This window comes from Mesorhizobium sp. M0808 (genome assembly GCF_040320025.1).
Lineage (GTDB): Bacteria > Pseudomonadota > Alphaproteobacteria > Rhizobiales > Rhizobiaceae > Mesorhizobium.
This window is the reverse complement of record NZ_JAMYOX010000011.1, coordinates 1-115,343: the sequence shown is the minus strand read 5'-3', so window position 1 is coordinate 115,343 and position 115,343 is coordinate 1. Positions and strand designations below refer to the sequence as shown.

Here is a 115,343-nt window from a genome sequence, read left to right as displayed (position 1 = left end):
CCTCGCGCAGCGCGGCGACCGTTCCGCGCAACTCGGCCAGACCGCCGGGCGCCAGTCGCGGATCGAGCGCCATGAAGGTCACGGGATTATAACCCCAGGCGTTGCGCAGACCGAGCGGCGGTAAATGCCGTTCGTCGATCGATGCAGTCACCGGCATCAACTCAATGGCTGCCACGCCGAGTTTTTGCAGATGCTCGACAACGAGGGGGTGAGCGAGCGCTCCAATGGTGCCGCGTTGCTTCTCGGGAATGTCCTTATGCAGCTTTGTGAACGCGCGTACCGGCACTTCGTAGATGAGGCCGCCGGACCGAAACAGAGGCGGCAAGGCAGGCAAGGGTTCCGGCAAGGCGCCAGCAATGGCTTTCGGCATCAGCGGCGCCGTGTCGGCCCCCTCACCCCGGCGCGCGGCTAGCCGGCCGTCATAGGCATAGGGCCTGTCGATCTCGACGGCATAGGGATCGGCCAGCAGCTTGTCGGGATCGAACCAGAAACCGTGTTCCGGCGCGTAGTCGCCATCGGCACGGAACCCGTATCGGGTGCCAGCGGCGAGACCGGCAACAAAAAGTGCGTGGACGCCCTCGCCTTCCGACTGGAGTTCCAGCCGGTCGATTTCGCGGTTGCCGTGTTCGTCGAAAATCGAAACCCAGATGCGCCGAGCCAACGAGGACCATGCGGCGAAGCGGATGCCGCCCTCCCCGGCAAGCCCGCCAAATCGCGGACGATAGCCGGCGGATAGTCCCGACGACATCAGGTGATGACGCTCGGTTTGGCGCGGCCGGTATGGCGGCGAATCCCGGCAATGTCGTCGGCCGCCACGATCAGATCGGCAAGTGCCTCCTGGGTGTCGAGATCGTGGCGGTTCTTGTCCGGCTCGTAGCGCTCGACATAAAGCCGCAGCGTCGCGCCCGAGGTGCCGGTGCCGGACAGGCGGAAGACGACGCGTGAGCCGCCTTCGAACAACACCCTGATGCCCTGGTTCTTGCTGACCGAGCCGTCGACCGGATCGTGATAGGCGAAATCATCGGCGCTGGCGATCGTCATGCCGCGCACGCTGGTGCCAGGCAGCGAGCCGAGCTTGGCGCGCAGCTCGTCGACAAGCGCGTTGGCACGATCAATCTCGACCTCCTCGTAGTCGTGGCGCGAATAATAGTTACGGCCATAGGCCGCCCAATGCTGGGTGACGATCTGCTTGGCGCTTTCGCCGCGCACGGCAAGGATGTTGAGCCATAAAAGCACAGCCCACAGGCCGTCCTTTTCGCGGACATGGTTGGAGCCGGTGCCCGCACTCTCCTCGCCGCAGATCGTTGCCATGCCGGCATCGAGCAGATTGCCGAAAAATTTCCAGCCGGTCGGCGTCTCGTAGATGCCGATGCCGAGCTTTTCGGCGACCCGGTCGGCAGCACCGCTGGTCGGCATCGAGCGGGCGATGCCTTTCAGCCCAGCCTTGTAGCCCGGCGCCAGATGGGCGTTGGCGGCGAGCATCGCCACCGAATCAGACGGGGTGATGAAAATTCCCTTGCCGATAATCAGGTTGCGGTCGCCGTCGCCATCCGAGGCGGCGCCAAAGTCTGGCGCATCCGGCCCCATCATCTCGTCGTAGAGGTGTTTTGCATGCACCAGATTGGGATCGGGATGATGGCCGCCGAAATCCGGCAGCGGAATGAAATTGCGGGCGGTGCCGTTGGGCGCGCCGAGCCGGTTTTCGAGGATCTCCTTGGCGTAGGGGCCGGTCACCGCATGCATGGCGTCGAAGCGCATGCGGAAGCCCGACTTGAACAGCGCCCGCAATGCGTCGAAATCGAACAGGCTTTCCATCAGTTCGGCATAGTCGGCGACAGGATCGATGATTTCGACGGTCATGTCCCCCGTCTTGACCGTGCCGATCGTGTCGATGTCGACCTGCCCGATATCGGCGATCTTGAAGCTTGAAATCGCCTTGGTTTTTTCGAAGATCGCGTCGGTCAGCTTTTCCGGCGCTGGGCCGCCATTGCCGGCATTGTATTTGATGCCGAAATCCTCATGCGGGCCGCCCGGATTGTGGCTGGCCGACAGGATGATGCCGCCAAAGGTCTTGTATTTGCGGATGACATGCGAAGCGGCCGGCGTCGACAAGATGCCGCCCTGCCCGACCATCACCTTGCCGAAGCCGTTTGCCGCGGCCATGGCGATGGCCTTCTGGATGACCTCGCGGTTATAGAAGCGGCCGTCGCCGCCGATCACCAGGGTTTTGCCCTCGAACCCGTCCAGCGCATCGAAGATCGACTGGATGAAGTTCTCGGCATAGTGCTCCTGCTGGAACACGGGGACCTTTTTACGCAGCCCGGAGGTGCCGGGCTTCTGGTCGGGATAGGGTTTGGTGGCGACGGTGCGGATCATCAGTCAGGCAGCCCTTTTCGAAAGCAGCAAGCGATAGTGTTGGACATATTTTTCGGCGCTTTTGTCCCACGAAACGTCGGCCTTCATGCCTTGCCGCTGCATCGACGTCCACACTGCGGGATTGGCATGCGCCTCGACAAGGCGGCGGACGGCGTGCAGCAAGGCGCCGGCATTGGCGGGCGCAAACTGGAAACCGGTCGCAACGCCGGCAGAGATGGCGGCTTCGTTGGCATCGATGATCGTGTCGGCAAGGCCCCCGGTGCGCGCGACCACCGGCACGCAGCCATAGCGCAGGCCGTAAAGCTGTGTCAGCCCGCAAGGTTCGAAGCGCGATGGGATAATGATGGCGTCGCTGCCGCCCTGCATGGTGTGGGAGAGTCCCTCGTCATAGCCGACGACGACGCCGATGCGGCCGCGATGGCGGGCTGCGGCGGCAAGCAATGCGCCTTCGAGCCCGGCATCGCCGGAGCCGAGGATCGCCAGCCGCGCACCTCTTGCAACGATGCCGTCGACGGCCGCCGCCAATATGTCCATGCCCTTTTGCCAGGTCAAACGGCTGATGACGCAGACGATCGGGCTGTCATCGCGATCGAGGCTGAAGCGGTCCTCGACCGCGGCCTTGTTGGGCATCCGTGCCTTGAGCGTCTTTGCGGTGTAGTTGCAAACCAGATGCTTGTCGGTTTCCGGGTTCCATATCTCGGTATCGATGCCGTTGACGATGCCATGGAGATCGACGGAGCGCATGTTGATCAGGCCGTCGAGGCCCATGCCGAATTCGGGCAAGCGGATTTCCTGCGCATAGGTCGGGCTGACCGTGGTGATCGCCCACGCCGCCTGCAGGCCGGCCTTGAGGAAGCCGACGCCGCCGTAATATTCGACGCCGTCGAGCGCCATCGCCGCCGCCGGCAGGCCAAGCTCGCCAAAGATGCCGGCGCCGAACTGACCCTGGAAGGCGAGGTTGTGCACGGTGATCATCGACGGCGTGCCGACCGCCTTGCCGTAGCGCATGTAGGCGAGCGTCATTGCCGACTGCCAGTCATGGGCATGGACGATATCGGGCAGGTAGCCCGAGATTGCGCCGCCGGCAATATCACCGCCTACCTGGCTCAAGGCCGCGAACCGCCGCCAATTGTCCGGCCAGTCGGCGCCGGTCGCGTTGCCGTATGGGCCGCCGGGACGGTCGAAAAGATGCGGCGCGTCAAGCACGAACAGGTCGAGCCCGGCGATCTGGACGGCATGCACCGAGGCCTTGCCGCCCTGCAGCAACGGATATTGCTGAACCGGCTTTTTTTTCCTGAAGGCGCCCATCACCTGAGGATAGCCGGGGACGAGCGTGCGCATGATGACGCCCTTGCCGGCCAATGCCACGGGCAAGGCGCCGGTCACGTCGGCGAGCCCGCCCGTCTTGACCAGCGGAAAGATCTCGGGCGCCACCGACAGAACCTGCATGCACTACGATCCCAGCCTGTTGATCATGTCCTGCGTGACGAGGCAGATGCCTTTTTCCGAAACGCGGAAACGCTTGGCGTCGAGGACGGGATCCTCGCCGACCACCAGACCCTCCGGGATCCTGACGCCGTGATCGATGACCACGCGCTTCAGCCTGGCGTTGCGGCCGACATGGACGTCCGGCAGCATGACGACCTCCTCCAGCGTCGAATAGGAATTGATGCGGGCGCCGGTGAAGATCAGGCTTCGCTTCAGCGAAGCGCCCGAAACGATGCAATCGCCCGACACGAGAGACGACACGGCCGACCCGCGGCGGCCATCCTCGTCATGCACGAATTTTGCCGGCGGCTTCAACTCGGCATAGGTCCAGATCGGCCAATCGCGGTCGTAAAGGTCGAGTTCCGGCGTGATGTCGGTCAGGTCGATATTGGCCTCCCAATAGGCGTCGACCGTGCCGACGTCGCGCCAATAGGCCTCGTTCTCGGCGGTCGAGCGCACGCAGGATTTGGCAAAACGATGGGCGATCGCCTTTCCGTGCTCGACGATGTAGGGGATGATGTCCTTGCCGAAGTCGCGGCTCGAGCCGGGCTCCGCCGCATCGCGACGCAATTGCTCCATCAGGAATTTGGTCTTGAACACATAGATGCCCATCGAGGCGAGCGCGAAATCCGGTTTGTCGGGAATGCCCGGCGGATCGGCGGGCTTTTCGATGAAGGAGATAATGGTGTCCTTGGGATCGACATGCATGACGCCGAAGCCGGTGGCTTCCATGCGTGGCACTTCGAGGCAGCCGACGGTGACGTCGGCGCCGGCCTCGACATGCTGGCGCAGCATCATTTCGTAGTCCATCTTGTAGATGTGGTCGCCGGCCAGGATGACCATGTATTCCGGCCCGTAGGCCTCGATGATGTCGATGTTCTGGTAAACGGCGTCGGCGGTGCCCTCATACCATTGCGTTTCCGATACACGCTGGCTGGCAGGCAGGATGTCGAAACTCTCGTTGCGCTCGGGCCGCAGGAAGTTCCAGCCGCGCTGCAGATGGCGGATCAGCGAATGCGCCTTGTACTGGGTGGCGACGCCGAGGCGGCGGATACCGGAATTGAGCGCATTGGAGAGCGCGAAATCGATGATGCGGGTCTTGCCGCCAAAATAGACCGCCGGCTTGGCGCGGCGGTCGGTCAGTTCCTTGAGCCGGCTGCCACGGCCGCCGGCCAGCACATAAGCCATGGCGTCGCGTGCCAGCGGCTGTGTTCGTTTTATTTCAGCCATTCCTATCCTCCCAGGTTAGATGCTCCAGACATAGCTCAGTCCGGGACGAATTCGAGCATGATCGTCGACAGCGGCGGCAAAAGCATCGTCGCCGAAATGCCTCCTCCTTCCGCCTGAGCCTCGACGCCGCCGCTATTGCCCTTGCCGGAACCGCCATAATCCGTGGCATCGGTGTTGATGATCTCGCGCCATTTTCCGGCGTGCGGCAACGGCACGCGGTAATTGTCGCGCGGCACCGGCGTGAAGTTGGAAATGACCGCGATCGGGTTGCCGCCCGGCGCGCTGCGCAGCCAGGCAAATACTGAGTTCGCGCTGTCGTCGACGATCAGCCAGGAAAAGCCCTCCGGCTCGCAGTCGCGGGCATGCAGCGCGGGGCGCGAGCGGTAGAGATAGTTGAGATCGCGCACCGTCTGCCAGACGCCGCGGTGGAGCCGGAAATCGAGCAGGTTCCAGTCGAGCGCCCGCCCCTCGCTCCACTCGCGGCGCTGTGCGAACTCCTGGCCCATGAACAACAGCTTCTTGCCGGGATAACCCCACATGAACGCGTAATAGGCGCGCAGCGTCGCGAATTTCTGCCAGTCGTCGCCGGCCATCTTGTTGAGCAGCGTGCCCTTGCCGTGCACCACTTCGTCATGGGACAGCGGCAGCACGAAATTCTCGCTGAAGGCGTAGACCAGACCGAAGGTGATGTCGTTGTGGTGATGCTTGCGGAAGATCGGCTCCTTGGAGAAATACTCCAAAGTGTCATGCATGAAGCCCATGTTCCATTTAAAACCGAAGCCCAGTCCGCCTTCATGCACCGGCTGCGAGACTTTCGGCCACGAGGTCGATTCCTCGGCGATGGTCATCACACCTGGATGGTGGCCGTAGACCTCCTTGTTCATACGCTGCAGGAAGCTGACCGCTTCGAGGTTCTCCCGCCCGCCCTTCTCGTTGGGAATCCATTCACCGGCCTTGCGAGAATAATCGAGATAAAGCATCGAGGCGACCGCATCGACGCGCAGTCCGTCGACGTGATATTTCTCGGCCCAGAACAGCGCATTGTTGACCAGGAACGAAATCACTTCGCGGCGCCCAAAATTATAGATCGCGGTGTTCCAGTCGGGATGGAAGCCCTTGCGCGGATCGGCATGTTCGTAGAGCGCGGTACCGTCGAACTTTGCCAGACCGTGTTCGTCAACCGGGAAATGCGCCGGGACCCAGTCGAGGATGACGCCGATGCCTGCACGGTGGGCGCCGTCGACGAAGCGGGCAAAACCGTCCGGATCGCCAAAGCGGGCAGTCGGCGCATAAAGACCCGTCGTCTGGTAGCCCCAGGACGGGTCATAAGGGTGTTCGGAGATCGGCATGAATTCGATGTGGGTAAAACCGCTCTCGACCACGTAAGGGATCAGCCTGTCGGCGAGCTCATCCCACGACAGGAAGCTGCCGTCGTCGTGAAGCCGCCATGACCCGGCATGGACCTCGTAGATCGATACGGCCTCGCGCCTGTGGTCGGCATTGCGCCAGTAGTTCCGGTGCGCCTCGTCACCCCATTCATGCGCCGGCGGCAGTGCCGTCACCGAGGCGGTGGCCGGGCGCAGTTCGGACTTGAAGGCGAACGGATCGGCTTTGAGCGGCAATCTCACGCCATCCGGCCCGATGATTTCATACTTATATGGGCGGCCTGCGCCGATGTCGGGAATGAACAGCTCCCAGATGCCGGTGTCGCGGCGGACGCGCATGGTATGCCTGCGGCCGTCCCACTCGTTGAAGTCGCCGACCACCGAGACGCGCCTTGCATTGGGCGCCCACACCGCAAAATGCACACCCGATGCACCTTCATGGTCGATGAGATGGGCGCCGAGCTTGTCGAACAGCCTGAGATGCGACCCTTCGGCGATGTAATAATCGTCCATCGGGCCGAGCACGGGACCGAAGGAATATGGATCGGTCAGCCACCAGTCACCGCCGGAATTCCTGGCGTGATAGCGCAGCGGCTGGCGTTTGCGCAGCGACAGTTTGCCTTCGAAGAAACCGCGGTCGTCGCGTCTCGACAGCTCGCCGGCCTTCTTGCCGGTCAGCGTATAGGCGGTGACGAACTCGGCATGAGGGACGAAGCAGCGGGCGACAAAGCCCTTTCCCGCCTCATGCACGCCAAGCACGGCAAACGGATCGCCGTGCGTGCCGGCGACAATCGCCGCGACATCGCCGGCTGGCGCCAGTCCGTCCGGCCCGCTTGTCGCAACGGTCGCGCGCGGCTTGCTCATCAGGCAGTGACCCTCCCCGGGCACCAAGTGTATGTTTCTAGTGGAGTTTTGAATTCGACATTCGCATGCCGCCTAACCCTCCAAGGGATGCGAGGGTCAAATCCACTCCACTAGGACCACATTGTTCGTGGCCTCATGCAATCATATCAGGCGGGCACGTGCCATATGTCTTTCGCATATTGGCGGATCGTTCGATCGGACGAGAACCAGCCGACGCGCGCGACATTGCGGATGGCTCTGGCGTACCAGTCCGGGCTGTTGCGCCAGACGGCATCGACGTCGCGCTGTGTGGCGGCGTAGGCATCGAAATCCGCGGCGACCATGAACCAGTCGCTCTGGTAAAGACCGTTGATCAGGTCGCGATAACGATCCGGATCGTCAGGTGAAAAGACTCCGGATGAAACCGCGGCCAGCGCCTGCGCCAATTCAGGCGATCCCTCGATCACAGCGCGCGGATCGTAACCATTGTTGCGTCGTTCGGCGACCTCATCGGTGGTCAGGCCGAAGATGAAGATATTGTCGTCGCCCACGCATTCCTTGATCTCGACATTGGCGCCGTCGAGCGTGCCGATGGTCAGCGCGCCGTTCAGCGCGAACTTCATGTTGCCGGTGCCGGACGCTTCCATGCCGGCGGTCGATATCTGCTCCGAAAGATCGGCGGCCGGCATCATGATCTCGGCAAGGCTGACATTGTAGTTCGGCACGAACACCACTTTCAGCAAGCCGCGCACCGCCGGGTCGCGGTTGATGACCCGGGCGACGTCATTGGCAAGTTTGATGATCAGCTTGGCGTTGTGATAGCTGGGCGCCGCCTTGCCGCCGAAGAATTTGACGCGAGGCATCCAGTCGCGCTCCGGATGCGAGCGGATCTGGTCGTAAAGCGCGACCGCTTCGAGAATGTTCAAGAGCTGGCGCTTGTATTCGTGGATGCGCTTGACCTGGATGTCGAACAGCGCCGATGGGTCGACCTTGATGCCGAGCCGGTCGGCAACGAGCTTGGCAAGCCTCGCCTTGTTCGCCCGTTTGACGGCGGCGAACTTGTCGCGGAAGGCGGCGTCCTCAGCGAAAGGATCAAGCCGCTTTATCTCGTCGATGTCGTCGAGGAAGCCGTCGCCAATCGCCTCTCGGGTGAGTGCAGTGAGGCCGGGATTGCACTGTATCAGCCAGCGCCGCGGTGTGATCCCGTTGGTCTTGTTGTTGATGCGATCCGGGTAGAGCCTGTGGAGGTCGGCAAACACCGTCTCCTTCATCAATTCCGTGTGCAGGGCAGAGACGCCGTTGATCGAGTGCGAGCCGACAAAGGCCAGATTGCCCATGCGCACGCGGCGATCGCCATTTTCCTGGATCAGCGAGATGCGGCTGATCTGCTCGTCCGAGAACTGGTCGGAGGCGCGCGCCTCGAGCAGCACTTCGGCGTTGATGGCGTAAACGATCTGCATGTGGCGCGGCAACAGCCGCTCGAACAGCGGCACCGGCCAGCTTTCCAGCGCTTCGGGAAGCAGCGTGTGGTTGGTGTAGCCGAAGGTGCGCTTGGTGATGCTCCAGGCCTGGTCGAAATCCATGCCGTGGACATCCATCAACAGGCGCATCAGCTCGGCTACGGCGATCGCCGGATGGGTGTCGTTGAGATGGATCGCCGCTTTGTCGGGCAGCGATTGCAGGTCGCCATACTGGCTGAGATGACGCTGGACGATGTCCTGCAGCGAGGCGGTGGAGAAGAAATACTCCTGCCTGAGCCGCAGCTCCTGGCCGGCCTTGTGGGAATCGGCCGGGTAAAGGACGCGCGACAACGCATCGGCCTTGTTGCTTTCGGCGAGCGCGCCGATGTGATCGCCGGCGTTGAATTTGTCGAGCAGGATCGGGTCGACCGGCATGCCGGACCACAGACGCAGCGTGTTGACGCGGTTGGCCCGCCAGCCGACAACCGGCGTATCATAGGCGACTGCCAGAACATGTTCGGTCGGCTTCCAGACGTGGCGCTCGAGCCGGCCGTCGTTCGACGTGACCGATTCCACCGAGCCGCCGAAGCCGACCTCGAAGGAGCGTTCGCGGCGCTCGAACTCCCAGGGATTGCCGTGATCGAGCCATGTCTCGGGCAGCTCCACCTGCCAGCCGTCATGGATCTCCTGCCGAAACATGCCGTTGGCGTAGCGGATGCCGTAGCCATGCGCGGGGATATTGACGGTCGCCATGCTTTCCATGAAGCAGGCGGCGAGCCGGCCCAGACCGCCATTGCCAAGGGCAGCGTCCGGTTCGAGCGTAGCAATGATGTCGAGGTCGACGCCAAGCGACGACAGCGCCTCGCGCATATTGTCCATCAGGCCGAGATTGGAGAAGGCATCGCGCATCAGGCGGCCGATGAGGAATTCCAGTGACAGGTAGTAGACGCGCTTTTCCTGCTGGGCGTAGGCCTCTTGGGTCGCCTGCATCCAGTGATCGACTATGCGGTCGCGTACAACCTTGATTGAGGCGGTGAGCCAATCGTACTGGGTTGCAACGTTGGTGCCCTTGCCGACCCTGTATTTGAGGGCTTGCAAGACTTCCTCGGCGAGCGTCTTGGGATCCGGGTTTTTGAGCGTGGGCAGAGGAGCTTCGGTTGTCATCGCGCGCGTCATGCTGCCTCTCGTGACGTTGCCAGGATCATGCGGCTTTCACCATCTCTGCCAATGCTAGTGCATCCCACCGGATGTTCAATTGATTCGGGTGATCGCAAGCCGGGTTGCCCTGCGGCAATTTGGCATTTGGAAACAGCGCGTTTGGGCCCTCGGCGATGGGCCTCAAGTTCTTGCTCAAGCCGCCAGCGCCGCTTCCGGCGGCACCTTGGCGCCGGTCATGAAGGCGACCGCGTCGGACATCGTATACTGCTTCGGATCGATGACGCACAGGCGACGGCCGAGCCGGTGAATGTGGATGCGGTCCGCCACCTCGAAAACATGCGGCATGTTGTGTGAAATCAGCACGATCGGCAGGCCTCGCTTCTTCACGTCGAGGATCAGTTCGAGGACGCGGCGGCTCTCCTTGACGCCGAGCGCGGCCGTCGGCTCATCCATGATCACCACCCGGCTGCCAAAGGCGGCGGCGCGCGCCACCGCCACGCCCTGACGCTGGCCGCCGGAAAGCGTTTCCACGGCCTGGCTGATGTTCTGGATGGTCATCAGGCCAAGCTCCGTGAGCTTGTCGCGGGCGCGCTTTTCCATCGCCGGGCGGTCGAGCATGCGCAGCCATTCGCCGAGGAACCCCGGCTTGCGGATCTCCCGGCCGAGGAACATGTTGTCGGCGATAGACAGCGCCGGCGACAGAGCCAGGTTCTGATAGACCGTCTCGATGCCGGCCTCCCGGGCCTCCATCGGCGACTTGAACGCAACGGGCTTGCCTTCAAGTCGTATCTCACCTTCGTCGGGCACGACCGCGCCGGAAATCGCCTTGATAAGCGACGACTTGCCGGCGCCGTTGTCGCCAATGACGGCAAGGATTTCGCCCGGATAGAGGTCGAAATCGGCGTTGTCGAGGGCGGTGACGCGGCCATAGCGCTTGACCAGACCGCGCGCGATGAGGATGGGTTCCTGGGTCATGGCTATGCCGAAACCTTTCTGATCCATTGATCGATCGCCACGGCGCCGATGATCAGCACGCCGGTGAGCAGCACCTTCCACTGCGGGTCGGCGCCCAGCATGTTGAGGCCCATCGAGACGACGCCGACGATCATGGCGCCGAACAGCGTGCCGAGGATCGAGCCGCGCCCGCCGAACAGAGAAATACCGCCGATCACCGTCGCGGTGATGGCCTGAAGATTGTAGTCGGTGACCGCGGCGGAAGGAGAGATCGAGCCATTGCGGCCGATGGAGACCCAGGCTGCGAAGGCGGCGATCAGCCCGGCAAGGGCATAGACGGTCATCAGCACCTTCTTCGTCTGGATGCCCGACAGTTTCGCAGCCTCCTGATCGTCGCCGACCGCGTAGACATGGCGGCCCCACGCGGTGTGGTTGAGCACGTACCAGAGGACCAACACGAGAACGACCATGGCAATGACGCCAAGCGTCAACACGGCCGTGCCGACCTTAAAGCTGAGGGCAAACAGGTGCAGCAGAGGCGCCTGGACGTCGACGTCGGTGTCGCGGATCGTCTCATTGGCCGAATAGATGAAATTGGTGGCCATGACGATGTTCCAGGTGCCGAGCGTCACGATGAAGGGCGGCAGCTTCATGTAGGCGACCAGCACACCGTTGAGCAGGCCGCATGCGCCACCGGCGAGAAGCCCGATCGCCACCGCGAGCACGGCCGGCATACCGTAGCTGACCGCGCAATTGCCCATGATCACAGCCGAAATCACCATGATCACGCCAATCGACAGGTCGATGCCGGCGGTCAGGATCACCAGCGTCTGCGCGGCGCCCAGAATGCCGACAATCGCGATCTGCTGAAGGATCAGCGTCAGCGTATAGGATGAAAAAAAACGCCCGCCGATGGTGATGCCAAAAATAATGATCGCCAGAACCAGCACGATGAGCGGCACCGCTGCCGGCGTGGAATGCAGGAAATGCTGGGCACGCTTGACGGCCGATTTATGCTCGTCGAACGCGGCGACGCTTGTGTCGCTGCTCGATAGAACTTTTTCGAATTCTTGTGCTTGAGCCATGTTTCCTCCCCTGGGCTTCGGCCAACCGCCGACGCCATCCACGCCTTCCGGTCTGCCGCCGGCACTATTTGCGTTTAGATCGGCACATCGTCCACCCGGAGCGGCCGGGGATCAAGCCCCGGCCGACCGCGATCTGTTGCCGGTCAGGCCAGGCTCAGCCCCAGCACTTGGCGAGGCCTTCCTTGGTGTCGATGGACTTCACACCGTTGGCGGGCTTGTCGGTGACTAGGTTGACGCCGGTATCGAAGAAGTTCTTGCCTTCGGTCGGCTTCGGCTTCGTCCCGTCCTTGGCGAAAGTGGCGATCGCCTCGATGCCGAGCGCCGCCATTTGGAGCGGATATTGCTGCGAGGTAGCGCCGATCACGCCTTCGGCCACCGATTTCACGCCGGGGCAGCCACCGTCGACCGAGACGATCAGCACCTGGCTTTCGAGACCGACGGCCTTGAGCGCCTGGTAGGCGCCGACAGCTGCGGGCTCGTTGATGGTGTGGATGACGTTGATGGTGTTATCCTTCTGCAGAAGGTTCTCCATCGCCTTGCGACCACCCTCTTCATTGCCGTTCGTCACGTCGTGGCCAACGATGCGCGGATCGTCCTCGTCGCCGATCTTGTTGGGGTCCTTCACGTCTATGCCGTAGCCCGTCATGAAACCCTGGTCGCGCAGCACATCCACCGTGGGCTGCGACGGCGTCAGGTCGAGGAAGCCGATCTTGGCATCCTTGGCCTTGTCGCCAAGCGTCGCGGCGGCCCATGCGCCGATCAGCTTGCCGGCTTCCAGATTGTCGGTCGCGAAGGTCGCGTCAGCCGCATCGATCGGATCAAGCGGGGTGTCGAGCGCGATCACCAACAGCCCGGCGTCCCGCGCTTTCTTCACGGTCGGCACGATGCCCTTGGTGTCGGACGCGGTGATGAGGATACCCTTGGCGCCGTCGGCGATACAGCTCTCGATTGCAGCCACCTGGCTCTCGCTGTCGCCGTCGATCTTGCCCGCGTAAGTCTTGAGATCGACGCCAAGCTCCTTGGCCTTGGCCGTCGCACCTTCCTTCATCTTGACGAAGAAGGGATTGGTGTCGGTCTTGGTGATCAAGCAGGCGCCGACCCCGGCGGCCGATGCCGTCGACGCAAAGGCCATCAGGCTCAGTCCGGCCGCGGCAAACACGGTGGATTTCAACAGTTTTGACGTGGTCACGATTTTCCTCCCATGGAACCATTTAGGATGCCGGCCAACCGGCATCTGCAGCGCGTCCGACGAAATCTCCCAGTGTCGACGCCGATCGCAAGAGACACCAGTCCGCCAGCACTGTCAATAATTAAATCACTCTTATTTATTATTGACAACGCAGGATTGTTCACTCACTCTAGACCAAAAGCATTGAGGGGAACCGACGGGAGGAACAGGGTGGAGACCGGCATTACGAGGCACGGCTCGCCCGATGCGGCCGAAAGCCGTCTGCACCGCGGCACCAATCAAAGCGGCATGCGGGACCACAATGAGCGGCTGGTGCTGTCGCTGGTGCGTCAGCACGGCAGCCTGGCCAAATCCGACATTGCGCGCATGACGGGCCTTTCGGCGCAGACGGTCTCGGTCATAATGCGCGAGCTGGAGGAGGACGACCTGCTCGTCCGCCAGGCGCCGTTGCGCGGCAAGATCGGCCAGCCTTCCATACCCATGGCGCTCAATCCCGACGGCGCCTATTTCATCGGCCTGAAGATCGGCCGCCGCAGCGCCGAACTGGTGCTGATCGATTTCCTCGGCAACGTACGCTCGATGCTGCAGCATTCCTACCGCTATCCGGCGCCGCGCGAGACGGTGGAATTCGTCACGAGCGGCATGAAGAAGATGCGCGGCGAACTCACCCCGGCGCAGGACAAACGCATCGCCGGGCTTGGCATCGCCATGCCGTTCGAACTGTGGAACTGGGCCGACACCGCCGGCGCGCCGCTCGAAATAATGGACGAATGGCGCCATCGCGATATTCGCGCCGACATCCAGGCGCAATGCGAATTTCCAGTCTATCTGCAGAACGATGCCACCTCGGCCTGCGGCGCGGAGCTCGTGTTTGGCCAGGCGGCGGGTGCGGCGCGCGATTTCGTCTATTTCTACATCGGCGCCTTTGCCGGCGGCGGCATCGTGCTGAACGGCCGGCTTTTTGGCGGCCCAACCGGCAATGCCGGCGCGCTGGGCTCGATGCCGGTGCCCGGGCCGGACGGCAAGCCGACGCAATTGATCGACGTGGCCTCGATCGCCACGCTGGAAAAGGCGCTCAACGCGCGTGGCGTCGAGGCGTCGCATCTGTGGACCTCGCCACAGGACTGGGGCGAGATCGGCGCCGAGCTCGACGACTGGATCGCAAGCGCCTCGCAGGCGCTCGCCTATGCCATTGTTGCGGCGTCCTCCGTCATCGATTTCGAAGCCGCGGTGATCGACGGATGGATGCCGCTTGCCGTGCGCAGGCGGCTTGTTGATGCGGTCATCCAGGCAATCGGCAGGATCGACGGCGAAGGCCTGCGGCTTCCGACCGTTCGCGAGGGAACGGTCGGCATCCATGCGCGGGCGCTGGGTGGTGCCAGCCTGCCGCTATCGGAGCGCTTCCTCATCGGCTCGACCACGATTTCCCGGAGCTTCTGAGCATGCTGATCGGCATCCCGGCGCTGCTCGGCCCGGAGCTTCTGGCGATATTGCGCGCAATGGGCCATGGCGACGAGATCGCGCTGGTCGACGGCAACTACCCGGCCGAGCAACAGGCACAACGGTTGATCCGCGCCGACGGTCATCATCTCGTCCCCGTGCTCGATGCGGTATTGAGCGTATTGCCGGTCGACGACGCCGTGCCGCACGCGCTGTTTCGCGCCTCGGCCAAAGGCGATCCCCTGCTAGCCGATCCGGTTCACCATGAGATGGAAGCGATCTGCGCCAGGCGTGCGCCGGGCCGCACGGTGGTTGCGCTTGCCGGCGCCGACTTCTATGCACGGGTCAAGGCCGCGCATGCGATCGTCGCGACAAGCGAGCCGCGGCTTTATGCCAACATCATCATTCGCAAGGGCGTGATCTATCCGCCGGAAAGCAAAACTTCATGATTCTCTGCTGCGGCGAAGCCCTGATCGACATGCTGCCGCGCACCACGACGGAGGGCGAGCCGGCCTTTGCGCCCTATGTCGGCGGTGCCGTCTTCAACTCGGCCATTGCGCTCGGCCGGCTCGGAGCGCCGGCCGGCTTCTTCTCCGGCCTGTCGTCCGATCTGTTCGGCGGGCAGTTCAGGGAGGCGCTGGGGGCCAGCAAGGTCAGTTCCACCTATGCGCACACCTCGCCGCGTCCGACTACTCTCGCCTTCGTGCGGCTCAACAACGGCCAGGCGACCTACACCTTCTACGACGAGAACACCGCCGGGCGCATGCTGACCATCGAGGACTTGCCGGAACTCGGCAGCGAGATCGAGGCCATGCTGTTCGGCGCCATCAGCCTGATCTCGGAGCCGGCCGGGTCGGCCTATGAAGAGTTCATGCGACGCGAGCATGAGCGCCGCGTGATGATGCTCGACCCCAACATCCGGCCAAACTTCATTCCCGACAAGGCCAAGCACCTCAGGCGCATCCGCAACATGATGGCGATGGCCGACATCGTGAAACTGTCGGACGAGGATCTGAACTGGTTCGGCGAAGCCGGCTCGCATGAGGACGTAGTCCGCAACTGGCTGGACCGCGGTCCGAAGCTGATCGTCGTCACCCACGGCAGCGAGGGCGCGGTCGGTTACAGCAGCCAGCACCGGGTCACCGTCGTGCCGGACAAGATCGAGGTGGTCGATACGGTCGGCGCCGGCGACACATTCAATGCCGGCATTCTTGCCTCCTTGCACGAACAGGGTCTGCTCTCGAAGACGGCAATCTCCAGTTTGCCGGAAGGCGCCATCCAAAAGGCGCTGACGCTCGGCGCCAAGGCCGCGGCGGTGACGGTATCGCGGGCCGGCGCCAATCCGCCATGGCGGCATGAACTCGCTTGACCGGCTGGTGCGCAGCCCATGGACTGCTCACCGGCGATCACTTTATGTTTCGTCCAGCCTGGCGGGCGGGATGCGAAGCCCGTATCAGGCCGGCCGAAGCCCGGATTTCCCCGCGTTTAAGAGGGCAGATCGGAAATCAGAGGTAACAGGCTGCGACACTTGAGCAATTCAGGGTTTTGCCCTGCGGCTTTCTCGGCCGTGCCAAGTCTGCTACCAGCGGCCGGTTATCTGGCTAAAACCGTTTGAGGCCGACATGCAGTTTATCGATCTTGGCGCGCAGCGCGAACGCATCCGCGACAGGCTGAAAGCCGCAATCGACCGGGTTGTCGACGAAGGCCGCTATATTCTCGGACCTCAGGTCACCGAACTCGAAAACAAGCTCGCCGCCTATATCGGCACCAAGCATGTGGTCGCTTGCGCCAACGGCACCGATGCGCTGCTGCTGCCGCTGTTTGCCGCCGGCATCGGCCCGGGCGACGCGGTGTTCGTGCCGAGCTTCACCTTCGCCGCCACGGCCGAAGTGGTGGCGCTGACCAAGGCCGAACCGGTGTTCGTCGATGTCGATGCCGACAGCTACAATATCGACATCGCCAGCCTCGAGGCGGCAATCGCCATGATCAAGGCGGAGGGCCGGCTGAGGCCGAAGGCAATCATTCCCGTCGACCTGTTCGGCCTCGCCGCCGATTACGAGGCGATCATGGCCATCGCCGATCGCGAAGGCCTGATGGTCATCGAGGATGCGGCGCAGGCGACCGGCGGCTCGGCTCACGGCAAGATGTGCGGCTCGTTCGGCACCGTCGGCTCGACCAGCTTCTATCCGGCAAAGCCGCTCGGCTGCTATGGCGACGGCGGTGCGATGTTCACCAATGACGATGCGCTGGCCGAACAGCTGCGCTCGTTCGCCTTTCACGGAAAGGGCGAAACGCAATACGACAATGTCCGCGTCGGCATCAATTCACGGCTCGACACGCTGCAGGCGGCGATCCTGATAGAGAAGCTGGCCATTCTCGAAGACGAGATGGTGGTGCGGCAAGCGGTCGCCAATCGCTATGCCGAAGGTCTCGGCGATATCGTCAAGGCAGCGCGCAATCTGGGCGGCGGCCGCTCGGCCTGGGCGCAATACGCCATCGAAACGCCGAAACGCGACGGGCTCAAGGCACATCTCGGTGAAAAGGGCATTCCGTCGGTCATCTACTATGTGAAACCGCTGCACAGCCAGATTGCCTATCGCGATTATCCGCGCACGCCGACCGGCCTTGCCGTTTCGGAAGAGCTGCCGAAGCGCATCCTGTGCCTGCCGATGCATCCCTATCTGAGCGAGGCTGACCAGGACCGGATCATCGAAACAATCCGTAACTATATCGGCTCGAATTCGGCGCATGTAGCGGCGGCATAAATTCGAAAGTTTCGAAGCGTGGTCGCGGAATACATCGACGAGTTCATCATGTTCTGCGCCGGGTTGTGGATGGCTGGCGTCGGCTTCGGATTTTTCTCGGACCCCTCTCAAGCTCGCCCGGGCCAACAGCAGGCATGGTGGACCAACTTTGGAACCCATTTTAAATGGATGGGGCCGCTGTTGATCCTCATCGCGATAGTGCTCGCGTTCGCGGCACCTTCCTAGATGCGGCGCCGGCAACAGGCTCGCCATTGACGGCATCGCTGATCAACAACGGACCGTTCACCTCAAACTGGGGCGGTCGGTTCCGATTTCGGGATGCTTTGCTCTGCGCCGAAGCATAGTCTGCACCTGTTTTCCCTCTAGGCTGGCTATTTTCATGAAGAAGATTGGTTTCCTCTCGTTCGGGCATTGGACGCCCTCGCCGCAATCGCAGACGCGGACGGCAGCCGACGCGCTTTTGCAGTCCGTCGAGCTGGCCGTCGCGGCCGAGGAATTGGGTGCGGACGGCGCGTATTTCCGCGTGCATCACTTCGCGCGCCAGCTCGCCTCGCCCTTCCCGCTGCTGGCAGCGGTTGGGGCGAAGACCAGCCGAATCGAGATCGGCACGGCGGTGATCGACATGCGCTATGAGAACCCGCTCTACATGGCCGAGGACGCCGGCGCCGCCGACCTAATCGCCGGAGGGCGTCTGCAGCTGGGCATCAGCCGCGGCTCGCCGGAGCAGGTGATCGAGGGATGGCGCTACTTCGGCTACGCCCCGCAAGAGGGCGAGAGCGATGCCGACATGGCCCGCAGACACACCGGAGTGCTGCTCGAAGTGTTGCTGGGCAAAGGCTTTGCGCAGCCCAACCCGCGGCCGATGTTTCCCAACCCGCCTGGCCTGCTTCGCGTCGAGCCGCACTCGGAGGGCCTGCGCGAGCGCATCTGGTGGGGCGCCGCCACAAACGCCACCGCCGAATGGGCGGCGAAGCTGGGGATGAACCTGCAGAGTTCCACGCTCAAATTCGACGAAGGCGGAAAGCCGTTTCACATCCAGCAGGCCGAACAGATCAGGGCTTTTCGTGAGGCCTGGAAGGCGGCCGGACACACGCGCGAGCCGCGGGTGTCGGTGAGCCGGAGCATTTTTGCGCTGGTCGACGATCGCGACCGGGCCTATTTCGGCGGCAACCAGAGCGGAGATCATTTCGGTTACATCGAGGCAGACAGACGCGCGGTGTTCGGCCGCTCCTATGCCGCCGAACCGGACGTCCTGATCGAGCAGCTAAAGGGCGACGAAGCCATCGCCGAGGCCGATACGCTGCTGCTTACCGTCCCCAACCAGCTCGGCGTCGACTACAATGCCCATGTCATCGAGGCGATCCTGACCCATGTCGCCCCTGGCTTGGGCTGGCGCTGACGCGCGACTTTGTTGGAAAAACCCACGGCGGTCGATACGATGCTCGCGTTCTAGCGGTCTCACGGCTGCTTCCCGTCGGCTCGTTTCAGCATCGCAAATGCGCGACTGATCCGTTGCAGCGCTGTGGCGTTGGCCAGCACTGCGTACAGCGCGAACCCACCCGCCAGAATCCAGGGCGAAGCCGCGCCCATGGCGGTCGCGACTCCGTCCGTGGCGAGCAGCACGCAAATGAAAACCAGTCGTTCCATCCGCTCGAAGAAATCCGGCCAACCGTGGTTTTCCACAGGGATTTCCAGCGCCGTCCGCGCCTTGGCGTAACTGGTCAGGATCCCGCCGGCGAACGCGAACATTGCGATCGCCCACAGATCGGCGACCCAGCCGATTGCCGCAAAGACGGCCAATTCCTGATAACGGTCGACGACGGCATCGAAATAGCCACCGGCCTTGGTGCTCATATTTGTCCGGCGGGCTACCGCACCGTCCAGCGCATCGAAGGTGAAGGCAAACGCCAGGCAAAGGCCAAAGGCAAGACTTGAATGGTGATAGACATAGGCGGCCGAGGACAAAGCGACGAGCACGAGCCCGCTAGCCGTAACCTGGTTCGGCGTCATGCCGATCCCGATCAGCGGAGAGGCGGCCTGCTCCCATAGCGGGTCGATGCGACTTTTCATGAGACCGGCGATCATGGCGGCTCCTCTGATGATGTCGTTTCACCGAGCTTTACCAGCAATTTGCGGGTTTGTTCCACCGTCGCTAACGTTCCAATTGGTCAAAGCGGGCCGAGACCGGGCTCAGCAACATTCTCAACTCGCCGCAACAGCGATTTCTTTCGACGAATGCGGCCGGCGGAATAAGGCGCTCGCCAAGCTGACGGAGCAAATCGGCCGGCGGTCTGGCGGCCGCACCCGAACGATGTGACTATGATTGCTTGCCATCCGTCGGAAGCCGGCCGAAACTCGATGCATAAATTTTCACCCAAGTTTGCCTACCTGCTCGCGACCTCTCTTGGCGCGGGATTATCTCCAATATGGCCGGGCACGGTCGGCGCAATGGTTGGAGTGGCGGTTGCTGCAGCTCTGATACCTGCATCGCCTTGGCTGACCGTGCTTGCCTATGCGGCACTGTTCGCCGTTGGCGTATGGGCGTCATCGCATGTTATCTCCCGTACCGGGACGGAGGATCCGCAGATCGTCGTCATCGATGAGACCTTCGGCGCCGCCGCCACACTTTCCATGCTTCCGATCGACCCACTCTGGTGGGCAGCAGGCTTCCTTGCTTTCCGGTTTTTCGACGTCCTCAAGCCTTGGCCCATCCGTATCATGCATGACAAGGTAAGGGGTGGGGCCGGCATTATGCTGGACGACGCGGCCGCGGCTGTCGCCGCTGGGGCGTTGCTGCTCCTGCTGAACGGTTTGATTAACCATTTGCGGTAACGGCGACATTCGGTCTGCCAAGGCCACGGTGGTCCATCGGAGTTTAGCGCCACAAGGGAAGACCGGACCGATGCGAAGCCACAGGATCGCGGCCATTCCAGGCGATGGGATCGGCAAGGGAGTCGTAGCGGCCGGGCTTCGTGCGCTGGCCGTCTGCGCCCTGGCATCGCCCGCATTCCCGGCGACGACATCGGCGTGCCAGAACGCAGGAGGCATCCGCACTCGCCGCCGCTCACCGATGGTGTTCGTGTGCCTGAGTACGGAAACCAAACCCATCAAGTGTTTCGATCAGCACCTGTACGCGATCAGGCACACCGTGCATTGACCGCCACGCGACAAAGCCGTCCGGCCTGACCAAGGCGGCACCGCCGCTTTCAACCCCGAGCGCGGAAGGCCACCGATGGTCCAAGTCAATCAGATCCCCATTGGCACCCAAGGCGTGGCAGGTCAGCGGCATACGGAGGCGTTGGCTTACGGCGTCAGCGGCCTGACACCATGCTTCGTCGGCGCAGAGGAGAAGAAGATCGCGATCGCACAAATCGAGACTCGAAATCCGCTGGCCGGCGCGCCCGACCGCGAAATGCGGTAAACGCGTGCCAGGGCGACCCGACAGCTCGACGGATTTTTGGAACGGGTGATCGTCCGGTGTGGATTCCCGAGCCACGATGCCTGCAGTGTAGCGTTGGCCAAATACCACGTCGTAATCCTCGACGATCGCAACAGGAGGAGGCAACCGCTTCGACGGATCGTCGAACCATTTCTGTAGGCGGGCGAGCGCTTGCGCCAACGTAGCCTCGATGACCGGCCGGCGCTCCATGTCATAGCTATCCAGCAACGAGGGATCGGCATGCCCGCGTGCTACCATCGCAAGCTTCCAGGCAAGGTTATGGGCGTCGTGGATACCTGAATTGCCACCGAAAGCGCCTGTTGGGGGCATCACATGTGCGGCATCCCCCACAAGAAACGCGCGGCCTCGGCGGAATTGGCGCGCTGTGAGGGCGGCCACTTCCCAGGAGCGCGCATCGACAAGCCTCGTCGTGATGTCCGACCGGCCCGCACCTCGTATGATCAGTTCCCTGCACTTGGCTTCATCAAAATCCTGTGGTTTCTCGCCCTTTTCGGGAAAGTACTGGAGCGCCAGAAGCCATCGTCCACCCTCCCTGGGCGTGAAGGTCCCGTTGAGGTCCGTCACGAAGCACGACGTGAAGCGCTTGCCGCCTATCGTCGGAGGCATGTCCATGTCAAAGACTACATTCATCCAGTTCTGAAGGCCGCCTGCCCCGCTGCGGCTGATCTCCAGCCTCTCTCGCAGGGAACCGTTCGCACCGTCCGCGACGATCAGATAGTCGGCCGAGATGACCTCCTTTGCGTAAGTCGCGATATCGCGAATTTCCGCGCGGACGACGGTCTCGTCCTCATCGAAAGTCACCAGCTCCGTGCTAAAACGCACGTCTGCACCGTTCCGCTCGGCGTAGCGGCGCAGAATCGGTTCCAGGACGTGCTGATCACACGTCGCCGGTTGCGTGGGGCTGAGGGCACTTGCATCCGGCCACGCCGGTCCGCCCCATTGAATCTCCGGATCGGCGAGATTCCTGGCGCGCGCAATAGCGCCTGCCTGCTGGTCCCCCGTCCGATTTGTACGAATCTCCTCCTCGAGGCCGAGGCTTCGGAAAATCTCCATGCTGCGCGGGGAGATGCCGGCAAACTTGTACTGGATTGACGTGTCGGGATGACGCTCGACGAGGACACACGCAATGTCGTTGTGAGCCAATAGGGCGGCCGCCGTCAGACCGTTCAGGCCGCCTCCGACGACGAGAACCGTGGTATTGGTCATCTCGGATCTCCTCTCATTGCTTTGACCACAAAAACATTTTGATTGATCAAATCATATGATTGGTCCAAGTATGTGTCAAGACTCGAAGGAGCGTGGAATGAGACCGAGCCAAGATCGCTTGCAGCACGCCACCGAGGCATGGCGCCTGATGTTTGATTTCCTGATCCGGTCCGCGCCGGACCGGTTGGAGATCCAGCGGAAATTGGGCCTGACGCCCAACGACTCCCGCGCCCTCTTCACCCTCGACAAAGACGCGGGCAAGCCGATCGGCGCATTGGCTGCTCAATGGCAGTGCGATCCATCGACGGCGACCTGGCTGGTCGACCGGCTTGAGCAGGCGGGGCTCGCCGCACGTGTTCCGTCGCCAAGCGATCGCCGTGTCAAACTTGTCAAGCTTACGGCCAAGGGTGCTGCAACCATTGAGGAATTGACAAGGGAATATCACAAGCCCCCGCCCGAGATACTTGCGCTTCCACGCGCTGATCTGGATCAGTTGATCGGCCTCGTAAGAAAGTTACAGGCTGGCAAATCCGTGAGTTGATCCTATCCCAGAAAGGCACTGGCTAGGATCGGGTAGCGCCGCGTCACACTTTCCATGCTGCCGCTCGAGCCGCTCTGGTAATCGGCAGGTTCCTTGCTTTCCGGTTTTTTTGACGTGGTCAACCTTGGCCCATCCTATCGCGCATGAGAAGGTAAGGGGTGGGTTCGGCATCATGCTGGACGACGCAGCGGCGGCCGTGGCCGCCGGGATGCTGCTGCTGCTGAAGAAGACCATTTGAACGTTGTCGCAATGGCGACATCAGTCTGGTTGCGTCTCGACTTTCAGCATCACGCCTCTTCCAGTCTGCGTACACGAGCCCTGACCCCATTGCCGATGGCATCAGCGACTTCCGCAGGAAAATCCTTTGGGAGCGATGCAGAAACCAGTTCGACCGCCGCTAGCGCCTGTTGGCGCAGCTCATCAAAGATCGCCTTGACGGGTTTCGGACCGATCCCTGCTTTGGCGGCGGTCTGGATAAAATGGCGTGGCATGACGCTGTCGACGAGGTAGTGGCGTGTGTCACCAATGGCCATCGCCAGTTTCATTTTGTTGTGCTTGATCTGTCCCGCATCAAGGCTGGGCTGCGCTGAAATCACATCATAGAGCGGCGTTATGCGGAACCGGCCGCCGGGAGAAAGAAAGACGCTAAAATTCTTGGCGTGCCCATCTGTGGCGCCGAGAAGCCAAAAGGCAACCACGGCTTTTAAAACCGCAGCTTGATCTACCTCCGGTTGGTCGCTTCCCTTCATCAAATTGAGGATAGCCGGAACGCCAGGCCCGCCGTCGGATTCGTATTTCAGTGACGGCGGCACAGAAAGGGCCTGGCAGCAGTCTTCCTGGGGCAAACGCAGGAGACGATTGTCACTGGTCCATCGGCGATCGAACCGCTCGACCGCGAGCACGCGATTGCCTTCGAACTCCTCGATTGCGACGACGGCGCTCGGGAGCCCTAGGGCGGTTGTCAGCTTGAGGCAGAAAAATTCGTTCTCGACACTGAAGGAAAGGTCGATGCCATTTGGCAACCGTCCAATCTGTGGTTTGAGGATGTGCGTCGTGGCAGTCGTCGCCAGCGGCTTGTACCAACGTCCTTTCCAGAACAAGAGCGCAGTCTTTTCCTGAGCGCCAGCGATCGAGATCCGGAAGTCCTCGTCCTCGCCAAGCCCAAGGGGAGCCGATGCCAGATCGCGGAGAAGATGGGCAATCTCGGTATCGTCAACGGGTTTGCCGTTGACAATACCAGCGGGGCCTGGCTCGACACCATCCGGCAGGAATTGCAATGCGCCGACACAATCGCGTCCGACAGCGGCAAGCAGGTCGTAGGCGTCTATTCCTTGAGCATGAACACGCTCCGCCATACGGCGGCGAATGGGGATGTTGTCGGGCAGGAGATTGTCGAAGACGGCGATGACGGGCGCACCGATATAACGATCTTCACGCAGAGGCAGTGATAGCGAGACGGGCAGCGCGTGCTCCCAAGCAAGCCAAGACGGATCGTACTGAAAATCGATCGCGCCGCTGGATTGTCTATTCAGCCGCCCGACGAGACGGCTGTTCAAGAAGATATTTAGCGGGATGTGCCGCCGCGGACGAGCCATCAGAAGATGTCCTCGATCTCGGCCGGCTTTGCCTTGGTCCGAGGGCGGACGACGAATTCGAGGTCGAGCGCTGCGAGAATGTCGCAAAGCGTTCCGAGCTGGGTCCCAGGCGCGCCACTCTCGACGGCCGAGATGGTCGCCTGACGCAGCATCGTTTGGTCCCCGACATTGGTCTGGTTCAGGCGGAGCTTGCGACGCTGCCGGCGGACGGCATCTCCAATCTGCTTGGGTGTTCGGGCGATTTGGTCCACAGCGTACCTCTCTGGCCATGGTATTATACGCTCGCGCAGATAAATTTCAATATACGCTCTTCCGTATCAAACTCTGTATACTCGGAAGCGTATATGCAGCAAATATGGTCGGGCGTATGATCTTCGATCCGCATGGACCGTCATGGCCATGCTTTCAGCTTGTCCGGCCGCCGCCGGCCAATGTGACCGAAGCGAATAGTCGGCATGCTCATAAAGCTCCAAGGCAAAGTGAGGTCAGTCCTAGCAGACTGCGGCAACGGATCGGTTTTTCAAACGGATGTTGCGGCACTCACCCAATCGAGTCGTGCGGCAGGGACAAGGCCATAATTGTAAAAATTGATGCCGTCGACATCCGGCGCCATCGCAGCTTTCACCTTGGCGGTGAGGATGTCGGGGCCTGCCATTTCCGGATAGAACAGCCGGTAGCCGGCGCCGAGGAACTTTTCCACGCCAAGGGCTGCGCGTCCGGCCGCCATCAGGCTGGCGACATCGCCGGGCTGCATGTCGTAGGCACACAGGATTGCCCCGTCACAGACCTTGCCGAGCGCCGCGAGATCGCAGCCGCCAAGCCAACCGTCTTTCAAATCGATGATGACAACGCGGGTCGCCGGATTGGCCACCTCGCGCAGTTCGGCGACCAGGCTGGTCACCGGTTCGAACCGCCACAGCAGGTAGCCATGGAGTTCCGGCCATGGCAAAAAAGTGTCGGGGCCGCTCCCCGGAAAGTCTGGAAAGCGCCGTTCGGGCACGGCGCGCTCGCAGGTCTCGACGATCCATTGCCCGACGAGCTTGCGCGCTACTTCGCCGTCGACGCCGGCCTCGGCCGCGCGCGCAAGGCAAGACGGACAGAAACAGATCGACAACAGAAAATCGTCTTCCGGCGTCAGCCCGACACCATCTTTCTCATGATGGTATTCGTGGGCGAAGCCCATGAAGGACGGGCTTTCAAGCTCGATCCGGTCCGGCCTGTAGCTGTGCGAGATATCGGCGATCAGCGCGCGGACATAAGCGCGTGCTTCCGGATGTGATGGGCAGAGATTGTAGTAGTTGGCATCGCCGAAGGCGTTGCGGGTTACGGCCTGCGGATGAAGCATGCCGAGCCGGGTGTTGTGCAAGCAGACCGTCCAGCACGAAACGCCGAGCCCGCCCACCTCGCGCCGGCGCACAAGGTCGCCAAGCACATCGCCGCCTTCCATGATCACGTCCGCCACCTTGGGCTGGATGGCAAGGTCGGCCCAGTGTGCCGCATCTGGCTTAAAATAGATGGTTCCGTCTTCCGGAAAATAGGCTTTCCGGCGCGGGCTGCGCGGCTGCAGGAACCGGCCAGCGTGATAGGAAGTCGCCAGACTGATCATGTTGAGCCCGGCACGCTCGACAAGATCGCGCTCGACCGTCTCCAAGCCCAGATCCTGGACATCCCAAGGATAGGTCCACATGGACAGTTGCATCCGGTTATCCTCAGTCTTGATCCCGATATTGGCGTATGGTCGGGAGGGCTTCTTATCAGTCGACCGGCTCGGCGACCTGCATGAGGCAGTCTCCCGCCTCGCACATCGTGTGCAGCCGCCGCGAAAGCACAATGCCGCTTTCGACAAAGTGCAGGGCTTGCTCGGCGAGGTCGAGCCGTTCGAGGTCGTGGTACCAGCCCGCCAGTTGGCCTGAAGTCACGCTGTCGCCCAGCCTGACTGCCGGCTCGAACCAACCACGGCTTGTGGCATAAAGGCCCTGACTGTGCCGAGACAACGAAAGAAGCCGCGTCGGCGCCGAAGGCCCGGTTGCGGGTGCAAGAACCGGCGCCTCAACCACTCCCAAGGCGGCCATCAGGGCGTCGAGTGCGCGGGCTGTAATCTCCATCGTATCGACCGTGACCGTGCCACCGCCGCCGAACTCTCCGCTGACGCCGATGGCGCCGGCCCGGCGCGCCGCACCCATGGAGGTCGGTGAGGCCTGGCCGTTGTCGGCCACGAACCCATATGGCATGCTGAGCGTCCGCATTAGCTCTACACCGCGCCGGTGCCGGTCGGGATCGGTATTGTGCTCGACAAGCGCGGTCGGCAGATGCTCCATCGAGGTGCCGCCAGAATGAATGTCGAAGATGACGTCGTGGCGGGGAAACAGTTCCATCTCCAGGAAATTGGCAAGCCGGCTTGTTGGCGTGCCTGACGGGTCGCCCGGAAAGGCGCGGTTGAGATTGCCGCCGTCGAGTGGCGAGCAGCGCTTTGCGGCGATCACCGCCGGCACGTTCGCCATCGGCAGGATGGTGACGCGACCCTTGATCCGCTTGGGATCGAGCCGGCGCACCAGCTTTGCGAGCGACAGCTCGCCTTCGTATTCGTCGCCGTGATTGCCGGCCATCAGAAGCACCGACGGGCCCTCGCCGTTGCGGACAAGGCAGATCGGGACCTTGACCTGGAAATAGGGCGAACGGTCGATCGAAAACGGAATGCTGAGATGGCCGAGTGTCTTGCCGTCCCGGTCGAAGTCGAGCGTATGGCTGAGGCCGGTGTGCATGGCGGCGGCTCAGACAGCTGCGATCGCAGTGACCTCTATGCGGAGGTCGGGATCGGCGAGACGCGCCTCGACACAGGCGCGCGCCGGCAGGCGCGCAGGATCCACCCAGGCATCGTAGATGCTGTTCATGGCATCGAAGTCGGCGATCTGCGGCAGGAAGATGTTGATCGCCACTAGCCTCGACTTGCTGCTGCCGGCCTCGACGAGGAGCGCCTCGACCTTGGAGAGTACGTCGCGCGTCTGACCCTCGATGCCGGCCTTGCGGTCGTCTGCCACCTGGCCTGCGATGTGCACGAGGCCGCCATAGACGACCGCCTGGGACATGCGGGAGCCGGACTGGAAGTACTTGATCATATCAGATCCTTTCGAGGTTCTCTTTTTTGGAAGTGGCCGCGATATCTGGTCAGCCGAAATAGGTGGGAAAGGCGTGGCGGACATACCCGTCCGCGTCGGCGCCGAAAATCACGCGATAGCGATCGAGACAGGTGCAGGGGTGCGAGATGCCGAATTCAACGACGTCACCAACGGCAATATCGTCGCCCGACGCAATTGTAAGGAAGGCGTGCTGGTCGTTGAGCTTGAAGACCTCGGCACGCGCTTTCGGCAGCTGCTTGCCGGCACGAAAGATGGTCACGACCTTCGGAAAGCCCTGGTCGAACGACACGTCGCGCATGCCCATACCGCAGATAGCAAGGCTGGGCTCCGGCCGCGACAGTACCTCGGCCCACAGGCGCAAAGCCGGTTGGAAGGAATTTCGTGCGGAAGCACTGACGCCGCCGATCGCAAAACCGTCGCGGGCATCGAGTGCGCCGAGCGACCTGTCGTAGACGCCATGGTCGTGAAAGAAGATGGCGCCGCTGCGCAGCACCAACGTGGCATTGCCGTCCCTGGAGACGAGGGGCGAAAGCGCTGCGACCACCTTGTCGAAGTACACCGAGCCGCCGGCGGTGACGATCAGCGGGGTGTCGCCGCCGACGCGGGCGCGGAGCCGCAGGAACATATCGGCTGTTATTGCCAACAGGGCGGATATCGCCTCATCGGTGCGGCCAGGATCGGCTTGCGCCGCGGCACCTTCGTAGGCTGCGACGCCGGCGATCAGCAGCCGCCCTCCGGCTGCTACAACCGCGTCGGCGATCGCCTCGGCTTCGCCGGTGGTCCGGGCGCCTGCCCTCCCCACACCAAGTTCGACGAGCACGCGCAATGGCGGCAGCGTCGCATTGGCGCGCCAAGCTTCAGCAAGCGCATTCACTGCGTCGAAAGAGTCGGCAAAAACGTAGAACTCGGCGCTTGGCCAGGCGCCGACAAGGACAGCAAGTCGGTTCGCACCACCTGGTCCGCCGACCTCATTGGCGATGATCAGCCGAGAGAGCCCGGCTCTGAGCATCACTGTGGCCTGCCTTATGTCGGCGACGGTCGTGCCCCATGCTCCGGCCTCGATCAGCGACCGGGCAAGGTCAGGCGCCATCGGGGTCTTGGCATGCGGGGCGATCACGGCGCCCTGTTCTCGCGCATACCCCAGGAACAGGTCACGATTGGCGATGAAGGCCTCCTCGTCGAGGGTCAACACCGGCAACGACATACGTCCATGCGCTGGATGCCAGCGCTCAGATGCGACAAAGCTGCTGTCCAGCCCGAGGGTGCCAGGCGGCACGCCGCGGATACGATCGTCGAGCAGGAAATTTTCACGGGTCGCGAGCGACAGTACGGGTGAGTTTTCGGTCATCCGATGCTAGTCCTTTCGCTTTCGCAGGATGAAGTCCGGATCGATTTCCGATGCCGGCCACACCATGAGAGAGATACGTGCCAAAGCGTTACTGCGGACCGATCATCGATGCCCACCATCACCTTTGGGATCTCGGCCTCGGCCGCCATCCCTGGCTCACGCCCACGGCTGGCGAACGCGGCGGTCTGGGCGAGCTTGGCCCCTTGCGGCGAAACTACCTTCCTGAAGATTATTTGCGCGACGCCGGCCAGCACAGTGTCGTCGCCACCGTCCATGTTGAAGCCGGTTGGGCCGGGGATGACTGCGTCGGTGAAACGCGGTGGCTTGAAACCCTCGACAAGTCGCGCGGCGTGGCCGCCCGTTACGTCGTTCACGTACCTCTGGCGAACCGCCAAGCGCCGGCGCTGGTCCAGGCGCAGGCGGCATTCGACCGTGTCGTCGGCGTACGCGACATATTGAGCTGGGATCCGAATCCCGCCCGTCGTTTTGCCGCCCGCGACGGCATCATGGACGATCCGGCCTGGCGTGCCGGCCTGTCCCTGCTTGGGCGCCGCCGGCTGGTTTTCGACCTGATGGTGTTTCCGCGCCAGCTCACCGGCGCGGCGCGCCTCGCAGCGGCCTTTCCGGACCAGCTCTTTGTTCTCAACCATTGCGGCAGCCCGGTCGATCGCGATGCGGACGGGATGCGGGTGTGGCGCGAAGGGCTGCGGCTTTTGTCGGAGCGCGAGAACGTCGCTATCAAGATATCGGATCTGGTCGCCTACGATCATGATTGGACGCTCGACAGCCTAAGGTCGGTTGTCATGCATTGCATCGACTGTTTCGGTACGCGGCGCGCGATGTTCGGCAGCGACTTTCCAGTCGCCGGCCTGCATGCATCGTTCGATGCGGTGTATGACAGCTTCAAGGCCATTGCAGGAGAGCTTTCCGCGGACGAGCAGACGGCACTGTTCTACGGCAATGCACGGCGCATTTATCGGCTGGAGGATATGTCATCGGCGGGCCTGCTCTCTGCCTGAGAGAAGCAGCAGCCCCAGGATCAGCGACCCGAACAGGATACTGCGCCAGCCGGGCGATGCGTTGACCACGGTGATCAGCGCCGTGATCGTAACCAGCAGGATGGCGCCGGGGATGGTGCCGGCATAGGTGCCGAGCCCGCCGAGGATCGAGGTGCCGCCAAGCACCACGGCGGCAATCGAGGCGAGCAGATAAGGATCGCCGATACCGACATAGCCTTGTCCGTTCATGCCGAGGACCAACACACCGGCAAGTCCCGCACAGAAGCCGCTGATGCCGTAGACCGCCAGCGTGGTCGAGGCGACGGGAACCCCGGACAGCGCCGCGGCGAGCGGATTGGCGCCCATCGCGAATATCCGGGCGCCAAGGGATGTCGCATGCATCGTGGTCAGAACGATCACTGAAATGACCACCCACAAAAGCACGCCTGCCGGAATACCGACCGGCCGCGCATTGCCGAGCCAGCGGACCAGCGGGTTCTCGGCGGTCACGGCACTGCCGCCGGCGATGATGATCAGCAGACCTTGCAGGAATGTCGCCATCGCCAGTGTCATGATCATTGGATGAACGCGCAACAGCGCCACGCCCAGCCCGTTCACCAGACCGATTGCGCTCGTCAACGTGAGAACTGCAAGAACGGCGGTGAGCCCTGTCGGATCCGCCTGCCACGAAAGCAGCGGCAGGCTGACAGCGCTAACCGTGACGATCGCCGCGACGGAAAGGTCGATGCCGCCGGCAATCACCACGAAAGTTTGGCCCGCCGCGACCAGGCCGATCACCGCGCCCAATTCAACCAAATAGCGCAAATGCCCATAAGCGCCGAAGCCAGGTGAAGCGAAGCTCGCCGCGATCCATACCGCCGCAACTATAGCGATCGTAAGGAAGGGCCGGCTGCGCAGAATCGTCACGGCGCGCCTGCCGCTCACGCTGTCTTTCCGTGCTGTCATTGCTGCACCTTGCGGAATTGCGGGATGGCGACCGCCCCGATGATGATGAGGCCCTGGGCGACATATTGGGCGACCGGCGTGAAGCCGAGGAAGAACATGACACTGATCATCAGGCTGAGCAGCAGGCTGCCCGCAAGAGCGCCGCGCATGGTACCCTGGCCGCCGAGGAAACCGATGCCGCCGAGCACTGCGGCGGCAATGGAATTCAGCGTGAACGCCGTGCCGATGACTGGATCGCCCGAACCCGTTTGCGCGGCGATGAACAGGCCGGCGCCTGTGCAAAGCAGTCCGCTAATCGCGTAGGCGGCGATCCGGGCACCGTCGACCGGCACGCTGGAGCGGTAGGCGCCGACGGGATTTTCGCCTGCAGCATAGATGCTCAAACCAAGCGGCGTGGCGAGATAGAGTTTCCACAAAAGCACGATGAGTACCAGCAGCACGAATGCCGCCGGCGTGTTGCCGGCAAGCAGGTCCGACAGCCACTCGGGTATGGCGCCGCCCGGCCTCGGCAGGATGAGCAGGGCAGCGCCGCCGATAATGAAGGAGCCAGCGAGCGTCACCACGATTGCCGGCAACCGAAGTTTCACGACGATGAACCCGATCGCGGCACCGATGCCGAGACCGGTCAGCGCCACCGCAGCGGCACCCCCGGCTACGCCCAGCGGCCCAGTCATCGTCGTCGCAGCGATCACCGCGCCCAGGCTGACCATGGCACCGATGGCCAGGCTTATGCCGCCGGTGAGCATGAGGATCGCCTGGGCCATGGCGACCAGCGCCAGCGGAAACCAGCTCTGGGTGAATTTGGCGAAACCGGACGCTGTCAAGAGGCCGGGAAACAGGGAACCGTAGGCAATGACGAACGCCAGGACCACAGCGAACAGGCTGCGCACGCCGACATTGCGGCGCAGCTGAACCGGCCAGTAGAGCGCGCCGGCTTGGCTTGAGGATGCAACCGCGCTCATGCCGCAACTTTCTGCTGTTCGGCACCCATTGCGGCGGAAACGATGGCTTCCTCGCTCAGTGCCTCGCGCTCGAGCATGGCCACGATGCGGCCTTCGCGGACCACGCCGACGCGGTCGCAAAGGTGCACCAGTTCGGGTGTGTCGGAACTGAGCAGCACGATCGCCTTGCCGGCGGCGGCGAGTTTGCGAAGCATCATGTAGATCTCACGCTTGGTCTCGACATCGACGCCGCGCGTCGGGTCGTTGAGGAGAAGTACAAGCGGCTCGTGTGGCATCCATTTCGCCAGCGCGACCTTCTGCTGGTTGCCACCTGAGAGTGCCTGCGCCGGGCGGTCGAGGTCGCCCTTGATGGCAAGCTGGGCGGCGAGACCCTTTGCCATATCGCGCTCGGCACGCCGGCTGCGCAGCTTCAGCGCCGGCAGCCTTGCGAAGGCGGGCAGCATCATATTGGTGATGATGGGATGGATCAGGTGCAAGCCTTCGCGCTTGCGGTCAGCCGGGACATAAGCGAGGCCGAGCGCATTGGCGTTCGGCACGCCGCGGGGCAAACCCGAAACACCGTTAACCGTCGCGGATACCGTCCTGGCGGGGATCGCGCCGTAGAGGCCAAGCAGCAGATCTTCCTGCCCCTGCCCGACCAGGCCGCCAATGCCAAGCACCTCGCCCGTCCTGATGTCGAGATCGACGTCGCGCATCAGGCCGGCCGAAAATTTACGAACCGAGATGGCGTCGGCCGGCGATGGCGAAGGCCGCCATCGTGGAAAGAGATCGCCGGGGTCGCGGCCGACCATCAGCCGTACCAGCCCGGCGGCATCGGTTCCTTCCAGCGAGCAGTCCGCCGTGCAGGTCCCGTCCTTGAGCACGGTGACATGCTGGCACAGCGTCATCACCTCGTTCAGTCGGTGTGAGATGTAGAGAATAGCGATGCCCTCGCCCCGAAGCCTCTCCAGCAGGTCGGTGAGGATTTTTGTCTCAGTTGCCGATAGCGATGAGGTGGGTTCGTCGAGAATGAGCACGCGCGGCCGGCGGTAAAGCGCCTTGGCGATCTCCACCATCTGCCGGCGGCCGAGGGACAGGTGCCCCACCGGCGTAGACAGCGGTTCGTAAAGCCCGACAAGATCGCATGCGGCTTTGGCCCGGACGGCAAGCTCGTTGTAGTCGATCAAGCCGAACCGTTTGGGATAGGCACCGAGCCCGATGTTTTCGGCAATGGACAAGCTGGCCGTCAGGCTCAGTTCCTGCTGGACAACAGCGATCCCGGCCTGTCGCGCATTAGCGGGGGTCATGCGCGAGACCGGGCGCCCATCGACCTCGATCGCCCCGCCGTCCGGGCGCAAGGCGCCGGACAAAAGGTTGATCAGTGTCGACTTACCTGCGCCGTTCTCGCCCAGCAGCGCATGCACGCGGCCCGGCTGGAGAGCGATGGAAACGTTGCGCAGAACGGGGTTGCCGAAGAAGGACTTCGACACCCCCCGCGCGGCGAGAAGCGGAGCCGTGGTTGTCAATGCTACAACCCTTCAGGCTTATTTCTGGGCCAGCAGCTTCTTAAATAGATCCTCATCATACGGCGAATAGATATACCCGTCAGCCGGGAAATCCTTCGCCCGGGCGAGGTATTCGTCGATGTTGGAATTGTCGATCACCGGCAACGGGATCTTGACGAAAGCCGGCACATCCTCGCCTTCCAGTGCCTGGACGGCGGTGTAGGTGGCGAAGGCGCCGAGCCAGTTCGGCTGCATCGTCGCCCAGCTCTTCAGGCCCTTTTCCTTCCACAGTTCGAGGAACTGGCGCGCATTCTCGCCGGTGATCGGCACCTGGTCGCGGCCCTGCTTGTCGAGCGCGAGCACGGCGCCCGCCGACAACGCGCCGCCCAGCGACAGGATGCCATCGATTTCGGGGTTGGCGAAAAGCAGGCTGGTGACGGCCTCCTGGGCGGGCGCGACATTGTAGGGCGTGTTCGTCTCGGCAAGCACCTTCACATCGGGATGGGCCTTAAGCTCGGCATCGGCGCCTTTGCGCCGGTCGTCGCTGACCGAAACGCCGGCTGGGCCATTGAGGATGAGGATCTTGCCCTTGCCGCCGATGGCGTCGATCAAGAACTTGGCCGCCTGATCGCCCCACTGTGAGGAATCGGTGTTGACCTTGGCGGTCACCTGGTCGGTATCGACGAGGCTGTCGAAGTTGATGATGGCGATGCCCTTGGCGCAGGCGTCCGCCAGCACGCGCGCCGGCGCGGTCGACGAACCAGCGATCAGGATGATGGCATCGACATCGGAATCGATCATCGACTGGATCTGCTGAATCTGGACGTTGGCGTCGCCCTGGGCATCGGTCACGACGAGCTTGTCGACCAAGCCTTGCTTCTTCAAAGTCTCGACTTCGGCTTCTATCGTGCCCTGTGTCTGCTTCATCCAGGTCGGCACTGAATAGATATTGGCCCAGCCGATCGTATATGGTGCTTTGCGATCGCCCTTGATGCATTTAGCGGCGGCGTTGGCTTGCGAACCGGCGCCGAGGCTGAGGAGAAGGCCGAGGCAAAGGGCACTGGCGGATGCGAAAAACGATGATTTCGTCATGATTGTTCCCTTCTGAAGTTATGCTTGGACGTGCGGGGTCGGGACGAGAAAACCCGCCGGTTGCCGCATCGGAAACCGCCCGTTTTTCTCGTCAGGACTTACTGCGCTTGGCTCGTTATTGTCCGATATTTCAGACAACAGGCCTATATATCGGACAAATGGGATGCTAGACTGAGCCTTGACATCTTTCAAGCGTCTTGAGACGAGGGCCGAATGATTTTTGCGCGGGTGCGGCCTACATGAGCGATGGCGTCACTGGTCTAATTGAAACGGAAGCCGGCGCCGAGCCGCGCAATGGCGAACGGCGTCGCGGGATCGACCGCGTCATCATGCTACTCGAGGCCCTTCTGCGGCACCGCGCGCCGATGCGCGTCGGCGACATCGCCAAGATGATCGGCGCGCCGCGTTCAACCACTTATGAAATCGTCAACAGCCTGCTGGAAGCCGAAATGCTCGAGAACGTCGGAACGGAAGGCTATGTCTATTTCGGAAAGGCGATGCATCTGTTCGGCTGGGCCTACTCACATCATAATGCCCATTACCGGCGCATCATCGAAACCCTGGACAGACTAGGCGCGGAGACGGGCGAGACCGTCCAACTGTGCGGCTTGCGCGGGACCAAATATGTCGTCCTTGATTGCCGGGACTCGCCTGGCCCGTTCCGGATTTCAAGCGATGTCGGAGTCGAGGTGCCGATACCGTGGACGGCGTCCGGAAGGCTGCTGCTCGGCCATATGAGCGAACAGGAAATACGGGACTTCATTCCGCCTGGCGACTACACGCTTCCCGACGGCCGCGTCATTGCGCCAGCCGAGTTCTTCGGCGATGTCGCTCTGGCGCGCCAGCAAGGTTTCAGCGAGACGGCTGCTCTGGCCGACCGCTTCACGTGGTGCATGGCCGCGCCCATCCGCGACGGCAACGGGGCCATCAACAAGACGCTTTGCTTCGTGTTGCCCGTCGACACACCGGAAGCGCGGCGCAGCGAATTGCTTGCCCTGCTATGCGAGCGCGCCCGTGGGTTGTCGTTGGCGGGAAGCTAGTAAAAAATCGGCACGCGAAGATCCGGGATTAGGCTCCGTTCGTTCAGCCGCAGCAGCGAAGCCGGAACTGGTACTCCGGTGAGTATGGCAAAGGCGGCAGCGCGCTCCTGCTACCAGATCTTCTAATTTAGTACGGGTCGCCCGACAACATTGACCTCCTAATGAGTATCTTCAGTCGGGCGAGGTCGCGACGGATGCGAGGTCCAGAATCCGGCGGCAAAGGGTAGCTATCCTCGCGTCCGCCCTGCAGTCGAAGTGATTCGGAGCCGTTGGATCAGGCAAGCTCCGACTTGAGCACGATCATTGCAAGCTCGCGCCAATTTCGAAATTAATCCAAGACAGCGCTCGTGCATCCACGTCCGTGATCAGCATATGGCCCGGCGAGACTGTGATGGAGATCGCGAGTTCGGCACGAGCAAGAGCGTCTTGGGCGGTCAGGCTGCTCGCCCAGAATACAGGGATCTCCCCGTCCAAGACTTCGACAGCATCACCCCAGTCGGGAGCCATCAAATTTCGGATGCCGACCGTCGTGGGCTCTCCGACATGGATGGGAGACCCGTGCGCATGCGGAAAGCGCGCGGTGAGCACGCGAACCTTGTCGACTTCGCTATGCCGTATCGGACGCATGGAGACGACCATTTCGCCACCGAACGGTCCGACTTGGGACGTCTCGATCTTGGTGCGGAACTTGGGGGCGGTTTTTCCACGGCCGATACGCCGGAGTTTCACGCCTCGTTCGACAAGTGCGGCCTCGACGGTGAGCGAACTGCCGAGCGCGAAGGCCGCAAAGTCATCTCGCCACAGGTCGATGATGTCTGTGGTGTGGCGGATCATCTCGCCGAAGTGATAGATGCTGTACTGTGGTGCATCGGTCCGGATATCGATATCGCCCAGCGCAGGCAGAAATGGGCTGCCCGCACGGCTCACACCGACCAAAGGGCAGGGTTTCGGATTGCGGACACAAAACTGATAGAAATCGGCGGCAAAGCTGCGCGGCACAATCACGACGTTGGCCTGGAGCTTGCCGCGCGCAAGCCCTCCTGTATGCCCTTCATAGGCACCCATCCTGACGAGTCTGCGCAATCTGCCTGCATCGACCATTCGCAAATCCTCGTAGATCGGTAAAGTGATCGGGCGAGCCATGGCTTCCAACGGATGCGCGTTTCAACGACACGTCGAGAGCGCGTAAGATCATCGGCAGGTCTGCCGCTTGTCAAATCATCAGAATCTTTCCTCATTGATAAATCGTATTTATTGGCCGGCGAAGGATGGCGCTTTTTATTAGCTTTTGCTCATATTTATTCTCATTGACACTCGCGGCAGCCGATCGCTTCTATCTGTCGGCTTGCCTCATGCAGGAAACCAAGATCGCGGTTCATGTAGAAGAGCAGGAAAGCCGCATAGAGTACAAAGACGAGACTGAACACCAGCGTCTTCACGATCAGCGACAGTGCAAAAACATTCAGGTGCGGAGACGCCCGCGCCAGGAAAGCCAGCACAATGTCGGACAGGAGCATGCTGATGATGAGCGGGAAAACGAGGGTCAGCGCCATCGCCATGATGCGATTCAGCAGACGCAGAAATATTCCCGCAGCATCCTTGCTGAATACAGGCAGAAGACTGTCGATCGGCCACAGGCCGTAGCTCTCGTAGAGACTGGTCAGGGAAAGCTGCAGGCCGCCGGCAGCCAGGTAGATTGTGACCATGATGACCGCGAGCAAGGTGCCGGTAGCACTCGTCTCGTGCGTCATCATAGGGTCGATCAGCGTCCCCATCGTAGAGCCCCGCTGCAGGTCGAGGATGTCACCGGCAGCCTCTGCTGCCCAGAACGGTATCCCCATACACAGCCCGAGCGTTACACCGACCACAACCTCCTTGAGAATGTAGGCTGCGATCATCGTGGTCGTGATGTCGCTGTTCGTCAGCTTGCTCACGACCATTGGAAAGATTGGAACTGCCAGCGCCAATGCCACGCCATTGCGCAGAAGCCCTGATAGCGGCACACGCGAAAACAGCGGCATCAGAAGCATGAAACCACCCACGCGTGCGAGCGCGAAAGCGCCTGCCAAGAGATAGACCTGAAGGTCTTTGACAGACGCGAAGAGTGGTTCGACCGGCACCTGCGTGCCTCAACGTGTGACGACGGGGAATTCGTCCAGAGCCGTCGATGCCTGCTGCGCGATCTGCTGGCCAAGCACAGGACCTAAGACGATGATGACCAGCAGGATCACGACAAGCTTGATCGTCTGCGGCAGCGACTGGTCCTGAATCTGTGTCAGCGCCTGGGCAAGGCCGACGAGGATGCCGACCGCCAGTGCCGCAATGATCGCTGGGCTGGACGCGAACAGCACCGTCAAAAGCGCGCTTTGGACCTTCGCCAGGATGAAGTCATTGTTCATGCGCACCCGCCATGTCGTCAGCCGTAACTCAGGATCAGGCCATGCATCAGGCGCGACCAGCCATCTATGGCGACGAAAAGGAACAGTTTCAGGGGAATCGAAATAAGGACCGGCGAGACCATGATCATGCCGAGCGTCATCAGGATATTGGCGACAACGATGTCGATGATGAGGAAAGGAAGGTAAAGCAGGAAACCGATCTCGAAGGCTCGGGTAAGCTCGGACGCAACAAAGGCCGGAACAAGGATCGAGAGATCGTCGTCCTTCAGGTTCTGCCGCGCCTGTTCCGGCCAAAGGCGGCTCGTTCCATCGAGAAAAAACTGCCGCTCCTGCGGCTGAGTGAATTTCATAAGGTGTCGCTGCAGTGGTTCCCTGACCAGTTGCGCTGCCCTGGCGAGGTCATCGGTCGTCTGGAACTGAACTTGCCCTTCTTGAAGTCGGCCAGACATCTCGCTCAGCAACGGTGTCGTGACATAGACGGTGAGCACAAGCGCTATGCCGTACAGCACCAGATTGGGTGGCATCTGCTGGACGCCGAGTGCATTGCGGATGAGAAACAGCACGACCGAAATCTTCAAGAACCCCGTCATCGTGACCACCGCCAGAGGCAGCAACCCGACGAAGCCGACGGCGATCAGAATACCAAGGAGATTGGGCGAATTCTCAAGCATTATCGAACATACGAAGGATCCGCACGCCCAGGCTTTCCCCAATCCGCACGATCTCGCCACTGCCAACACGTTTACCGCTGGCGATGATGTCGACAATCGCCTCCGTTACATCGGCGAGCGGAACGATGGCGCCGGGCGCAAGCTGCCTCACCTCTCCGAGAGGCATTGCCGTGCGGCCGATTTCGAAAGCGAGTACAACCGGCAACTCGTCCAGAGTTGACTCTTCCAAGGTCTGGCCAACTGACGGCGGCGAGTTCTGATTCATGGTCCACTCCCAATTGGATCCGGCGACGGGGGTCGGCGCGGCAAGCAATTGCGGCCCGGCGGCAGTCAGGGCCACCGATGCATAAAGGTGCTCGGCAATGATGAGTGCCGCGTTGCGTTCTTCCGCCTCATTCCTGAAAAGCACCACGTCGCCAGCCTGGAGGCTTTTCAGCTCGCCAAGGGTTACTTTGAGTGCGCCACGCCGAAGGCAGATCGGCAAAGGAAATTCGGCCGGGATCGGCGGTCTGGCCTTAGCGATCTCGTCAAAAAGACGGCCGATCCGAACCGCCAGGCTGGCGTCACTCGTGTTCAAGACGCAGTTAATCGTCTCCTGGCTGTCGGTCAGGACAAAAGCCAACGGGGTCTCGCCCGAAACCGAAACTGCTTCTGTTTGTGTGACCGAGGTGAGCGCGATAGTGTCGCCCAGCTTGGCCTCAATCCATTCGAGATCCTCTTCAAACGCGGATTCCAGCAGCAGTGCGGCGTGGGCGGGGGCCAGCCGCTTCATGTCGACCAGTTCGTCTGCCCTGGCGAAGCCTCTTTCGACCACGGAAAGCGGCAGGCGCAATTTGCCCATCGTGTCTCCGACGGAGAACGCAATGGTGTACCACCGCTGGCCCGCAGGGTTCGGCGCCGGCCAGACGGCGGCAATCGGCACCGCCCTGCCCGCGATCGTGATTTCCGCGTGCGCGCGCCGGCGGTAGAAGGCGTTCAATGCCTCAACGTCGACAGACGCAACAGAGTTCAGCACCAGCCGCTCGCCAACGCTCGACCGTGAGGCCTTGCATTTTGCCGGCTTTACCTGCGCTCTCGTTTTTCCCGACGCAAAGGCTTGGGGCATCACATCCATATTCACGATCACAAAATGGGCTATGTGGGCAGGCGCGTTGGACCGCGCTCTCCTTCCTCGGAAAGCTCGGCAAGCGCCAGGCAACGTCGAGCGGTGCGGTTGATCAGATGCTCCAATACCCCGTCCAGCTTCGTCAGAGCTTTCATGGCCTCACGATGATCATTGCGAGCTGCCGACAGTTCCGCTTGCCGTTGCTGCTCGGCGACGCCGGCCATCTTCTCGTTTTCACGCAATTGCTCGGTTTTTCTGGCGGCGATTTCAAACCGGCCCTGTAGCTGGTGAAGGCTGGCAGCTTTTATCGGATGCCCAATAAGCGAGCCGAACGCTGCATCTTCGGCATCGACCGTGCGCTGCAGGTGCTCCGTGACCGCACTGGCCGCCTGCCGACCCTCCCTCGCGGCCCGGTCCAAAGCGGCGTGCCGTTTGATCACCTCTTCCCTTGCACGGTCCTCACGGCGGCGTCTGAGCTCGCGTAATCGAGTGATCATCTCACGATCTTTCACCGACGATCTCCCGCATGAGTTGGCGTGTCCTCTCCAGGCTCTCATGAGTGGCGGACGCCTGACGCAGAAAGGCGTTGATGACATCGATCTTCGCCATTGCCTCGTCCGCCACGGGATCGCTGCCTTTTTCGTATTCACCGACGCGCAGGAGAAGCTCGATGTCAGCGTAGCGGGCAAGCAGTTCACGCAGGTGGCCGGCGTCGGACCGATGTTCCGGCGCCACAACCGCATCCATGAGGCGGCTTCGGCTGCGCAGGACATCAATGGCCGGGAAATGGTTGCGCTGCGCAAGCTCGCTCGACAAGAAGACGTGGCCATCAAGGAGGGCCTGAACTTCCTCGGCGACAGGGTCCAGCGTACCGTCGCCTTCAAGAAGAACGCTGTAGAGGCTGGTGATGGATCCGACGCGACCCGTGCCTGACCGCTCGAGCAGACGGGGCAAGACCGCAAACAGCGAAGACGGAAAGCCGCGACGCGTCGGCGGCTCGCCCGCGGCCAGGCCAATCTCTCGGTGCGCACGGGCAAACCGGGTTAGGTTGTCCATTGCAAGCAACACATGTTTGCCCTGGTCGCGAAAATATTCGGCAATGCTGGTCGCCACATAGGCAGCCTTGACACGCTCAATGGCGGGACGGTCGGAGGTCGCAACAACGACAATGGCCCTCGCCCTGCCCTCGGGCCCGAGCTGTTGTTCGAGGAATTCGCGTACCTCACGTCCGCGCTCTCCAACAAGGGCGACCACCGCGACATCGGCATCGGTGCCGCTGACGATATCGGAAAGCAAGATCGACTTTCCCACGCCCGGTCCGCCAAAGATTCCGACGCGCTGGCCGCGCGCGCAGGTGAGCAGCGCATCGAGTGCGCGTATTCCGAGTTGGATCGGCTGGGAAATCAAGCCGCGCTCCAGCGGAGATGGCGGATAGGCATTGACCGGATAGCTGCCGGCGATGCCGTCCGGCGAAAGCGGCTTGCCGTCCAATGGCTCGCCAAGCGCGCTGATCACGCGACCAAGAAGGCTGGGGCCGACGAGCACCTGCTGGTCTTTTCCGGTCGCCACGACCTCAGTCAGGTTTGAAAGACCGGCCAAATCGCCCAGCGGAACAAGGATCGCCATTTCGTCCATGAGGCCGACGACTTCCGCCTTGGTCACCCTTCCGGTCCTAGGGTCGACGAGTTCGCATATCTCGCCGATACGGGCCTCCTCCACGGTCGCATGAATGACGGTGCCGGCGACACGCCGTACACGCCCTTTCCTGGGCCGGCCGGTATCGTCGCGCAGGCCCGAACGCAAATTCGGAATGATGGTGGCCAGACGGCTTTCGATATCAGCGGCGGGCGCGGTCATCGGACCTCCGTCTTCGGCGCAATCGCGGCAGCTATGGCTTTGAGCTGCGCGTCGATGCTCGCGTCGACGACGGCAAAGTCGGTCGAAACGATGCAGGCGTCCGGAGCCAGCGCGTCATCCGCGTCGATCTCAACCGTCATCGCCAGATCACTCTGGCGCAAGACTGCGTCCAGCTCATCACGAACCCTTTCGATGGACGCGGAATGAACTCGGAGTTTCAGGTACTTGGCGCGGCGGATTTCAGTCACCGCCTGTCTTGCGGCTTTGGCGACAAGCGCGCCGACGTCGAATTCTCCCAGAATTCGCCTGACGATATCGACGGCAAGGCCAATGACTTCGGATTCCAGCCCACCAAAATAGCGATCCACCTTGACCGCCGTCTCGCTGACTAGCCGCGTGGCCTCAGCATCGCCTTGCGTTTTGCCGTCGTCATAGCCCTGCGCATATTCGGCCGCATAGGCTCGCCGAGCGGCGTCGCGCAACTGCTGCGCATCACGCCTTGCTTCATCGAGAAACGCATGCCCATCCTGGAGAGCGCGCACCTCGGCGGCCCGCAGGATCCGAGCGTAGGGACGCCTCAGAGCTTCCGACGCTTTGCCCGATTCGATCATCTCGTCTAGCTCATCGCTCGTCGAACAATCGCGGGGCCGACCTCGGCAAATTGTTCGGCTGACGGCTGGTGGATGAGCTCTTGCGGCACCAGCTTGAGACGCACCCGCATGCTCGTATCGCCCGGCATGATCTGACACCAGGCGCCAAGGCAGCTCAGGCCGTCGCCGTAGACGCGACCGGAAATGTCTTCCAGCGGCCCCAATCGATCAATCGGGCCGGCCAGATCGCGGTTGGCGAGGGCGAAAGCGCACAGATCAGCCCCAAGCGCCGCCTGCAATGCGGCCGCTTCGCGCCCAACAATGACAGCGGCCAGACTCCCAGCCCAGTAGATCGCGCCCGAGCGAAGTGCAAGTTCCTCCAGCTCTTCGCCAGACGACAAGGCGATCGCTCGATCCACCTCGTCGGCCGGCTCTTCGACCACTGGAGAGAGCCTATGCCGATCGAGCAGAAGCTTCGACAGTCGCTCCTGCAAGCGTTGCGAGCGCAGCATGCGCTCGCAGGCAGCCTCGCCGACCGCGCCGTCAAAGCACTCCGCGAGCCAAGCCGCATCCACATAGGACGCGGGTTTGGAGATGAATGCCTGCCATTCCGGGCTGGCAGTTTGCTCCGAGCCGGGCTGGGTCATGTTTTCTTCACCGGCATTGCGGAAGCATCGAGCGCATAGATGCCGGGCCGTCGATACCACTGCATGTAGGCCAACCGACCAGCCAGCACGAATATGGCCGCCGCCATGCCATAAAACAGTGACATCGCGGCGGCGACGCTGTCGGGATGTAGCCACAGGCCGAGGAAGCTGGTGAACCCGGCCTCGCCGGTTTCCTGCTCGGGGGCTGTCGCTGCAACCGGAATGAGGGTGACGGAAACATTGTCATAGGTCAGCCCGGCGATGCCCTTGGCCACCAGCATCTTGACCTGCGGGATGAGCTCATTCATCGGAACGGATGCGCGATGCCGGATGAACACGGAGGCGGAGGACGGTACCAGTTGCTGCCTCAGCGGATCGTTTTCGGGCAGGACGAGATGAACGCGCGCCGAAAGTACGCCGTCGATGTCCGAAATCGTCTGCGACAGCTCCTGACTCAGGCCATAGATCATCGTTGCCCGCTCTTCCACCGGCGAGGACACAAGCCCATCCCTCTTGAACACCTCGCCGAGCGTCTGGAATTCCTGTTTGGGCAAGCCGCTCTCGTCGAGAATGGCCATAGCTTCGGCGAAGCGGCCCTTCTGTACGGAAACCGTCATCTTGCCGTCCTTGCCGACCTCGCGTTGGGCCGGGATCCCGTGACGCATGAGCGTGGCCACGATCTCGTTGGCCTGCCGCTGGTTGAGGTTGGAATACAACTCCACCGAACACGCCTGGAGCACAAGCATACCCATGACAACGAGCGCAACGCGAAACCTGGCGCCGCATCGATCCAATCGCGTTAAACGCCGCTGCGAGGTTGGCATGGGCGCGAACACTCCGCGGCGCTTACTGTTGCTTGATCAGCGTGCTGGTGGACGACGTGACGGCCGTCACGCTGCTCGTAACCACCTCGAGATTGGCGGCTGCCCACATCACCGAAATCGATCGTTCCAGGAGTTGCTCTGCGTTCTTGGCTGGGGAGTCTTCGCCTTCCTTGCCGGACGGGGCCGTCTTGTCGGCGCGATCCGGCGTGGCGGCCGTTTCAGCACTTGAGGAAGCGTTAGCCTGGCCAAGAGCCTTCTGGACCTGCTGCATGGTTCCTTCGAGCGACTTAACGGCAGAACCGAAAAGGGCCGATGGTTCCGTGAACACCCCACCTGCGGCTTTTTCCGTCTCGGCCATGTAGTCGAAGAGTTTGTGTTCGACGATCGGCTCGGTCTTCTCCGGTTTGGAAGTCTGTCCGCCTATTGCCGGATTGGCGCCGGGCGTCTGCGCCACCTGCTGACCAGCCGGCGTCGCGACATCACTGCGCTCAGGCATATTGACCTTCGCGGCATCGTGCTTTTCTTGCTTGGCGCCCACCATTCGGTTACCGGGCTGCGCTGCCGCGCCGGCGGTGATTTGCTGTTGCGAACTTATGCTGGTGGTCAAGTTTGCAAGCGTAGCCTCTAGGGCTCCAATCGGCGCGATTTGCATGAATGTGCCCTCCAGTTTTTAGTTCGGTTTGGCGGAGGGGACAGTCTGCGCCTCCGCCTGCTTTCCGCGGAAAACGCGGACCGACACAGCTTTGCCGGCTTCCTGCTTCGTGCTCGGCGTGGCAGGAACCCCGAGCGTTTTCCTGACGAGTTCGATGTAGGATGGCGGCCCCGATACCGAGATGACATCGTCTTGCTTGGAAACCTTTATTGGAAACTTCGGGTCGCTGACGCCCAGCCGTAAAAGCCTGTCTTCGGCGCCAGCAGCCATGTTGGCATCAAGCGGGATCATTTCCGTCTGGACTTCCGCTTCCGTCGCGACGTTCATGACGATACCGTCGAAATGCCAGACCAGCCCGTATCGATTGCATATCTCTTCGAGGAACTCGCGAGCCGTTCCAACCGGCATGCCGGCGCTCAGGCGCCCCTTTACCAGCTTGCTGAGACGCATGGGCACCCGCATGTTGCGGCCGAGCTCAACCAGCGCGTCTGTCACGGACTGATCGATCGTGATGTATTTGTACGGGCCAGGGGGCCAGCGCGGTTCGGCAGCAAACGCAGGCTGGGAGCCAAAGCCGAGCGCCAGGACGACGGCAAGCCGGCAGGCCACTAGGGCAGCTCTGCCTCCAGATAACCGATCACCATGGCTGATGCTGGGTCCCGTCACATTGGTCCTATCGAAAGCGACCCACGAGTAATGCCCCGCCTCGCTTGCTTCATAGCTTGTCCGCCGATGTCATTCTATCGTGGACACTCGAAAATGGGAAGTCCAATTGGATTGCATACCAACGTCCTGTGCCAAATGTTGCGAAGGAACCGCAAGACGATACAGTGCGGGTAGGAATCGGTTACCACCGGGTTCGGGGTCATTGGTATGTGGAAAGGAGTGGTCTCGGTGACGGCAACCAACAGCCTGCTCGCGAAGCTGGACGTGCCCGCAGGCGTTGCTCGAGGCAAGAGGTTTGCGGCAACGCGTCTCATCGAGGCATTGAGTGCATCGGTTCTGGTCGCGGTGGCGTCGATTGCCGCAATCGCGTCGGCGCAGGCCCAATCGAACAGCGGTTATGACCCTAGAAGTTGGACATACGATCGGGGAAGAAATGTACTGGTCTCGCCTAGCGCTTCCGGCCTGACGGCGGACGGAGAATTCACGCCCGAGGAGTCAGGGATTCCCAGGCAGGTCGTGACATTCAGCGAGGCTCAGCCGAAGGGGTCGATTGTGATCAACACCACGGAGCGGCGTCTCTATTACGTGCTGGGGGGCGGCAAAGCGCTACGATACGCGGTGGGGGTCGGCAAGGAGGGGCTGGAGTGGTCCGGTCGCGACACGATTTCGAAAAAGAAGGACTGGCCAGATTGGCGGCCACCGGCCGAAATGCGATCCAGAGAAGCATCAAAAGGCCGTATCTTGCCTGCGCACGTGGCCGGAGGCCCGAACAACCCTTTGGGCGCACGGGCACTGTATATCGGAAACACGCTTTATCGCGTCCACGGCACCAATCAGCCGTGGACCGTCGGACAAGCCAACTCCTCTGGTTGCATTCGCATGACCAATGAAGACGTCATTGACCTGTTTGACCGCGTAAAGGTCGGCGCTCAGATTATTGTCCGGCATTGAATTGTGATCCCTTTCAACATCAAGCAGCTCGAAACCTTTCTACTGGTGGCGACTTTCGGAAGCTTTCGAAAGGCTGCCGAACGACTCAACACCACGCAGCCCGCAGTATCCAACCGAATTGCCGGGCTGGAAGAAGCGCTAGGTGCCAAGCTGTTCGAGCGGCAGAGCGGCAATGTCAGGCTGACAGCCCAGGGACAACGGCTTCTGCCGTCTGCTCAACGGGTCCTGCGGGTAGCGGAACGGCTGCAACTGACGGCCAGCTCGCTTTCAGAGACGGCAGGGGTGCTTAGGCTCGGGGTTGCCGAAACGATCGTTCACACCTGGCTACCGGATTTCCTCCGGGAGCTGCAAGCAAACTATCCGCTTATCGATACCGATATCGTCGTTGATGCGACGACCACCCTTCGCAACGAACTCATGTCGCACCGACTCGATCTTGCGGTGCTGATGGGCCCAATTCTGGAACACAGCATCGAGAACATCGAGATGCCGTCCTTTCCGCTCGTGTGGGTCTGCTCGCCGCACCTGAACCTGCCTCCGCGGCGCAAGCTGACGCTGACTGATCTGATGCAATTCCCAATCATCAGCTATGCGCGGACCACCAGACCCTACAGCGAACTTTACCGCAAGCTGACCGGCGAACTGGAAGAGACGCCGCGTATCTTTCCCGCTAATTCGCTGGCCGCTTCCATCAAAATGACACTCAATGGTATCGGCATCGCCTCTCTCCCTGAGGAAGTCGTCCAGGACTATACCGCAAGCGGTAAACTGCGCATTGTCGACTGCGAATGGCATCCGTCAGATCTGCAGTTTACCGCCTCCTACTCCTCCGAACCGTCCAATCCGGCAGCTGAGCGGGCGGCAAAACTCGCCGCCAGTGTCGCAAACGCGTATGCCGCGAGAACCGACAAGGCGCAGGAGTCAATGGACGATAGGCTCGGCCCGCGGTTTCTCAGCCGATCGAGGTGATCGGCAGATAGACGCGGTCGCCTGAGAAGATCACGTCCGGGCTCAGAATATGATCCATGTTGAGCACAACCGTGTCCGCCACATCCGCAGAATGGGTCTTGGCTATCAGGCGAATGCTGTCGCCATCCCTGACCTCGACCCACCGATAACCGTCTTTCTCCAGCGTTGGGTTCGTGCGGCCCTCAGGATTGCTGCTGCCCTCGGCATGAGCCTCGACATAGTCGCCGGAAACCCAGCCGCTATGCATTTCGCCGTCCGGTCCGAAACCTTCGACAGGTATCCAGGTCTCCCCTGACGGATCGGTCGATGGCTTCGCGGTCTGTTCGACGAATGTGCCGGGTTGCAGAACCGTTCCCACAGTCGAATCCCCGTCAGACTGGGTCCGCAAATTCAGGCCGTCATCGGCGACCACGACAAGTTGCGGGAAATCCTCCCCCGGGATCTGCGGGCCACCTGGAACATCCGAAGGATCATCGGGTTGCTGGGACGAGGCATCGCCATCCGGTTTTTTCGGATCGGGTGGAGGGGGGGTCTTCGCGCCCTCCCAAGGCTCCGCGAGCAGGGCGTCCAGCGAGAAGAGAAGCATTCCAACGCCGAAGGTGATGCCCAGAGTCCACCGATCCCATGCAGCCCATCTCTTGTCGGACTTTTCCGCCGCCGCGATATCAGCATCGGTTCGCGGCACTGAACGGCGATTCATCCGGTCCGTCCTTATGGCCGACGCCCAGAATTCCGCGCAACCGAAGGTGAACATGGTGCCGGCGACTGTGGCGATCGGCGCCGGCCAGGAGTGCAGCGTATAGACGGCGCAGCCAAGCACATAGCCGGGTCCAGCCAGATGTTCGGCCAGGTTTCGGATCACCGGTCTGCCGGTGAACGACTGCAGCATCGACTTCGTGCCATAGACGATGTTGCCGAGCGTGAACGTGCTGTTGACGACAAGATCCTTACCCTGGATCATCCCGGTCGCGGCACCTGGCGCTGCGGCAATGAATGTGGCTCCGCCGAGCGCGTTGAGGAATCGCCCGAACGGCTTGTGACCTGCGGTTGCGTTGGGGAAGAGCGCCTGGGCGCCGAAAACCATGCCTCGCACGCCAAATGCCACCGATCCGGCGGTGGCGGTCCAGGTTGGCGGCAATGAACTCCACAACATGTAGGAGGTGGTCGACATGCCGCCAAAGGTGGCGAGCGCCTGAGCGTTTTCCCGCATCCTGGCATAGCTGAGGGCCAGATCGACGCTGGTGGCCTGATCCGGCGTCATCGCCTTTTTATGCGTTGCCCGATAGGTCGTCAGTTGCAGCACGGAGAGGGCGTTTGTTTGCTCCGTCGACATCCAGGCAAACTGCTTAGGCGTGAACTTGCGCAACTGGCCTGGGCTCAACTCGGCAAGCTGCTTCGGCGTCAGCGCCGCTATCTGTTGCTTCGTCAGCGCCTCGATCTGATGAATGGTCAGAGCGCCAAGCTGCTCCCGCGTAAGCGCCGAGATGTGGTCCGGCGACAGCTTTGCCGTTGCCACCGGATCGCGTGCTGCGACGAGATCAGGGTTCAACGCCGCGAACTGGGTCGCATCGAGATGGCCGAATTGGGCAGGTCTCATGGCGGCGACTTGTTCCGACGTAAGGGCATTGCGCTGCTCATCACTGAGCTTGGCGATCTGGTCGGGTGTCAGCTTGCGCACTTGCTCAATGGTCAAGGCAGCGAGCTGCTCGGGTAAAAAGGCAGCGACCTGATCCGGTCGTAAGCCGGTGATACGGCCAGGGGCAACGGCCTGCAATCTGCTTGGCCTGATCGCCTGGAGCTGTTCGGCACTCAGCGCCCGCAACTGCTTCGGCCGAAGCGCCGCAAGTTGATCAAACGTCAGCTGCCCGATCTGCTCGGGGCTCAGTGCAGCAACCTGCTCAGGCGCCAGCTTGGCGATATGCTCTGGCTTGATGGCGTGCAATTGCGTGCCTGTCAGTTCGGAAATCTGATCGGCTGAAAGCGCCCTGACCTCCGGCCCGGTCGGCGCCCGCACCGGTTCCGCATATCCTGGTTCCGCGGCGGAGCTCACCGGAAGCTCAAGGCTGACGATCTTTCCGCGGTCAGGGTCAAAAACCGCCCTGCCCCGGTCGGGCGCCGGCGGCCATGTAGCGGCTGTCGGCGTTTCGGCAGCAATATTCACCGCTTGCGGCGTTTCGCCAGTCACAGCTGGGGCTTCGTTGCTGACCACCTCGGCCACTGGGGGCGGCGGCGCTTCGGTCTGTGCTGGCGTATTGACATCCCAGAACTCGTCGGCCGGCCGCAAGATGACCTGTGGGCGTTTTTGTGTCGATGTGCCGGGCGCGACGGCATCCTCATTGCGCGTGAACTCACCGACGAAATTCCCGTCCGGATCCATCATCCGCCAGCCATAGACCTCGCTCCATGGTATGCTGCCGTCGACTGCGGTCTCGTCGACGCGGGCCATCCTGTCGCTGACGGGTCGGCCCATTGCCTCGAATTCAGTCGGGACGTGGAGGCGCGGTCTGCTTGGATTGAGCGTGTAGAGATAGGTGTAACCTTGCTGCCGAGCGGCTCGTGACTCTTCCGAAACGAAAGCCTTGGCTCCCGAGATTGACTGGCTCGTGCCGACGAAACGGCCATGGGTATTGCCCATGACATAGTTGCTCAGGGCAATGCCTTGCGGATTGTCCACCCAGATTCCTGTCGGGGGCGGTGGCGAGAAGCCTCCCGCGTCCCTGATCTCGGTTGGCGAGCGGGTATCGGCCCGGAACACAAACGGGCCGACATTGCCGCGCAAGGGTCTTGTAGGATCGCCCGCGCCTTCGACAGGCTGATTGCCCTCCTCGGGATACCCAAGATTCCCCGGCCCATGGTCGTCGGAAGCACCACCTATCCAGGGTAGCACCACGGGTTCGCCCGTATTGGGGTCGTATACCAGTATGTGCGTCTTGTCCGCGACCTCCGGCGCATCGGCCGGCGCGCGCGGTCCGTCGGAAGGCGGCACATACACCTGTTCCGGGCTCCTGGGCTCCGTGCCCAACATCGCCGCGACGATCACCTCGCCGTTCTTGTCTTGGAGCCGCAGGGTTCTGCCCGGAGACGTGTGCCCGCTTGTGTCGGGTTCCGGCATGCCGGTGAAGCTGCGCGTCTCCGGATCCCAGACGAGGCGTATCGAGTCGTCTTTTCCTGCCGGCTTGTTCGGCACAATGATGGGATCGCTATCAGCGGGAGGCGGTGAATTGCGCCCAGTCGACCCATGCGGATCGCGGCCCGGCTGCATCGTCGGACCGTCACCGCTGGCGTCACTGGTGTTGACCACTTCTCCAGGTATCACAGGATGACTAGGATCTTGAAATCCCTGTTCCCCGGTCGGCCTGTAAACGCTTGCCTGCGTGCCCGTTCCAGGTCGCAGCGCCCGCAGTCCGTGAATGCCGAGGCCCGTGCCGGCAATGCCGGTGCCAAGACCCGTAAGCGCGTTGGCAAGCTGGAGACCGTTCATCTGGTCCCCGTTGACAGCGAGATCGTAGACCGATGTCGCCAGCAAAGGTGCACCGACAATCACGGAGCCGACATCCATTCCCCAGGCCGCCTTGTTCAAACCAGCGGTCGACTGCATGTAGGTTCGGGTTTCGAGCGCCAGGGGCGAGCTGGACCGTGTTGCGCCTATGCTGCCACGGAAGGCCTGCAGGGCCGTCATTTCCTTTCCCGCCAATCCGGCGGCCGTCATTTCCCTTCCTGCTAATCCAATGGTGCGCAGACCGCTGGAAGCCATCGGCAGAACCGTGGTTGCCACGCTGGCGACATTCATCAGCGACTCGGTATCGTCCCACTCGCCGCCATGTTCCAGATGGTTGACCTGGTTTATGACCGCTCGGGTGCCGAGATAGGCAGCGCCCGTATAGGCCAAGGGTGCTGCAATCGGCGCGGCCGGCGTGAACGACAGAATGGTGGCTATACCCGTCCCGATGCCAACCAGCGGATCGACGACCTTGTCCCAAGCAGAAACATTGCGCGACTTGACGACTTCCAGTTCGATCCTGCCGTCATCGCCGGCCTTCATCTCCAGACCCTTGGGGACGACGAGCTTGCCATCTTCGCCGAACTGGTTGTTGTTGTCCTGGAAATCTTGGAGGTCGTCGAACTTTTTGCCGGTCACATCGACATAGCGAGTGTTGCCGTCTCCGTCACGCACAGCAAACAGCGCGACCTGCTGTGTCCCGACCTCGTCGTCAACATAGAAAATCGGCACGCTGCGCACATAAGGATTGTCGCCGCCGATATCGCGGATCTCTTCCGTCACATTCTCGATCGCCTCGCGACCTTCCTCGGTCGAACGATCTATGCCGAGCGTTCTGGCGACCGTCTCCTCAAGGGCCGTGCCGCGCTGTTCTCGGAACTCGTTGTCGTAGCCGCTGTCGAGCAGTTGCTGGAACTTCGGCTGATAGATGCCGTCAAGCGTCTGCTGCTCATGCTCGTCCAGATAGGTCTTATCCACCGTGCTGTTGCGGTCAACCAGCAACGAGGGATCGCTGGACCGAAGCTCATGATAGTCGCTGAGGCCTTGCACCAGCCCGCGCAGCTCCTCGGCCTGCGTTATCTGAAGCCTTGTCGCGTCCAGCTTGAGTTTGGCGACCGCTAGTTCGGGATCAACCCAGCGTCCGCTGGCATCGTCATCGTTTGTATCCAGGTCGATCCAGACTGCCTTCCCGCTCTGGGTCAACGCATCGATCCCTATCTCGTTGTATGTCTGGGCAACCTCCGGCGCCACCTTGATTGTCTGTCCGCCGACGTTGATCTCGACAGGCTGCACGCCATTGGGCAGGGTGCCTTCAGGAGCATCGACTGTTCCTGGCCCGTGCTCCGTCAACGCATTGTTGAAGTTGGTCTGCAGCGTTGACAGCTCGGAGTTCAGGTCTTCAATGCTGTCGCCGAGCTGCCGATCCAGGACATCGTTGAGATTCCGCGCCGCCTGCGCCTCGCTGGCCCTCACCGCTTCCAGGCCATTTGCCGTGCACACCGGCCCGGTGGAACTGCTGCCGCCCAAAAGCTGCTGCCAGTCCTTGTTGAGTTGCCGATCGCGGTACTCATCCCTGACGTTCGTTTCGCTCAGATTGTAGGTGAGCTGCTGCTCGGTCGTGCCCTCTTCGAACTGGTTGACCACCCACAGCTGGCCGTCGCGGACCTCCAGTTTTTGCGATTGGAAGAGACCCAGATAATCGCCACTGACCCTTTGATGTTTCTTTCCCTGTTCGAACAGAAACTGGTGCTCGCTATTGTATTCGGCGAGCAGTCTCTGCTCGAGGTCCGTCTGCTGCGCACCTACTTGCGTGGCATCGGCATGGGCGTTGAAGTAGCTTTGATAGGCTTCCGCCAATTCGAGCTGATTGCCTGCTGTCGTCTGCAGCGCCTTGAGGTCCTGATATTCCTTCGAGTCGGTCGGAACGCCGTCAAGCTCGGCTTGCCCCACCAGGAAGTCGATGGTGAGCTTGTCGCCCTTGCTCAGATGCAGGCCGACTTCGGAGAACAGCTGATCGACAGCCGCATGATCCGCGAGGCCTTGCGCGTACTGCGTTTGCCGATTGGGACCTGGCTGCCCTTGCGCGGATGCAACGTCTGCATTGGGATCAATCAGCGGCGCAAGTTCGCTCTGCTGGGTGATGGCGTCGGCGAGAATGCGCCCAGCAGTCTCATATTCGCCACGGGCATCCTGCGCGTTCTGCAGCAAGGTGTTGGCCTTGGTAAGCCGCTCCTGCGCATCGGCAACCGTGCCTTCCGGTTTCTGCGGGGTCCATTGCAGACCATGGGGTGCCAACGCCTCGTTTATAACTGTCTGCGCCCCATCAACAGCATCCTTGTAGGCGGAGTCGAGCATATAGACGTTGAACTGTTCCTGCCGCTGACCGGCCAGAGCTCGCGTCTCTGTAATTTGGGACAGCGCGATGTTCTCAGCTATGATGGCCTGGGCCACCTCGGGATCGACCCAGGTCCAGACGCCATCGATCTTCATCAGCGTCCACTTTCCGCCGGAGGGTGCATTACCCTGCGGCGGATCGCCGAATGGATTGACAACCCTGTTCTCACCGTCCAGCTCGGGCGTGGCGACGGTACCTAGACCATATCTCTCGATCAGGTCCTGTTTGTTTTGTCCGGCTTCTTCTGCCGCGTCGATGAGACTGGGCAAGGCTTCACCCGCCAGCAGCCCTTCGACGAAGGTCTTTACGACCTCGCCCTCTTTTGCCTCCGTGGCATCACTGCTGTTGGGGTTCACCGCCAACAGCGTCCTGGCCAACGCCTCCTGCGTACTTCCTGCTTCGATCTTCAGGTCGGTCCCGGTGGTGTTGTTGTGCAGCGTCATGCTGCCATCAGGGCTCGTGGTCAGCGTATAACCGTTGAAGGTGACTTCCACGGTCGTGCGGGTACCGTTTTCGATGGTAACCTTTTCGCCCGGGTGAATGATGTCGGGGTCACGAGGGGAATTGAAGAGCTCGGGGTTCGTTCTCCTCAGATCGTCCAGCGACACGCCATATTGCTGCGCTATCAGGGTCAGGTTGTCGCCTGGCTTGACCTCGTACTCGACGGGCTCGCCGCCATTGATCTCCTCCGTAGTCGTTGTCGTCACCCGACCGTCCTTGTCGGTGACGATCGTGGTTTCCGTTCCGGCCTTCGGATCAACGATTGTGGTTGTGGTCTCGCCCGTTTCGGTGTTGCGAACGCTGTTGCGCGTCCTGCCGTTCCCGTCCTCCGACCCCGTCGTTTCCTTGCCGTCAGACGTCGTCACGACGGTGCGCTCATCATGCTGGTAATCGTGATAGTAGACGGTCTTGACGCCGGTGTGCGGATCGACGACTTCAACCGACTGCACGTCACCATTGTCGCTCGTCGGTTCGCGCGTCGTGACCTGATAGCCCGCGGCCTGCAGCTCGGCGATGACCTGCTCGTTGGTCAGACCCCTTTCCTGCGCGATTTGCTCGATGCTCTTGCCGTCCGCGAGATCATCCTTGATGCCCTGGGTGGTTGCCCCGCCCGGATCCTGAGATGCAGCGAGGACAGTCTTGCGACCATCTGGACCGTTGACGGTGGTGACCGGCAAGGCCGGCCCGTTCCCGGGTGTAACGGTTTCCACCGAAGCGCCGTTCGGCAAGGTGGTCCGCTCGGTGACGGTTCCGGTGCGCAGATCGTCTTCGTAACGCGTCGTGATGGCACCGGTGTCGGGATTATAGCTGCTGGTTTCCTTGCGCCCGAGCCCATCCCGGATCGGCGTAGTGGTTGCCGTGCCGTTGGGTTGCTCCACGCTCGTGTAGTAGCTGTCGTGCTGGTAGTCGTAATATTGCGTGATGGTGCGGCCGCTGGCATCCGTGATCTTCGTCGTCAGCACGTCGCCATTGCCGCTCGGGTGAGCGGTTGAAACGGTCATCCCGCCGGACCTGAGCGCGGCGATAACCTGTTCGCGCGTCACGCCCCGGGCAGATGCAATCTGGTCGATGCTTTTGCCGCCGGTAACGTCGCTGACAATGTTGCGCGCAGCCGTCGCTTCCGCGCCGTTGTCTTCGGGCGTGCTGCCATCCAGTTTCACCGGTGTCGCCGCCAGTGCCGCGACATTGGTCTGCGTGTAGAGAGCCGGCGTCACCGTCCTGCCATTGACGGATGTGCCGTTGCTGGCGTTGACGACGTTGACCCTCGGCGCTGCCGAAGCCGCAACCGGCGGCGACTGAAGCGAATCCAGTTGCGTGCTCACATGGGCCAGTTCCTGGCGGGCCTGTGCCGCCCAATCACGCTCGCCCATCCTGTTGGCAAGCCTGATCTGCTCCCGCAGCTTGGCAGCCTGGGCCTCCAGCCGCGCTATCTGCGCGGCGTTTGCCTTGGCATTGACCTTTTGCGGCTGGACCGGCGGCTTGGTGGGCGTTATCGGGCGAACCATGAGGACGACCTCCGGAAATTAACGTTGCCGGCAGCCTGGCTGCCGTCACGCCCGCCCGATCGCAACCTTTCGGATGTTATCGAGGGGGCTTCCAATAAATGCCGAAAGCAGCAAGCTGCTCTTCCGACTGTTTTACCCGTTCTGCGGCGTTCGTTTCAGACTGCGCTGCCGCCAGCGCCGCCAGAATCTCGACGGCGGCGAACGCCGGCGCCATGCTTCGGAAGAACGACTGCGAATTTGACGTAACGATAATTGTTTCCCGCGCGATCTGTGTCAGCGGCGACACGCTGCTGTCTGTGATCGCCACCACGCCGATGCCCTGCCGAGCCGACTGGCGCGCAACGTCGATCGTCGTGCGCTCGTAGGGCGATATGCCCACCGCAAGAAGCACCGCGCCACGTCCCGCGTGCTGGAGGGCATCCAGGCCCGGTCCGGCCATCTCGCCGACAAGCGTCACCTTGCAGTCGGTGCCAGCCAGCAACGACATGATGTGAACGAAGTGGCTCGCGACCGGATAGGCGGCGCGCGAGCCGACAGCGAACAGATCGCGTGACCGGGCGAGCAGACCGGCTGCCGCAATGAACTGCATGGCGTTGCGGTATTCGCCAAGGCTTGAGATCTGGGCGGCGAGCGTGTCGGCAACGACGCCGGCAGTCGAATATCCCGGATCGCCATGCTGTCCGATGCCCTGTCGCGCCGGCTCGCCCGCGCTGGTCTCGCGCAGCGCGCGCGCATAAAGGCTGCGCATATCTTCGTAGCCTTCAAGGCCAATCCATCGCGCCAGCCGCATCATCGTGCTGTGCGAAACGCCGGCCTGGTGCGCCTGCTCGCGCATCGACATCAGTGCGACATCCTTGGGATGATCCAGCACGAAACGTGCGGCGACCCGCAACTGCGGTGGCATAGTCTCGAACCGGTCGACCAAAAGCTCGGCCAAAGGACCTTTTTCCATTCTGAAATACCCCATTCACCCACCTGCCAAGGTACTCCTTGAACCCAGGCGACGCAACAGTTGGAACCGAAGTGTCTCAAATATTCCAACTGGACTTTCATTTTCGGCCATGCTGCCTTAAGCTGCCTTCGCAACCCTCCGGACTGCAGCGATGTGAGTCCGGAGTTTGCAACTTGAATAGTCCCTCAAGGAGACAATGATGGCTGCTACCCCTCCCATTACCTCCGGCTCTGCAGGGTCGCCGGAACAGAACCTGGACAAGATGATCAAGCACCAGGAGCGCATGTTTGGCCTGGAGATCACGAAAGAGATCGCGAAATCCCAGCATGACATGCTGATGAGCACCGCCAGGACGCTCGGCCAGTCGGCTGAAAAGGCCTAAGGCGGCGGATTCCCGAACCATGCGCCGCCGCAACCACCCGGCGGCGTACCTTGCACGGCGCAATTTTTTCAGCGCCGTCATCAGGCTGCATTTGAAATGGTCATCGGCGGGAGATGAAGTGGCATGACCGCTCGTCCTATCAGCAAACATCTGGAACCAGCAGCGCCGGCGCGCCAACTCCGATCGATCATCGCCCCCTCCCCGGACACCGGACATTCCATTGCGCTGAGCGTGACCCACGGATTTCACGCCGGCGCCGAAGTCAGTCTGGTCGAGCCACAATATACGATCGGCTCCAGCAATGAGTCGGACATTGTCCTGCGCGATGCCGGCATCGCACCGATTCACGCAAGGCTGCGGCGCAAGGGCAGCCAAGTTGAAATCGAAGCCGTCGGCGGCGATGTCACGTTGGCCACGGGCGAGACCATCCATGAGGGACATGGCAGCCGCTGCAGGCTGCCGCTCACCATAAGTGTTGGCGAGGCGCGCATCAAGCTGGTCAGCCTGCAACGCGTACCCAATCGATGGTCCTTTGCCAATCGCCCGCTGCTGGTCGCGAGCAGCGTTCTCTGTGCGGTTCTCGCAATTTCCATCGCCGCGAACGGGTTTTCTTTCGCCAAGCAAGAGATTGGCGCAAAGGCGTCCTCTCAAGACGGGCAACCAGTCAGAGTGGCTTTCGCCGGCCAGGCAGGGGAAAAAATCCTGGACGATTCATCGCCAGCGCAAATCCACACTGCCGCCGAAGCGGAAAGCCAGCTCAAGCTGCGCCTCGAGCAATTCGGCATAAGCACATTAACGGTTCTGCAATCAGAGGGACGCCTCGTGGTCTCGGGTATGATCCCGAATGACAAGAGTGATGTCTGGGCACAAACGCAATCCTGGTTCGATCAGTCGTTCGGCGCTCACCTTCCCCTCATCTCAAACGTCATGGTTGGCAATGCGCAGCAGGCCCCGCGCCTGAGGCTGCAGGCGATCTGGTATGGCGAGCGGCCCTACGTCATCGCAGCCGATGGCACGCGCTATCACGAAGGTGCGTTCACCGACGACGGCTGGGCCGTCAAACACATCGGCGAAACCGAACTTCTCCTGACCAAGGGCGGCGCCACGGTCGCGCTGAAATATCCGTGAACCGGCGGCTTGAAGCGGCACGATTCGACACGGCACGGGTTGACACGTCGGGCCGCGAGGGGCGGCAGGCGGAAGGTGTGCGGGGCCAGGCCATCAGCCGGCGACGGATGAATGGAGTCGACAAAGCAGCAAACCGTGCTCAGGGGACGAAATCAGCCGCCGGTGCAGAAAGGCCGGAAACGGCGGAATTCCAGGCTTCTCAAGGTGCGGCCGGCGAGTCGCTCGACGAGATACTCGCCAATTTCGTCATGCCCAATATTCCCGAACCGGCTATCCTGCGGCGCTCCGTGCCCATTCTCCAGCACCTCGTAATGCACCTGGTCCCAACCCTTGAGGGTGGGGAGCAACTCAAGACGCTCGCCAGAACGCTGATGGAAGATGAAATCGAGCGTCATCGCGATCTGCTTGGTCGCATGCAGGAAGGATAGAACTCTGACCGACCCGCGTGACACCGTGCATCTTTTGCATGTCCTGGGCTATCTCTACGGGTGCCACGGGCAGGCAAAGCGGGGCGCGGCCTACCTGCTTATTGCTGCACAGCTCTCGCCGGCAAATGCCGGCGTCCTCAGAACGTTGGCGCACCTTCTCATACTCGATGGCGAGGCGGAAAAGGCGCTTGCCACGATTGCCAGGCTGGAGACCTTGGAAGGAATGGATCACCCGGTGCTTACATTGCTGAAGAGCCGCGCCTTGCTCGTGGCCGGGCGCAAGACGGAGGCGCGCAGTGCCTTGCTTAGCTTCCTGTCGCAACGAGGCGTCGGATGACCGTCTCGGAACGGCTGATGCAATTCCTTGCCAGGCTGTCACGCCGCAGTGATCTGGTCATTGCCATTCTGATGCTCGTCGCGGTGGTAATGATGCTCATTCCATTGCCGACGTTTCTCGTCGACAGTCTCATCACTGCAAACATCGCCATCAGCGTGCTTATTCTGCTGGCCTCATTCTACGTCTCTCATCCACTGCAGTTTTCGTCACTGCCGTCGGTCATCCTCATCGCCACTTTGTTCCGGCTGGCGATCACGATCACGACCACGCGACTGATCCTGCTCCAGGCCGACGCAGGCGAGATCATTACCGCCTTCGGCACCTTCGTCGTTGGCGGCAGCATTGCCGTGGGCCTCGTCATCTTCCTGATCATCACCGTTGCGCAGTTCATCGTTGTTGCGCGGGGTGCCGAACGCGTCGCCGAGGTGGCCGCGCGCTTCACGCTCGATGCGCTGCCGGGCAAGCAGATGAGCATCGATGCCGAGCTGCGCAACGGCGACATCGACCAGGCGGAGGCACGCCATCTGCGCCAGCAGCTGGAGCGCGAGAGCCAGCTGTTTGGCGCAATGGACGGCGCCATGAAATTCGTCAAGGGAGACGTGATTGCAGGCATTGTGATCATTTTGGTCAACTTGATAGGTGGTTTCGCAGTCGGCACGCTGCAGCACGACATGTCGCTCGGCGACGCGGCGGCGACCTACACGTTGCTCACCGTGGGTGATGGCCTGGTGGCGCAGATACCCGCATTGCTCGTCGCTGTGGCCGCCGGCACAATGGTGACGCGCGTCGGCAGCGCGGACGGAACGGGCGATCTTGGCCAGCAAATAACCAGCCAACTGCTCCGCGACTCCCGCGCGCTCGCACTCGCAGCCGTGATCATGGTCGGCCTTGCCATGGTGCCAGGCTTCCCCTCCATCATGTTCCTGGTCCTTGGTGGCTGCTGCGGCGCCGGCGCCTATGCAATCAATCGCCGCTCCGCCCAGGATTCCGAGCCTCAAGACATCGGCCATACCGCCTCGCCTGCACAGCGGGGGAATTCCGCGTCGCTTTCGGCAATCTCCACCGCAACACTATCTCCATCCTACCGCGTGGTCGTGCGCTTCGGAACCGAGCTCGCACACTTAGTCCCGGAGCCCGAATTTGCCGCGCTCGCCGACGGCGTGCGCCGTGAACTCTTCGGTGATCTCGGTGTCGACGTTCCGGCCATCGGCATGCAGGTCGACGAGATGCTTTCGCAACGAAGCGTCCGCGTCGATCTGGAAGGTGCGCCCATCCTGGATGCTGAAATTCCTGCCAACCGTGTTCTTGTCGAAGCGGACACGACGCATCTCGATCTGCTCCAAATACCTTACGAAAAAGGTTCTCCGATTGCCGGTCTGCGTAAATTCGTATGGGCCGATGACAGCTACCTGTCAGCACTGAAGGGAGCCGGGTTCGTCTTCTCAACGCCGGTGCAAATAGCGGCCAAATGGACCGGCCATGCACTTCGTCTTTATGCCGGCCATTTCGTCGGGATTCAGGAGACACGCAGGCTGCTCTCGGACATGGAACCGGATTATGCGGATCTGGTCAGGGAGGCGCAGGAGACCGTGCCGCTCCAGAAGATCGCGGAAGTGCTCCGCCGGCTCGTCGGGGAAAACGTCCCGATCCGCAATCTGCGCCTTATCCTCGAGGCACTCATCGAATGGGGCCAACGCGAACAGGACGTCCTCTTGCTGACGGAACATGTCCGCACATCCTTGAAGCGCCAGATCAGCTTCCGCTTCGCCGGCCGCAACAACATCATCGCGGCCTATGTGTTGCAGCGGTCGGCCGAAGACATCCTGCGAAACGCGGTGCAAAGCACATCGACCGGCACCTTCCTGAATCTGTCGGACGATGATGCGCAGGCTTTGGTCACCGAAATCGAGCGAGCCCGGTCGCAGAACGCCACCGATGTTTCACCGGTCGTCCTCGCCGCGATGGATGTGCGCCGTCACATGCGCAGCCTGCTGGCACACAATGCCATCGAGCTTCCGGTCCTGTCCTTCCAGGAACTCGCACACGAATTCAACGTCCAGCCGCTGGCCACGATCGCCGGCCGCTCCGGCAAAGCCGGCGCGCGCGTCGTCTCCCATTCGCTCCCGTCGGCTCAGGCGAATGCCGCGCAGGAGGCGCCCTCCTGACGCCAGCCGGACGGACGACATTGGGGATTCAGGAGAGAAATGGCATGACCATCCACAACACCGCGGCAGGCGCAGGATCAGCCGCTTTCGCCCGGCGGGCAGATTTAGGCCGGCTCGCTATCGCGACGATTGGCGCCCTGCTGGCGTTGTTGCTCACACTGGCCGATGCGACGGCACAGAACATATCAGCGTTGCCGAGCAAACCAACGGTCGGCTTGCCGGTCGGGCAAGGACGCTTATTGCGGTTCAATGAACCGGTCGAATCCGTGCTGATTGCCGATACCACGATCGCGGACCTTCAGGTCGTGTCGCCGAGCATGGTCTATGTGTTCGGCCTCAAACCCGGCCTGACCAACCTCATTGCGATCACGGCCGATGAACGGATCGAGGCAACGGCCCAGTTCCGCGTCACCCCCGATGTCACGCCTGCTACCGAGGCCAAGCAAGCAATGCAGCCGAGCTCGGCGACAAATCTCCACATTTTCGGGACCCGTATCGTTGCAACAGGTGAGGCGCGAGGCGTCGATGAGGCAACGGATCTGGACAATGTCGCCCGGACCTTCTCGCCACCGGAACAGCCGCCGCTGAACAACATGACCGTGCAGGGCTCACAGCAAGTCAACATTCGGGTTCGCTTCGCCGAGGTCTCGCGCACGGAACTGCAGTCCTACGGCGTCGACTGGTCCGTCGGCTACAGGAGCGGCGGCTTCGAATTCAACATGTTCCAGGACAACGGTGTGCCCTCGGGCAACGGGAATTTCGGTTTGAACATGGACCAGGCGCATGGCCTGAACTTCGACATTCTGATCGAGGCCCTGCAACGCAACGGCATCGTCAAGATACTGGCCGAACCGAACCTGACGGCCATGACCGGTCAGACGGCAAGCTTTCTCGCCGGTGGCGAAATTCCGGTTCCGATCCCGCAAGGAACCGACGTCGTCACCGTCCAATACAAGCCCTTCGGCGTATCCCTCGGCTTCACCCCGACGCTGATCGGCCGCAATCGCATCGCGCTCCATGTCCAGCCGGAAGTCAGTTCTCTATCTGAGACCGGATCCGTAAGCGCCAACGGTTTCGCCATGCCGAGTTTCGTCGTGCGCAAGGCCGACACCACGGTCGAAGTGGCGAGCGGTCAGACATTTGCGATCGCCGGCCTTTTCCAGCAGCGGACTTCGCGCAATCTGGAAAAGTTTCCGGTGCTGGGCGATGTACCGGTGCTTGGCCCGCTTTTTCAATCACAGCGTTTCCAGCACGAAGAGACCGAACTGGTCATTTTGATTACGCCCTATCTGGTGGAACCGGTGCGCGACAGCCTCGCCACGCCGCTTGATCGTCCGGCAGCCAAGCACCGCAGCCGCAAGCACGCCAATGACGCATCGGCGACGGGTCTGATCATCAAGTAACGAGGACCGGATATGACATCCCCCATCGCATTTTTCTGCGTTGTTCCAGCGCTGGTTCTGGCCGGCTGCGCGAGCAGCCCGCAACAGCGGCAGGATTATTCGCCTGGCTACAACTATGTTTCGACGGATGCAGGCGGCTCCGAGAAAGGTGTCGGCGGCTCAGTTCTTGCTCCCGATGCCTGTCTGGCCGAGCCAGCCGACGACGACAACTCTGCTGCCAAGACGAATCTGACGATCGTCTCCGGCGTCGGCTCCCATCTGCCGCCCGGTTGCGCCAATGCCTTCAATCTTCAGCGGATGTCCGAAAGCCAGCGTGACCTCGTACAAGGCCGCCGCATGGGCCCGGCGGCGGCGGCACCGACCGCGCGCGCGGCCCGTCGCTACCTCGATGGCGAGGAGGCTCCGATAGGCGGCGCCAACAGCGCGCCGTCGGTGCCGCAAACAACGCTCCCAGTCGAGTGAGCCGGCGCGGTATTCGCCCGCGTAGTGTCACCCTACGCGTCGCGCTTCGCGGAAGATCGCTTCAGGCCCTCCGGCCCGATTCGCTAGCCGAGGATGGAGCCGAGCGCCTTCGCTTTGGCCTGAGTGCTGCCCTTCAGCCGAATGGTTCTTGCGCGGGCAAGCAGGGTGGCCACCTCCTTGGTCGTCAGCCCGATTGGCGGCGAGGCCTTGACCTGGTCGGCCTGGCCAAGAAGCCCGTACACCACCACAATGTTGCGCTTGTGGTGCAATTGCGCATTGGGAGCGGCGGCAATTTTCTGCACCAGCGGCAGCGCCGCAGCGGAATTGTCTTCGAGGGCTGCCGCCAATGCCATGTTGGTCTCGACGTCAAGATCGCCCGGCGCAAGTCTCAACGCCTGGGCGAAAGTCTCCTGCGCCTGCCCTGTCTGCCCGGCGAAAGTCTGCGCAACGCCCAATCGGTTGTAGGCGCCGCTGGTGTTGACCAGCGGCGCTGCCTGCGCAAGCGCGCGCATGCCTGCATCGATATCGCCTACCTCCATCATCGCCGAGCCAAGCCCAAGCATTGCTCCCCCGTCATTGGGAGCTTTGGCGAGCGCGGCCCGATAAGCTTTGGCGGCATCGGCAGGATAGCCTGCCCGCATGTAAGCGTCGCCTGTCTTGACGAACGCGCTCGCCTTGGCGCCTGGCATTGCTGCGGCGCGCTGGTAGAGCGCGATGGCGGTATCACTTTCTCCGCGCGCATCAATATCGTCGGCAAGCTTGATCAGGCGCTCGGATTGAGACGATGGGCCCTGCGCCTTGGCCTGCACGGAGCCGGTTTGGGTCGTCTGGCAACCGCTCAGCGCCAGCGCGACGACGACTGGCATGAATACGACACGCAACCGCAAATCCACCTCTCCGTATTCAAGCCTGTCCCACCTTACACAGGGCATCGGCCGACTGGAACCACGATAGTGCGGTAAGATTGCAACATGGCCGAAGAAGCTGAGGAAAAGAAATTACCGGCGTCCGACAAGAAGCTTCGTGACGCCCGCCGCAAGGGCCAGGTTTCGCAAAGCCGCGACCTGGTATCCGGCTTCACTCTTTTCGCAGCGCTTGGCTATCTCTATTTTTGCTGGCCGCTGCTCTTCAAATATCTTTCGGAACTCGTGCAGACTGTGACGGTGCCCGGCGGCTCTTTCGAGGAGGTCAGCCTACGTGCCATCCACCACTCGTTCTCATTGCTGATGCTTGCCACATTGCCGCTAGTCGGCATCGTTGTGGTTCTCACCGTAGCCTTCGGCATGCTGGCCACGTTCGGGCCGGTCTTCTCGTTCGAGCCGCTCAAGCCGCAGTTCGATCACATAAACCCGGCGAAGGGCCTTCAGAAGATCCTGTCGCTCCGCAATGTCATCGAGTTCGCCAAGGGCCTCGTCAAGGTGGTGTTCCTGGCAAGCCTTTTCGTATTCATCCTGATCGCCTGGCTACAGCCTCTCTTCGATGCGCCAGGCTGTGGTCAGACATGCCTGGAGCCGATCATCAAGGCGGTGATGACACCTCTCGGGACTGCCGCCGCCCTGGCCTTTATCGTCATCGGCTTGATCGATGTTCCTATTCAGCGCTGGCTGTTCCTACGGGACATGCGCATGACAACAACCGAATACAAGCGCGAACACAAGGATCTCGAAGGCGATCCATTGATCCGCCGTGAACAGCAGCGACAGCGGCGCGAAGCAGTGATGCAGCCTGCGAAGCTAGGTGTGGAAAACGCGGTCATCGTCTTGGTGTCAGGCGACCGCGCCGTGGCGTTGCGCTACGTCAAGGGCGAAACGCCTGTGCCGACAATTGTCGGCAAGGGTCAGGGCCGTGCGGCCGAAGATATGATGGCTCAGGCGCGCGAGGCAGGTATCCCCATAGTCGAGGATGCCGTTACCGCCCAAGCGATCTTCGAAAATGCGAACATCGGGTCTTATATCGGCCAGCAGATGTTTTCCCCGGTCGTTCGCCACCTCGTCCGGCACGGGCTCACTTGAAGCCGAAAACCCTGCGATTGTCGTTCTATGCCAGTCTAGCCCTGTCGGCTGGTGGAAGCGAAGCGGAAGTCCCGTTGTCGCGCATCCGTCAGCGTCAAGGCGGCCCGGCGGAAGACCGAGCAGGCCGATTCAATGAGGGCGTTTCGGTGGACCTGTCATGCCGCTCGATCCGCAGCTTGCGTTCATTCGCGTTGAATAACAATGCGTCCTCAGCCCCGGCTGGCCAGCAGCCTTGTCAGCCAATCCGGATCCATTTCTGGCACGGAGGATAAAAGCCGTTCGGTATAGGGGGCATGCGGCGGCGTGAGAATTTCGCTCTTCAATCCCTGCTCAACGACTTTCCCCTGGTGCATGACCACAATTTCGTCGGCGATCGCTCGCACGGTGGCAATGTCATGGGTGATGAAAATGTAGCTCATGGCGAGCTCGCGCTGAAGCCGCATCAAGAGCTTCAGGATATCCTCCTGCACAATCTGGTCGAGGGCGGATGTGATTTCGTCGCAGATGATGAGTTCCGGATCGGCGGCCAACGCCCGGGCGATGCAAACGCGCTGCTTCTGGCCCCCCGACAGTTCGGCCGGCAGACGATCCAAGTAAGTTTCGCTCATCTCGACCATGTGCATGAGTTCGCCGATCCGCCGATCCCGCTGCGCTCCCTTGAGGCCAAGATAGAATTCAAGCGGCCGAGCTATGACTTCTTCGACCGTCTGGCGCGGATTTAGCGCGTTGTCGGGCATTTGATAAATCATCTGTATGCGACGCAGAATCTCTTTTGGGCGGGTCTCCAGGGTCTTGGAAAGGGCCTGGCCGGCAAAGGAAATCGACCCCGAAAGCGGCGGCAACAGGCCGGTAACGACGCGAGCGAGCGTCGATTTCCCGGAACCGGATTCGCCGACCACAGCCACTGTTCGTCCACGTGGAACTTTGATGGAGACATCCTGGAGCACCTTGACCCTCCGCGCGTAAGCCGCGGTGACGTTGTCTATCGTAAGCAGATATTCATCGGCCGGAACTTCGGGCTTGGCGAGCTTGCGCACGGCCCAGAGCGTTTTGGTATATTCCTGGCTGGGCGAGGCGAGCATCTGGCGTGTTTCAGCCTCCTCCACGGTAAGTCCATCGCGCAAAACCATGATGCGGTCCGCCATTTGCGCCACCACCGCCAGATCATGCGTCACATAGATTGCAGCCGTGTTGAATTCCTCCACGACATTGCGAATGGAGGCGAGAACTTCGACCTGCGTCGTCACATCGAGCGCCGTCGTTGGCTCGTCGAAGACGATGAGGTCCGGACGACAGGCCATCGCCATCGCGGTCATTGCCCGTTGCAACTGTCCGCCGGAAACCTGATGAGGATAGCGAAAGCCGATGGTCTCCGGGTCTGGAAGCTGAAGACGCCGATAAAGATCGACGGCACTCCGGTTCGCTTTCTCTCGGCTGGCAATCCCATGCGCCACCACAGTTTCGACAGTCTGGTCGAGGAGCCGGTGGGCCGGATTGAAAGAGGCCGCGGCGCTTTGCGCGACATAGGCGAGACGGGAGCCTCTGAGGCGACGCCGCCCTGTTTCGCTGAGTGCCAGAAGATCGATCCCGTCGAACAGGATCGAGCCCTGTGTAATACGGCAGCCCGGCTTGGCGTAACCCATCGCGGCGAGGCCAATGGTGGATTTGCCGGCGCCTGACTCGCCGATCAGGCCAAGAACCTCCCCCCGCTTCAGCGCCAGATCGACCCCGCGGACAATGGGATGCCATCGCTCGTCCGAGAAGCCCTCCACATGGAGATTGCGGATCTGCAGTAGATCCTTGCCTTTTTCGCGCGAGGCCGGACCGCTACCTTTCATCCCGCAACCCGCTTGTTGCGTGCAGGAACCAGTCCACGACGAAATTCACGGATACCGTGAGGAGGGCAATCGCGCCGGCCGGCAGCAGCGGCGTGACATCGCCGTAGGTGATCAGGGTTGCATTCTCGCGCACCATCGATCCCCAATCGGCGGTCGGCGGCTGAATGCCGACGCCCAAGAAGGACAGTGCCGCGATCGTGAGGAATACGAAGCAAAATCGCAAGCCGAACTCCGCGACCAGCGGCGGCATCACGTTGGGAAGGATTTCCTTGGCGATGATCCATTTCGGGCCTTCCCCGCGCAATCGCGCCACTTCGACATATTCCATCACTGCCACGTTAAGCCCGACGGCGCGTGCGAGCCGAAAGACACGGGTAGAATCGAGCAGCGCAATTATGATTATCAGGCTGGTGATCGACGACCCGAAGATCGAAAGCAGCACCAGGGCGAAGATCAGGCTTGGGATCGACATCAACACGTCAACCGCACGCGACAGTATCTGGTCGAGCCATCCTCTGTACAATGCGGCTAGAAGACCTAGCGAGACGCCGACTGCGAAGGACAGCAGTGTGGTCGCGACGGCGATACCGATGGTGTTGCGCGCACCGTAAATCAAGCGTGTGAGCATATCGCGGCCGAGCTGGTCGGTTCCCAGTTTGAACTGCTCGCTCCACGGTGCGAAGGCTTCGCTGAAGACCTGCGTTTCGCCGTATGGGGCGATCCAGTGCGCGAACACCGCAACGATGACATAGCCGATGATGACGAGGATGCCGAACCAGGCACTGAAGGGTGCCTTCTTCAGCGCCGTTTTGGCCCGGGTGGCGCGCGAGCGCCTCAGCCTGTGAACCTGAGCGATGGGTTCGTAGCTGGTCATCGTGGATGCAAGAGCCTTGGATTGGTGGCGATCGAAATGATGTCGGCGGTCAGATTGAGCAGGATGTAGGTCGCCGCGAAAATCAGGGCGCAGGCCTGGACAACCGGAACATCCCTGGATTTGACCGCATCAACCATCAGCTGACCAATGCCGGGATAGACGAACACCACTTCGACCACGACCACTCCGACGACCAGATAAGCGAGATTAAACGCTACCACCGTGACGATCGGAGCCCAGGCGTTGGGCAACGCATGCCTGAGTACGATGGCCATGGGCGACATTCCCTTCAGACGCGCCATGTCGATATAGGGGCTTGCCAGCATGTTGATGATCGCCGCTCGTGTCATGCGCATCATGTGGGCGACGATGACGAGCGTAAGTGTGATTGCCGGCAAGGCTACTCTCCAGACATGCTCCCAGAATGGCGTCTGGTCGTTCACATTCGACAAAGTCGGGAACTTGGGAACTGCGTTGAGCATCCAGTTCAGTGACACTGCGAGCCAGTGCGGCAGGGATTGTGCAAACTCGGATCCGATGAACGTGTCGCGCGAGATGACCAGGTAGGCGAGCATATAGGCGACGAAAAACTCCGGGAACGAAATGGTTGTCAGCGTCATTGCGTTCACCAGCCGGTCGAACCAGCCATTGCGGTAGAGCGCAGCGAGGATGCCAAGTCCCAGGGCCAGCGGAACTGCTATCAGCGCTGTCATCGATGCAAGGAACATCGTATTGTAGAGGCGCGGCGCGATGATCTCGGCGACAGTGCGCCGATACCCGGTGCGGCTCGCGAACGAAGAGCCGAAATCCCCGTGGAGCATCTGCCCGACCCAGACGAAGTAGCGCTCGACAGGCGGACGGTCGATGCCAATTTCTCGCTGGAAGGCGGCGACCGTTTCGGGTGTGGCGGATTGCCCGAGCATCGCCTTGGCGAAGTCGCCCGGAAGCATTGCAATCGCAGAAAAGATGATGATGGACACGATGAACAGCGTGACGAGGCCGAGGCCAAGGCGCTGCAGAACCGTTCTTGCGACGGGGTTCATTTGCACGCGTTTCCCGTTGCGGCCGCTGCCCTGCCACATCCGGCAGGGCACACCGGGGCCAACCGGACCCTCGCAACCATCGCGGGTCCGGCCCGCACTCTCACGCAGTGGCGATCCACCAGCGTTCGGCCATCTTCAGTCCATCGTTCTCCCAGTTCGGCGCCACTTCGCCATGTGCGAGCTTATTGGATTTGGCGCTGACGAAATTGTTGAAGACCAGTACGATGCTGCCGCCATCATCATGGGTCAGTTGCTGCATCTCGGCATACATTGCCGCCCGCTTGGCCTCGTCGGTCTCGGCGCGCGCCTGGGCAAGCAACTCGTTGAAGCGGGGATTTTTCCAGAACGACTCGTTCCAGCTGGAGTCTGCGGCGAAGGCTTGCGTGAACATCCAGTCGGCGGTCGCGCGACCGCTCCAATAGGAAGCGCACCAAGGTTTCTTGAGCCAGACATTATCCCAATAGGCGTCCTCGGCCTCACGCACGACGTTTACGTCGATGCCGCACTGGGCTGCCGTTTCGCGGATGAGCGCAGCCGCGTCCACAGCGCCTGCAAAAGCGGCATCGGCGACCGAGAGATCCACCTTCAGTTTTTCCATTCCGGCCTTTTTCAGATAATGCTTGGCTTTCTCCGGATCGAAACTGTGTTGCGGCTGCGGATTCGTGGCGAATTTGATTGCCGGCGCGATCGGGTTGTCGTTGGCCACGGTGGCGTGGCCGAGAAAGATCTTGTCGACGATCTCCTGACGATTGATCGCCCATTTCAAAGCCATTCGGACGTCCGGATTGTCGAACGGCGCCATCGTGACATTCATCGGCAAGGTATAGTGGCCATAGCCGGTGACCTCGACGATCTCCACCTTGGGATTGCGTTTCAACATGCCGAGGGTCTTGAGGTCGGCGCGGCCAATATAGTCCACCTCCCCTGTCGATAACGCGGCCATGCGAGCGGCGAGATCGGTGATGGCGATGAACTCCACCTCGTCGAGATAGGGTTTGCCATTTTTGAAGTAGTTCGGATTGCGCTTGAGCTTGGCCGAAACTCCGGGCTGGAAGTTCTCAAGCACGAAAGCACCGGTGCGAACGCCCGATCCCCAATCCGCCTTGCCGTCCTTGGCCGGCATGATGACCAGATGGTAGTCACTCATGATGTAGGGGAAGTCGGCATTGCCGCTCTTCAACGTGAAGACAACCGTCTCCGGGCCGTCCGCCTTGATGCTGGCGACCGGTTCAAGCAGCGGCTTCGCCGCCGATTTGGTTTCGTCGCCCATATGGTAGCGCAGCGAAGTCACGACGTCGTCCGCCGTCACATTCTTGCCGTTGTGGAAGGTTGCGCCCTTGCGCAGCTTGAAGACCCAGGTTTTGGCGCCATCCGACGATTCAAAGCTCTCGGCAAGGTCCGGCTGGACGTTGCCTTTGGCGTCGACCTCGGTGAGGCTGTTGGACATCGAGCCCGAGAACACGGTTTGTGTGAATGTGTCCGGGTAGCCGGCCGGATCGATCGAATCCGTTGTTGCCCCATGTGCCATGCCGAGCTTGGCGAAGCCGCCCTGCAGCGGTTCGGCCCGGGCCGTGCTGACGAAGAGCTTGTCCGCAGCGGTAAGCGTCAGCCCAGCGGCCAGCCCAAGATGAATGAAGTCGCGACGGGAAATCTTGCCGCGGCCAATCTGGCTTTGAGCGATACCAAGCTTGTATTCAGATTCTGACATTTGACTCTCCCATTGCGGATTTTCCGCGTTATTGTTCGTCAAGCACCTGTGAAGAAATCTGCTCGTCAGCCGCGATCACCCTTTCTTCTGACCGCTCAAATCCGCACCTCGATCAGGCTGTCACATAGATGCTGCCCGCCTCGACGGTGACTGGAAATGTGCGCGCGCGAACGGACGGATCGACCAGGGCCGCGCCTGATTTGATGTCGAATTCCCAGCCATGCCAGGCGCAGCGCACGATCTCGTTTTCGCGGTGATAGATGAATTGCGCCCCTTCGACCGGTGCAGTTGTTCCGCATTGCGGCCCCTCGCAAAGCGGAGCGCCGCGGTGCGGACAAACATTCAGCAGCGCGTGGAATGAATCTCCGATGCGGAAAACCCCGACCGAAAGGCTGCGGATCTTGGTGATGAAGGGAGATCCGGTTTCGATCTCGTCGACACGGCAAATATATGTCTTCTCAGGCATCGTCTGCTTCCTCAGGCGGCATTCGCCGCTTGCGCGCGGGGGATGCGTTTGTAGACCTCCAACGCATTCAGCCCCATGATCTTGCTCTTCCAGGCGGGAGGGATTTGCAGCGTGTTGGCGTCGTCGTAATCCCAATGCGGATAATCGGAGGCAAACATCAGCGTATTTTCGCCGTCCATCGCCTCGAGAGTGGACCAGAGATGCTGAATATTTGCGGGCTGCTCCAGCGGCTGCGTGGAAAAGCGGATGTTGCGCCGGCAGTATTCGGACGGCAGCATCTTCAGCCATGGCGTCTCTTTGCGTAGAGCTTTGTAATCGGCGTCCAGGCGCCATAATACCGACGGCACCCAGGCGACGCCGCACTCGATGACTACGAAGTAGAGATCCGGCCATTTCTCGAAGACGCCATGCGCAATCATGCTTGCGACATGTGAAATCGCCGACATGTGCAGGATGGCATGGGTCTCCCAGAAGAATGTCGTCGGGGCCGGAGCAATCGCGGTCGAATTCACGCCGCCATGGCCGCCCAGATGAATGGCAAAGGGCAGCCCCACCTCGGCGCAAGCCTCATAAATTGGATGGTAAAACGGATCGCCATAGGGCTTGACGGAGCCTTGCGAAGCGAGAACCTGAACCATGCGCGGGTGATTGCCCAGACGGCGTATCTCGGCGGCCGCGAGCTTCGGATCCTGTGGCGCGACGATGATCGAGCCCATGAAGCGATCGTCCTTCGGCAGCCAGTGGTCGATCTGATAGTCATTGTAGGCGCTGACGAGGGCGCTGGCATAATAGGGATTGGCGAGGGTGGAAGCCTCGATCGGCTCGTCGCCGGTCAGGATCGCCACATCGACCTTGTACTTGTCGAGGTGTTTTTCCTTCATGATGAGATAGTTGTCGGCTTCTGTTTTCGGACGGACGTCCTTGCGGGAGAAGTCCTGCGGATGAAACCAGGGACGATGGCCATGCGGGAAGGCGCCAACGGGACCTGTCTTCTCGCCTTCGACGAACATGTCCTTCCATAGGCCGGAAAGGTAAGGCTCCAACACGGTCGCGCTTGACCAGTAATTGTGACAATCGCAGTCGACTATGAACACGTTGCTCAGCTCCGTAGCTTCAGCCTGGTCGATCTGCCGGCCGATTTCACCGTGTGCAGCTTCCGCCTTGAGTATTGTTTGATCAAGCTTATGATCCTGCGCAATATGATCGACTTTTTCGATCGGAGGTCATGTGCAGCTAGATCACATCGAAACCTTTCTCGACATTATCGAGTCGCGAAACTTCAATCGCACCGCCGATCGGTTGGGATTGACCCAGTCGACGATCAGCACCCGCATCAAGAATCTGGAGAGTGCGATCGGGTCGGAGCTCTTTCAGCGCGGGCGTGCCGGTGCTGAGCCGACAGCCGCAGGGCGGCGGTTCGAAGCGTACGCCAGATCCCTGCTGTCGACGTGGTCGCAAGCTCGCCACGACGTGCGAGCGTTCAACCGTTTCGAGGGCACCTTGCGCATCGCCGCTCAAGTAGGCATGACCCGTTCGGTCCTGCCGGGATGGGTCGAGACACTGTGCCAGGCGCTTCCCAAATCCTCGATCCATGTCGAGTCGGATTATTCGAACCAGATGGTCAGCGACCTAAGCATGGGAAATCTCGATATCGCCGTGCTTTATGCGCCTCGTTACCTGCCTGAGATCGCCTACGAGCATCTGATGGTCGAGGAATATGTGATGGTTTCGACGGCTGCCAGAACGCTGTCCGACGTCGACCCTGAAACCTACATTCGCCCGGGCTACACCGCCGTGCTGGAAAAGACGCACGCAGAGCTGCTGGCCGAGTTGGCGATCTGTCGGCTTTCGACGGGATCGGAAACTCTGGCGGAGATCATGCTCCGACGAACGGGCGGCACCTGCTATATGCGTAGCGACGATGCGCGCCGGTTCACGGCCGAGCTCCCATCGTTTCTCGTCGAGGGAGCGCCGACGCTGCACCAGCCAGTCCACACCGCGATACTCGCGCGCCGCAAACATGAACCAATTATTCGCAAAGGCATCCGAGCTCTCCAGGTCGCCGTAATGTCTCTGGAAGTCTAATCGAAATTACCGATCATAAAGGCAGGATTGCGCGGCTGTTCAGCGGGGTTTGAAGTGGCATCTTGGCTCGACTTCAAACCCGAGTTGACTGATGAATGCATACGCGGCCTTTGCAGCCTCCGGCTTCGTCCCAACAAAGCGTCATCGGCAGTGGGCACAGACCACATCGCAGCTTGTGCTCTGCCGGCGCGTGATCGACGAAACGCACGATGTGAAAACATTCGTTCTCACACCCACTTCAGATCGGATGTTCTGCTTCAGCGCTGGCCAGTATGTTCTGGTGCACCTTAGGATCAACGGTGCCGCGGTGACGCGCTCCTACTCCGTTTCGTCACCGCCGACGCGACCGCTCGACCTACAGATCACCGTGAAACGGACGCCGGGCGGGCTCGTTTCGAATTGGCTGCATGACAATTTGATGCCGGGCGACGGGATCGAGATCGAAGGGCCGCTCGGCTCGTTCAATCTCGACGATCTGCCGCATGCAAAGTCCCTCTTCCTTTCAGGTGGCAGCGGGATAACTCCCGTCATGTCGATGCTGCGCGCATTTACCGACCGCGCAGCCGACCAGGATATCCGCTTCATTCACAGTGCGAGAACGCCGGAAGACATCATCTTTCGGCTTGAACTGGACGCACTTGCCGCTCGCTTTCCCAATGTTAAAGTGACTTGCATTTGCAGTCAGGAAGACGCGGCATGGAGGGGTCCAACTGGACGCATTGGCAGTCAAATGCTCCTGAACCTGGTTCCCGATCTCCATAGCCGCACCATTTTCGCTTGTGGGCCGGAATCCTACATGAAGACGGCACGCGGCTGCCTGGAGGCAATCGGCCTCGCCCGTTCACAGTATCATGAGGAGAGCTTCGGAGGCGGCAACAGTTCGCGTTCGGTACCGGCTTCAAAGGTTTCGTCTTCGGTCCGCTTCGTCAGGTCTGGCGTTGCGCATGACTGCGCGCCCGGAGAGACCTTGCTCGAAGCGGCGCGCCAATGTGGCGTCTACGTCCCGACCGCTTGCCAGCAGGGAGTTTGCGGGACCTGTCGGATCGCCAAGCTGTCTGGCGAAGTCGTCATGGATGACTTAGGCGGGCTGACATCGGAAGCCAAATCGGCAGGCTACGTCCTGGCGTGCTGCAGCCGCCCGCAAGGCGACGTTTTGCTTGACCTGTAATTGCCATCCGCATCCGGGTCAGCTTTTGCGTTCCATAGCCAAGCCATAGTGTTGCGACCGCAATGTGATTAGCGTTTCGGAGCCTGTTGTCCGGCTGCACGGGAGAGTTCACCGCCGCTGAACCCCTTAAATTAATTGCAGTTTACCTCATTCAAACAGACGAGGACAGTATGCAACCCCGCCCCTAGGGTAAGAGGTCGTTCTGTCGATTTGTTCGGGAGAAACTATTGCAAGTCGTGTGGAACCAGAAGCAAGTTCGCGATTCTTCATGCAGACACTATTGGAGTTCATGTGCTCGCATCCCATAGGGGGAACGTTGTCGAAGGACGAGTGGGGGAACAACGATTTTCTCGGTGTTACCGCAAAAATCTATAAACCCCATTCGGTGATATGCCGGCAGGAGGACGACAACAGTGAGATATTCATTGTAAAATCGGGCTGGGGCATACTTTATCAGGCACTGCCGGACGGAGAGCGGCAGATCATAGACACTCCCCTCAAGGGGGATGTCGTCGGTTTCCGTGGCTTGGACGGACCCCGTCTTGCGTCGCTGGCGTCCATAACCGAACTAGCTGTTTATGAAATTTCCAGTAAGGAACTGGTCGAGGCCATCCTGTCGGAAGGCCGAATCGGGAAGAAGATCGCCTGCTCCCTGGCGCGCCTGAACGCCATCCTTGCCGAACATCTCATGAATACCGGGCGGCGGAACGCGATGAGGCGTACCGCCCACTTCCTGCTAGAGTTGGAGGTGAGGCTCTCCAGGGTTGGGCTGTCGGCGCATGGAAGGTATGAGTGTCCTCTTGCCCAGCATGAACTGGCCGACATACTCGGCATGACCACGGTTCACGTCAACCGAACGTTAAGGGAGCTCCGCAAGGCCGATCTCGTTTCTTTCAAGTCAGGCCATGTAGAGGTGATCAATCGCAAGAAGCTGGTCGAAACAGCCGGATTCGACAGCGAGTATCTCAGGTAGCGGCTATCTCGCTTGAAGAGATTATCATGACGGGCGGCAACTCGGCCTGTCGCACCGAGGCCGGTGTGTTGCTGAAATATGCGCGGAGCCCCTTTTACTGCGGCAGATCCACGGGTGGGGCTCAAGCTAAATTGTTGAGCCATGGCTATCAGCGCTGTGCGCTAACCATGTCAACGGCACCTTCAGGAGTTCTGGTCTACCGCGGGAATCGCCGCAGGTACCAGCCGATCAACATTCGGCTGCCTGCTAGGTGAGATGGCCAAGTGGTCCTGTGCATGCGTCTTCAGGCGGATTGCAGCCCTTTGGTCCGGCTTGGCGCCGGTTCCCTGAAAATTATGAAAAAAGCAACCTATGTTAGAGACTGCTTATAAATAAACCCTACACTTACCCAAGTTGGGTGTCTGCTGGGTCGGGAACTAAACAGGACGCAAATGGAGTAATCGAGCCTCGACGTTTCACAAGGCGCAATACCAAGTTTTTCAATGCCAGAGAATGCGGAAACCATATCGGCCGGCGCAAGGCGGCTTGTGTGGAAGAGCGGGTATTGATATGGGCTCCACAGCAGGACTGCACAATTGCACTTCGGCAAATCGATCCGGAGTCCCGTCCGGTGGAACGGAAACCGTTCGCGGGCAGACAGGCAGGGAATGCCTCCTCATTCTGGACGGAAGGGCTCTAGACCGCGAGTGTCTCGCATCGGCTCTCGTGGACCACGAACTCGGTATGGATGTCACCGCGTGGCGTTCCGTCGAGGAATGGCGCGTCGGAAAGAGCTCTGCCCCTCCCCTTGCCGCCATACTCTTCAACCTTGGCAGTCGGAAGGTTACAGATTATGGCCTCGCTGACGAGATCAGGCACATTTCATCCGAGTTCAAATCGGTCCCTGTGGTCGTCCTGGCCGAGACAGAAGACCTTGCCCAGATACTGACCGCTCTCGAATGCGGTGCACGCGGCTACATTCCGACCTCTGTTGGAATCGATGTCTGTGTCGAGGCAATCAACCTGGCGGCAGCGGGAGGCATCTTCGTGCCGGCGAGCAGTGTCCTTGCTATGCGGCACCTGATAGAGTCGGGCCGCCGCGACACGCAGCCTTTGGCGGGCATTTTCACGCTTAGGCAGGCCGAGGTTGCGCTAGCGCTCCGGCGCGGCAAGGCGAACAAGATCATCGCCTACGAACTGAATTTGCGCGAAAGCACGGTGAAGGTCCACATCCGCAATATCATGAAGAAGCTAAAGGCGACCAACCGCACGGAAGTCGCCTGCAAGGTCAACGATCTTCTCTCAGAAGGAACTCTGCCTGAAGAGTGAGCCCAAGTATAACACTGCCCACCTTGGGTGAATCCTGTGGCCATGTTCGGCTATTCGCCCTATCAAACATGTATTGTGAAAGTCGAAATCGGCGGCTAATCGGCTGTCTAAGCAGGCTCGGGGAAGGTGTGTCTTCCTACCCATCCTATGGCCTCCTCGATCGTATCGAAATTCTTGTGCTGACCGCTCAGCAGCCCGAATCCCGTTTCGAGGAACCATTTGCCTTTCGTGGAATATGCTTCCTCGTCGATTTGGGTAAGGACCGCCACCAATTGGTCGCGTTTCCACACCAGCACCCCGGATTCTCCGCCTTCAACCGTTCCGATCCGGACTTCGCTGAATGACAATCCAGAAACAGTCTTCGCTTCGCCCATTTTGATGAATTCCTCAGATTCAAAATGGCAATAAAATCCGTGAGCTTTGCAATTTGTTATCAAATCACGCAGTGAGTTCGAGCCGTTTGAGGCGATCTAACTCGGCAATCGACGCTATTGAGTACAGGCGACAACGCGATCTGAGACGACCGCCGCCAATACAAAGGGCCGGGTCGTGGTCACATCGGCGCCGTCCGCATGATGCGTGCGGTCTCCACCGCGCTCCTTCGCCCAGCCCGGGAACGATTTGAGCCCTATGCCTTGTTGATCGGCAACGAAGTCTGGCACATGGATGCGCCAGCCCGAACGAAGATCTATCGCAGGTCATATTGGATGATCATCATCGAGAAAGAGGTATCCGTTTTGTGCTTCAGGCAGGTCATGCGGATGGTGAGCTGACTGAGGTTCTATCGTGTCGTTCCCCGTCGGGCCGTCGCCAGACGCTGGAGTAACCATACCATGCTTCATTGCCCAAACTGCGGCCTGTGTTCGGTTGCGAACCCGAATCTTTCGAAGGATGGCCTTGACGTGTACCTTCACTGTAGCCTCGGCGATATTAATCTCGCGCGCGATGACTTTGTTGGATTCCCCTCCGATCAAGCGACGCAGAATGGACTTCTCCCGATTTGACAAAATCACTAGTTCTTCACCTTCAATCTCCACTTTAACTGCAGCGCTCGGTAACTCAGCAGCTACAGCATCATTTCTCAACCCTTGTCTGAAATCTTCAATTACCATCGAAGTTTCCGTAGGCAACACGATTTGCCCTAGCGTAACCAATTCGAGAGCTTTAATGAACGTGTCGTAAGCAGCGACCTTTGTCAGATACCCGTTAGCCCCGGCACGAAAAGCTGAGATTATATTGGTCGTTCGACAGTGATCGGCTAGCGCAACGACATGGCTGGTCGGGTAGATCGCCTTAAAGTCTGCAATTTGTGCGAACTCAGCATCCGCGTCAGTATCGCCGACATCTATGATGAGCAAGATGGAACGGTGCTGGGGTAGCGGCTTCTGCAGAAGATCGTGAACAGTCGCCGCGGAGAAAAGAATACGAAAATTTGCCGCATTCAGGGTTCGACTAAGCGCTTCTCGAAGCAACTCGCTCGGCTCGACAAGCACCGTTATGAAAGATTTTCTTGTCATCATCGCTCTCGCTCGGCGCGATTGGGATACACATGTCGATTGGGATGCTCCAAAGCGCCAGCCGCACAGTTTCTTGTGTTCTTAATGTTACGCTCGGAAACCCTTACACCCAAATACCATCTTTAGGCGTAGGGCAGCATCATCGAGGCGTATCCGAATTCTTCAACCTGGGGCTTTTGGTCAAGGGCACGAGCTCTTGGTTTCAGCAGCTCAGGGAGGCGGCCATCGTAGCAAAGGACTGCGCGGCCGTGAGGATTGCCAGGGCTTGTTTTCCGGTGGGCGTGGTGGTGCCTCCGATCTGGCGGGAGAGGGTCGCGGTTTATGCGGCGAGCGGCGGGCTCAGGCGAGCCGCCCCGCGGCAGTCGACCACTCGGGGATGTCGCGCAGGGCCGGGTGAAGCCGACACTGACGCGGGCACGCTGATCTGAGCACACGCCGCACACGCCGAGCTTTAGCAGCTGAGGCAATGCGTGCCGCGGCCGGCCGTGGCGAAGCGAACTGGGTGTGAGTCAAGCGCGCGACGCAGCACTGACACACAGCGCAGATGCTTTTCGGCTTAAAAAAATGGGGAAGTCTGCCAAGTCGCTCCTTTGCAGCACCCCTGCGGCCCGCAATGGACGCGTTGCCTGCCGCGGCCGATTTAGGGTAACGCTGCAAGGGATCTTGCTTTGTCGGGGCCGGAATTCTAGCCAGACGTGAGAGCCGACGAAAGAAACGCGATGCGGCCAGTTTCGCTATGATTACCCGATAGGATTGCCAAGACTGACGGCTTCGTCGCGTCGTTCTTCTGGGCCCGGACAACATAGTGGGAAACGGCCCAGCTATCCTGCCAATGCATGTCGGAGCCACAGAGACGCACGTCGGCAAACCAAGTTTCCGGCCCCCCGTTTCGTTCGATCGCGTTTGTCCTGTCACCATCGAGGAAGCTCTCCTGGAGCGCAGCAATCCGGTTGGACGAGTTTGCCCCAGATTCTCCTTTATCCGAATGGAGTGCCCACAAAGGGACAGTTGTGCTGCCGGCGGTGAAGGGTCACGATCCGGTCGAGCCTTGCTCGACCGGATCGGACGCATCGGGCGGGATGGCCACCATCGAAACAGAAAGCCACACGCCATGGCCGTTAATACAGAATTCAATTGCGAGCCCGTCGCTCCCTCGTCACAGGCGGCCCAGCGCAGGGGATTGAAGGCCATCCTGCTTGTCTTCGGGCTCTCCGGGGTCGCCGCCTTGGGCGGGGCCGCGGCCAAAAACTTAGGGGCACTAGAGATTGTTTCCAGAGCCGTGGCACAGGTCAAGGAAGTCTCCCGACCCGTGATGCAGCCCGTGAGACAGAAGGTCGAAGATGCCTCCGCAGCCGTGATACAAAATGTCGAGGCGGCCTCCGCAGCCGTGGCGCAGAAGGTCGAGGCTGCCTCCGCAGCCGTGGTACAAAACGTCGAGGCGGCCTCCGCAGCCGTGGTACAAAACGTCGAGGCTGCCTCCGCAGCCGCGGCGCAGAAGGTCGAGGAAGTCTCCGCAACCGTTGTGCAGAGGGTCGAGGATGTCTCCGGGGCCATGATGGAGACGGCCGACGATGTTTCCGGAGCCGTGATGCAGAAGGCCGAGGATGTCTCCGGAGCCGCGGGAGCCGTGATGCAGAAGGTATCTGCTGTCATCAATGGCTGGCAAGAACAACCGGTTCAAGCCATGGCCGAACCCTCCCGTGCGATCGCGTCAGGACCGAATGCGGCGGGCGTGGCGTCAGTCGAACGGAGTGTCGAAACCAATGCCGAACTCCCCAAAACCCGCAGCAAGGCACCAAGCGTGCCAACCGGATACCTGTTTGGCGTCGGCGATCGCCTCAAGGTCGCGTTCTACGAGCGCGTCGAGGTCGAGGAAGACAAGTGGGGGCGCGCGCCCTCGGCCTTGCGCGGCATCCTGCAGCGTCCGGAACTGAGCGGCGAATATATTATCCAAGAGGACGGCACGATTTCCGTGCCCTTGCTTGGCTCCATTCCGGTCGCCAACAGGTCTACGCAACAGGTACAGGCCGACCTGGTGGAAACCTTCAATCAACTGCTGGGCCGCGAGGGACTGGTCAACGTCCTGCCGCTGGAACGCCCGCCCATCTACGTGCTGGGGCCGGTCAAGAATTCAGGCTCGTTCAAGTACGCGGCCGGCATGACCGTCCTGCACGCGATCGCGCTAGCAGGCGGACTGGACCGGGCCGAGGGCGAGCCGTGGCAGAAGATGGAAGCCGTACGCGAGATCCAGAAGCGGAGCGGGGCAATCGACGCCATGTTGAAGTTGCTCGCGCGCGCGGCCGTGCTGAAGGCCGAGCGCGACGGTACGAGACCCACAATCCCGCGCCAGTTGCTGGAGCTGGCCGGCGCGACCGAAGCTGCCAAACTCGTCAACGAGCAGAGGGACCGGCGCAAGGCCGTCGCCACGGCCCGCAAGGATCGTGAGCGCGCGACCCTGCGTGCGCTGGACGCGGCCAAGCAGGACGTTGTCGCGTATGGGCGCATGGAGTCGCTCAACGAACTCATCAAGCTGCGCCAGGAGCGCGTCAACAGCATGCGCACGCTCGTGGACCGCAAAGTTGTCAGCATGACCGTGATGGATCAAGTCCAGGGCGAATTGTCCGACGCGGAACAGCGCCGGCAGGACGCCCTCAACCAGTACGCGGCCGCCAAGCAGCGCCTCGCTTCGCTGGAGTCTGAGGTGTTGCGGACCAGAGCCGACCTCAGGATCGATCTGGAGGTCGAGATCGAGACCATGGAGAGTCAGATCGCGGCCAATCAGCGCGAGTTGAACGCCAGCGAAGGCGTCCTGTACACGTTGCCGGTGACCCGCGCCCAGTTTGCGAAGGACGCAAACAGCGCAACTTATCAAATCGTGCGGCAATCGGCTGCCGGGCCGGTCAGCATCGAGACCGTTGGGATGACCCTGTTACAGCCAGGCGACCTCGTCAACATCATCATAGGCGAAAGCGAGCCAAGAGAGCCGGCCGGTTCGTCGGTCCCAACCGTGTCGCCGAGCTGCGAGAGCTTGCCGGCAGCGTGCAATCCCAACGATGTCGAGCCTGCCCGCGTGGTGAGGGAGGAGAGGGTCGGTCCGAATTGACGCCCGGCAAGGACATTGGTCTGCATGGCTGGTCTGCGTGGATGAACTCGTCGGCACGAAGTGGGAAGCGCGAACCGACCACTCGCCGTCGCCGACAGCTTGAACCGATTCATGATCGAGCATGTCCGCCTCCGCTTGTCCGCTTGCATGTCCGCCTCCGCTCAGGAGTTCGGACCACTGACAAAGGTTGCAGTGAGATGACATCGAACGGGATGCAGGTGCCAATCAAGGGGGATTGGTCAAAGATCTCGGAATTTTGTCACGACGCGTACGCCCGAGCGAAATTTGCGCACTGGCTACTCAGCTGCTGAATTCAGATCAAGACGCTCGGCTCAGCCTCCATGCTAAAGTGTACAGCAAGCTTTTTTGTCCAGAAAGGCGCGGGTTTCGGCGAATTGGGGAGCGGTTATTGTAAGCTTAGCCTTCGCATGTGCAATAATTGCTCATCAGATGCAATCGACGTAACTGACGCGTGCCGCCACCTGGGAGAAGCCTGCCAATTTTCAATTTGCCAAGATCGATGGTATCCATCTACCTTTCGCCGATAATAGTCTTGATTTTGTGTTTAGTGGTCGGTTGATGGAGCACCTCCACCCCGATGACGCAGTAAGGCAGCTTTCGCAGCTATACCGTGTTCTTGTACCTGGCGGTGCCTACTACTGCATCACTACACACGCGGTCACGGGTCCTCACGACATTCGGTATACTTTGACAAAGTTGCATGTGGATTCCACCTGAAGGAATATAGCTATCGTGAGCTGTCACGCGCGTTTACGGGGATTGGCCTCGAAAGCAGGCTGTGCTGTTCGGCCATGGGGCGTTAATGAGCTCGTTGCTGCCAACAACGCTGTCGATACCGCCAAGTTCAGCCTGCTCCCCAACGAACTGCGCTTGCCGCCAAGCGAAGTTGTGGGATCGAGATTCCCATCATGTCGAGACCAATCCTGCCTATCCGACGAATACGCCATAAAAGCGTTGTATCGGACGCCAGTGATCGGTTGTAAGATGCTTCAGCAAGCGACCATTCATCACAGGCAACTTTGACGGGGTCATTGTAGTATGTCCGGATTTTCTCGACCCCCATTCCGGGTGTGGCTAACCATGTCGGAATATGATGGCGTAACCGATCAACGTCGGTTAGCACTTTATTGAGACCGGTACCCGCCGCCGGATCGCTGGTAGCAAAACTGTCACCAGCCAATACCAGACCGGGTTGCTGTTCGTGATTCTGCGCGGCGTAAAGATCAACGGGTCGAATCTGAATATCGCTTGACACGACAGCATCACCAAGGAGACGCTTCAATCGGGGCATTACCGCATATAATGCAGATAACGGCGATGTGCGCACTTCCTGACACCACGGATGGCGTATATCACCATGGTAGACGAACACATTGGCGCGCATTCTTGAACCAATCGGAAACATGCTCACATAACCCATGGGCCCTGGCTTTTCCGCAAAATACGTTAAAGCTTGAAATTTGAAACCAGCTTTAGAGGTGAGATCAAAACCAACACTGATCGAGTGGCATTTACTGATCTCGGATCGCGTGATCGCACCCCGGACGACATTGTTTAAGCCGGTCGCCACCACAATCAATCGGGTCGACCATGTGTCACCATTTGACAGGGTAACTTTCTGCAGGTCGGAGCTCGTCGTTATTTTGGTCACTTTAGCGCAGATGAATTGGACACTATCTGGAATCTGGCGGCGAATAACATTTACCAAATCCTGATAAGCCATCCCATATTCGCAAGGCTCGCCGTGTTTCCCATGCTTTTTACCGATGACATAACCGTGACGGGCCACCGATATCTCAGTCATCGGTGTCGCAGCCGCCAATACGGCATCCGCCAGCCCGGTTTTTTTGAGCAAGTCGACTTGATCGTCATCGAGTTTTTCGCAGCGAAACTCCACTGGATAGACTTGATGGATATCAACAAGGATGGTCGAAATCTCCATCCGGCCAAGCATCGCAGCGGCTAACGAGCCGGCGGTACCACCCCCGAGGACCGCTACATCAATATTGTTCAATTCCCGCTCCTCCGCTCACCACTGCATTGACAGCACGATCATGACGGCACCAAACGGTGTCGAAGAAAATTCAAGACTCCGCCTTTTGCTGCAAAACCAAACTAGCGCGCTTGTTTATCACGCGACCAAACCGCGCAATCCACAGCTCGGTAAACAGCTTTGACGCAATCCCCTCCATCGACCCGCCAGTCTCGCGAAGCAACTTGAAGTGCTTCTCCTCAATTTTCTCGCAGCAAAAATCCTCCGCACAGGGATCAGGACGATCGAAATTCGGCTCGCCCGAGCGTCGCGGCGGCGATAGAGCCGCCCCAGACCGCCTCCTACAATCCCAATATCTGCACTATACATCATCGTCTCCCGCAGATAAATTGCATTATACCATACTTTTTCGCGAAGCGCTATGATATATCCAACACCGAGTTCAAACTCACAATCGCCCAGTCAGAGAAACATGCGATGCAAGGATCTTCTTGTCTTGCGAAAAACCTGCCGCAGCGGCGGCTTTACTAACGGCGTTTTGGCATACCATGTATCTATGTAATAGATCGCCATTCGCACCGCAACGACAATACGACCGAGCAAAGTTCTGCTATCAAAATGGAAAAACAGAAGCAAATTGATATCGGACCACGAAAGCTTATAAGGCTCGTCGCCGATCGTGAAATCGAATTTCTGAATCTTCCGGCCAATGGCATATTGCATCATTTCCTGAATATGCTGACGCCCGGGACTGTATTTGGCAAACTCCTCCAGATAACTCGACATCACCAGTGAATAACTGGAATTGAACCGGAGACCCAGACCCGTCGCCACCGGAATCCCATCCACATCCAGCCGCGTGACATGGATGACCTCGCGCAACCGAGGATTGGCGACAATCGCCAAATAAAATTCGCGAAAACCCGGACGTTCGAACATATCATGAACACCCATTCGGGCATAGCTGCTCCGTTTTTGTTCGATCAGCTTTGCAATGGTGCACTCGATCTCGGCCTGATCTTGCACGTCTACAAAGCGAATCGCGCCGCCACCTTGCTTGGCGAGGTTTTTGGCCTTGCGCCGGTGGGTATGCAGCGTCGAATTCGAAAACTTTGACACATAAAACCGATTCCAGTTCGCTTCCGGGAGGGTTGCGACATGTCCGGCGCAATTAGCCAGCAAGACCGGCAACTCGAGAAAGGGATTAGGTTGAGAGCCGACAACACTGGGCATATTGCAAAATTCAACAGTGTCGAAACGAAGTCGAGGATAGTCTTGAATCGCCCGAATTATGTCTTTCCACAGGCGGCCGAATCGCCCAGGTTTCACGTGATCGCTAAAATTTATCGCCAGAATGGGCGAATTATAATCGCACAATTCCGATCCAAACCAGACCAGCCGGCGGATCAGACTATGGCGTTCGATCGCCAATGGCAGAATAAAAACCGCCACGCCGGAATCGTCGAGACCCAGCACGATCACCGGGATCAGTCTCTCTTTGGAGCCGATGTGGTGGTACCATTCCATCTGCCAATCAAACAATTGGAATACGGTACAATCCGCATGCTGCTCTAATGTTCTCCATTGAGCTTCCACCGCGTCCATATCGGTGAAAATTTGCAGAGCAATATTCGCCGTCGTCATTGGGTGTGCCTATGTAACAAAGGTTTTAGCCAGTCCTGCTGCTAGAGAATGTTCTGCTTGAAATCCCAAAAGGTAGCCTGCCTTGTCCGGGTCGCCGATCGAATTATAGGGAAGAACTTGCGGATGACTTCGCCCGCAGGCTGCTCCAGTCTGAACAGCAAGTTGCGCGTGATCAGGAAGCCACTCAAAATGAAGAACAGTTGGACCCGCAGCGCTCCCGCCCCGATGCGGAAGTGCGTTTTGACCCACGGCCAGCCGAAGTGCCCGACGCCGACGAGTCCGATCGCGATGGCCCACGGGCCATCCAATTGCAGTCGACAATCCAGCGCCATAATCGGTGTCTCCTCAAGTCTGGAGCGGCGACGCGGTCGGTCGGTCGTGCGCGGGGCCGGCCGCAGAATCCAGTTTCATCGCGAAGGCCAAAATCAGGGCGGCACATGCACCCTCGATGCTGACCGCGAGCGTCCAGCCTAGGACCAGGCCTTGAAGTCCATCAAGCTTCGCCCCCGCGACCACGAAGCACAGCTCCAGCAATCCGCCAAGCGCGAACCAGCGAGATGCCTTGCGCATCCTGTCGCCCAACCGCGCCAGCGTACAGGCATGAAATTTGAGCGTTGATCCCAACAGGCTGAAGCCGAGGAAGTGTAGGCTCGAACCGGCGATCTCAGGATAGACCGGATTGAAGACCGCAAGGATCTCCTGCGAATAGGTAAAGACGAAGACGGCACAGGCCAGTGAGAAGAGCAATGACGCCGACAGCGACACAAGGATGTCGTGTCTGGATTGTTTCGGGCTTGTTCTGATCACAGGGAACAGGATCGTGGCCATGGCTGCTGGAATCAACGAGGCCGTGAAGACCAGCATCCACAACGGCATGAGGGCGGCATTTGTGATCGGCGACAGGAGAACCAGCACAAGGTAGGGCATGATGACGACTGGTGCCTGCGAGGCGACATCGAGCGCGTAGTGGTCGAAGACCTTGCTTCGGAGTGTATGGAGCAGATGGAAATCGGGAGGCCCAACGAGGCGACGCGCACCGCCCCGGGTCAAGAGATCGACGCCGATACAGGACGCCACCAGGCTGGCCACCCAGCTCAGAAGAAGCGCGGCATTGGAGGTGTAGCCAGCGGCAGCGGCGACGGCGATCAGCATCAGCTTGAACGTGGAGAACAGCACCTGCCGGATCATCCTGCCGGTGCTGCGCAGGTTGCCGACGAGCGCCAGATCGACCATCGCGCAGAGTACGGTCAGGCAGCAGCCGAGGACGAACGTAACACCCTCGAACCAGCCGCCGATCGGCCCGGTCGAGCTGTTGAGGTACGCCTCCCCGAAGACAAACAACAAGGCCAGGCCGACCGCCAGCGCCACCCCGACGGATGCTGCAGCGGCCACGAGGCCGCGCCCCTTGCCGGGATGCCGTACGATTTCACCCATCAGCAGGGTCCCGAGCCCGGCTTCGCCCAGCAGGCCGACGAGCGCCATCACGGACAGGAGGGCGGAGGCCTTGCCGATCACCTCCGGCGGAAACAGCCGGGCCGCGAGCCACCAATAGACAAACCCAAGACCGGCCGTTGCAATCGTTCCGATCGCCACAGCGCCGGAATTCAGAACGAGCGCGGCGCTCTTTTGAAGCTCTCGCCGGACGCGAATAATGGCTGTCCCCACGAGACCTATTGGCATGATGGCTCCCCCGAACCTTGCTGCGCCGGTACCGCTGACCTGCTAGCGGCTGGGCACACGACGTCCCGGTAGACCTGCTCGATCCGAGTCACGACCGCTCCTGCCTTGAGGCGCCCGACTCGGGCGAGGCTTGTCGCCTCCAGGCGAGCGAGCAAGGCGCGGTCCTGCAGAAGGGTCTGCATTGCGTGGGCAAGGACGGGCGCATCACCGGGCGGCACGAGAAGCCCGGTTTCGCCATGATCGACGAGATCCGGCATGCCGCCCACGCCGGTTGCGACGACCGCCTTGCCGGAAGCCATCGCTTCCATGATGACCGTCGCGCAGGCTTCGGGCCCGACCGACGGCAGCACCCCGAACAGTGAGCGCCGCCACGCATGCATGATGGCGGAATGCGGCCATGCATTGAAGACGCGAACGCTCGGCGGAAACTCTGTTGGCGTATCGGCGACCCGGCGCCCGATCAGGACCAGCTGCGGCGCCCGTTCCAGGCCGGCATAGGCTTGCAGGAGAACGTCAATGCCCTTGAGGCGCATCATATCACCGACGAACAGGATGAATTCACCCTGGGGTAGCTCACGCAGACAGGGATGTTCCGGGCCAAGCATCGCAACATCATCGGGCACAAAGTTGGGGATGATCTCGTAGGGGGCGCGGCCTTCGATCAGTCCGGTGTGGCGCGCCACCGCGTGGCTCACCGCGATGAAACGGTCCACCGCGCGCCGAGCGGCAAAACTCGACGCCCAGTTGCCCAAAGTGGTGGCGGCTGCCTTCACCGCCCCGTAATGTCCTGCGGCGCAGGGCAGGCACTTGGCCGGCGCTGGGCCACTGCAGAGACGGGCGCCCAAATGCATGAAGTTCTTCTTGGCGCAGACAAGGCCGTAATCGTGGAGCGTAACCACGAGGCGCGCCCTACTCCAACCTTTGAGCAGCAGGAAGGACGCGTAGATCCAGTTATGGGCGTGGACTATGTCCGGCTCCTCCCGAGCGACCAGCCGCCTCAGGGCAAGCACCAATTCGGGATCTGGAAAGGGCGGTGCATGGCGCCGCCCGGGATCGGTGTGAAGGCCCGACAGGCGCTGGAGCGTTCCCTGCAGGCGATGCACGCGGACCGCGCCGTCCAGCTCGGTTTCAGGCGATCCAGGATGCATCAAAGTCCCGACGCTGACATGATGGCCCCGCTGCGCCAGCGCCGCGCCGAGATTGCGGACGTGCCGCTCCTCTCCCCCGATCACCGGAGGATAGAACTGTGATAGCAGCAGGATGCGCATGGTCCAGCCTCGTTCTAGATGCGCGGCACCATCGTCGAAACGCTGCGATAGAGCCGGTTGTCTTCCGGTCGATAGAGCCGCGCCTCGGCCGTCTGGCGAGTTCCCAAGACGGGCACCGCGATTTTCCGTGTCCAGGTGTCGCCCGGCGCGATGGTGAGCGATCGGAAGATGGCGAACGGCTGCCCATCAAGGGTGATTTCCAGGTCGAATCGCTGAGGTTGGGTCTCGGCGCTCCTGATGCCGACGGTGATCTGGCCGGACTCGCCACTGGCCGACGGCAACAACCAGAACGCGGTGTATTTGAATTCCCGGTAGGCCGCTTCGTCCCGGACAGCAACCGCGTAGGCTCCGGTCGCCACAAGCAGCGCTAGCATGAGCGCGGCCCCCTGCCAGAACCGGATCCGCGCTGGTGCCGGCCAGGCTGGCAGATCGGGAGTGTCGCGGCGCCCGGCCGCCAGCAGCGCCGCGGCGGCCGTCACGGCCCAGAACCACAGCGCCCACCCGAGCGGTGTAAGGAAGCCTGCGGCGTTCAGGGCAAAGCCCCCGGCAATGCCGGCGGCGAGGCTTGCTCCGACCGCGTAGACCAGGTGTTGCAAGGCGGAGGTGGTCCTGACACCCATGGCCCGCAGCACCACGTGGCCCGAGACGAAAAACACCATGGGCGCGCCCAGGACAGTACGCAGGAGCAAGCTGTCGCTAACCGAAACGGCAGCCACTGCGGCCCCCGCCCACAGGCACGCGGCCAGAAGGTCCCACTTGCTACCAATTCTCATGCAATCCTCTCACATCGTAGATGACGATCCAGCCGTTGTCGTAGATGCGGGTGACGCCCTTGACGTCATTGAACTTGAGCAGCGCTGCGCCCGAGAGCGGAGTTCCCTGCTGGGCTTGCCACGGCTGAAAGTAAAAGCCGAGCACCGGCGGAGCCGTGGTCAGGCGAAGGTCAATGAGCAGGAAATCGATGTCGCTTCGCGCCAACGCCCAAAACTCGTCGGGCCCCAATGTCTCGGCATCGAATATGCGCGCGGGATCGATCCCTTTGACGATGGTGACTCTGACGTCCTGCCGGCCGTAACCCGCAAGCAGAAGACGGTTGATACGGTCGGTGGTGAACCGGTTGCCGGGACCGAGCCATTCCCTGGCCCAGAGTGCCGTTTCGATCCCCATCGGCTCGATCGATTCCTGATCTGCACCCACCCTGTAGCGCCCATGGATCGGATTAATCGAAGAACTCGTCACGCCGCCTAGGACCATGATCACCAAGGCAACGGCAGGCGCGATGCGGCGCCACCCGCGTGGCGCGCGACCCTGCCAGAAGTGGACGATGCTCACCGCGACGACCAGTCCAACGCCGATGAACACGAACGTTCCCATGCGGTTGCCGATTTCCCAGCCGGCGACGGTCAGTCGGAAGGCCACCGAGACTGGGAGGCCGAAGGCCAGCAAGCTGAGCAGCACGAGGCGGCTGTCGCGCCAGCGGCGTTTGAGAATGCCGTGGATGGGACGCCAACCGGATCGCGCACCGCTCGGCGCTGCCAGGGCCAGCGACCGAAAGAATCCCGTTGCCAGTCCGAGCGCCACCAGCAGGAGCGCCAGCAAAGTGGTGAGCCGCATGTAGAGGGCCTTGTCCGGCGCTCCGAGGTGCTCCGACGGCGGGGTGGGCGCGCCTCGGATCTTCCCGAGCAATGTGTCGAAGCCGGACTCGATCACCGGACCGAGATAGCCTGTGAGAGGGACGTCACGGGCCTGCACCCACAGGATCGGCAGGGCTATGGCGAGGATGGCGGCGAGACCCACGGCAATGCTGGTCTTGATCCGAAGGGAGTCTTGCCGGCGCAAAGCCTCGAGGGCCGCTAGCGCTCCGAAATAGATGGCGGCGAAGGCGGCCGAGAGGTGATGCGTGACCGCGAGGCTTGCCAACAGCAATGCAATCAACCCGAGCGACTTCAGCCTCGGTTGCCCGACGAGATCCTTGGACGCTGCTTCAACCGCGAAAGTCAGCAGGCACAGCACCATGCCGAGGCTCTCGTAAGAGAACATCGAGTCGAACAGGAAGAAGGTTGAGCAACCCATATAGGCCAGACAGGCGACGGCCGAGATACGCGGCGATCCGGCGATGCTTTCAAGGAACAGAAACAGTGCACCGATGAACGTGCCCTTAAGGATGACCAACAAGAGCGCTCCCGCCACAAACAAGGGCAGTCCCGTCAAATCGACGATCGCGGTCGTCAGGATTTCCAGGCCGGGGTAGCTTGACCCGATAGGAAAAAGCGGGTTGGACAGGAACAGCCGCCGGGCCGTGATGAGATCCTCGGCCGCGATCCAGTGCAAAACCTCGTCGTAACCGCTGAAGCTTGTCGGGGAATAGACCACCTTGCAGTAGAACAGGGCTTCGGCAAGCAGGAACAGGAGCACCAGGCGCTCACCCCTGGCTGTTGTCGGCCAGGCGATGCGAAGGCTGATCGGAGCGACCAGGAGAACGACACCGGACCAGAAGAGCGGCGCCGCCACGTCATAGTCCCGGCGCCCGGCTGCGTGCCCGGCCACGACCAGGAGTAGAGCCGCGGCGATCGTTAGGCATAGAGCCGCGATCCATCCGGAACTGGCGCGTTGCGATGGGGCATCGGCGCTGCCGTCGCGAAGGTCGGGACCGACAACGGCCGAGACGAATCGGATCCCGACCTGGAGCGGGTTGATCCTGGTTCCTGCGGTGAAATGAGCTGGCAACATCAGCATCATACTCTCCTCGCAGGAGACCAGGATGTCAGGCCACCGGGGGGAAAGGGGACAGTGGATCGGTTGCCGAGGACATCATAATAGACGTCGCTAAGCGCGTGCGCGCAAGCATCCCAGTCGGGCAGCGCCAAATCCGGGACCTCCCGACGGGACTCGAGTTCCTCGGCCATGGCGGCGGCCAGCTCTCCCGGACCGGCGTTGCACGGGATTGCCCGGCACAGGCCATTGGTGGCCAGCTCCCGCAGACCGGACGTGTCGCTGACGAGGACCGGACGGCGAAGTGAAAGGGCTTCCATCACGGCGACCGGATGGGCTTCGTATTCGCTGAACAGTATGAAGAGCGCGGCGCTCGCCAGGAGGTCTGCCATTTTCTGCCGCTCGGATCCGGGGATTCCCGCAATGGTGACCCGCTTTTCGAGGCCGAGCGTCGCGACGAGGCGTCGTAATTCTCCCTCGTACGGGCCTCTTCCGACGATGTGCAGTCGGGCATCCGGTACCCGGCGGATCAGTTCGGGCAAGGCCGCAATCGCCCGGTGATGGCCCTTGTAACGCTCCAACCTGCCGCCCGAGACGATCAGGTGCGGATCGACCTTGACGCCGGGGCTCGCAACCGGCATCGCGGCACCGTTCGGGATGACCACAAACCGTTCCCGCGGCACGCCCATCCTCGCGCTGAAGAAGCTGGCTTCGAATTCGGAGACGCCAATCAGCCGCGCGGCCCGGGCCACTAGCGGCCGGAGCAGCGCGTGCTGCGTGCCGCGCATGGCGTTGCGCAGCCGGGAGGAATGCCCGCCGCTGTGGAAGGTCAGGATGAACGGAAGGTCCCCGCGGGCGGCCGCCAGCAGCCCGATCGGCGCCACGAAGCTGTTGTAACCTTGGAAATGGATCAGATCCCAAACCCCGCGCCGGATGGCGGTATAAATGCGGGGCGCCACGTAGAGGTCCAGCTCCCTCGGCCAGGCCGGCACGCGCTGCACGCGCATGCCGCGCACCGCCTCCTCAACCGGCAGCTGCCCCGAAGGATCGGTAGTGAGCACGTCAACAGCGTGGCCACGCGCAGCCAAGCGAGGGCCGACCTCCTGGATGTGAGTTTCGATGCCGCCCATGAAGGGGTAGCAGCGAGCGGCAACCATCAGGATTCGCATCGGGGTTGTCCACCGTCATCACAGGCTGTGGCGCTCCGCCTGTGCTGTTGGTGCAGCCTCTCGCGCAGGATGGTTTTGAGGACGCGCCAGCCGTCCGGGATGGCGCGCAGGTGGCTCACACCGCTGATGCGCCGAGCCTCGAAACTTGCCACCTCGACGATATTGAGGTGGTTCTTCAAAGCTCGCACGTTGATGAGGGTCTCGATCTCGAACCCGTCGCAATCGCAGTTCAGCGTGGCGACGTGCTTGGTCCAGAAGGCTATGTATCCGTAGCATAGATCGGAGAACCAACCGCCATAGAGCAGCCGCACGAACAGGGTCAGGCCCGTGTTGCCGAACATCCGGAACAGCGACATGTCACCGGTGCCGGCGCCCTGGATAAATCGTGAACCCTTAACGAGATCCGCGCCGGCCATCAGCGCACTGACAAACACGATCGCCTCCTCCGGGACCATGGAGCCGTCGGCGTCCAGCATGACGATGATGTCGCCTGTGGCGGCCAGGAATCCCGCTTGCAGTGCAGCGCCCTTGCCCCGGCGGGGCTCCATGACAACCTTCACGTCCTCGCGCAGGCGGCGCGCGACCGCGACCGTGTCGTCGGTGGAACGGCCATCCACGATAACGATCTCATGCGCCCAGTTGGGGATGCGCGGCAGAAGCCAAGGGAGGTTCTCGGCTTCATTGAGCGTCGGGACGACAAAGCTGACTCGAGGCAGAATCAACGATCGCCGCAGCGCGAAATTGATCGAGTCAGGCGGCGATGCGGCACCGATGGGGGCGACAATGCTGGAAAGACGGGCGTTCATGGCAGCGCTTTAAGGTCGTACGATGGAACCCAGGGGGCGGGCTGAAAGCGCGCCAGGACTGGCGATAGGTATCGGGCGAGATGATGGACCGGGTCATACGTCCGGTGCTCCACATCGCGCGCGCGCAAATGCGCGGCCAGCGACAAGCCGTGGGGGCCAGCTCCAATGACCGCCACATCCACGGATGTGCTTGATCCAATCATATGCGGGCTCCCGGCCATAGTGGAAAGAAGAATGAAGATGAGATGAAATAAGATCTGTTGCAGCCCCCTAATTTTAGGTTGTATGCGAGCATTACCTATGCATATCTTAAATGAAAGGACGATGGATGGTTAGGAAAAGACAATAGATGATTAGCTCTTTTGGGGTATCTCTTCAGGTTATTTCCAGCCCATCCCACCAGCGCGGATAGCACGGCAGCGGCACCGATCACTTCAGCAGCTGTGTTGGCAGCGTTGCCAAACCCGTTCAGACCTCTGGGGCCACTTCCAACGCCGGCGAGGACATCCATCGACCCGCGGCCGGCACTAGCTCACAAGCGACAATTTTCTACTGAGCGAACCGTGCGGAAGGCAGCGAAGATCGTCGGCGCGAAGAAATGAACGTCCAGATAACGCTGACATTGCCACTGGCCAGAAGCTGCAATGTGCAGGTGGGCTCGCTCCTTCACTCGGCCGTGATTTCCGAGCTTATTCTGTGCCCGAGAAGGGTCGGGCGCGCCCGACCCTTCTCGGGCGGGGTACCTTGCGCTCGACCACCTGGCTACGGGTGGCTGACCCGGACGAGACCGCCCAAGAGAGGGACTGCCCACGCGGTCCCGAGACCCCACGCGGTCCCGAGACCGGCGCGTCGGGTACCAGCAAACGATAGGAGGTCGTGACCTCTCGCAAACCCCGGATATGCCCGAACAGGTCGATCACCTCCAAGCCAGACCGGCGGTTGTAGGTGTGACACCCCAACGCTCCGGACCAAATGCGACCGACCGGGGTCTGGGCAAACTCCGACGCCCCGAGCGCATCTATCTGGCAGAACGTCACCGCACTGCCATAGCCGCGCGCGCAGTCTTGGACCGGGCGTAGCGTGCGTCCGCCGTGTCGGATGACGGCGCCTGCGGGGCGGCTGAGCCTGGCATCAATCAGGACCGGGTTGGCGGCATGGGGCGTCCAAGACCCCGTCAGGCTCTCGGCACGGTAGAGGCTGAGGACATCCCAAGACGTGGACCTCCACCGCCTTGGGCTGACGAAAAACCAAAAGCCGCCCTCATAGCAGAGAGGCGTGGTATCGTAGCCCTCGATCCCCTCGATGAGGCAGGCCTCCCGCGTCCAGCGGTAAGGGAATTCCACTGCCCTGTAGAGGCTAACATTCCTGGCCGTCCCCGATTCGGGGATCATCCAGATCTGCCCGTCCTGTTCGAACACGAACGGGTATGAGAGGTGATGCGGTTCCTCCAAGACGATCTGGGGTGCGCCGACGGTCCCGTCCCGGTCCGCTGCCACGACCGCAATGCACCCCCGGTTCTTCGAGTAGAGGTACTGTTCGACAAAAATGAAATCCTGCCCCTGGCGCCGGAACGGGAACGGGTCGGCAAGGTAGCTATCGGTGCTTCCGGTGAGCACCGAGAAGGTTGCTTCGCCTTTGTCGAGCAGGCTCGCCGATTCATCGAAGCGCCAGCCAACCCCCCACATCCTGCCGCCTCTTGCCAGGACGTCCAAAAACCTGATCGCTTTCGATGCCACCGTGCCGGTCGCCCTTGCAAGGGCCGAGGATGCGCCAAGTGAAGGCACGGCCGTCCGTGAACCGGGGACACCGGACGCAGCTGAACCGGTTTCCTCGCGCAAGGCTTTGAGGATCAGCAGCACAGCGCAGGAGAGGACGCTGTCGAGACTCGCTGAGAACACTCCACGGTCTACACTGGCCGGACGGGCCATCCACGGCCGCAACGGGCGCGCCGTGTCGTGCAGGTCGACGAGAAGGTCCTGATCATTCGCCACGGCCGCCATGACGCCGATCTCGCCGGGTACGCCGTTGAAGAGCGGCGTCAGCACCCGCAGCCCCGCCGGGCGCGTCTCCTCTCCGCTCAAATCGATCACCACGTCCACTTGGTCGGACGGAGGCGCCGGCAGGGACCGCAGCGCCGCCTCTACGGAGTCAGTGGCGCCGTTCCCGCGAAAGCCATAGACCAGTCGTTCGAGTTCGAGCAGCAGACGGCAGGTCAACGGCAGCGGGCGGCGACCGGCCGCCAAAGCGCAGGAGACCTCGTTGCCGGGCACTTCAGCAAGCGCTTCTGCCAGCCAGAGGTGCCACCGAAGTAGCCGCGATGGATCGAGACTCAGGCAAATGCGCATTGTTGTTCTGACCGCGGATTTCAAAAGGACGCCGGCTCACAGCTTGACGAGAACCGCCTGCGGCGATCCGCCTTACCAAGACTCCGCCGCGGGCCCGCGGGCCAGGGAGGTAGATGGAAAGCGATGGCGCGTGTCACAGCGCGAGAATATTTCCCACCTATTACTACCGCGGGGACTCGCCAATAAGAGGAGCCGAACTCTTGGTTGGGAGCGATGTCTGACAGCACGGGTCCATACTCGAGCGACCGGAATCGGCCAAGCACCACTATGCCCGAACGACGCCCGGGCTGTGCGAGGTCAGAGGAGGTAATCCCTCGGGGCTGTTGCACTCGGCGCCCGGCGAGAGCCACATGCCCGGGTGATTGTTGGCTGGCAACGAGTGAAAAATAGGCTGCGCAACGCCGGACTGCGGGTGCTGGTGTGCGCGTTGCTGTCCGTTCCGGCAGTCGTGAGCGCCGCGGATGACCCGTCGGCAACGTCCTTCATCAAGACTTCCGGAACGAACTTCACCTTGGACGGCAAGCCGTTCTTCGTGACTGGCGTAAACAACCACTATCTGACCTACGGGTCGCCGGATGAGGTCACCCGCGTCCTCGATGACGCGGAGGCGATGGGCGCCAATGTGGTCCGCACCTTCCTCCAGCCGGTGATCGGGTCGCTCGACGGAAGCAAGCCTACGATCTGGGATTGGCGGCTTGAAGGCGAAGCCAGCAATCTCGCGGTCAAGGGCACGTACCTGCTCTACTGGGACCCGAGCCAAAACAGGATGGCGATCAATGACGGCGCCGACGGCATGCAGAAGGTTGATTTCCTCATCGCCGAGGCCGGCAAGCGACGCCTGAGGCTGATCATCGCCGTCCTGGATTTCTGGGCCTTCACAGGCGGCGCCCAGCAGATGCGGGCCTGGTATGGGAGCCGGGACGCCCCAGGCGTGCAGAGCCAGTACGACACCGACCTCAGCAAAGAGAAGTCGGAGTTTTTCTTCCAGGATCCGCGCACGAAGCGCGACTACAGGACCTGGGTCAGCCACGTCGTGCAGCGAGTCAACCCGCTCACCGGGCTCGCCTACCGGGATGATCCGACCATCATGGCCTGGGAGCTAATGAACGAAGGCAATGCGCAGCCGGAGGCCTTACGATTGGCTTGGACCACCGAAATGACGGCTTACGTGAAGTCGCTCGATCCGAACCATCTCGTCACCTCAGGACACGCTAACGTCGAGTCGAAGCTATCGGATCTGACGATCCCGACTCTCGATTTCGGGACCTGGCATGGCTACCCGCTCTACTACAAGCTCACCGTCCAGCAGTTCGACAGCTTGATCACCGAGTTCTGCCGGTTGGCAGTTCGCGCCGGCAAGCCGGTGCTTCTGGAGGAGTTCGGCTATGCCCGCTCCAATCAGAACTTTGCCCAGGCTTACGCGATGTGGCTCGACACGCTGACGCGCGAGCGCAACTGCGCCGGCTGGATGGTGTGGCGGCTGGTGTCGCGGCAGGACAGCGGACGCTATCCCGTCGACGAATATGACAAGTTCGATATTCACAACGACGGAGGTCCGCTCTGGAACATCCTCAAAGCCGCCACGGCTCGGGCGACGCAGACACGCGAAACCAGCCCGGCCTCAGAAACCCGCCGGCAGTTGCCATGACCGAAGCCTCCGTCGTGATCTGCGCCGACACACTCGATCGCTGGGACGATTTGAACGCGGCCATCGCGTCGGTGCGCCGCCAGACCTGCCCGGCCCGCGAGATCGTCCTCGTCGTCGACAACGATGAGGCGCTCTTGGAGGGCGCCCGGCGCGAGATCGAGGGTGTCGTCGTCACACCTAATACCAACTTGCGTGGACTGTGCGGCGGTCGCACGACGGGAGCCGGATTGGCGCGCGCGCCGGTCGTGGCGTTTCTCGATGACGATGCGATCGCCGATGAGCGCTGGCTGGACGAGTTGCTGATGCCCTACGCCGACCCGCGCGTGCTTGGCGTCGGCGGCCGCCTCGAGCCTCTGTGGCGCAAACCTCGGCCCTCGTGGTTTCTTTATGCTGAGAGCCGGCTTCCGGGTAAGCCGAATCCAGCGCGTGGAAGTCTGGCTTTATCGCATCGTCTATCGAAGAGCTTGGGGCAGACATTGGCAGCTCAAGTCGGGAGAATTCCTAGATGCGTATTCTGATGCTTGCGCAATCCTCTACGCCGATTGGCGTTGGCCAGCGGGGCCACGTCCGGAACCTAAGTATCGGTTTTGCCCGCCGCGGTAATGACGTTGCCGTTGCCACAACCGGTCAGCCTGGATCGAAAACCGGGCAGACCGAGCATGGCGTCACCAGCGAACGCCGGCAGGTCCCGCGCCCCCCCACGATCTCGGTGATTATCTGTGCCTACACCGAGGACAGATGGGAGCTGATGCTTCAGTCGGTGGCCTCGGTTCAGGAGCAGACCTTGCAACCCTGCGAGATCATCGTATGCATCGACCACAATGAAATCCTGTTTCACCGTTGTGCCGCGTACTGGGCTGGCTTCGCCGCATCCACCCCTCCGATACGGGTGATCCAGAACAAGTACGACGGGCACCTAGGGTCGGCCCGAAACACGGCAGCCGAGACAGCTGCGGGAGACATTCTGGCGTTCTTGGATGACGATGCAGCGGCCGACAAGGACTGGCTCGGGATTCTCACAGACCCGTACCAGGATGAGCGCATCGGCGCCGTCGGCGGGCGCCCCCTACCGGTTTTCGAGTCTAGCCGCCCGGCCTGGTTTCCCGTGCAGTTCGACTGGGTGTTCGGATGCGCTTATGACGGTCTTCCGACAAGCCGAGGCCCCTTGGCTCATCTTATAGGTGCCAACATGTCGGTGCGGCGAACCCTCCTTGAGCAGGTGGGAGGGTTCCACTCCGACAATCACGACGACATGGACATGTGCCACCGCGTGGCGCAGATCAAGGGTAGTGAGGCTGTCATCTACGAACCGGCAGCGACCGTCCGCCACTTTGTACCCGCCTCACGGCCGAGTTGGAAGTACTTCTGGCGCCGCTGCTTCTTCGTCAACAAGGGGAAGATCGAGGCTCTTGCCCAGATGGGCGACGCCGCAACTCTGGGTGCGGAAACCCGCTTCGTCTGGTACGCGCTGACCAAGGGCGTACCGCGAGGGATTTGGCAAGCCGCCAAGGGTGACCCCCACGGGCTGGTCCGGTCCTCGGCCATAATTATTGGCATAGGTCTGGCCGCGGCAGGCCACTCCGCCGGTCATGTCGAGCGGGCGCGGCGATTGCGCCGGCAGCGCCGACAGGCCACCAGGCAGGTATTTAACACAGCCGCGCGAGCCAATGGGCGAGAGAAGTGAATGCCTTCTTCGATAATCATTGGTTCGGGTCCGGCTGCAGCCGCCGCCGTGTTGGCGCTGTCCGGGAAGTCTGACGAGAAGATAACTGTGTTCGATCCGGGCACCGTGCTGGACGTCCAGACGCAAGAGGTAATCTCCAGGCTGTCCAAGCTGCGTGTCGGCGACTGGGATGAGGAGGACGTCCGCCGGATCGGATTGCAACCCAAGCGCGTACAGTCGGATTCGCTCCCTGAAAAGAGAAGCTACGGATCCGATTTTCCGTTTGTCAACAAGGGCCAACTCGACGGAGTCCACTCCCAGGGTAGAGTCAACTCTGCTGTGATCTCATGCGCCTACGGAGGGTTCAGCAACGTCTGGGGGGCCCAGATCATGCCCTTCAGCGCTGCCACATTCAAGAGATGGCCGTTCGGTTTCTCGGATATGGAAGAGCACTATCGGACGATCCTTGGTCACATTCCGTTCGCCGGAGAGTCCGACGATCTCGATGAGTGGTTTCCGCTCATCGGATCTCCGCACCCGCTTCCGCCGCTGGCACCGCGGACGCAGATGGTGCTGGCCAACTACGACCGGCACCGCGATCGTGTACGCTCCACCGGAATAACCATAGGGCGCGCGCGGCTCGCCTTCTCGGCGCGCGAATGCCAGCCCTGCGGCCTGTGCATGACTGGGTGCCCGCGGTCGCTGATCTACTCGGCCTCGCACAGCTTCGACCGCTTCAGGCGCAGCGGGAGGATTGACTACCACAGCGGGCTGCTCGCGGTTCGAGTCGGCCAGGAGGCCGACACGGCAGTCGTGGAGGCTCGGGAGCTATCCAGCGGCCGGATCCAGCGATTCGCAGCCGACCGGGTCTTCGTGGGTTGCGGAGCTATCGGCACCACTCGGCTGATCCTGGGCTCGCTCGGATCGGACCAGCCGGTCCATCTTTCGGAATCGGCTCAGTTCGTTCTTCCAATGATGTCCGTGAAGCCGACTCCCGACCCACGTACAAGGCGCGAGTTCACACTCAACCAGTTCAACATGGTCATCGGCCGGGACGACGAAGGCTTCGACGTCTCACAGGTTCACTTTTACCCGTTCAACCACGCATACTACGATGCGCTGCCCGGCTTCCTCCAACATCCCGCCGCCGCCTTCGCGACAGATCGGCTGCTGAGCCGATTGACGGTGGGCCTCGGCTATTTGCCATCCTGGGCGTCACCCAAAATACGGATCACAGCCCAGGTGCCCGCAGCTCCTGATGAGCTACCCCGGATTACCCTTACTTCCGAGGGGTTCAGCGAGACCAGGGTCAGGGGCAAAGACGTGCCTCCGACGCTGCCTGACGTAATAAAGCGCATCTATAGGGCAGCACCTTACCTTGATTTGTGGCCGGTCACGTCGCAAATGCTGTGGTCGGGTGGGGCCAAGAGCTACCACTTTGGCGGCAGCTTTCCCCACGCTAGTGAGCGGGACGCCCGGAGTGCGACGACAGACCGCGTCGGGCGGCTGGCGCGTTGGGACCGGATTCATCTTATCGACGGTTCGGTTTTCCCAAATGTTCCGGCGACTACCTTTACGCTGACTGTGATGGCCAATTCTCATCGCATCGCCTGCGAGGCGATGGAACTGACGGGGTGAGCATCAATGCGGGTCGGCATCACCGGAGCGACTGGGTATGTCGGGTCCATCCTGCGTGCTACCTTCGCCCAGCAAGGGCATGAGGTCATCGCGTTCGCCCGCCCGAACCGGGCGACCTCCGCATCTGCCGCCGCAATGGCCGGCGTCGCCGAATGGCGCCCATATGAGATTAAGCGCCCGCCGTCGGGGGCCGCATTCAGCGACCTAGATGTGCTCATACATAGTGCATGGGACCTGAGTCTCATCAGTGCCGGCGATGTATGGGGTGTCAATGTGTCCGGCTCGCAGCACCTCCTCCGCAATGCCGCCGACGCAGGGGTTCGCCGGGTCATTTTCATCTCCTCGATGTCCGCTTACAAGGGAACCCGACAGTTGTACGGCCAGGCCAAGCTGGCGTGTGAGCGCACAGCCAGCAGTCTGGGAGGCGTCTCCACCCGCCTCGGACTGGTTTACGGCCCCGGTTGGGCCGGGATGGCCGGCGCGCTGCGCAAACTCACCAAACTGCCGGTTACACCTCTCATCGGGGCGCGCTCCCATCAGTTCACCGTGCATGAGGCAGACATGGCAGCCGCCATGGTGCGTATTGCCGAATCGGACATGCCCCTGCCGGAACCGGTAGGGCTGGCCAACCCCGAACCCGTGCCGTTCCGACGGCTCATGAACGAGATCGCCGCGTCACAAGGCAGAACACTACGTGCCGTCCCGGTGCCCTCGCAGCTTGTCAGTTGCATGCTCCGGGCAGGAGAGGCCCTGCACGTCCCCCTACCCTTCCGATCCGACTCCATCCTGGGGCTCGTGCACCCGGCGGCAGAGGTTCCCGGGGTAGGGCAGCTCAAGCAGCTCGGAATCAGGTTTCGAAGCTTCTCGCTGGACGGAGATCGACGTTAAAAATATGGGAGATTTGCCCAGCCCTGCGGGTGACAGCGTTTTGACACTTCCCGGGCACTGCAACTTTCACCTTCGTGAGCCTCCAGCACACAAAGGTCGGTTCGCGCTCGACGCGCACGAACACCACCTCAGCTCGTGAGGACGATCAGCGAGGCGCCGCCGAGTAAGCGCACCGACAGGTCCTCTCCGGCCATAGTCCGGACAATGCCTCGGGCGGCATTACCGAGGATGGCTGTAGTGGTTCTCCATTCGGGATGGATCTGCAGAATATCTTCCGCGGTCCTAGTGTACTGTGCGTCAATAATTTTAAAATCTGTGTCGCGCAGAGTCGCTAGCGCCGTTGCCTGATCAAAGTAATGCAGGTGACCAACCTCCTTGCGTTGCTTAAGATGCTGACCACGTATAAGTCCGACGACATTCATGTCAAGTGGAATATGGAACGTATAGTATCTTGATCGTCCTCTTAGTCTTCGAAGGAAGCCAATATAATCATCAACGTGCTCGAAAACATCGATGCACAAAAGAAGATCGCAATTCTCGCCGGTCTGAAAGAAGTCGCCGCAGTGAAATTTGAGGTTGTTTTTTTCTCGGTGTTTGGCCAAATTTATAGCGTAGGGAGCGATATCGTAGCCGATGGCTGTTGAATCACGGAAGATATCATGCCGAAGAAGAGCATCCAGAACGCTTCCCGTCCCACAACCTGTATCGACGATTTTCTGGCAACTGATGTTGTTGGCGCGCACGATCTTGGCGATGTTCGCGGCCTTAACACCGCCATCTTCGTCATGCCAAGTAGGATTAGCAGCGGCATAATCTATTCCGGTATAGAGGTCATTACTTGACATCATCTCTGCCATCTTTTGTGGTCGAGCCAGATTAAGTTGCCTCTTCAAATATTTCGGTGTTACTAATAGTTTCTTTTGGCTTGAAATCGACCAGCGATCGAGGTCGCTGCATGGCCACAAGGCCAGGTCCAGAAGGGGATCCTAAGTCGTCCTGTCGATCGCATTTCACATTTCGGGAATGGACGAATGTTAGGGAGCCGCACCGGTCTTGAGGTCGCTCAGGGTTCCTCCGTTGCCTCGGGACTACACGCTACATGCGAACCGCGCATCTCAGTGGGCGCAACCGGATAAAAGCAAAACCTAGCCATTACAAATGTAACGACACTCTCGATGGCGTCAAGCCGCCGGCGGCGAAGCTTCCGGGGAGGTCCCGTAAGGCACGCGGCCCATCTGAGGTAGCTCATGGGAATCCAACTCCTCTCGTTCCACAGCGAGGCTGACTGGCAGAAATTTTCGCCGATCAGGGACAAGCGATGCCGCATTGTCGGCTTTACGTTCTGAACGACGGTCAACCTGCATAGACGACCATGCAGCAAAAGAGCACGCTAATCGACTGTGCCCCAGGTGGAGCTTTGGCCACTGGCTGCGCGGTTCAGACTCGCGGCAGGCGCCACGCGGCGAGAACGCGCCGCGCCATAGGGGTCAAGTATCAGCCACTTCAACAAGCCGCTTAAGCGATCGCACTTCCCCTGGATGCGGTTGCAGGTTCGGCGCGTTACATGCAGGCACGCTGGCGTTTCGATTGAACGGCCTGTCGGCGCTGTAGGGCCTGCACTCGATAGCAGGGCCAGCTCTCACCTTCGATCATTGAAGGCGGATCATGTGGGACATCGCCGCCGTGGCGCTGGCGAGATCCCTCAGCAATACGTGTAGAGACTGCATCGGCCGCGCAAACGGCACCGTCGAACTTCGGAGCGGCAGCGCCAGCTATAGGTTCGACGGCTCGTCCGCCACGCAACTCGGAAGACATCCCGGCCATCCTTGTCGACGACCTCACATGCGAACGACCCCGCGAACACATGCGCTCAAACCGGCGCAACATTTCAGCCGACGGACACGGTTTTGGTAGGACGTCCGGAAGGGCGCTTCGGTGCGGCCGTTCGACACACGTCCTACATTAGAATGTGTTAATAAGTTCTCACTGAGCCTCATTCTCGCCGCAAATGGCAGTAAGCTCGTGTTAGCTCGATACATCGTCCTCTGATTAATCACTTCTCGATAGTATAAGACGGTAGGCGGGATAAGTCCAACGAGCGGAAATGCCTGCGTTTTACTTATGGCGCAGGCGTAATTACAACAAAAAAACACAACTAACCAAGGATACACCGTGTTTTTTGCTAAACAGCTCGGCGGTGCCGGAAGAGCTGCGCTCGACTTCAATTTGGCTGCGGCTGGAACCGCCGAACAGCTTGCGTGCGCGGCAGCACCCTCGACAAAATTCGCCTTCGGATGGCGAGTTCAACGTTCAGCTTGCTCGACAATAATGTCTGGGCGAGGACTTCCAATTCTCCGCTACTTTGAAACTCCGTTCGCAGTGCCCAACTGCGAGCATGCGATCTGCCGCGCGCCTTGGCGATGCGCGGCAGTGGAATTCCCTGTTTTCAACACCAAAGAGGATCACTGAATGACTCTTTCCGCCCCCGCAGGCTTTGCCTCTAGCGATCTCGTCTTCGAGGAAAACTTCTCCGGTACGGCGCTCGACAGCGACTGGCATACCTACATCACCAGCAATGCCGCCAATGGCTGGCCATGGAATAGTAATGGATCAGGAGGAAGCAACGCAGGCTCGCAATATTATGCCGACTACGATGTGCCGAGCCAAGTCTCCGTGAGCAACGGGGCCTTGGATCTCACGGCGATCAAGCAGCCCATCAGCGGCATAAATCAGGGGACCACACAGACATACCCGGTCACGTCCGGCGCGGTCAGCAGCTACGGCAACTTCGAATTCAATGGCGGCTACCTTCAGATCAGCATGAAGGCGCCAAGCGGCGATGGCGCATGGCCGGCCCTTTGGCTGTTGCCCGGCCATGGCGCCGGCAGCAGCGGCGACAATTTCGAGATCGACATGCAGGAGGGCGGATTTACCGGTTCGGGGCCGGCGAACCAGATGTTCTCCTGGCACCTCCACTCGCCGTCAGGGTGGGTAGGAAACAGCATTGATACGGGGACCGACCTCACGGCCGGCTTCCACACGTACGGCATCAACTGGGTGCCCGGTCAATCGATCACCTGGTATCTCGACGGGCATCAGATGGCGCAAGTGACCAGCGCACAGGCGCCGATCCCGGATGAACCGATGGAATTGATCATGAACAATGGGGTCGCGAATTCGAACGTGACCGGATGGCATACGGCTCTGGATGGTTCGACTCCTTCGTCGATGCAGATGCAAGTCGATCAGATTCAGCTTTACCAGAAGGCAGGCAGCGGTGACACGGTGACGGGTGCTAACGTCACTCCGCCAATCACTGGCTCGACCGGGACCGAGCCCGTGTCTGGCACCGGGACGGTTCCTTCTTCCGTCAGCACCAGCGATGGCACCTTGTACGGCACCAGCGACGCCGATGTATTACACGGAACCAGCGGCCACACGATGATTGGCTATGGCGGCAACGACACCTATTATGTCGATAATGCCAACGAGAAGGTGGTTGAGGCGGTGGGCGGCGGCAACGACAGTGTGCTCGCCTCGGTGAGCTATGCGCTTTCCGCCGGCTCGGAGATCGAGCTCCTCGCTACCAATAACGCGTCAGGCACGAAAGCAATGACCCTCGCCGGCAACGAGTTCGCCCAGACCATCCAGGGCAATGCCGGCAACAATGTCATTAACGGCGGCCTCGGCGCCGACGTCTTGACCGGCTACGGAGGCCACGATGCCTTCTCGTTCAATACTGCTCTTGGAGCCGGTAATGTCGACAAGATCACCGACTTCAAGCGCTCCCAGGATACGTTCCATCTCAGCGATACCGTTTTTGCCGGGCTTCAGCCGGGAGGGCTTCCATCCAAAGCTTTCTTTATTGGTGCAGCCGCGCATGACAGCTCCGATCACATCATCTACGACAGTGCAACCGGGGCGCTCTCTTTCGACAGTGACGGGGCCGGCGGCGGATCTCAAATACAGTTCGCCAGCCTTTCCCCACATCTGTCGCTCAGCGCAGCCTCGTTCTATGTGACCTGAAGGACTACGCGGGGCTGCCATGGCCAAATAAGGACTGGATGAACAGCACCTCAAAGCCATGGTGCCGAACCGAAGTCAGCGTACCAAAGGCGGGAGCCCGGTTTTCGGCGATGATCTGCTCAAGCAAAAGAGATGGGGTTCCATCCCGATGCCATCGGGATGGAACCGCTCTAGTCTAGTTGTGAGCTTTGCGCAGGTTGTCCATTCGGACCGAACCGAGGAGACTGGAGTTACCAAGCTTCGGGTCCGAATGAACATCCCAAACTGGCATGCGCAGCATCATCAGCTACTTTCTCTCGCCAATGATGCGATACAAGCAGGAAACACTGCGAGAGCGGTAAGAAGCCGGTTTGCAGCCGACGAAAGTTCGCCCTCCGGCTTCAACTCGAGAGCGCCGCAATCTTGTCGAGGCGATAGGTCAAAGGCGGGAAGCGGTCGGCTCGAAGCTGGATGACCATAGCCGGTTGTGGAAGGTCGAACTGCAACAACTCACTCGCGAGACAGGCCTTGCGCTCCACATTGCATCACCATCCGACGGGCATATCGACGTGGCGCAACATCGAACACCCCTGTTCTGCCGCATCACGCAAAGCTGGCGCGGACGGCGCCTCCTCAATCGCGTGGCCCTGGTCGAGCTGATCGCAGTCACGACAACCAAGCGGACCCGAAGCGGGCGCGCGGTCGATTCCGCGGCCGACGAAAAACGGGATCAAATGAACGATGTCGAGATGGAGGCGCTCGCCATCTAAGGCGACGCATTCATCCGGAATGGAACTGCACCATCCGCCCGAGATCAGTGGCAATTCGGAGCAGTTGACTGGTCCTAGCCCGAGCTCCCTTCCCTGCGCAATAAAGACCAATGCTTGCAGGTGACGCCAATTTGGGAAACTATTGACCAGCGAGGCCTCTCACGCGGTTGATGTGGTCCAGGCTGCCGCAGCTGAATACGCAGCGATCTCTAGTACCAACCTAGTTCTGCTGGAAAACACAAGTGCTGACGTCGCGGCGCTCATTCCTGAAGCTCTTTGGCGCCGTGTCGCTCGCGGCATTCGGTCTGGCGAGTTATGCCATCGCGATTGAGCCTCGGTTTCGACTGAGTGTCACGCACTACAAGCTCCTTCCGCCGCGCTGGCCGACCACTGCCAAGCCCCTGCGCATCGTCGTGGTCGCTGACATCCATGCCTGCGAGCCTTGGATGCCGGTTTCCAGGATCGACCAGATCGTTGGTGTTTCGAATAGCCTGCAGCCCGACATCGTCCTTCTCCTTGGCGACTACGTGATGGGCGTGCTGCCACGCTATGCCACCGGGATCGTGCCCGACACTGTTTGGGGGAATTCTCTTTCGAAACTTTCGGCGCCACTCGGCTGCCACGCCATTCTCGGCAACCACGACTGGTGGCACGGTGTCGATAGTGTCCGCGCAGCCCTCGTCGACAATGGCATTCCGGTCCTCGAGAACACCGCCACGCTTATCCGTCAGCAGGATGGCCCAGCATTCTGGCTCGCGGGTCTTGGCGACCAGTGGGCCATGCAGTTTTCTCGCGGCGTGTACAAGGGCGTCGACGATCTGCCTGGAACAATGGCCGGAATACCCAACGACGGCAATCCGATATTGCTCCTTGCGCATGAACCGGACATCTTCATTACTGTCCCTGACCGTGTCAGCCTGACGTTATGCGGCCATACACATGGCGGACAGGTGCGCTTGCCATTCGTTGGCCCCCCCATCATCAATTCAGCCTACGGACAGCGCTTCGCTTATGGGCATGTCGTCGAGGGTGGGAGGCACATGATCGTATCCGGGGGTTTGGGCGTATCATGGCTGCCGGTGCGCTTCGGCGTGTCGCCGGAGATCATGGTCGTCGATATCGGCCCGAAAACGTCCTCTCGTCCTGTAGACGAACCATCTGCTGTATCACGAGACCTGCCGTCCGCCGTTGATCGTTCGCACGAGGGTATTGATGGTTGTGTACATGCCGTATTCCCATCGCATCCAAGACGAACGCGGCACAGTCTATCATCCCTTTCTCCGACGGGCGGAGTCGGCGGATAGCTCTCGATCCACTAGAATGCCTTTAAGAAGCTGAGCCAGGCGTTCCGAAACACCTTTCTTCGACACATTCTCGGGGAAGGGAAAACCTGAATGGGTACGGCATCTTGTAGCCCCATCCTTGTTGTTGGCGCCCGAGCAGAACGCATCTTGGAGCATGCAAATGGCCCTGGTTGCACGAGATCTCCTTTGGGCCATCGGCGAGCATACTCCTATTGGATGAGGCGGCGCGAACCAGCGTTTCAGGACTACTCAAATTCCTGAAGGGGTCTGCGCCCGGCAGCATGCTACGACTGTTGCACGCAATAGCGTATCAAAACCGTGATCCTGGACATAGTCGGCCGAACCACGCCGAACACATTCCTCTTTGAAATCCAGCGTTCCGCGGTGGGCTGTCATTCAGCCGAGCCGAGCCGCAGATGGCCGATGGCGTGTAGGCGAGCGAAGAAACATACGGCAGGTCAATATCCCCGTATGGCATCGACCTCGATATAGAGAGGGGCTGCAATTCAGCCCCAGCTATAGACCGTTGCGGCCGGATCAGACGGGCTCGCGGGTGAGATGAACCGCAATTGAATTTCGTTCCACGATCTGGGCTGCCAGGACACGATGCTCGAAAGGTAACGTGGCCTGCGCTAACCTCTTCAAGAGAAGCTCCGCCGCCGCCGCCCCGATCAAATGCGCCGGCTGGGCGATGGCTGTGATACCCTGGGCCACGAATTGCATCCAATCGAGATCGTCGAAGCAAAGCAGCGAAACGTCTCCTGGAATCGCAAGCTTTAGTGCGGAAGTCGCCTCCAGAACGCCTGTCGACATCACACCATCGGCGGTAAATAGAGCGGACGGCGTATTGCGCATTGTCAGCAGATCGAGCGCCTCCTTGCGAGCTGCCTCGCTAGAATAGACCGCTACGCGGCGGATCAACCGCAGATCCGGCTCGATACCTGCGGCACGATGGGCTTCGAGATAACCCAACAATCGTTGCCAGCTTGGATGATGGTAGCGAACATCGAAGCTGGAGAGATCCGCGTTCGCCACAAAGGAGCCAACATCATCGCGGTGGCCCGGCCCGAGTTCCGCCAGTATTCCGATGCGGCTGTGTCCGGCGGCGATCATGGCCGCGATGCTGTTACGCGTCACAGAAACGTTGTCGACCACGACTGAATCGGTTTCCAGGCCCGCCACCATGCGGTCGAACTGCACGACGGGGCAGCGGGCCGCGACTGCTTCACGAAGATGATCCGGCTCGTCCACGAAGGTCGATGAGACGATCAACCCATCGACCTGCTTTTCCAGCAGCAACTGCACCGCCTCTCGCTCGAGTTCGGCATTTTCGTCACTATTCGTAACGATAACCCCGAAGCCGCCACCGCGCGCGACATCCCCTATTCCGCGCAGCACGCTGGCGTAGAATGGGCTTTCGATGTCGCCAACCACAACTCCGATAGTCTGCGTCTTACCGGTGATCAGGCCTTTGGCCAGGCGATTGGGGCGATAGCCCAGCGCAGCTGCCGCCGCGCGCACCTTCTCCCGAACCTCAGGACTGCTGTAGCCGTAGTCACCAAGTACACGCCCCGCGGTGGCGGAGCTCACCCCGGCCCGGCGAGCGACCTCTATGATAGTTGCGTTTTTCGACGATTCTTGAGTCACTCGGCAAACCCCGCCGCCCATGCGCACGCGTGACGGCGACCTAGCGGCAGTTAATCCCGCCCCGCAAGGCCGAACACCGCAACAGCCGCCGTTGCGCACACCATTGCAATCACAGCACCTCTGACAGAAAGCGCCGAAGACGCGGGCTTTGCGGATTGTCGAATAGATCCTCTGGTCGGCCTGCCTCGACTATCCGCCCCTCGTCCATGAATACGACCTGGTTCGCGACCTTGCGAGCGAAGTTCATCTCGTGCGTAACGACCACCATCGTCATCCCGCCCCGTCCGAGGTCGGCCATCAAGTTCAAGACACCTTTGACCAATTCCGGATCGAGGGCACTGGTGACTTCGTCGAACAGCATGATTTCGGGTTCGAGGGCCAGGGCGCGCGCGATGGCTACCCGCTGCTGTTGCCCGCCCGAGAGATTGGCCGGCCGATGGTCTTTGCGCTCCAGCAGTCCGACTTCATGCAGCCTCGCCAAGGCCACCCCCTCAGCCTCCTCGCGCGACATGCGTTTTACTTTGCGCAGCGCCAGGGTGATGTTGGCGAGGGCGCTGCGGTCGGGAAACAGATTGAACTGCTGGAAAACCATGCCGACGCGCCGCCGGAGTTGGTCAGGCGTCTGTTTGTAGATGCTTTCGCCATCGAGCAGAATGTCACCGGCTCGACACTCTACGAGGCGGTTGAGGCAACGCAGCAAGGTCGACTTGCCCGAGCCGGACGGACCGACGAGGCAGGTGACGGTCCCGGGCTCGACCTTCAGACTGACGTCATGAAGCACCTGGACGGCGCCGTAGGCCATGTCGATGTTCTTGACCTCGATGCCGCCGCCCTTGAAGCGGGTGGGCGCCGCTGCGGGCAATTTCGCAGCGCCCGGCACGCCGGCTTCGGCAAGCTCGGCGACTTCCTTGAGGCCGCTCTGCACAGCGGTGATACGTTTGCCGACGCGCATGCGCGCGTCGATGTAATTGACGAGGTGGGTCAGCGGCACCGTGATCACGAGATAGAACACGCCGGCCAGCAACAGCGGCGACAGGTTGCCGGTCAGCACGGCCTGGTCCTGGCCAACGCGGAACAGTTCGCGTTCGGAGGCGAGCAGACCAAGGAAATAGACCAGGCTGGAGTCTTTGACGTTGCCAATAAACTGGTTGACCAGTGCAGGCAGGACGCGGCGGATGCCTTGCGGGATCACCACCAGGCGCATGCCTTGGCCATACGTCATACCGAGAGTGCGGGTGGCGTCGATCTGACCACGCTCGACGCTCTGGATGCCGGCGCGGAAAATCTCTCCGATATAGGCGCCGGCGATCAGGCTGAGCGCCAGAATGCCCAGCGGATAAGGCGATGGACCGAACAGATCTCGGCCCAACCGCGCGAAGCCTTGGCCAATGATCAGGATCGTGACAATAGCAGGAAGCCCGCGGAAGATATCGGTGTAGACCCGCGCAAGGAGTTTCAGCGGCTGGTTCTCGGAAATCCCCATCACGGCGAGTACGATACCGATCAGCGTCCCGAAAAACGTCGAGGCAAGGGCCAGGATCAGGGTGTTCTTGAGGCCGACCATCACCATGTTCGGCAGAACTTCTGCCATCGCCTGGAAATCAAGAAAGCTGCGGGCGAAGTTGTCGAACCAGCTCATATCAAGTCCATCTATAACTCGGCCGGGCACCGTTGCTCACGGGCCCGGCCGGAAACGATAACGAATGCGCGCGAATTTACTTCTTTGGCAGATATTGATCCGGCATCGGGGTACCCGGGAACCATTTCTCGTGAAGCCGTTTCCAGGTGCCATCCTCCATGGCCTCGCGCAGTGCCTTGTTTAGCGCTTTTCGGAAAGCGTCGTTGCCCTTCTTGACCACGAACCCGGCAGGCGCGTCGAAGGACGGCACATTCATTGTTATCTTAAGGTTGTTGTAGCGCTCCACATACTGCTTGGCCGACTCATAGTCGGTGAAATGGCCATCGATCGTCCCGTTGTTCAGCGCCGCCACCGCAGTGTTGTTGTCGGGGAATTTGACGATGTCGCCCTTCAGGTTCTTCTCAGCATAGATTTCCTGCAGCGTTCCCTGGATCACGCCGATGCGCTTTCCGGCGGTGCTCTCATTGGTCGTCAGAGCCGGATCAGCCGAAATGATCGACAGGTAGCCAGCGAGATAGCCGTCGCCAAAATCCACGGTCTTCTTGCGCTCCGCGGTCGTGCCAATGGCGGCGACAGCGACGTCGAAGCGGCCGTTGGCGACAGACGGCAGCAGCGCCGAGAATTCTTGGCCGGTGAAAACGACCTGCTCCTCCTTGAACCCGAGCCGGCGCGCCACGTCGCGGAAGAGTTCAGCGTCGAAGCCGGTGAAGTTGCCGTTGGCGTCGGTGAAGACATAGGGTTTCGCATCGCCCATGGTTCCGACGCTGATCATCGTCGGGTCGATGAGGTTGTAGGGGTTGTCGGCCGCTTTTGCCTGCGTTGATGCGGCCAACGTGCCAAGTCCTGTCACCAGCGCGATCGTCAGCGCCAGACCGGATTTCACAAATTGGCGCCTGCTCGAATTCGTTTGCATGTCTTCTCCTCTTACGATTGGCCGAAGTCGGCCTGCGGTCCCACTCGACGACTCATCCATCAAAACGCTCTTTCATGGCGTTGGTTTTGAATGAGAACGTTATCACTTTAACTAGCATTGTCCATTTTTCGCGTCAATTGCTCAGTTGAATTTCGCAGCTAGACGGTTCTCTCGTCTTGAATGCGCCGAGCTCCGCGGAGGACCTCCGGCGTGATCTTTCCTAGATCGATTGCTGCCGCATAGCCGATGGCCCCGTAGTACCGGCAGGTAGCAGCCGCCGCCTCCGCGGCTTGGCCAAGAATGTCCTGAGGCGTCTCTTCCTTAAGCAGGCCGAATAGCGTTCTCGCGATGAAGGTGTCGCCCGCGCCCAGGGTGTCGACGGGTTCGACCAACCGCGCCGGGGTTCGGTAAGAGACGGTGGCGCCGTGAAGCACCGCGCCGGCCCGACCGCGAGTTACAAGAACCCACTTTGAACCAAATGCAAGCAATTCGGCTGCGATTGCGGCCAATTCCTTGTCGTCGAGACCGTCACCCGAGACGCAAGCCAGATAGCAATAGGGCCCAATCTCGCGTCGGTGTCCCGGTTCCCGCCGGGTGGAAAAATCATAAGACAACAGTGACTTACTTGATACAGCGGCAACCCAGGGGTCCAGACCGCTGGACTGGCCGATGTGGACGGCCTGAAAACCCGAGAGAAAATCCAGATCTTCTTGCGTCGGCGTGAACGCCGAAATTCCGAGATCGAAGTCCAGGAAAATCCGATCGGCGTTGCGGTGACCTATGAGGCAATAGGCGGTCGGCCCTTCAAGGCGCCGCAATCGGGTGACGTCCACGCGCTCGGACTTGAGTGCGGCGTGAATCAAGTCCCCTGCCCGGTCTTTGCCGATCGCCCCAACATAGGCCGACTGCCCGCCGAAGCGGCTGACATAGACCGAGACATTGAGGCAATTTCCGCCAGGATACATCTCGCCGCGAGCGAGATAACAATCGACCACGTTGTCGCCCATCGCGGCAATCTTGACCATCGCAGGACTTTCAGTTTAAAGGGTGTGATAACGTTCGCACAATGGCCCGCCATTGTCAATTGTGCGCCGGCCCAAGCTCTGTCAACGAGAAAGGAACCTCATGATTTTCGCCCTCCCCGCCGACGTTGAACGCGCCCTGGCCGCTACGGCGGGCAGGCAGTTTTCGCATCTTTTCCTCGTGGCGTGCGGCGGCTCGCTCTCGATCATGATGGCAGGCAAATACTTCGTCGACCGTCACAGCGGCACATTCGCCTGCGACATCTACAACGCGGATGAGTTCGTCTGCCGAGATCCGCGACGGTTGGGACCTGACGCGCTCGTTATCCTTTGCTCGCAGACAGGCACCACCCACGAGACCGTGCGAGCGGCCAATCATGCAAAGGATCAAGGCGCGACGACAATCGGCATGACGCTCGACCAGATATCGCCCCTCGCGCAGGCGGTCGACCACGCAGTCGCCTACCAGGCCTCCTACACGACGGGCAAACCGATCGATGCAGCCCGCAGCAACTACGGCGTGCTCTACATGTTGCTCGCCGGCCTAATCGATGCTCGGGAGGATGCCGGGCTGACCGCCGATCTGCTGATGAGCCTGAGCCATCTTCAGCCGGCGATCGAACGTGCGCACCGGACCTATGCCGACCGGTTTAAGGCCTTCGCACCCCGTTTCGCGCCGTGCAATACGATCTACACACTGGCCAGCGGTGCAAGCTACGGTGCGGCGTATTCCTACGCCATCTGCGTGTTGATGGAGATGCAGTGGTACGACTCGCAAGCCATACACGCCAACGAGTTCTTTCACGGCCCATTTGAGGTGGTGAACCGGGACGCTTGCTTCGTGGTCTTGCTAGGTTTGGACGAGACGAGGCACCTTACGGAACGCGCTCGCGATTTCCTTTTCAAGCACGGCAGCCGGGAAAACATCCTGGTGCTCGATGGAGCGGAACTCGACCTCAGTGGTATGTCAGAACACATCAAGCGCTATCTCGTTCCCTTGGTCTTTTTTGACACACTATGGCGTTTTGCCTACGAGCTGGCCGGTCTGCGCGGCCGGCCAATGCTTGAGGGCCGGCGCTACATGAAGAAGCTCACCGACTATTAGTTCCGCCGCGCTCTGCAGCGATCCAACAACCCCCAGCCCGTCTTCTGCGAAGAAGGATATCTCCATGACTGCCTCCCCAAAGCTGCGCCATGTCGTTGTTATCGGCGCGGGCATCTTCGGCATCTCTTCCGCGTTGCACCTTGCTCGTCTTGGCGTTGATGTAACCATTGTCAACGACGGCGCGCCGGCTAACGGTGCATCCGGCCGTTCACTTTCCTGGCTGAACTCAGCGCGACGTGCTGACACTGCCTACCACCGCTTGAGGCTTGCAGGCATCGACCGTTATCGGACCCTGGCCGCCACAAGGCCGGAAACGGCGTCGTGGCTTCGCTTTGACGGCGGCCTCACCTGGGATCGGGATGATGAGGCGAACCAGATCGCGTCCATCTGCCAACTGGAGCAGGATATTGGCTATGACGCGCTTCTGCTCGGCCCTGCCGAAGTCGGCGCAGTGACGCCCGGCGTCAACGCCAGCGCCATCACCCCGCAGGGCGCCATCTTCAATCCTGGCGAAGGATGGGTTGACCTGCCCTGCCTGATCGATCTGCTGCTCAATGAGTTCCGCTCCCGCGGCGGCAAGCTCGTCCAGAACGCCGGACGCGTGCGGACGGATGCCACAGGTGGTCGCGCGCGTGGCGTCGTCACTGCCGATGGTGTGCCGGTAAAGGCGGATGCAGTGATCCTTTGCGTTGGGCCAGCGACGCCTGTTATGCTTGCTGAGATCGGAGTCCATATCCCGGACGCTACGCCGATTTCACTCCTCTTGAAAACCAAGCCGATCAGGACCGAGCTCCGTGCCGTGCTGAATACGCCGCGCGTGGCGGTGCGCCCGACGCCGGATGGCGAACTTGTTTTGGATTCGGCGTGGTCGGAGGAAGAAGTCGTGGTCAACTCTGACGGAACTTACATCGTGCATGACAAGACCGTCAAAGGACTGCTCGACGAGGCTAGTGCGGTGCTCCAGGGCAATCCGCGGCTCCAACTCGCTACCTATGCAGTTGGCCCGAAGCCTATCCCCGGCGACGGCGAGCCAGTGCTTGGCTCCGTCGAGACCGTCGCCGGGCTTCACGTCGCCTTTGGCCACAGCGGCGCCACGCTTGGATTGATCGTCGGCGAATTGCTTGCCAAAGAAATCGCCTCAGGCAATCCGCATCCCATGCTTGCGACCTTCCGCCCTAATCGTTTCAGCTGAAAGGGCAATTGGGGCAAGGCCGAACTGTCCAGATGGGCAGCGGGCCTGGGGAAGAGATGGGTGACATGATCGTGTGATCGGGTTGTCGTCTTACGGCGACAGAGACGGCGACGAGTGTCAGCGCCGCGCGTCCAAGCGCGAACGCGCAGGGGAGAGATGAATGCCCCGCAAACTATGGTCAGATAGCCGCTCGCGATTCACTGGAGTGCGCTAAGCGCGACAAGTTGCGGAATCCTCAATTCAAAGCCAAGAAGATCGAAAGGCAGACTGCACCGAAGACCCCGGCGGTCTACCTTGTGGGAATCAGGTGCAGTGCAGACTTCCCGCCCTTCACGGCCGCCGCTGACAGCTTGCGGTCAAAGCTCGCTAGTTGGCCGCCGCGCGCCTTGGCGAGCGCGAGAAGATAGGTATCGGTGACCTGTGCCGAGGTCAGGATTTTCGCTGCATCGATGTCGCCGGAGCCAACCAGGGTCACATCGTCGGGCCAGAAGCTGTGCCCGTGCAGAGCCCGCAACTTGGTAACGATTTGCGCAACGATGGCGGGCGAACCGGGACAATTAGGATATCTTTGGTTGCCGACGATGCGCAAGACGCCGTTTTCGGTGATGGGACACGTAGCCCATGCGGCGTTACCGGTCACTTCGAACCAGGCATGCGCGTCGTCATGGGCCACGTGGCCAGGATCTATCAGTGCGATCAGCACATTGACATCGAGCAGGAGCGTCAAGGCAGTTCGTCTCGCAAGGCATTGACCGTCTCAAGCGTGACAGGAGGTGCATCCGGCCGAGGCGACAATAGAGGTATCCCATTGCGCTCGCCGCCGGCTTGAGGCCGGCGCAGCGAGCGCCGGGCGAGATCGGTGATGACCTCGCCGAGGCTGCGATCCTGCTGCCGGGCCATGGCCTTGGCCGCGACCAGGACATCGTCATCGATCGCCAGTGTGGTTCTCATATCGCCCTCCTTGGTGGGCATCAAACATCACGCATCATATAGAATAGCGACGTCGGATACTCAAGCGGTGCGAATAGCCGGCGGACTTTGCGTGGAACGCGTTTTGTGCCGGAAGGATCGTCGCTCCACGGCTTCAACCTTTGTATGCGACGAGAACTGCGCCCGCTGCTGCAATCAGTGAAACGCCAAGCCAGTTCGGCAGGGACAATTGTTCACTGAGGAAACCCACTCCGAATGCCGTGTCAAGCGCGCCGCTTAGCCTGGCGTCACCGAGCAACTCCCCCTCCCATAATGCAGCATCAGGGCTGCGGTCACATATCTTGATTGTGTTTGCTGACGTCAGCCAGATCCAGCCACGTCGACAACAGCCTTGATCAGACCGGACTTCTGCTGCGCCCAGATCGCAATATCGCGTGGGCTGTCGCGCAGGGTGGTGCGATGGGTGACGAGTCGGTCGATTGGTATTTTTCCAGCGCAGATCGAGGCAATGACGTGCGGGAAATCGCTACGCGTCGCGTTGCGACTGCCGATCAGCATCATTTCCCGCTTGTGGAACTCTGGATCGGAGAAGGTTATGTCGTCCGGCACGACGCTGACCATCACCATGACGCCGCCATGGGCAACATAGGCAAAGGCGGACTGGATCGAACGGCTGTTTCCCGTTGCGTCGAAGACGACGTCGAAACCTGTTCCCGCAGTGCGCTCCGCTATCGTTTCGATGATCGATCCCTTCGACCCGTCGATCACCAGGAAGCCCAATTGCCTTGCGGCAAAGGCCAGCCGCTCGGCATCGACGTCCATGACGGTCACGTTGAGTTGCGCGATGCGCGCAAAAAGCGCGGTGCCGAGGCCGATCGGCCCGGCTCCGATAACCAAGGTGCGAATGCCCGGCCCCGCCATGGACCTGCGGACCGCGTGAGCACCAATGGCCAGAAACTCGACCGTGGCCGCCTCGACCGGTGACAGACCGGCCGCGGGAATCAAGTTCTGCGCCGGCACGAAAATCTGCTCACTCATGGGACCGTCACGGTGCACGCCAAGCACCTCGATCGCCATGCAGCAGTTCGGCTTGCCCTGGCGGCAGGCGGCACAATGTCCGCAGGAAAGATAAGGATTGACGAGGATTTGCTCTCCAACCGCCATATGCACGGGCGCGTTGATTGCCGCGATTGTTCCCGAAACTTCATGGCCCATGACGCGTGGATAGGCGAGGTAAGGATGCCTGCCCTCGAAGATGTGGTAGTCGGTTCCGCATATCCCGACATAGGCGACATCGACCAGTGCCCAGCCCTCCGGCGGAGTGCCTGGCGCCTGCTGCTCCTCAAACACCAGCCTGCCGGGCTCGGCGCATCGCACGACTTTGATGCTGGGGCCCATGATTGTAATTCACCCCTTGCTAAGCTGGAGTCCGGCAGGAAGTGGGGGGGGGGGGGGCGGCGCGCGCCCCCCCGGGGGGGGCGGGGGTGCGAGGTGTGTTTATTAAAAAAAGGGAGCAGCCGGCTACCGCCTATTGGGATGTGGGGGGGGGGGGGGGT

General features: G+C 60.9%; 97 protein-coding genes and 2 pseudogenes (1 of these 99 running past the window's edge). 36 read left to right on the top strand and 63 right to left on the bottom strand.

Going from position 1 to position 115,343, the window contains the following annotated elements; all coding sequences use genetic code 11:
* From glgX to NKI25_RS15745, 9 genes are all read right to left on the bottom strand, one after another.
* Window positions 1-748, bottom strand: the beginning of a protein-coding gene (gene glgX, locus NKI25_RS15785) for a glycogen debranching protein GlgX (RefSeq protein ID WP_352998659.1). 1,286 nt of this gene lie to the left of the window's left edge; only the first 748 of its 2,034 coding nucleotides appear in the window; it begins with the start codon at window positions 746-748; its stop codon lies off the left edge, out of view.
* Window positions 748-2,376 carry an alpha-D-glucose phosphate-specific phosphoglucomutase gene (locus NKI25_RS15780; protein WP_352591541.1) on the bottom strand — a complete coding sequence of 543 codons (1,629 nt, stop codon included), beginning with the start codon at window positions 2,374-2,376 and terminating at the stop codon, window positions 748-750. The genes glgX and NKI25_RS15780 overlap by 1 nt, the downstream gene beginning before the upstream one ends.
* A 3-nt stretch (window positions 2,377-2,379) precedes the next feature.
* Complete coding sequence (glgA, locus tag NKI25_RS15775) at window positions 2,380-3,825, bottom strand: glycogen synthase GlgA (protein WP_352591538.1); 1,446 nt, start codon at window positions 3,823-3,825, stop codon at window positions 2,380-2,382.
* A 3-nt stretch (window positions 3,826-3,828) separates the two neighbouring features.
* Window positions 3,829-5,094, bottom strand: coding sequence for a glucose-1-phosphate adenylyltransferase (glgC, locus tag NKI25_RS15770; RefSeq protein WP_352490794.1), 1,266 nt, complete (start codon window positions 5,092-5,094; stop codon window positions 3,829-3,831).
* Window positions 5,095-5,129: 35 nt separating this feature from the next.
* Window positions 5,130-7,343 (bottom strand): 1,4-alpha-glucan branching protein GlgB, encoded by a 2,214-nt coding sequence (gene glgB, locus NKI25_RS15765; RefSeq protein ID WP_352591535.1) that lies wholly within the window; start codon window positions 7,341-7,343, stop codon window positions 5,130-5,132.
* A 146-nt stretch (window positions 7,344-7,489) separates the two neighbouring features.
* Entirely contained in the window at window positions 7,490-9,958 is a 2,469-nt protein-coding gene (locus tag NKI25_RS15760; RefSeq protein ID WP_352591532.1) for a glycogen/starch/alpha-glucan phosphorylase, read from the bottom strand.
* Window positions 9,959-10,132: 174 nt separating this feature from the next.
* Window positions 10,133-10,915: an ATP-binding cassette domain-containing protein gene (locus NKI25_RS15755; protein WP_352470952.1), complete on the bottom strand. Its 783-nt coding sequence runs from the start codon at window positions 10,913-10,915 to the stop codon at window positions 10,133-10,135.
* 2 nt (window positions 10,916-10,917) lie between these two features.
* On the bottom strand, window positions 10,918-11,979 hold the full coding sequence (locus NKI25_RS15750) for an ABC transporter permease (RefSeq protein WP_292653631.1): 1,062 nt from the start codon (window positions 11,977-11,979) through the stop codon (window positions 10,918-10,920).
* A 154-nt stretch (window positions 11,980-12,133) separates the two neighbouring features.
* Window positions 12,134-13,111 (bottom strand): sugar ABC transporter substrate-binding protein, encoded by a 978-nt coding sequence (locus NKI25_RS15745; protein WP_502896960.1) that lies wholly within the window; start codon window positions 13,109-13,111, stop codon window positions 12,134-12,136.
* A 267-nt stretch (window positions 13,112-13,378) separates the two neighbouring features.
* On the opposite strand from NKI25_RS15745, the gene NKI25_RS15740 reads away from it, so the two are divergent.
* The 6 genes from NKI25_RS15740 (at window position 13,379) to NKI25_RS15715 (ending at window position 18,772) form a co-directional block, all read left to right on the top strand.
* Window positions 13,379-14,608, top strand: coding sequence for an ROK family transcriptional regulator (locus NKI25_RS15740; protein WP_352591528.1), 1,230 nt, complete (start codon window positions 13,379-13,381; stop codon window positions 14,606-14,608).
* 2 nt (window positions 14,609-14,610) lie between these two features.
* A complete protein-coding gene (locus NKI25_RS15735; protein WP_352591525.1) occupies window positions 14,611-15,057 on the top strand; it encodes an RbsD/FucU family protein in 447 nt (148 codons plus the stop codon).
* Window positions 15,054-15,977: a carbohydrate kinase family protein gene (locus tag NKI25_RS15730; protein WP_352591522.1), complete on the top strand. Its 924-nt coding sequence runs from the start codon at window positions 15,054-15,056 to the stop codon at window positions 15,975-15,977. Before NKI25_RS15735 ends, NKI25_RS15730 begins: the two co-directional genes overlap by 4 nt.
* Window positions 15,978-16,230: 253 nt before the next feature.
* Window positions 16,231-17,373, top strand: a complete 1,143-nt coding sequence (locus NKI25_RS15725) for a DegT/DnrJ/EryC1/StrS family aminotransferase (RefSeq protein ID WP_352591519.1) — start codon at window positions 16,231-16,233, stop codon at window positions 17,371-17,373.
* Between the two features lie 18 nt (window positions 17,374-17,391).
* Window positions 17,392-17,598 carry a hypothetical protein gene (locus NKI25_RS15720; protein WP_352591516.1) on the top strand — a complete coding sequence of 69 codons (207 nt, stop codon included), beginning with the start codon at window positions 17,392-17,394 and terminating at the stop codon, window positions 17,596-17,598.
* Between the two features lie 154 nt (window positions 17,599-17,752).
* On the top strand, window positions 17,753-18,772 hold the full coding sequence (locus NKI25_RS15715) for an LLM class flavin-dependent oxidoreductase (RefSeq protein ID WP_352591513.1): 1,020 nt from the start codon (window positions 17,753-17,755) through the stop codon (window positions 18,770-18,772).
* Window positions 18,773-18,831: 59 nt separating this feature from the next.
* Here the strand turns inward: NKI25_RS15715 and NKI25_RS15710 are convergent, their stop codons facing one another.
* The gene (locus NKI25_RS15710) at window positions 18,832-19,458 is read right to left on the bottom strand and encodes a CDP-alcohol phosphatidyltransferase family protein (protein ID WP_352591510.1); all 627 of its coding nucleotides are present in this window, start codon (window positions 19,456-19,458) and stop codon (window positions 18,832-18,834) included.
* A gap of 273 nt (window positions 19,459-19,731) precedes the next feature.
* On the opposite strand from NKI25_RS15710, the gene NKI25_RS15705 reads away from it, so the two are divergent.
* A complete protein-coding gene (locus NKI25_RS15705) occupies window positions 19,732-20,205 on the top strand; it encodes a phosphatidylglycerophosphatase A family protein (RefSeq protein ID WP_352591507.1) in 474 nt (157 codons plus the stop codon).
* Window positions 20,206-20,437: 232 nt separating this feature from the next.
* Here the strand turns inward: NKI25_RS15705 and NKI25_RS15700 are convergent, their stop codons facing one another.
* A complete protein-coding gene (locus tag NKI25_RS15700) occupies window positions 20,438-22,039 on the bottom strand; it encodes an FAD-dependent monooxygenase (protein ID WP_352591504.1) in 1,602 nt (533 codons plus the stop codon).
* Window positions 22,040-22,136: 97 nt separating this feature from the next.
* On the opposite strand from NKI25_RS15700, the gene NKI25_RS15695 reads away from it, so the two are divergent.
* Window positions 22,137-22,580: a MarR family winged helix-turn-helix transcriptional regulator gene (locus tag NKI25_RS15695; RefSeq protein ID WP_352591501.1), complete on the top strand. Its 444-nt coding sequence runs from the start codon at window positions 22,137-22,139 to the stop codon at window positions 22,578-22,580.
* A 287-nt stretch (window positions 22,581-22,867) separates the two neighbouring features.
* Here the strand turns inward: NKI25_RS15695 and NKI25_RS15690 are convergent, their stop codons facing one another.
* The 6 genes from NKI25_RS15690 to NKI25_RS15665 all read right to left on the bottom strand — a co-directional run bounded on the left by NKI25_RS15690 (window position 22,868) and on the right by NKI25_RS15665 (window position 28,660).
* Window positions 22,868-24,175, bottom strand: a complete 1,308-nt coding sequence (locus NKI25_RS15690) for a type II toxin-antitoxin system HipA family toxin (protein ID WP_352591498.1) — start codon at window positions 24,173-24,175, stop codon at window positions 22,868-22,870.
* Entirely contained in the window at window positions 24,175-24,327 is a 153-nt protein-coding gene (locus NKI25_RS36450; RefSeq protein WP_502896956.1) for a helix-turn-helix domain-containing protein, read from the bottom strand. The genes NKI25_RS15690 and NKI25_RS36450 overlap by 1 nt, the downstream gene beginning before the upstream one ends.
* 368 nt (window positions 24,328-24,695) lie before the next feature.
* On the bottom strand, window positions 24,696-25,874 hold the full coding sequence (locus NKI25_RS15680) for a hypothetical protein (protein WP_352591494.1): 1,179 nt from the start codon (window positions 25,872-25,874) through the stop codon (window positions 24,696-24,698).
* Window positions 25,875-25,929: 55 nt separating this feature from the next.
* On the bottom strand, window positions 25,930-26,937 hold the full coding sequence (locus NKI25_RS15675; RefSeq protein ID WP_352576835.1) for a succinylglutamate desuccinylase/aspartoacylase family protein: 1,008 nt from the start codon (window positions 26,935-26,937) through the stop codon (window positions 25,930-25,932).
* 9 nt (window positions 26,938-26,946) lie between these two features.
* A complete protein-coding gene (locus NKI25_RS15670; RefSeq protein ID WP_352591491.1) occupies window positions 26,947-27,291 on the bottom strand; it encodes a RidA family protein in 345 nt (114 codons plus the stop codon).
* 49 nt (window positions 27,292-27,340) lie between these two features.
* Window positions 27,341-28,660 (bottom strand): alanine racemase, encoded by a 1,320-nt coding sequence (locus NKI25_RS15665; RefSeq protein WP_352826699.1) that lies wholly within the window; start codon window positions 28,658-28,660, stop codon window positions 27,341-27,343.
* Between the two features lie 77 nt (window positions 28,661-28,737).
* On the opposite strand from NKI25_RS15665, the gene NKI25_RS15660 reads away from it, so the two are divergent.
* A complete protein-coding gene (locus NKI25_RS15660) occupies window positions 28,738-29,679 on the top strand; it encodes an amidohydrolase family protein (protein ID WP_352591485.1) in 942 nt (313 codons plus the stop codon).
* Here the strand turns inward: NKI25_RS15660 and NKI25_RS15655 are convergent.
* Genes NKI25_RS15655 through NKI25_RS15640 form a run of 4 tightly spaced genes read right to left on the bottom strand, consistent with a single transcriptional unit; the run spans window position 29,653 to window position 34,162 of the window.
* Window positions 29,653-30,624, bottom strand: a complete 972-nt coding sequence (locus NKI25_RS15655; RefSeq protein WP_352449116.1) for an ABC transporter permease — start codon at window positions 30,622-30,624, stop codon at window positions 29,653-29,655. The two genes, NKI25_RS15660 and NKI25_RS15655, sit on opposite strands and share 27 nt — an antisense overlap.
* Window positions 30,621-31,586 (bottom strand): ABC transporter permease, encoded by a 966-nt coding sequence (locus NKI25_RS15650; protein WP_352591481.1) that lies wholly within the window; start codon window positions 31,584-31,586, stop codon window positions 30,621-30,623. The genes NKI25_RS15655 and NKI25_RS15650 overlap by 4 nt, the downstream gene beginning before the upstream one ends.
* A complete protein-coding gene (locus NKI25_RS15645; RefSeq protein ID WP_352591478.1) occupies window positions 31,583-33,091 on the bottom strand; it encodes a sugar ABC transporter ATP-binding protein in 1,509 nt (502 codons plus the stop codon). The genes NKI25_RS15650 and NKI25_RS15645 overlap by 4 nt, the downstream gene beginning before the upstream one ends.
* An 18-nt stretch (window positions 33,092-33,109) precedes the next feature.
* Entirely contained in the window at window positions 33,110-34,162 is a 1,053-nt protein-coding gene (locus tag NKI25_RS15640; RefSeq protein WP_352470927.1) for an ABC transporter substrate-binding protein, read from the bottom strand.
* Between the two features lie 239 nt (window positions 34,163-34,401).
* Here NKI25_RS15640 and NKI25_RS15635 point away from each other — a divergent pair, with 239 nt between their 5' ends.
* The gene (locus NKI25_RS15635) at window positions 34,402-35,202 is read left to right on the top strand and encodes an IclR family transcriptional regulator (RefSeq protein ID WP_352591475.1); all 801 of its coding nucleotides are present in this window, start codon (window positions 34,402-34,404) and stop codon (window positions 35,200-35,202) included.
* Between the two features lie 300 nt (window positions 35,203-35,502).
* Here the strand turns inward: NKI25_RS15635 and NKI25_RS15630 are convergent, their stop codons facing one another.
* The 12 genes from NKI25_RS15630 to NKI25_RS15575 all read right to left on the bottom strand — a co-directional run bounded on the left by NKI25_RS15630 (window position 35,503) and on the right by NKI25_RS15575 (window position 44,442).
* Entirely contained in the window at window positions 35,503-36,345 is an 843-nt protein-coding gene (locus tag NKI25_RS15630) for a D-glutamate cyclase family protein (protein WP_352591472.1), read from the bottom strand.
* A gap of 161 nt (window positions 36,346-36,506) precedes the next feature.
* The gene (gene sctT / locus NKI25_RS15625) at window positions 36,507-37,322 is read right to left on the bottom strand and encodes a type III secretion system export apparatus subunit SctT (RefSeq protein WP_352591469.1); all 816 of its coding nucleotides are present in this window, start codon (window positions 37,320-37,322) and stop codon (window positions 36,507-36,509) included.
* A gap of 9 nt (window positions 37,323-37,331) precedes the next feature.
* The gene (locus NKI25_RS15620) at window positions 37,332-37,601 is read right to left on the bottom strand and encodes an EscS/YscS/HrcS family type III secretion system export apparatus protein (RefSeq protein ID WP_352454247.1); all 270 of its coding nucleotides are present in this window, start codon (window positions 37,599-37,601) and stop codon (window positions 37,332-37,334) included.
* A gap of 17 nt (window positions 37,602-37,618) precedes the next feature.
* A complete protein-coding gene (gene sctR, locus NKI25_RS15615) occupies window positions 37,619-38,272 on the bottom strand; it encodes a type III secretion system export apparatus subunit SctR (protein ID WP_352454246.1) in 654 nt (217 codons plus the stop codon).
* Window positions 38,265-39,386 carry a type III secretion system cytoplasmic ring protein SctQ gene (gene sctQ / locus NKI25_RS15610; RefSeq protein WP_352591466.1) on the bottom strand — a complete coding sequence of 374 codons (1,122 nt, stop codon included), beginning with the start codon at window positions 39,384-39,386 and terminating at the stop codon, window positions 38,265-38,267. Before sctQ ends, sctR begins: the two co-directional genes overlap by 8 nt.
* A 20-nt stretch (window positions 39,387-39,406) precedes the next feature.
* Window positions 39,407-39,889, bottom strand: coding sequence for a hypothetical protein (locus tag NKI25_RS15605; protein ID WP_352591463.1), 483 nt, complete (start codon window positions 39,887-39,889; stop codon window positions 39,407-39,409).
* Complete coding sequence (locus tag NKI25_RS15600; RefSeq protein ID WP_352591460.1) at window positions 39,876-41,234, bottom strand: FliI/YscN family ATPase; 1,359 nt, start codon at window positions 41,232-41,234, stop codon at window positions 39,876-39,878. The genes NKI25_RS15605 and NKI25_RS15600 overlap by 14 nt, the downstream gene beginning before the upstream one ends.
* A complete protein-coding gene (gene sctL / locus NKI25_RS15595) occupies window positions 41,231-41,845 on the bottom strand; it encodes a type III secretion system stator protein SctL (RefSeq protein WP_352591457.1) in 615 nt (204 codons plus the stop codon). The genes NKI25_RS15600 and sctL overlap by 4 nt, the downstream gene beginning before the upstream one ends.
* A 5-nt stretch (window positions 41,846-41,850) precedes the next feature.
* Window positions 41,851-42,471: a SctK family type III secretion system sorting platform protein gene (locus NKI25_RS15590; RefSeq protein ID WP_352591455.1), complete on the bottom strand. Its 621-nt coding sequence runs from the start codon at window positions 42,469-42,471 to the stop codon at window positions 41,851-41,853.
* Window positions 42,468-43,295 (bottom strand): type III secretion system inner membrane ring lipoprotein SctJ, encoded by an 828-nt coding sequence (gene sctJ, locus NKI25_RS15585; RefSeq protein ID WP_352591453.1) that lies wholly within the window; start codon window positions 43,293-43,295, stop codon window positions 42,468-42,470. The genes NKI25_RS15590 and sctJ overlap by 4 nt, the downstream gene beginning before the upstream one ends.
* Before the next feature lie 22 nt (window positions 43,296-43,317).
* Window positions 43,318-43,947, bottom strand: coding sequence for a hypothetical protein (locus NKI25_RS15580; protein ID WP_352591450.1), 630 nt, complete (start codon window positions 43,945-43,947; stop codon window positions 43,318-43,320).
* Window positions 43,948-43,965: 18 nt separating this feature from the next.
* Window positions 43,966-44,442 carry a type III secretion protein gene (locus NKI25_RS15575; RefSeq protein ID WP_352998658.1) on the bottom strand — a complete coding sequence of 159 codons (477 nt, stop codon included), beginning with the start codon at window positions 44,440-44,442 and terminating at the stop codon, window positions 43,966-43,968.
* Between the two features lie 399 nt (window positions 44,443-44,841).
* Between NKI25_RS15575 and NKI25_RS15570 the strand changes: the two genes are divergently transcribed.
* Both NKI25_RS15570 and NKI25_RS15565 read left to right on the top strand, forming a co-directional pair.
* On the top strand, window positions 44,842-45,564 hold the full coding sequence (locus NKI25_RS15570; RefSeq protein ID WP_352591444.1) for a L,D-transpeptidase: 723 nt from the start codon (window positions 44,842-44,844) through the stop codon (window positions 45,562-45,564).
* A 3-nt stretch (window positions 45,565-45,567) separates the two neighbouring features.
* Entirely contained in the window at window positions 45,568-46,533 is a 966-nt protein-coding gene (locus NKI25_RS15565; RefSeq protein WP_352591441.1) for a LysR family transcriptional regulator, read from the top strand.
* Here NKI25_RS15565 and NKI25_RS15560 read toward each other — a convergent pair.
* On the bottom strand, window positions 46,517-54,433 hold the full coding sequence (locus NKI25_RS15560; RefSeq protein WP_352998657.1) for a LysM peptidoglycan-binding domain-containing protein: 7,917 nt from the start codon (window positions 54,431-54,433) through the stop codon (window positions 46,517-46,519). The two genes, NKI25_RS15565 and NKI25_RS15560, sit on opposite strands and share 17 nt — an antisense overlap.
* Before the next feature lie 76 nt (window positions 54,434-54,509).
* Complete coding sequence (locus NKI25_RS15555) at window positions 54,510-55,400, bottom strand: MurR/RpiR family transcriptional regulator (RefSeq protein WP_352826704.1); 891 nt, start codon at window positions 55,398-55,400, stop codon at window positions 54,510-54,512.
* Window positions 55,401-55,581: 181 nt separating this feature from the next.
* Between NKI25_RS15555 and NKI25_RS15550 the strand changes: the two genes are divergently transcribed.
* From NKI25_RS15550 to NKI25_RS15520, 7 genes are all read left to right on the top strand, one after another.
* Window positions 55,582-55,767 carry a hypothetical protein gene (locus NKI25_RS15550; RefSeq protein WP_126056235.1) on the top strand — a complete coding sequence of 62 codons (186 nt, stop codon included), beginning with the start codon at window positions 55,582-55,584 and terminating at the stop codon, window positions 55,765-55,767.
* A gap of 123 nt (window positions 55,768-55,890) precedes the next feature.
* Window positions 55,891-56,895, top strand: coding sequence for a SctD/MshK family protein (locus NKI25_RS15545; protein WP_352591432.1), 1,005 nt, complete (start codon window positions 55,891-55,893; stop codon window positions 56,893-56,895).
* A complete protein-coding gene (locus NKI25_RS15540) occupies window positions 56,892-57,323 on the top strand; it encodes a hypothetical protein (RefSeq protein ID WP_352998656.1) in 432 nt (143 codons plus the stop codon). Before NKI25_RS15545 ends, NKI25_RS15540 begins: the two co-directional genes overlap by 4 nt.
* Window positions 57,301-57,660 carry a tetratricopeptide repeat protein gene (locus tag NKI25_RS15535; protein ID WP_352998655.1) on the top strand — a complete coding sequence of 120 codons (360 nt, stop codon included), beginning with the start codon at window positions 57,301-57,303 and terminating at the stop codon, window positions 57,658-57,660. Before NKI25_RS15540 ends, NKI25_RS15535 begins: the two co-directional genes overlap by 23 nt.
* Window positions 57,657-59,825, top strand: a complete 2,169-nt coding sequence (gene sctV, locus NKI25_RS15530) for a type III secretion system export apparatus subunit SctV (RefSeq protein ID WP_352623067.1) — start codon at window positions 57,657-57,659, stop codon at window positions 59,823-59,825. The genes NKI25_RS15535 and sctV overlap by 4 nt, the downstream gene beginning before the upstream one ends.
* 44 nt (window positions 59,826-59,869) lie before the next feature.
* Window positions 59,870-61,228, top strand: a complete 1,359-nt coding sequence (locus NKI25_RS15525; protein WP_352591420.1) for a type II and III secretion system protein family protein — start codon at window positions 59,870-59,872, stop codon at window positions 61,226-61,228.
* Between the two features lie 12 nt (window positions 61,229-61,240).
* Window positions 61,241-61,690, top strand: a complete 450-nt coding sequence (locus tag NKI25_RS15520) for a hypothetical protein (protein ID WP_352998654.1) — start codon at window positions 61,241-61,243, stop codon at window positions 61,688-61,690.
* An 83-nt stretch (window positions 61,691-61,773) separates the two neighbouring features.
* Here NKI25_RS15520 and NKI25_RS15515 read toward each other — a convergent pair whose 3' ends face one another.
* Window positions 61,774-62,571: a tetratricopeptide repeat protein gene (locus NKI25_RS15515; RefSeq protein WP_352449146.1), complete on the bottom strand. Its 798-nt coding sequence runs from the start codon at window positions 62,569-62,571 to the stop codon at window positions 61,774-61,776.
* Between the two features lie 90 nt (window positions 62,572-62,661).
* Between NKI25_RS15515 and NKI25_RS15510 the strand changes: the two genes are divergently transcribed.
* The gene (locus NKI25_RS15510; protein ID WP_352591414.1) at window positions 62,662-63,702 is read left to right on the top strand and encodes an EscU/YscU/HrcU family type III secretion system export apparatus switch protein; all 1,041 of its coding nucleotides are present in this window, start codon (window positions 62,662-62,664) and stop codon (window positions 63,700-63,702) included.
* A 209-nt stretch (window positions 63,703-63,911) separates the two neighbouring features.
* Here NKI25_RS15510 and NKI25_RS15505 read toward each other — a convergent pair whose 3' ends face one another.
* From NKI25_RS15505 to NKI25_RS15480, 6 genes are all read right to left on the bottom strand, one after another.
* Complete coding sequence (locus NKI25_RS15505; protein ID WP_352591411.1) at window positions 63,912-65,540, bottom strand: ABC transporter ATP-binding protein; 1,629 nt, start codon at window positions 65,538-65,540, stop codon at window positions 63,912-63,914.
* A complete protein-coding gene (locus tag NKI25_RS15500; protein ID WP_352591408.1) occupies window positions 65,530-66,414 on the bottom strand; it encodes an ABC transporter permease in 885 nt (294 codons plus the stop codon). The genes NKI25_RS15505 and NKI25_RS15500 overlap by 11 nt, the downstream gene beginning before the upstream one ends.
* Window positions 66,411-67,457 (bottom strand): ABC transporter permease, encoded by a 1,047-nt coding sequence (locus tag NKI25_RS15495; RefSeq protein WP_352623062.1) that lies wholly within the window; start codon window positions 67,455-67,457, stop codon window positions 66,411-66,413. The genes NKI25_RS15500 and NKI25_RS15495 overlap by 4 nt, the downstream gene beginning before the upstream one ends.
* 100 nt (window positions 67,458-67,557) lie before the next feature.
* A complete protein-coding gene (locus NKI25_RS15490) occupies window positions 67,558-69,165 on the bottom strand; it encodes an ABC transporter substrate-binding protein (RefSeq protein WP_352591402.1) in 1,608 nt (535 codons plus the stop codon).
* Between the two features lie 112 nt (window positions 69,166-69,277).
* Window positions 69,278-69,631: a Rieske (2Fe-2S) protein gene (locus tag NKI25_RS15485; protein ID WP_352591398.1), complete on the bottom strand. Its 354-nt coding sequence runs from the start codon at window positions 69,629-69,631 to the stop codon at window positions 69,278-69,280.
* An 11-nt stretch (window positions 69,632-69,642) separates the two neighbouring features.
* A complete protein-coding gene (locus NKI25_RS15480) occupies window positions 69,643-70,725 on the bottom strand; it encodes an amidohydrolase family protein (RefSeq protein WP_352591395.1) in 1,083 nt (360 codons plus the stop codon).
* A 133-nt stretch (window positions 70,726-70,858) separates the two neighbouring features.
* Here NKI25_RS15480 and NKI25_RS15475 point away from each other — a divergent pair, with 133 nt between their 5' ends.
* The 4 genes from NKI25_RS15475 (at window position 70,859) to NKI25_RS15460 (ending at window position 75,165) form a co-directional block, all read left to right on the top strand.
* On the top strand, window positions 70,859-71,716 hold the full coding sequence (locus NKI25_RS15475) for a LysR family transcriptional regulator (RefSeq protein WP_292653663.1): 858 nt from the start codon (window positions 70,859-70,861) through the stop codon (window positions 71,714-71,716).
* Between the two features lie 91 nt (window positions 71,717-71,807).
* Entirely contained in the window at window positions 71,808-72,884 is a 1,077-nt protein-coding gene (locus NKI25_RS15470; RefSeq protein WP_352591392.1) for an FAD-binding oxidoreductase, read from the top strand.
* Window positions 72,885-73,200: 316 nt separating this feature from the next.
* Entirely contained in the window at window positions 73,201-73,857 is a 657-nt protein-coding gene (locus tag NKI25_RS15465) for a Crp/Fnr family transcriptional regulator (RefSeq protein WP_352454219.1), read from the top strand.
* A gap of 549 nt (window positions 73,858-74,406) precedes the next feature.
* On the top strand, window positions 74,407-75,165 hold the full coding sequence (locus NKI25_RS15460; protein WP_352591389.1) for a LuxR C-terminal-related transcriptional regulator: 759 nt from the start codon (window positions 74,407-74,409) through the stop codon (window positions 75,163-75,165).
* Between the two features lie 107 nt (window positions 75,166-75,272).
* On the opposite strand, the gene NKI25_RS15455 is transcribed toward NKI25_RS15460, so the two are convergent.
* Complete coding sequence (locus NKI25_RS15455; protein ID WP_352591386.1) at window positions 75,273-75,539, bottom strand: hypothetical protein; 267 nt, start codon at window positions 75,537-75,539, stop codon at window positions 75,273-75,275.
* Between the two features lie 324 nt (window positions 75,540-75,863).
* The gene (locus tag NKI25_RS15450) at window positions 75,864-76,685 is read right to left on the bottom strand and encodes a LuxR C-terminal-related transcriptional regulator (RefSeq protein ID WP_352998653.1); all 822 of its coding nucleotides are present in this window, start codon (window positions 76,683-76,685) and stop codon (window positions 75,864-75,866) included.
* Window positions 76,686-77,793: 1,108 nt separating this feature from the next.
* Here NKI25_RS15450 and NKI25_RS15445 point away from each other — a divergent pair.
* Window positions 77,794-79,785 carry a polysaccharide biosynthesis/export family protein gene (locus NKI25_RS15445; protein WP_352826965.1) on the top strand — a complete coding sequence of 664 codons (1,992 nt, stop codon included), beginning with the start codon at window positions 77,794-77,796 and terminating at the stop codon, window positions 79,783-79,785.
* Between the two features lie 465 nt (window positions 79,786-80,250).
* Window positions 80,251-80,523 carry a class I SAM-dependent methyltransferase gene (locus tag NKI25_RS15440; protein WP_352827125.1) on the top strand — a complete coding sequence of 91 codons (273 nt, stop codon included), beginning with the start codon at window positions 80,251-80,253 and terminating at the stop codon, window positions 80,521-80,523.
* Between the two features lie 127 nt (window positions 80,524-80,650).
* Here NKI25_RS15440 and NKI25_RS15435 read toward each other — a convergent pair whose 3' ends face one another.
* From NKI25_RS15435 to NKI25_RS15390, 10 genes are all read right to left on the bottom strand, one after another.
* Window positions 80,651-81,820 (bottom strand): FAD-dependent oxidoreductase, encoded by a 1,170-nt coding sequence (locus tag NKI25_RS15435; protein ID WP_352956623.1) that lies wholly within the window; start codon window positions 81,818-81,820, stop codon window positions 80,651-80,653.
* Between the two features lie 441 nt (window positions 81,821-82,261).
* Window positions 82,262-83,443 carry a GNAT family N-acetyltransferase gene (locus NKI25_RS15430; protein WP_352783163.1) on the bottom strand — a complete coding sequence of 394 codons (1,182 nt, stop codon included), beginning with the start codon at window positions 83,441-83,443 and terminating at the stop codon, window positions 82,262-82,264.
* 41 nt (window positions 83,444-83,484) lie between these two features.
* Window positions 83,485-83,775 (bottom strand): hypothetical protein, encoded by a 291-nt coding sequence (locus NKI25_RS15425; protein ID WP_352956624.1) that lies wholly within the window; start codon window positions 83,773-83,775, stop codon window positions 83,485-83,487.
* Window positions 83,776-83,788: 13 nt separating this feature from the next.
* A complete protein-coding gene (locus NKI25_RS15420; protein ID WP_352454210.1) occupies window positions 83,789-85,123 on the bottom strand; it encodes a lipopolysaccharide biosynthesis protein in 1,335 nt (444 codons plus the stop codon).
* Window positions 85,114-86,391 carry a glycosyltransferase family 4 protein gene (locus tag NKI25_RS15415; protein ID WP_352998652.1) on the bottom strand — a complete coding sequence of 426 codons (1,278 nt, stop codon included), beginning with the start codon at window positions 86,389-86,391 and terminating at the stop codon, window positions 85,114-85,116. Before NKI25_RS15415 ends, NKI25_RS15420 begins: the two co-directional genes overlap by 10 nt.
* Window positions 86,392-86,405: 14 nt before the next feature.
* Window positions 86,406-87,050, bottom strand: coding sequence for a hypothetical protein (locus NKI25_RS15410; RefSeq protein WP_352826960.1), 645 nt, complete (start codon window positions 87,048-87,050; stop codon window positions 86,406-86,408).
* A gap of 100 nt (window positions 87,051-87,150) precedes the next feature.
* Window positions 87,151-89,130: a putative glycosyltransferase family protein gene (locus NKI25_RS15405; protein WP_352998651.1), complete on the bottom strand. Its 1,980-nt coding sequence runs from the start codon at window positions 89,128-89,130 to the stop codon at window positions 87,151-87,153.
* A complete protein-coding gene (locus NKI25_RS15400; RefSeq protein ID WP_352826958.1) occupies window positions 89,127-90,272 on the bottom strand; it encodes a glycosyltransferase family 4 protein in 1,146 nt (381 codons plus the stop codon). Before NKI25_RS15400 ends, NKI25_RS15405 begins: the two co-directional genes overlap by 4 nt.
* A complete protein-coding gene (locus NKI25_RS15395; RefSeq protein WP_352826957.1) occupies window positions 90,260-91,078 on the bottom strand; it encodes a glycosyltransferase family 2 protein in 819 nt (272 codons plus the stop codon). The genes NKI25_RS15400 and NKI25_RS15395 overlap by 13 nt, the downstream gene beginning before the upstream one ends.
* A 689-nt stretch (window positions 91,079-91,767) precedes the next feature.
* Window positions 91,768-93,423 carry a glucosamine inositolphosphorylceramide transferase family protein gene (locus NKI25_RS15390; RefSeq protein ID WP_352998650.1) on the bottom strand — a complete coding sequence of 552 codons (1,656 nt, stop codon included), beginning with the start codon at window positions 93,421-93,423 and terminating at the stop codon, window positions 91,768-91,770.
* 358 nt (window positions 93,424-93,781) lie between these two features.
* On the opposite strand from NKI25_RS15390, the gene NKI25_RS15385 reads away from it, so the two are divergent.
* Genes NKI25_RS15385 through NKI25_RS15365 form a run of 5 tightly spaced genes read left to right on the top strand, consistent with a single transcriptional unit; the run spans window position 93,782 to window position 99,260 of the window.
* A complete protein-coding gene (locus NKI25_RS15385; protein ID WP_352956628.1) occupies window positions 93,782-95,071 on the top strand; it encodes a glycoside hydrolase 5 family protein in 1,290 nt (429 codons plus the stop codon).
* Window positions 95,068-95,589, top strand: coding sequence for a glycosyltransferase family 2 protein (locus tag NKI25_RS15380; protein WP_352998649.1), 522 nt, complete (start codon window positions 95,068-95,070; stop codon window positions 95,587-95,589). Before NKI25_RS15385 ends, NKI25_RS15380 begins: the two co-directional genes overlap by 4 nt.
* Window positions 95,577-96,755 carry a glycosyltransferase family 2 protein gene (locus NKI25_RS15375; protein WP_352998648.1) on the top strand — a complete coding sequence of 393 codons (1,179 nt, stop codon included), beginning with the start codon at window positions 95,577-95,579 and terminating at the stop codon, window positions 96,753-96,755. Before NKI25_RS15380 ends, NKI25_RS15375 begins: the two co-directional genes overlap by 13 nt.
* Window positions 96,756-98,372 carry a Rossmann-fold NAD(P)-binding domain-containing protein gene (locus tag NKI25_RS15370; protein ID WP_352623048.1) on the top strand — a complete coding sequence of 539 codons (1,617 nt, stop codon included), beginning with the start codon at window positions 96,756-96,758 and terminating at the stop codon, window positions 98,370-98,372.
* A 6-nt stretch (window positions 98,373-98,378) separates the two neighbouring features.
* Entirely contained in the window at window positions 98,379-99,260 is an 882-nt protein-coding gene (locus NKI25_RS15365; protein ID WP_352623047.1) for an NAD-dependent epimerase/dehydratase family protein, read from the top strand.
* Window positions 99,261-99,388: 128 nt separating this feature from the next.
* On the opposite strand, the gene NKI25_RS15360 is transcribed toward NKI25_RS15365, so the two are convergent.
* Window positions 99,389-100,117: a class I SAM-dependent methyltransferase gene (locus tag NKI25_RS15360; RefSeq protein ID WP_352956631.1), complete on the bottom strand. Its 729-nt coding sequence runs from the start codon at window positions 100,115-100,117 to the stop codon at window positions 99,389-99,391.
* A gap of 1,612 nt (window positions 100,118-101,729) precedes the next feature.
* Between NKI25_RS15360 and NKI25_RS15355 the strand changes: the two genes are divergently transcribed.
* The 3 genes and pseudogenes from NKI25_RS15355 to NKI25_RS15345 all read left to right on the top strand — a co-directional run.
* Complete coding sequence (locus NKI25_RS15355; protein ID WP_352956632.1) at window positions 101,730-103,286, top strand: family 16 glycosylhydrolase; 1,557 nt, start codon at window positions 101,730-101,732, stop codon at window positions 103,284-103,286.
* A gap of 350 nt (window positions 103,287-103,636) precedes the next feature.
* A complete protein-coding gene (locus tag NKI25_RS15350) occupies window positions 103,637-104,035 on the top strand; it encodes an ISAzo13-like element transposase-related protein (protein WP_352569952.1) in 399 nt (132 codons plus the stop codon).
* 245 nt (window positions 104,036-104,280) lie between these two features.
* A pseudogene (locus NKI25_RS15345) lies at window positions 104,281-105,159 on the top strand (metallophosphoesterase); the annotation flags it as partial.
* Window positions 105,160-105,876: 717 nt separating this feature from the next.
* Here the strand turns inward: NKI25_RS15345 and NKI25_RS15340 are convergent.
* From NKI25_RS15340 to NKI25_RS15325, 4 genes are all read right to left on the bottom strand, one after another.
* A complete protein-coding gene (locus NKI25_RS15340) occupies window positions 105,877-106,986 on the bottom strand; it encodes a LacI family DNA-binding transcriptional regulator (RefSeq protein ID WP_352998647.1) in 1,110 nt (369 codons plus the stop codon).
* 109 nt (window positions 106,987-107,095) lie between these two features.
* Entirely contained in the window at window positions 107,096-108,625 is a 1,530-nt protein-coding gene (locus NKI25_RS15335; RefSeq protein WP_352998646.1) for an amino acid ABC transporter permease/ATP-binding protein, read from the bottom strand.
* A gap of 76 nt (window positions 108,626-108,701) precedes the next feature.
* Window positions 108,702-109,538 (bottom strand): ABC transporter substrate-binding protein, encoded by an 837-nt coding sequence (locus NKI25_RS15330; RefSeq protein WP_352591316.1) that lies wholly within the window; start codon window positions 109,536-109,538, stop codon window positions 108,702-108,704.
* Window positions 109,539-109,696: 158 nt separating this feature from the next.
* On the bottom strand, window positions 109,697-110,563 hold the full coding sequence (locus NKI25_RS15325; RefSeq protein WP_352591313.1) for a PfkB family carbohydrate kinase: 867 nt from the start codon (window positions 110,561-110,563) through the stop codon (window positions 109,697-109,699).
* A 100-nt stretch (window positions 110,564-110,663) separates the two neighbouring features.
* Between NKI25_RS15325 and NKI25_RS15320 the strand changes: the two genes are divergently transcribed.
* Both NKI25_RS15320 and NKI25_RS15315 read left to right on the top strand, forming a co-directional pair.
* Window positions 110,664-111,665, top strand: coding sequence for an SIS domain-containing protein (locus tag NKI25_RS15320; RefSeq protein ID WP_352706026.1), 1,002 nt, complete (start codon window positions 110,664-110,666; stop codon window positions 111,663-111,665).
* A gap of 64 nt (window positions 111,666-111,729) precedes the next feature.
* Window positions 111,730-112,857 (top strand): NAD(P)/FAD-dependent oxidoreductase, encoded by a 1,128-nt coding sequence (locus tag NKI25_RS15315; RefSeq protein ID WP_352706028.1) that lies wholly within the window; start codon window positions 111,730-111,732, stop codon window positions 112,855-112,857.
* A gap of 289 nt (window positions 112,858-113,146) precedes the next feature.
* Here the strand turns inward: NKI25_RS15315 and NKI25_RS15310 are convergent, their stop codons facing one another.
* The 4 genes and pseudogenes from NKI25_RS15310 to NKI25_RS15295 all read right to left on the bottom strand — a co-directional run bounded on the left by NKI25_RS15310 (window position 113,147) and on the right by NKI25_RS15295 (window position 115,173).
* The gene (locus tag NKI25_RS15310) at window positions 113,147-113,584 is read right to left on the bottom strand and encodes a TA system VapC family ribonuclease toxin (protein WP_352998645.1); all 438 of its coding nucleotides are present in this window, start codon (window positions 113,582-113,584) and stop codon (window positions 113,147-113,149) included.
* Window positions 113,581-113,808 carry a CopG family transcriptional regulator gene (locus NKI25_RS15305; RefSeq protein ID WP_352569963.1) on the bottom strand — a complete coding sequence of 76 codons (228 nt, stop codon included), beginning with the start codon at window positions 113,806-113,808 and terminating at the stop codon, window positions 113,581-113,583. Before NKI25_RS15305 ends, NKI25_RS15310 begins: the two co-directional genes overlap by 4 nt.
* Window positions 113,809-113,941: 133 nt before the next feature.
* Window positions 113,942-114,043: pseudogene (locus NKI25_RS15300) on the bottom strand (EamA family transporter); the annotation flags it as partial.
* 104 nt (window positions 114,044-114,147) lie between these two features.
* The gene (locus NKI25_RS15295; protein WP_352998660.1) at window positions 114,148-115,173 is read right to left on the bottom strand and encodes a zinc-binding alcohol dehydrogenase family protein; all 1,026 of its coding nucleotides are present in this window, start codon (window positions 115,171-115,173) and stop codon (window positions 114,148-114,150) included.
* Between the last annotated feature and the right edge of the window lie 170 nt (window positions 115,174-115,343).

Coding starts and splice junctions, on each gene's coding strand:
- NKI25_RS15430 (WP_352783163.1), bottom strand. CDS start 83,443: ATGACGACGGCGAATATTGCTCTGCAAATTTTCACCGATATGGACGCG.
- NKI25_RS15745 (WP_502896960.1), bottom strand. CDS start 13,111: ATGGCCTTTGCGTCGACGGCATCGGCCGCCGGGGTCGGCGCCTGCTTG.
- NKI25_RS15755 (WP_352470952.1), bottom strand. CDS start 10,915: ATGACCCAGGAACCCATCCTCATCGCGCGCGGTCTGGTCAAGCGCTAT.
- NKI25_RS15495 (WP_352623062.1), bottom strand. CDS start 67,457: ATGAACCCCGTCGCAAGAACGGTTCTGCAGCGCCTTGGCCTCGGCCTC.
- glgB (WP_352591535.1), bottom strand. CDS start 7,343: ATGAGCAAGCCGCGCGCGACCGTTGCGACAAGCGGGCCGGACGGACTG.
- NKI25_RS15410 (WP_352826960.1), bottom strand. CDS start 87,050: ATGGTGTTTTTCGTCTCGGGCCACGTGGTGCTGCGGGCCATGGGTGTC.
- NKI25_RS15315 (WP_352706028.1), top strand. CDS start 111,730: ATGACTGCCTCCCCAAAGCTGCGCCATGTCGTTGTTATCGGCGCGGGC.
- NKI25_RS15690 (WP_352591498.1), bottom strand. CDS start 24,175: ATGGCTCGTCCGCGGCGGCACATCCCGCTAAATATCTTCTTGAACAGC.
- NKI25_RS15490 (WP_352591402.1), bottom strand. CDS start 69,165: ATGTCAGAATCTGAATACAAGCTTGGTATCGCTCAAAGCCAGATTGGC.
- NKI25_RS15655 (WP_352449116.1), bottom strand. CDS start 30,624: ATGACAGCACGGAAAGACAGCGTGAGCGGCAGGCGCGCCGTGACGATT.
- NKI25_RS15715 (WP_352591513.1), top strand. CDS start 17,753: ATGAAGAAGATTGGTTTCCTCTCGTTCGGGCATTGGACGCCCTCGCCG.
- NKI25_RS15635 (WP_352591475.1), top strand. CDS start 34,402: ATGAGCGATGGCGTCACTGGTCTAATTGAAACGGAAGCCGGCGCCGAG.
- NKI25_RS15700 (WP_352591504.1), bottom strand. CDS start 22,039: ATGACCAATACCACGGTTCTCGTCGTCGGAGGCGGCCTGAACGGTCTG.
- sctL (WP_352591457.1), bottom strand. CDS start 41,845: ATGATCGAATCGGGCAAAGCGTCGGAAGCTCTGAGGCGTCCCTACGCT.
- NKI25_RS15510 (WP_352591414.1), top strand. CDS start 62,662: ATGGCCGAAGAAGCTGAGGAAAAGAAATTACCGGCGTCCGACAAGAAG.
- NKI25_RS15650 (WP_352591481.1), bottom strand. CDS start 31,586: ATGAGCGCGGTTGCATCCTCAAGCCAAGCCGGCGCGCTCTACTGGCCG.
- NKI25_RS15555 (WP_352826704.1), bottom strand. CDS start 55,400: ATGGGGTATTTCAGAATGGAAAAAGGTCCTTTGGCCGAGCTTTTGGTC.
- NKI25_RS15365 (WP_352623047.1), top strand. CDS start 98,379: ATGCGGGTCGGCATCACCGGAGCGACTGGGTATGTCGGGTCCATCCTG.
- NKI25_RS15735 (WP_352591525.1), top strand. CDS start 14,611: ATGCTGATCGGCATCCCGGCGCTGCTCGGCCCGGAGCTTCTGGCGATA.
- NKI25_RS15505 (WP_352591411.1), bottom strand. CDS start 65,540: ATGAAAGGTAGCGGTCCGGCCTCGCGCGAAAAAGGCAAGGATCTACTG.
- NKI25_RS15780 (WP_352591541.1), bottom strand. CDS start 2,376: ATGATCCGCACCGTCGCCACCAAACCCTATCCCGACCAGAAGCCCGGC.
- NKI25_RS15705 (WP_352591507.1), top strand. CDS start 19,732: ATGCATAAATTTTCACCCAAGTTTGCCTACCTGCTCGCGACCTCTCTT.
- NKI25_RS15470 (WP_352591392.1), top strand. CDS start 71,808: ATGAATGCATACGCGGCCTTTGCAGCCTCCGGCTTCGTCCCAACAAAG.
- NKI25_RS15630 (WP_352591472.1), bottom strand. CDS start 36,345: ATGGCTCGCCCGATCACTTTACCGATCTACGAGGATTTGCGAATGGTC.
- NKI25_RS15525 (WP_352591420.1), top strand. CDS start 59,870: ATGACCATCCACAACACCGCGGCAGGCGCAGGATCAGCCGCTTTCGCC.
- NKI25_RS15390 (WP_352998650.1), bottom strand. CDS start 93,423: ATGCGCATTTGCCTGAGTCTCGATCCATCGCGGCTACTTCGGTGGCAC.
- sctQ (WP_352591466.1), bottom strand. CDS start 39,386: ATGGATGTGATGCCCCAAGCCTTTGCGTCGGGAAAAACGAGAGCGCAG.
- glgA (WP_352591538.1), bottom strand. CDS start 3,825: ATGCAGGTTCTGTCGGTGGCGCCCGAGATCTTTCCGCTGGTCAAGACG.
- NKI25_RS15450 (WP_352998653.1), bottom strand. CDS start 76,685: ATGATGACAAGAAAATCTTTCATAACGGTGCTTGTCGAGCCGAGCGAG.
- NKI25_RS15620 (WP_352454247.1), bottom strand. CDS start 37,601: ATGAACAATGACTTCATCCTGGCGAAGGTCCAAAGCGCGCTTTTGACG.
- NKI25_RS15730 (WP_352591522.1), top strand. CDS start 15,054: ATGATTCTCTGCTGCGGCGAAGCCCTGATCGACATGCTGCCGCGCACC.
- NKI25_RS15400 (WP_352826958.1), bottom strand. CDS start 90,272: ATGCGAATCCTGATGGTTGCCGCTCGCTGCTACCCCTTCATGGGCGGC.
- NKI25_RS15725 (WP_352591519.1), top strand. CDS start 16,231: ATGCAGTTTATCGATCTTGGCGCGCAGCGCGAACGCATCCGCGACAGG.
- NKI25_RS15665 (WP_352826699.1), bottom strand. CDS start 28,660: ATGACCGAAAACTCACCCGTACTGTCGCTCGCGACCCGTGAAAATTTC.
- NKI25_RS15325 (WP_352591313.1), bottom strand. CDS start 110,563: ATGGTCAAGATTGCCGCGATGGGCGACAACGTGGTCGATTGTTATCTC.
- NKI25_RS15415 (WP_352998652.1), bottom strand. CDS start 86,391: ATGCGCATCCTGCTGCTATCACAGTTCTATCCTCCGGTGATCGGGGGA.
- NKI25_RS15675 (WP_352576835.1), bottom strand. CDS start 26,937: ATGCACACCGGCCTCAGCCATACGCTCGACTTCGACCGGGACGGCAAG.
- NKI25_RS15375 (WP_352998648.1), top strand. CDS start 95,577: ATGCGTATTCTGATGCTTGCGCAATCCTCTACGCCGATTGGCGTTGGC.
- sctJ (WP_352591453.1), bottom strand. CDS start 43,295: ATGCCAACCTCGCAGCGGCGTTTAACGCGATTGGATCGATGCGGCGCC.
- NKI25_RS15335 (WP_352998646.1), bottom strand. CDS start 108,625: ATGAGCTGGTTCGACAACTTCGCCCGCAGCTTTCTTGATTTCCAGGCG.
- NKI25_RS15380 (WP_352998649.1), top strand. CDS start 95,068: ATGACCGAAGCCTCCGTCGTGATCTGCGCCGACACACTCGATCGCTGG.
- NKI25_RS15545 (WP_352591432.1), top strand. CDS start 55,891: ATGACCGCTCGTCCTATCAGCAAACATCTGGAACCAGCAGCGCCGGCG.
- NKI25_RS15590 (WP_352591455.1), bottom strand. CDS start 42,471: ATGACCCAGCCCGGCTCGGAGCAAACTGCCAGCCCGGAATGGCAGGCA.
- NKI25_RS15330 (WP_352591316.1), bottom strand. CDS start 109,538: ATGCAAACGAATTCGAGCAGGCGCCAATTTGTGAAATCCGGTCTGGCG.
- glgC (WP_352490794.1), bottom strand. CDS start 5,094: ATGGCTGAAATAAAACGAACACAGCCGCTGGCACGCGACGCCATGGCT.
- NKI25_RS15395 (WP_352826957.1), bottom strand. CDS start 91,078: ATGAACGCCCGTCTTTCCAGCATTGTCGCCCCCATCGGTGCCGCATCG.
- sctR (WP_352454246.1), bottom strand. CDS start 38,272: ATGCTTGAGAATTCGCCCAATCTCCTTGGTATTCTGATCGCCGTCGGC.
- NKI25_RS15500 (WP_352591408.1), bottom strand. CDS start 66,414: ATGACCAGCTACGAACCCATCGCTCAGGTTCACAGGCTGAGGCGCTCG.
- NKI25_RS15405 (WP_352998651.1), bottom strand. CDS start 89,130: ATGATGCTGATGTTGCCAGCTCATTTCACCGCAGGAACCAGGATCAAC.
- NKI25_RS15455 (WP_352591386.1), bottom strand. CDS start 75,539: ATGGGCGAAGCGAAGACTGTTTCTGGATTGTCATTCAGCGAAGTCCGG.
- NKI25_RS15485 (WP_352591398.1), bottom strand. CDS start 69,631: ATGCCTGAGAAGACATATATTTGCCGTGTCGACGAGATCGAAACCGGA.
- NKI25_RS15600 (WP_352591460.1), bottom strand. CDS start 41,234: ATGACCGCGCCCGCCGCTGATATCGAAAGCCGTCTGGCCACCATCATT.
- sctV (WP_352623067.1), top strand. CDS start 57,657: ATGACCGTCTCGGAACGGCTGATGCAATTCCTTGCCAGGCTGTCACGC.
- NKI25_RS15355 (WP_352956632.1), top strand. CDS start 101,730: ATGACTCTTTCCGCCCCCGCAGGCTTTGCCTCTAGCGATCTCGTCTTC.
- NKI25_RS15670 (WP_352591491.1), bottom strand. CDS start 27,291: ATGATCAAGTACTTCCAGTCCGGCTCCCGCATGTCCCAGGCGGTCGTC.
- NKI25_RS15320 (WP_352706026.1), top strand. CDS start 110,664: ATGATTTTCGCCCTCCCCGCCGACGTTGAACGCGCCCTGGCCGCTACG.
- NKI25_RS15305 (WP_352569963.1), bottom strand. CDS start 113,808: ATGAGAACCACACTGGCGATCGATGACGATGTCCTGGTCGCGGCCAAG.
- NKI25_RS15360 (WP_352956631.1), bottom strand. CDS start 100,117: ATGGCAGAGATGATGTCAAGTAATGACCTCTATACCGGAATAGATTAT.
- NKI25_RS15445 (WP_352826965.1), top strand. CDS start 77,794: ATGGCCGTTAATACAGAATTCAATTGCGAGCCCGTCGCTCCCTCGTCA.
- NKI25_RS15420 (WP_352454210.1), bottom strand. CDS start 85,123: ATGCCAATAGGTCTCGTGGGGACAGCCATTATTCGCGTCCGGCGAGAG.
- NKI25_RS15750 (WP_292653631.1), bottom strand. CDS start 11,979: ATGGCTCAAGCACAAGAATTCGAAAAAGTTCTATCGAGCAGCGACACA.
- NKI25_RS15460 (WP_352591389.1), top strand. CDS start 74,407: ATGGGCTCCACAGCAGGACTGCACAATTGCACTTCGGCAAATCGATCC.
- NKI25_RS15580 (WP_352591450.1), bottom strand. CDS start 43,947: ATGCAAATCGCGCCGATTGGAGCCCTAGAGGCTACGCTTGCAAACTTG.
- NKI25_RS36450 (WP_502896956.1), bottom strand. CDS start 24,327: ATGCTGCGTCAGGCGACCATCTCGGCCGTCGAGAGTGGCGCGCCTGGG.
- NKI25_RS15695 (WP_352591501.1), top strand. CDS start 22,137: ATGAGACCGAGCCAAGATCGCTTGCAGCACGCCACCGAGGCATGGCGC.
- NKI25_RS15425 (WP_352956624.1), bottom strand. CDS start 83,775: ATGGCGCTGGATTGTCGACTGCAATTGGATGGCCCGTGGGCCATCGCG.
- NKI25_RS15550 (WP_126056235.1), top strand. CDS start 55,582: ATGATGGCTGCTACCCCTCCCATTACCTCCGGCTCTGCAGGGTCGCCG.
- NKI25_RS15640 (WP_352470927.1), bottom strand. CDS start 34,162: ATGACGAAATCATCGTTTTTCGCATCCGCCAGTGCCCTTTGCCTCGGC.
- NKI25_RS15680 (WP_352591494.1), bottom strand. CDS start 25,874: ATGCAACTGTCCATGTGGACCTATCCTTGGGATGTCCAGGATCTGGGC.
- NKI25_RS15760 (WP_352591532.1), bottom strand. CDS start 9,958: ATGACGCGCGCGATGACAACCGAAGCTCCTCTGCCCACGCTCAAAAAC.
- NKI25_RS15520 (WP_352998654.1), top strand. CDS start 61,241: ATGACATCCCCCATCGCATTTTTCTGCGTTGTTCCAGCGCTGGTTCTG.
- NKI25_RS15710 (WP_352591510.1), bottom strand. CDS start 19,458: ATGATCGCCGGTCTCATGAAAAGTCGCATCGACCCGCTATGGGAGCAG.
- NKI25_RS15370 (WP_352623048.1), top strand. CDS start 96,756: ATGCCTTCTTCGATAATCATTGGTTCGGGTCCGGCTGCAGCCGCCGCC.
- NKI25_RS15560 (WP_352998657.1), bottom strand. CDS start 54,433: ATGGTTCGCCCGATAACGCCCACCAAGCCGCCGGTCCAGCCGCAAAAG.